Source organism: Streptomyces sp. NPDC025806, from assembly GCF_055558275.1.
Map to the genome: position 1 here is coordinate 164,423 of NZ_JBVHMU010000007.1, position 115,343 is coordinate 279,765.

At 71.7% G+C, this 115,343-nt stretch carries 99 protein-coding genes, 5 tRNA genes and 1 pseudogene (2 of these 105 running past the window's edge); 28 read left to right on the top strand and 77 right to left on the bottom strand.

All coding sequences use genetic code 11. The features are described from left to right. The 5 genes from ACZ4E1_RS18365 to rlmN all read right to left on the bottom strand — a co-directional run. A protein-coding gene (locus ACZ4E1_RS18365; protein ID WP_467540319.1) for a maleylpyruvate isomerase N-terminal domain-containing protein crosses the window boundary here: on the bottom strand, positions 1–715 show its 5' portion. Its footprint begins 98 nt before the window's first position; only the first 715 of its 813 coding nucleotides appear in the window; it begins with the start codon at positions 713–715; the stop codon falls past the left edge of the window. A gap of 10 nt (positions 716–725) precedes the next feature. Further along, a complete protein-coding gene (locus tag ACZ4E1_RS18370) occupies positions 726–1,775 on the bottom strand; it encodes an ABC transporter ATP-binding protein (RefSeq protein ID WP_467540322.1) in 1,050 nt (349 codons plus the stop codon). Then, a complete protein-coding gene (locus ACZ4E1_RS18375; protein ID WP_467540696.1) occupies positions 1,775–3,388 on the bottom strand; it encodes an ABC transporter permease in 1,614 nt (537 codons plus the stop codon). Before ACZ4E1_RS18375 ends, ACZ4E1_RS18370 begins: the two co-directional genes overlap by 1 nt. A 95-nt stretch (positions 3,389–3,483) precedes the next feature. After that, positions 3,484–4,572 (bottom strand): thiamine ABC transporter substrate-binding protein, encoded by a 1,089-nt coding sequence (locus tag ACZ4E1_RS18380; protein ID WP_467540324.1) that lies wholly within the window; start codon positions 4,570–4,572, stop codon positions 3,484–3,486. A 210-nt stretch (positions 4,573–4,782) separates the two neighbouring features. Next, the gene (gene rlmN / locus ACZ4E1_RS18385) at positions 4,783–5,889 is read right to left on the bottom strand and encodes a dual-specificity RNA methyltransferase RlmN (RefSeq protein WP_467540326.1); all 1,107 of its coding nucleotides are present in this window, start codon (positions 5,887–5,889) and stop codon (positions 4,783–4,785) included. Positions 5,890–6,008: 119 nt separating this feature from the next. Between rlmN and ACZ4E1_RS18390 the strand changes: the two genes are divergently transcribed. Then, positions 6,009–6,755 (top strand): oxygen-binding di-iron domain-containing protein, encoded by a 747-nt coding sequence (locus ACZ4E1_RS18390; RefSeq protein ID WP_467540328.1) that lies wholly within the window; start codon positions 6,009–6,011, stop codon positions 6,753–6,755. Positions 6,756–6,811: 56 nt separating this feature from the next. On the opposite strand, the gene ACZ4E1_RS18395 is transcribed toward ACZ4E1_RS18390, so the two are convergent. From ACZ4E1_RS18395 to rpsB, 5 genes are all read right to left on the bottom strand, one after another. Continuing rightward, positions 6,812–8,062 (bottom strand): phosphatidate cytidylyltransferase, encoded by a 1,251-nt coding sequence (locus ACZ4E1_RS18395; protein ID WP_467540330.1) that lies wholly within the window; start codon positions 8,060–8,062, stop codon positions 6,812–6,814. A 32-nt stretch (positions 8,063–8,094) separates the two neighbouring features. Next, positions 8,095–8,652, bottom strand: a complete 558-nt coding sequence (gene frr / locus ACZ4E1_RS18400) for a ribosome recycling factor (RefSeq protein WP_161301549.1) — start codon at positions 8,650–8,652, stop codon at positions 8,095–8,097. 149 nt (positions 8,653–8,801) lie between these two features. Continuing rightward, on the bottom strand, positions 8,802–9,569 hold the full coding sequence (gene pyrH / locus ACZ4E1_RS18405; RefSeq protein ID WP_467540332.1) for a UMP kinase: 768 nt from the start codon (positions 9,567–9,569) through the stop codon (positions 8,802–8,804). A gap of 170 nt (positions 9,570–9,739) precedes the next feature. After that, on the bottom strand, positions 9,740–10,576 hold the full coding sequence (gene tsf, locus ACZ4E1_RS18410; RefSeq protein ID WP_467540334.1) for a translation elongation factor Ts: 837 nt from the start codon (positions 10,574–10,576) through the stop codon (positions 9,740–9,742). 150 nt (positions 10,577–10,726) lie between these two features. Next, positions 10,727–11,620: a 30S ribosomal protein S2 gene (gene rpsB, locus ACZ4E1_RS18415; RefSeq protein WP_467540336.1), complete on the bottom strand. Its 894-nt coding sequence runs from the start codon at positions 11,618–11,620 to the stop codon at positions 10,727–10,729. Positions 11,621–11,906: 286 nt separating this feature from the next. On the opposite strand from rpsB, the gene ACZ4E1_RS18420 reads away from it, so the two are divergent. Beyond that, positions 11,907–12,632, top strand: coding sequence for a murein hydrolase activator EnvC family protein (locus ACZ4E1_RS18420; RefSeq protein ID WP_467540698.1), 726 nt, complete (start codon positions 11,907–11,909; stop codon positions 12,630–12,632). Between the two features lie 23 nt (positions 12,633–12,655). Here ACZ4E1_RS18420 and ACZ4E1_RS18425 read toward each other — a convergent pair whose 3' ends face one another. The 18 genes from ACZ4E1_RS18425 to proS form a co-directional block, all read right to left on the bottom strand. Next, positions 12,656–13,213, bottom strand: a complete 558-nt coding sequence (locus ACZ4E1_RS18425; protein WP_467540338.1) for a TetR/AcrR family transcriptional regulator — start codon at positions 13,211–13,213, stop codon at positions 12,656–12,658. Between the two features lie 160 nt (positions 13,214–13,373). Further along, positions 13,374–14,213, bottom strand: a complete 840-nt coding sequence (gene whiG, locus ACZ4E1_RS18430; protein ID WP_467540340.1) for an RNA polymerase sigma factor WhiG — start codon at positions 14,211–14,213, stop codon at positions 13,374–13,376. A 298-nt stretch (positions 14,214–14,511) separates the two neighbouring features. Continuing rightward, on the bottom strand, positions 14,512–15,705 hold the full coding sequence (dprA, locus tag ACZ4E1_RS18435; protein WP_467540342.1) for a DNA-processing protein DprA: 1,194 nt from the start codon (positions 15,703–15,705) through the stop codon (positions 14,512–14,514). Next, on the bottom strand, positions 15,702–17,315 hold the full coding sequence (locus ACZ4E1_RS18440; RefSeq protein ID WP_467540344.1) for a YifB family Mg chelatase-like AAA ATPase: 1,614 nt from the start codon (positions 17,313–17,315) through the stop codon (positions 15,702–15,704). The genes dprA and ACZ4E1_RS18440 overlap by 4 nt, the downstream gene beginning before the upstream one ends. Continuing rightward, positions 17,315–17,686 carry a YraN family protein gene (locus ACZ4E1_RS18445; protein ID WP_467540346.1) on the bottom strand — a complete coding sequence of 124 codons (372 nt, stop codon included), beginning with the start codon at positions 17,684–17,686 and terminating at the stop codon, positions 17,315–17,317. The genes ACZ4E1_RS18440 and ACZ4E1_RS18445 overlap by 1 nt, the downstream gene beginning before the upstream one ends. A gap of 138 nt (positions 17,687–17,824) precedes the next feature. Continuing rightward, entirely contained in the window at positions 17,825–18,133 is a 309-nt protein-coding gene (locus ACZ4E1_RS18450) for a DUF2469 domain-containing protein (protein ID WP_005311352.1), read from the bottom strand. Between the two features lie 55 nt (positions 18,134–18,188). After that, entirely contained in the window at positions 18,189–18,698 is a 510-nt protein-coding gene (locus ACZ4E1_RS18455; protein WP_467540348.1) for an NUDIX hydrolase, read from the bottom strand. Beyond that, positions 18,691–19,434, bottom strand: a complete 744-nt coding sequence (gene lepB / locus ACZ4E1_RS18460; protein WP_467540350.1) for a signal peptidase I — start codon at positions 19,432–19,434, stop codon at positions 18,691–18,693. Before lepB (ACZ4E1_RS18460) ends, ACZ4E1_RS18455 begins: the two co-directional genes overlap by 8 nt. Before the next feature lie 90 nt (positions 19,435–19,524). Next, positions 19,525–20,427 (bottom strand): signal peptidase I, encoded by a 903-nt coding sequence (gene lepB, locus ACZ4E1_RS18465; protein WP_467540352.1) that lies wholly within the window; start codon positions 20,425–20,427, stop codon positions 19,525–19,527. Then, a complete protein-coding gene (lepB, locus tag ACZ4E1_RS18470; protein ID WP_467540354.1) occupies positions 20,420–21,514 on the bottom strand; it encodes a signal peptidase I in 1,095 nt (364 codons plus the stop codon). The genes lepB (ACZ4E1_RS18465) and lepB (ACZ4E1_RS18470) overlap by 8 nt, the downstream gene beginning before the upstream one ends. Next, positions 21,507–22,214, bottom strand: coding sequence for a signal peptidase I (lepB, locus tag ACZ4E1_RS18475; protein WP_467540356.1), 708 nt, complete (start codon positions 22,212–22,214; stop codon positions 21,507–21,509). Before lepB (ACZ4E1_RS18475) ends, lepB (ACZ4E1_RS18470) begins: the two co-directional genes overlap by 8 nt. Positions 22,215–22,292: 78 nt before the next feature. Further along, positions 22,293–22,643: a 50S ribosomal protein L19 gene (rplS, locus tag ACZ4E1_RS18480; protein ID WP_399129492.1), complete on the bottom strand. Its 351-nt coding sequence runs from the start codon at positions 22,641–22,643 to the stop codon at positions 22,293–22,295. A gap of 131 nt (positions 22,644–22,774) precedes the next feature. Further along, the gene (gene trmD, locus ACZ4E1_RS18485) at positions 22,775–23,596 is read right to left on the bottom strand and encodes a tRNA (guanosine(37)-N1)-methyltransferase TrmD (RefSeq protein ID WP_467540358.1); all 822 of its coding nucleotides are present in this window, start codon (positions 23,594–23,596) and stop codon (positions 22,775–22,777) included. Further along, complete coding sequence (rimM, locus tag ACZ4E1_RS18490) at positions 23,593–24,165, bottom strand: ribosome maturation factor RimM (protein ID WP_467540360.1); 573 nt, start codon at positions 24,163–24,165, stop codon at positions 23,593–23,595. Before rimM ends, trmD begins: the two co-directional genes overlap by 4 nt. A gap of 78 nt (positions 24,166–24,243) precedes the next feature. After that, positions 24,244–24,483, bottom strand: coding sequence for an RNA-binding protein (locus ACZ4E1_RS18495; RefSeq protein ID WP_014176063.1), 240 nt, complete (start codon positions 24,481–24,483; stop codon positions 24,244–24,246). Between the two features lie 2 nt (positions 24,484–24,485). Then, entirely contained in the window at positions 24,486–24,908 is a 423-nt protein-coding gene (gene rpsP, locus ACZ4E1_RS18500) for a 30S ribosomal protein S16 (protein ID WP_467540362.1), read from the bottom strand. Between the two features lie 231 nt (positions 24,909–25,139). Continuing rightward, positions 25,140–25,742: a hypothetical protein gene (locus ACZ4E1_RS18505; protein ID WP_467540364.1), complete on the bottom strand. Its 603-nt coding sequence runs from the start codon at positions 25,740–25,742 to the stop codon at positions 25,140–25,142. A 283-nt stretch (positions 25,743–26,025) separates the two neighbouring features. After that, positions 26,026–27,441: a proline--tRNA ligase gene (proS, locus tag ACZ4E1_RS18510; protein WP_467540366.1), complete on the bottom strand. Its 1,416-nt coding sequence runs from the start codon at positions 27,439–27,441 to the stop codon at positions 26,026–26,028. A 156-nt stretch (positions 27,442–27,597) separates the two neighbouring features. Here proS and ACZ4E1_RS18515 point away from each other — a divergent pair, with 156 nt between their 5' ends. Then, entirely contained in the window at positions 27,598–28,383 is a 786-nt protein-coding gene (locus ACZ4E1_RS18515) for a class I SAM-dependent methyltransferase (protein WP_467540368.1), read from the top strand. 22 nt (positions 28,384–28,405) lie between these two features. Here ACZ4E1_RS18515 and ftsH read toward each other — a convergent pair whose 3' ends face one another. From ftsH to nsdA, 6 genes are all read right to left on the bottom strand, one after another. Next, on the bottom strand, positions 28,406–30,352 hold the full coding sequence (gene ftsH, locus ACZ4E1_RS18520) for an ATP-dependent zinc metalloprotease FtsH (RefSeq protein ID WP_467540369.1): 1,947 nt from the start codon (positions 30,350–30,352) through the stop codon (positions 28,406–28,408). 188 nt (positions 30,353–30,540) lie between these two features. Beyond that, on the bottom strand, positions 30,541–32,100 hold the full coding sequence (gene ffh, locus ACZ4E1_RS18525) for a signal recognition particle protein (protein ID WP_467540371.1): 1,560 nt from the start codon (positions 32,098–32,100) through the stop codon (positions 30,541–30,543). 137 nt (positions 32,101–32,237) lie between these two features. Further along, complete coding sequence (locus ACZ4E1_RS18530) at positions 32,238–34,679, bottom strand: [protein-PII] uridylyltransferase (protein ID WP_467540373.1); 2,442 nt, start codon at positions 34,677–34,679, stop codon at positions 32,238–32,240. A 36-nt stretch (positions 34,680–34,715) separates the two neighbouring features. Beyond that, a complete protein-coding gene (locus ACZ4E1_RS18535; protein ID WP_188336619.1) occupies positions 34,716–35,054 on the bottom strand; it encodes a P-II family nitrogen regulator in 339 nt (112 codons plus the stop codon). Next, positions 35,051–36,391 (bottom strand): ammonium transporter, encoded by a 1,341-nt coding sequence (locus ACZ4E1_RS18540; protein ID WP_467540375.1) that lies wholly within the window; start codon positions 36,389–36,391, stop codon positions 35,051–35,053. Before ACZ4E1_RS18540 ends, ACZ4E1_RS18535 begins: the two co-directional genes overlap by 4 nt. 197 nt (positions 36,392–36,588) lie before the next feature. Beyond that, the gene (nsdA, locus tag ACZ4E1_RS18545) at positions 36,589–38,073 is read right to left on the bottom strand and encodes a transcriptional repressor NsdA (protein WP_467540377.1); all 1,485 of its coding nucleotides are present in this window, start codon (positions 38,071–38,073) and stop codon (positions 36,589–36,591) included. A gap of 460 nt (positions 38,074–38,533) precedes the next feature. On the opposite strand from nsdA, the gene ACZ4E1_RS18550 reads away from it, so the two are divergent. After that, the gene (locus ACZ4E1_RS18550) at positions 38,534–39,202 is read left to right on the top strand and encodes a bifunctional DNA primase/polymerase (RefSeq protein WP_467540379.1); all 669 of its coding nucleotides are present in this window, start codon (positions 38,534–38,536) and stop codon (positions 39,200–39,202) included. 122 nt (positions 39,203–39,324) lie between these two features. Here ACZ4E1_RS18550 and ftsY read toward each other — a convergent pair whose 3' ends face one another. Further along, complete coding sequence (gene ftsY / locus ACZ4E1_RS18555) at positions 39,325–40,542, bottom strand: signal recognition particle-docking protein FtsY (protein ID WP_467540381.1); 1,218 nt, start codon at positions 40,540–40,542, stop codon at positions 39,325–39,327. Between the two features lie 205 nt (positions 40,543–40,747). On the opposite strand from ftsY, the gene ACZ4E1_RS18560 reads away from it, so the two are divergent. The 3 genes from ACZ4E1_RS18560 to ACZ4E1_RS18570 are packed head-to-tail and all read left to right on the top strand — an operon-like array spanning position 40,748 to position 43,649. Next, a complete protein-coding gene (locus ACZ4E1_RS18560; protein WP_467540383.1) occupies positions 40,748–42,193 on the top strand; it encodes a cytosine permease in 1,446 nt (481 codons plus the stop codon). A gap of 56 nt (positions 42,194–42,249) precedes the next feature. Then, on the top strand, positions 42,250–43,221 hold the full coding sequence (locus ACZ4E1_RS18565; RefSeq protein WP_467540385.1) for an LLM class flavin-dependent oxidoreductase: 972 nt from the start codon (positions 42,250–42,252) through the stop codon (positions 43,219–43,221). Between the two features lie 50 nt (positions 43,222–43,271). After that, positions 43,272–43,649, top strand: coding sequence for a hypothetical protein (locus ACZ4E1_RS18570; RefSeq protein WP_467540387.1), 378 nt, complete (start codon positions 43,272–43,274; stop codon positions 43,647–43,649). A 155-nt stretch (positions 43,650–43,804) separates the two neighbouring features. On the opposite strand, the gene ACZ4E1_RS18575 is transcribed toward ACZ4E1_RS18570, so the two are convergent. From ACZ4E1_RS18575 to ACZ4E1_RS18590, 4 genes are all read right to left on the bottom strand, one after another. Then, the gene (locus ACZ4E1_RS18575) at positions 43,805–45,220 is read right to left on the bottom strand and encodes a sugar porter family MFS transporter (protein ID WP_467540389.1); all 1,416 of its coding nucleotides are present in this window, start codon (positions 45,218–45,220) and stop codon (positions 43,805–43,807) included. 234 nt (positions 45,221–45,454) lie between these two features. After that, on the bottom strand, positions 45,455–49,048 hold the full coding sequence (gene smc / locus ACZ4E1_RS18580; protein WP_467540391.1) for a chromosome segregation protein SMC: 3,594 nt from the start codon (positions 49,046–49,048) through the stop codon (positions 45,455–45,457). A 224-nt stretch (positions 49,049–49,272) separates the two neighbouring features. Beyond that, entirely contained in the window at positions 49,273–49,479 is a 207-nt protein-coding gene (locus ACZ4E1_RS18585) for a hypothetical protein (RefSeq protein ID WP_188336629.1), read from the bottom strand. A gap of 379 nt (positions 49,480–49,858) precedes the next feature. Further along, a complete protein-coding gene (locus tag ACZ4E1_RS18590) occupies positions 49,859–50,140 on the bottom strand; it encodes an acylphosphatase (RefSeq protein ID WP_188336630.1) in 282 nt (93 codons plus the stop codon). A 101-nt stretch (positions 50,141–50,241) separates the two neighbouring features. Between ACZ4E1_RS18590 and ACZ4E1_RS18595 the strand changes: the two genes are divergently transcribed. Beyond that, positions 50,242–51,327 (top strand): CAP domain-containing protein, encoded by a 1,086-nt coding sequence (locus tag ACZ4E1_RS18595; protein ID WP_467540394.1) that lies wholly within the window; start codon positions 50,242–50,244, stop codon positions 51,325–51,327. Between the two features lie 18 nt (positions 51,328–51,345). Here ACZ4E1_RS18595 and mutM read toward each other — a convergent pair whose 3' ends face one another. From mutM to recG, 8 genes are all read right to left on the bottom strand, one after another. Next, positions 51,346–52,206, bottom strand: coding sequence for a bifunctional DNA-formamidopyrimidine glycosylase/DNA-(apurinic or apyrimidinic site) lyase (gene mutM / locus ACZ4E1_RS18600; protein WP_467540396.1), 861 nt, complete (start codon positions 52,204–52,206; stop codon positions 51,346–51,348). Between the two features lie 89 nt (positions 52,207–52,295). Beyond that, positions 52,296–53,087, bottom strand: a complete 792-nt coding sequence (gene rnc / locus ACZ4E1_RS18605) for a ribonuclease III (RefSeq protein ID WP_188336632.1) — start codon at positions 53,085–53,087, stop codon at positions 52,296–52,298. A gap of 7 nt (positions 53,088–53,094) precedes the next feature. Continuing rightward, complete coding sequence (gene rpmF, locus ACZ4E1_RS18610) at positions 53,095–53,268, bottom strand: 50S ribosomal protein L32 (protein WP_030361955.1); 174 nt, start codon at positions 53,266–53,268, stop codon at positions 53,095–53,097. Positions 53,269–53,270: 2 nt separating this feature from the next. After that, positions 53,271–53,915 carry a YceD family protein gene (locus tag ACZ4E1_RS18615; RefSeq protein WP_467540700.1) on the bottom strand — a complete coding sequence of 215 codons (645 nt, stop codon included), beginning with the start codon at positions 53,913–53,915 and terminating at the stop codon, positions 53,271–53,273. Positions 53,916–54,067: 152 nt separating this feature from the next. Beyond that, positions 54,068–55,156, bottom strand: coding sequence for an ATP synthase F0 subunit B (locus ACZ4E1_RS18620; protein WP_467540702.1), 1,089 nt, complete (start codon positions 55,154–55,156; stop codon positions 54,068–54,070). A 91-nt stretch (positions 55,157–55,247) separates the two neighbouring features. Continuing rightward, entirely contained in the window at positions 55,248–55,727 is a 480-nt protein-coding gene (coaD, locus tag ACZ4E1_RS18625) for a pantetheine-phosphate adenylyltransferase (protein WP_467540398.1), read from the bottom strand. A gap of 26 nt (positions 55,728–55,753) precedes the next feature. Beyond that, on the bottom strand, positions 55,754–56,350 hold the full coding sequence (gene rsmD / locus ACZ4E1_RS18630) for a 16S rRNA (guanine(966)-N(2))-methyltransferase RsmD (RefSeq protein ID WP_467540400.1): 597 nt from the start codon (positions 56,348–56,350) through the stop codon (positions 55,754–55,756). Between the two features lie 71 nt (positions 56,351–56,421). Next, a complete protein-coding gene (gene recG, locus ACZ4E1_RS18635) occupies positions 56,422–58,632 on the bottom strand; it encodes an ATP-dependent DNA helicase RecG (protein WP_467540402.1) in 2,211 nt (736 codons plus the stop codon). Positions 58,633–58,804: 172 nt separating this feature from the next. On the opposite strand from recG, the gene ACZ4E1_RS18640 reads away from it, so the two are divergent. Both ACZ4E1_RS18640 and ACZ4E1_RS18645 read left to right on the top strand, forming a co-directional pair. Continuing rightward, positions 58,805–60,649, top strand: coding sequence for an HSP90 family protein (locus tag ACZ4E1_RS18640; RefSeq protein WP_467540404.1), 1,845 nt, complete (start codon positions 58,805–58,807; stop codon positions 60,647–60,649). Then, a complete protein-coding gene (locus ACZ4E1_RS18645) occupies positions 60,646–63,357 on the top strand; it encodes an ATP-binding protein (RefSeq protein ID WP_467540406.1) in 2,712 nt (903 codons plus the stop codon). The genes ACZ4E1_RS18640 and ACZ4E1_RS18645 overlap by 4 nt, the downstream gene beginning before the upstream one ends. 86 nt (positions 63,358–63,443) lie before the next feature. Here the strand turns inward: ACZ4E1_RS18645 and ACZ4E1_RS18650 are convergent, their stop codons facing one another. After that, positions 63,444–65,132 (bottom strand): DAK2 domain-containing protein, encoded by a 1,689-nt coding sequence (locus tag ACZ4E1_RS18650; RefSeq protein ID WP_467540408.1) that lies wholly within the window; start codon positions 65,130–65,132, stop codon positions 63,444–63,446. Positions 65,133–65,394: 262 nt separating this feature from the next. On the opposite strand from ACZ4E1_RS18650, the gene rpmB reads away from it, so the two are divergent. The 3 genes from rpmB (at position 65,395) to ACZ4E1_RS18665 (ending at position 70,257) form a co-directional block, all read left to right on the top strand. Next, positions 65,395–65,580, top strand: coding sequence for a 50S ribosomal protein L28 (gene rpmB / locus ACZ4E1_RS18655; protein WP_015036441.1), 186 nt, complete (start codon positions 65,395–65,397; stop codon positions 65,578–65,580). A 155-nt stretch (positions 65,581–65,735) separates the two neighbouring features. Continuing rightward, complete coding sequence (locus tag ACZ4E1_RS18660) at positions 65,736–68,747, top strand: AfsR/SARP family transcriptional regulator (protein ID WP_467540411.1); 3,012 nt, start codon at positions 65,736–65,738, stop codon at positions 68,745–68,747. Positions 68,748–68,862: 115 nt separating this feature from the next. Continuing rightward, the gene (locus ACZ4E1_RS18665) at positions 68,863–70,257 is read left to right on the top strand and encodes an FAD-dependent monooxygenase (RefSeq protein ID WP_467540413.1); all 1,395 of its coding nucleotides are present in this window, start codon (positions 68,863–68,865) and stop codon (positions 70,255–70,257) included. Here the strand turns inward: ACZ4E1_RS18665 and thiD are convergent. Together thiD and ACZ4E1_RS18675 are read right to left on the bottom strand one after the other, a co-directional pair. Continuing rightward, a complete protein-coding gene (gene thiD / locus ACZ4E1_RS18670) occupies positions 70,209–71,093 on the bottom strand; it encodes a bifunctional hydroxymethylpyrimidine kinase/phosphomethylpyrimidine kinase (RefSeq protein WP_467540415.1) in 885 nt (294 codons plus the stop codon). The genes ACZ4E1_RS18665 and thiD overlap by 49 nt on opposite strands. Beyond that, positions 71,090–72,163 (bottom strand): thiamine-phosphate kinase, encoded by a 1,074-nt coding sequence (locus ACZ4E1_RS18675; RefSeq protein WP_467540417.1) that lies wholly within the window; start codon positions 72,161–72,163, stop codon positions 71,090–71,092. Before ACZ4E1_RS18675 ends, thiD begins: the two co-directional genes overlap by 4 nt. Positions 72,164–72,441: 278 nt before the next feature. On the opposite strand from ACZ4E1_RS18675, the gene ACZ4E1_RS18680 reads away from it, so the two are divergent. Continuing rightward, positions 72,442–72,675 (top strand): Lrp/AsnC family transcriptional regulator, encoded by a 234-nt coding sequence (locus ACZ4E1_RS18680; RefSeq protein WP_188336642.1) that lies wholly within the window; start codon positions 72,442–72,444, stop codon positions 72,673–72,675. A 20-nt stretch (positions 72,676–72,695) separates the two neighbouring features. Then, entirely contained in the window at positions 72,696–73,193 is a 498-nt protein-coding gene (locus tag ACZ4E1_RS18685) for a DUF3515 domain-containing protein (protein ID WP_467540419.1), read from the top strand. Between the two features lie 206 nt (positions 73,194–73,399). Here the strand turns inward: ACZ4E1_RS18685 and ACZ4E1_RS18690 are convergent, their stop codons facing one another. From ACZ4E1_RS18690 to ACZ4E1_RS18700, 3 genes are read right to left on the bottom strand one after another with little or no spacing between them, the layout of a single operon-like run. Next, entirely contained in the window at positions 73,400–74,578 is a 1,179-nt protein-coding gene (locus tag ACZ4E1_RS18690) for a D-alanine--D-alanine ligase family protein (protein ID WP_467540421.1), read from the bottom strand. Between the two features lie 57 nt (positions 74,579–74,635). Beyond that, positions 74,636–75,646, bottom strand: a complete 1,011-nt coding sequence (locus ACZ4E1_RS18695) for an NAD(P)H-dependent glycerol-3-phosphate dehydrogenase (protein ID WP_467540423.1) — start codon at positions 75,644–75,646, stop codon at positions 74,636–74,638. Further along, positions 75,643–76,431: a lysophospholipid acyltransferase family protein gene (locus tag ACZ4E1_RS18700; protein ID WP_467540425.1), complete on the bottom strand. Its 789-nt coding sequence runs from the start codon at positions 76,429–76,431 to the stop codon at positions 75,643–75,645. Before ACZ4E1_RS18700 ends, ACZ4E1_RS18695 begins: the two co-directional genes overlap by 4 nt. A gap of 183 nt (positions 76,432–76,614) precedes the next feature. On the opposite strand from ACZ4E1_RS18700, the gene cofC reads away from it, so the two are divergent. Beyond that, complete coding sequence (cofC, locus tag ACZ4E1_RS18705; RefSeq protein WP_467540427.1) at positions 76,615–77,250, top strand: 2-phospho-L-lactate guanylyltransferase; 636 nt, start codon at positions 76,615–76,617, stop codon at positions 77,248–77,250. Positions 77,251–77,274: 24 nt separating this feature from the next. Continuing rightward, the gene (locus ACZ4E1_RS18710; RefSeq protein WP_467540429.1) at positions 77,275–77,478 is read left to right on the top strand and encodes a hypothetical protein; all 204 of its coding nucleotides are present in this window, start codon (positions 77,275–77,277) and stop codon (positions 77,476–77,478) included. Positions 77,479–77,604: 126 nt separating this feature from the next. On the opposite strand, the gene ACZ4E1_RS18715 is transcribed toward ACZ4E1_RS18710, so the two are convergent. The 4 genes from ACZ4E1_RS18715 to leuC form a co-directional block, all read right to left on the bottom strand. Further along, positions 77,605–78,291 carry an HU family DNA-binding protein gene (locus ACZ4E1_RS18715; RefSeq protein WP_467540431.1) on the bottom strand — a complete coding sequence of 229 codons (687 nt, stop codon included), beginning with the start codon at positions 78,289–78,291 and terminating at the stop codon, positions 77,605–77,607. A gap of 131 nt (positions 78,292–78,422) precedes the next feature. Further along, complete coding sequence (locus ACZ4E1_RS18720; protein WP_467540433.1) at positions 78,423–78,662, bottom strand: SCO5555 family protein; 240 nt, start codon at positions 78,660–78,662, stop codon at positions 78,423–78,425. Between the two features lie 313 nt (positions 78,663–78,975). Next, the gene (gene leuD, locus ACZ4E1_RS18725; protein WP_467540435.1) at positions 78,976–79,569 is read right to left on the bottom strand and encodes a 3-isopropylmalate dehydratase small subunit; all 594 of its coding nucleotides are present in this window, start codon (positions 79,567–79,569) and stop codon (positions 78,976–78,978) included. Positions 79,570–79,575: 6 nt separating this feature from the next. Further along, entirely contained in the window at positions 79,576–81,000 is a 1,425-nt protein-coding gene (gene leuC, locus ACZ4E1_RS18730; protein WP_467540437.1) for a 3-isopropylmalate dehydratase large subunit, read from the bottom strand. Between the two features lie 190 nt (positions 81,001–81,190). Between leuC and ndgR the strand changes: the two genes are divergently transcribed. Beyond that, positions 81,191–81,907: an IclR family transcriptional regulator NdgR gene (gene ndgR, locus ACZ4E1_RS18735; RefSeq protein WP_010984119.1), complete on the top strand. Its 717-nt coding sequence runs from the start codon at positions 81,191–81,193 to the stop codon at positions 81,905–81,907. A gap of 167 nt (positions 81,908–82,074) precedes the next feature. Here ndgR and ACZ4E1_RS18740 read toward each other — a convergent pair. The 9 genes from ACZ4E1_RS18740 to ACZ4E1_RS18780 all read right to left on the bottom strand — a co-directional run bounded on the left by ACZ4E1_RS18740 (position 82,075) and on the right by ACZ4E1_RS18780 (position 86,068). Beyond that, positions 82,075–82,147, bottom strand: a tRNA-Glu gene (locus ACZ4E1_RS18740). 42 nt (positions 82,148–82,189) lie between these two features. Then, positions 82,190–82,261: transfer RNA gene (locus ACZ4E1_RS18745), tRNA-Gln, on the bottom strand. Between the two features lie 31 nt (positions 82,262–82,292). Continuing rightward, positions 82,293–82,365, bottom strand: a tRNA-Glu gene (locus tag ACZ4E1_RS18750). Positions 82,366–82,428: 63 nt separating this feature from the next. After that, positions 82,429–82,501 (bottom strand) — tRNA-Glu (locus ACZ4E1_RS18755). 42 nt (positions 82,502–82,543) lie between these two features. Further along, positions 82,544–82,615 (bottom strand) — tRNA-Gln (locus tag ACZ4E1_RS18760). A gap of 88 nt (positions 82,616–82,703) precedes the next feature. Further along, a complete protein-coding gene (locus ACZ4E1_RS18765) occupies positions 82,704–83,423 on the bottom strand; it encodes an HAD family hydrolase (RefSeq protein WP_467540439.1) in 720 nt (239 codons plus the stop codon). A gap of 105 nt (positions 83,424–83,528) precedes the next feature. Continuing rightward, complete coding sequence (gene gltX, locus ACZ4E1_RS18770) at positions 83,529–85,004, bottom strand: glutamate--tRNA ligase (protein WP_467540441.1); 1,476 nt, start codon at positions 85,002–85,004, stop codon at positions 83,529–83,531. Then, on the bottom strand, positions 84,997–85,782 hold the full coding sequence (locus ACZ4E1_RS18775; protein WP_399129447.1) for a fumarylacetoacetate hydrolase family protein: 786 nt from the start codon (positions 85,780–85,782) through the stop codon (positions 84,997–84,999). Before ACZ4E1_RS18775 ends, gltX begins: the two co-directional genes overlap by 8 nt. A 97-nt stretch (positions 85,783–85,879) precedes the next feature. Further along, the gene (locus ACZ4E1_RS18780) at positions 85,880–86,068 is read right to left on the bottom strand and encodes a hypothetical protein (RefSeq protein WP_399129446.1); all 189 of its coding nucleotides are present in this window, start codon (positions 86,066–86,068) and stop codon (positions 85,880–85,882) included. Between the two features lie 561 nt (positions 86,069–86,629). Here ACZ4E1_RS18780 and ACZ4E1_RS18785 point away from each other — a divergent pair. The 8 genes and pseudogenes from ACZ4E1_RS18785 (at position 86,630) to ACZ4E1_RS18820 (ending at position 97,191) form a co-directional block, all read left to right on the top strand. After that, positions 86,630–90,307, top strand: coding sequence for a sensor histidine kinase (locus tag ACZ4E1_RS18785; protein ID WP_467540444.1), 3,678 nt, complete (start codon positions 86,630–86,632; stop codon positions 90,305–90,307). A 9-nt stretch (positions 90,308–90,316) separates the two neighbouring features. Next, positions 90,317–90,730: a roadblock/LC7 domain-containing protein gene (locus ACZ4E1_RS18790; RefSeq protein ID WP_003951074.1), complete on the top strand. Its 414-nt coding sequence runs from the start codon at positions 90,317–90,319 to the stop codon at positions 90,728–90,730. Positions 90,731–90,904: 174 nt separating this feature from the next. Continuing rightward, complete coding sequence (locus ACZ4E1_RS18795) at positions 90,905–91,315, top strand: DUF742 domain-containing protein (RefSeq protein WP_188336658.1); 411 nt, start codon at positions 90,905–90,907, stop codon at positions 91,313–91,315. Beyond that, positions 91,296–91,883: a GTP-binding protein gene (locus ACZ4E1_RS18800; RefSeq protein ID WP_188336659.1), complete on the top strand. Its 588-nt coding sequence runs from the start codon at positions 91,296–91,298 to the stop codon at positions 91,881–91,883. Before ACZ4E1_RS18795 ends, ACZ4E1_RS18800 begins: the two co-directional genes overlap by 20 nt. 372 nt (positions 91,884–92,255) lie before the next feature. Beyond that, positions 92,256–95,524, top strand: a pseudogene (locus ACZ4E1_RS18805) (sensor histidine kinase). 10 nt (positions 95,525–95,534) lie between these two features. Next, on the top strand, positions 95,535–95,948 hold the full coding sequence (locus ACZ4E1_RS18810; protein ID WP_005311461.1) for a roadblock/LC7 domain-containing protein: 414 nt from the start codon (positions 95,535–95,537) through the stop codon (positions 95,946–95,948). A gap of 93 nt (positions 95,949–96,041) precedes the next feature. After that, the gene (locus ACZ4E1_RS18815; RefSeq protein WP_188336661.1) at positions 96,042–96,620 is read left to right on the top strand and encodes a DUF742 domain-containing protein; all 579 of its coding nucleotides are present in this window, start codon (positions 96,042–96,044) and stop codon (positions 96,618–96,620) included. After that, positions 96,601–97,191, top strand: a complete 591-nt coding sequence (locus tag ACZ4E1_RS18820; RefSeq protein WP_188336662.1) for a GTP-binding protein — start codon at positions 96,601–96,603, stop codon at positions 97,189–97,191. The genes ACZ4E1_RS18815 and ACZ4E1_RS18820 overlap by 20 nt, the downstream gene beginning before the upstream one ends. Before the next feature lie 93 nt (positions 97,192–97,284). On the opposite strand, the gene ACZ4E1_RS18825 is transcribed toward ACZ4E1_RS18820, so the two are convergent. The 6 genes from ACZ4E1_RS18825 to ACZ4E1_RS18850 all read right to left on the bottom strand — a co-directional run bounded on the left by ACZ4E1_RS18825 (position 97,285) and on the right by ACZ4E1_RS18850 (position 106,818). Then, positions 97,285–97,476, bottom strand: a complete 192-nt coding sequence (locus ACZ4E1_RS18825) for an acyl-CoA carboxylase subunit epsilon (RefSeq protein WP_467540447.1) — start codon at positions 97,474–97,476, stop codon at positions 97,285–97,287. Positions 97,477–97,525: 49 nt separating this feature from the next. Continuing rightward, positions 97,526–99,121 (bottom strand): acyl-CoA carboxylase subunit beta, encoded by a 1,596-nt coding sequence (locus ACZ4E1_RS18830; protein ID WP_188336669.1) that lies wholly within the window; start codon positions 99,119–99,121, stop codon positions 97,526–97,528. A gap of 143 nt (positions 99,122–99,264) precedes the next feature. Beyond that, positions 99,265–101,616 carry a hypothetical protein gene (locus ACZ4E1_RS18835; protein ID WP_467540449.1) on the bottom strand — a complete coding sequence of 784 codons (2,352 nt, stop codon included), beginning with the start codon at positions 101,614–101,616 and terminating at the stop codon, positions 99,265–99,267. Continuing rightward, positions 101,613–103,151: a vWA domain-containing protein gene (locus tag ACZ4E1_RS18840; protein WP_467540451.1), complete on the bottom strand. Its 1,539-nt coding sequence runs from the start codon at positions 103,149–103,151 to the stop codon at positions 101,613–101,615. Before ACZ4E1_RS18840 ends, ACZ4E1_RS18835 begins: the two co-directional genes overlap by 4 nt. Before the next feature lie 47 nt (positions 103,152–103,198). Beyond that, entirely contained in the window at positions 103,199–105,502 is a 2,304-nt protein-coding gene (locus ACZ4E1_RS18845; protein ID WP_467540453.1) for a tetratricopeptide repeat protein, read from the bottom strand. Then, positions 105,499–106,818 (bottom strand): S1 family peptidase, encoded by a 1,320-nt coding sequence (locus ACZ4E1_RS18850; protein ID WP_467540455.1) that lies wholly within the window; start codon positions 106,816–106,818, stop codon positions 105,499–105,501. Before ACZ4E1_RS18850 ends, ACZ4E1_RS18845 begins: the two co-directional genes overlap by 4 nt. Before the next feature lie 87 nt (positions 106,819–106,905). Between ACZ4E1_RS18850 and ACZ4E1_RS18855 the strand changes: the two genes are divergently transcribed. Beyond that, positions 106,906–107,202 (top strand): trypco2 family protein, encoded by a 297-nt coding sequence (locus tag ACZ4E1_RS18855; protein ID WP_467540457.1) that lies wholly within the window; start codon positions 106,906–106,908, stop codon positions 107,200–107,202. A 218-nt stretch (positions 107,203–107,420) separates the two neighbouring features. Here the strand turns inward: ACZ4E1_RS18855 and ACZ4E1_RS18860 are convergent, their stop codons facing one another. Next, positions 107,421–111,257: an endo-alpha-N-acetylgalactosaminidase family protein gene (locus ACZ4E1_RS18860; protein WP_467540459.1), complete on the bottom strand. Its 3,837-nt coding sequence runs from the start codon at positions 111,255–111,257 to the stop codon at positions 107,421–107,423. A 287-nt stretch (positions 111,258–111,544) separates the two neighbouring features. Here ACZ4E1_RS18860 and ACZ4E1_RS18865 point away from each other — a divergent pair, with 287 nt between their 5' ends. Beyond that, entirely contained in the window at positions 111,545–112,156 is a 612-nt protein-coding gene (locus ACZ4E1_RS18865) for a YceI family protein (RefSeq protein WP_467540461.1), read from the top strand. A gap of 11 nt (positions 112,157–112,167) precedes the next feature. Here the strand turns inward: ACZ4E1_RS18865 and ACZ4E1_RS18870 are convergent, their stop codons facing one another. From ACZ4E1_RS18870 to ACZ4E1_RS18885, 4 genes are all read right to left on the bottom strand, one after another. Then, the gene (locus tag ACZ4E1_RS18870; RefSeq protein WP_467540463.1) at positions 112,168–113,940 is read right to left on the bottom strand and encodes an ABC transporter ATP-binding protein; all 1,773 of its coding nucleotides are present in this window, start codon (positions 113,938–113,940) and stop codon (positions 112,168–112,170) included. A gap of 195 nt (positions 113,941–114,135) precedes the next feature. Further along, entirely contained in the window at positions 114,136–114,549 is a 414-nt protein-coding gene (locus ACZ4E1_RS18875) for a lasso peptide biosynthesis B2 protein (RefSeq protein WP_467540465.1), read from the bottom strand. After that, positions 114,546–114,797, bottom strand: a complete 252-nt coding sequence (locus ACZ4E1_RS18880) for a lasso peptide biosynthesis PqqD family chaperone (protein WP_467540467.1) — start codon at positions 114,795–114,797, stop codon at positions 114,546–114,548. Before ACZ4E1_RS18880 ends, ACZ4E1_RS18875 begins: the two co-directional genes overlap by 4 nt. Further along, a protein-coding gene (locus tag ACZ4E1_RS18885) for an asparagine synthase-related protein (protein WP_467540705.1) crosses the window boundary here: on the bottom strand, positions 114,794–115,343 show its final stretch. The gene runs 1,391 nt beyond the window's last position; only the last 550 of its 1,941 coding nucleotides appear in the window; its start codon lies beyond the right edge, outside the window; it ends in the stop codon at positions 114,794–114,796. The genes ACZ4E1_RS18880 and ACZ4E1_RS18885 overlap by 4 nt, the downstream gene beginning before the upstream one ends.

Consider the following 115,343-nt stretch of genomic DNA (forward strand, 5'->3'; position numbering starts at 1 on the left):
CGAGGACCAGCTCGGTGAGGGGGCCGCGCAGGGCGACATCGGCGCGGGCGTGCTCGTGGCTCCAGGACAGACCGTCGTCGGCGAGGTCGAGGACCCATTCGGCGGGCGCGGCGCCGGGCGGGGTGTCGGTGGCGTGCAGGTGCAGCGTGCGACCGCCGTGGCGCAGCTCGTTGGAGGTGTCCTCGGGGAAGCCCTGGGCGAAGCGCACGATCTCCAGCCACTCCTCGATCGTGTCGGCGGCCACCTCCCGCGCCACGTCGTAGTCGGCCTTGGCGGCGATCGCCGCGTCGGCGCGGTGGATCACCGTCTCGTGCGTCATGCGGCGGGCCCAGAACCCGGCGTCCTGCCGCCAGGCCCAGGTCCACACGGACTGTTCGGGACCGGCGGCGCGCAGCGTGGCGGCGAGGAGCTCGGCGCCCTCGGCGAGCCAGGCGTCCAGCGCGGCCGGATCGTCGCTCTCGGGCCCGGCGAAGTGCGGCACCTGGTCCTCGGGGACGTCCTCGCTCGCGCGGGTCCGCACGAGGGTCTCGGCCCAGCGGTGCGCGCCGCCGACGTGCACGGCGAGCTCGCGCAGGCTCCAGTCGGGGCAGGTCGGGACGGTGGTGGTGAGATCGGCGCCGGCCAGGTGCTGTCTCAGCAGCCCGGTCTGGGTCACGATCTCGGAGCAGTAGCGGTCGTGCGTGAGCGGGCTTCGGGGGTCCGTGTGGGTCGCCATGATCCCGACCCTACGGAACCGGCCCCCCGCCCAGCACCACGATTTCCGCGGCGTCGAAGGCGACGCCGACCTCGGCGCCCTGCTCGGGGGCCGAGCGCAGCCCGCAGGCCGCTTCCAGCCGGGGCGCGTCACCGGGCTGCAGCTGGAGCGCGACATGGGTGCCCCGGAAGGTCCGGGCGGCCACGGTGCAGGTCAGCTGGGCGTCGGCGGCGTCGACCAGACGTACCCCTGTGGGACGTACGAGGATCTTCACCTGCCCCTGGGGGGAGCCGGCGGGCACCGGGACCTTGCCCCACGGGGTGTCGGCGGCGTCGCCGGAGACGGAGACCGTCGCGTCGACGACATTGTCGAAACCGAGGAAGCGGGCGACGAACTCGTCGGCGGGACGCTGCCACACCTCCAGCGGGGTGCCGGACTGGGCGATGCGGCCGTCGCGCATGACGACGACCCGGTCGGCGAGCGCGAAGGCCTCGCCCTGGTCGTGGGTGACGGCGAGGACGGTGGTGCCCAACTCGCCGAAGAGCTCCCGCAGTTCGACGACGAGACGTTCGCGCAGGGAGCGGTCGAGCTGGCCGAGGGGCTCGTCGAGCATGAGCAGCCGGGGGCGCGGGGCCAGGGCGCGGGCGAGGGCGACGCGCTGCTGTTCGCCGCCGGAGAGCGCGGAGACGGCCCGGCGCGCGGCACCCGGCAGGCCGACGAGTTCCAGCAACTCCCCCACGCGCGCGGCCTGTTCGGCGCGCGGCGCACCGTGCATGCGGAGCCCGAACGCGACGTTGGAGCCCACGTCGCGCTGCGGGAACAACTGGTGGTCCTGGAACATGAGGCCGACGCCCCGCTTGTGCGCGGGCACGCCGCGCTGGTCGCGCCCGCCGAGGGCGATCCGGCCGCCGTCCAGCGACTGGAGTCCGGCGACCGCGCGCAGCAGGGTCGACTTGCCGCTGCCGCTGGGACCGAGGACGCACACGATCTCGTGCTCGGCGACCTCCAGGTCCACCCGGTCGAGCACGGCGCGCCCGCCGAACCGTACGGTCGCCTCGTCCAGAGCCAGTAGGGCCGTCATCAGAACTCCCCCGTCCGGGCCCGTGCGGGCCGGATGCGTTCGAGCAGCAGGAGGCAGACGGCGCAGACGACCATGAGAACGGTCGACAGGGCCATCGCCTGCCCGTAGTTGAGGTCACCGGCGCGGCCCAGGAGCCGGGCCACGGCGACCGGCAGGGTCGGGTTGTCGGGCCGCGCGATGAACACGGTGGCGCCGAACTCGCCGAGCGACACGGCGAAGGCGAACCCGGCGGCGATCAGCAGCGCCCGGCGCACCATCGGCAGGTCGACCTCGCGCCAGGCCCGCAGCGGCGACGCCCCGAGCACGGCCGCGGCCTCGCGCAGCCGGCCGTCGACGGCGCGGAGCACCGGCAGCATGGTCCGTACGACGAAGGGCACGCCGACGAGGGCCTGCGCGAGCGGCACGAGCCACCAGGACTGGCGCAGGTCGAGCGGCGGTTCGTCGAGGGTGATGAGGAAGCCGAAGCCGACGGTGACGGCGGAGACGCCGAGCGGCAGCATCAGCAGGGCGTCGAAGCCGCGCACGAGGCGTCCGGCACGGCGGGTGAGCGCGGCTGCGGCGAGTCCGCCGATCACCAGGGCGACGGCGGTGGCGGCCAGCGCGTAGCGCAGCGAGTTCCAGACGGCCTCGATGGGCGGTACGAGGAAGGTGCCGCCGTCGGCGTCGCCGAGCGCGCGGTAGTACGCGAAGCCGAAGCCGCCGGGGGCCTGGAGGGAGCGCTGGACGAGGACACCGAGCGGCAGCAGGATCAGCACGGCGACGGTCGCGAGGACCAGGCCGAGCAGGGCGCGCTGGCCGGCGCCGCGCGGCGGGCGCGCGGTGTGCGCGGCGTCGACGAGCCGCAGGGCGCTCTCCCGGCGCCGCACGGTCCAGGCGTGCACGAGCAGGATGAGCCCGACGGCCGCGAACTGCACGATGGTCAGTACGGCGGCGGTGGACAGGTCGAAGATCTGCGCGGTCTGCCGGTAGATCTCCACCTCCAGCGTGGAGAATCCCGGGCCGCCGAGGATCTGCACGACACCGAACGACGTGAAGGTGAAGAGGAAGACCATCAGGGCCGCAGCGGCGACGGCGGGCCCGAGCGCGGGCAGCGTCACCTTGCGCCAGGCGGCGAGGCGGGAGGCGCCGAGCATCCGCGCGGCCTCCTCCTGGCGCGGGTCGAGCTGCGCCCACAGGCCGCCGACCGTCCGGACGACGACCGCGTAGTTGAAGAAGACGTGCGCGAGCAGGATGGCCCACACGGTCGTGTCGAGCCGGACGCCCCACAGGTCGTCGAGGAGCCCGCCGCGGCCGACGACCGCGAGGAACGCGGTGCCGACGACGACGGTGGGCAGCACGAACGGCACGGTGACCGCGGCGCGCAGCACCTGCTTGCCGGGGAAGTCGAGCCGGGCGAAGACGTACGCGCCGGGCAGGGCGATCAGCAGGGTCAGCGCGGTGGAGGCGAGCGCCTGCCACACGGTGAACCACAGGACGTGCCGCACGTCCGCCTGCCCCAGCACGTCGAGGATCCGGCCGAGGCGCCAGACCCCGTCGACGTGCAGACCGCGCTCGACGATCGCGGCGACGGGGTAGGCGAAGAAGAGCCCGAAGAACACGGCGGGCACGGCCATGAGGCCGAGCCGCGCCGCGCTCCCCGTACGGAGTCGGCGCGGCCGGCCCGCGGCCTTGACCTCGGCCTTGTCCTTGACCTCGGTCTTGTCCGGGGTCACTTCCTGACGAGCGACGTCCACGTCTTGACCCACTCGTCGCGGTGGTCCGCGATGTTCCGCGGGCTCATGGTGTGCGGCTTGTCGATCGCGACCGCGTACTTGGTGTAGTCGGCGGGCGCGACGGCGTTCTTCGCCACCGGGTCGACGAACATGTTGAGCGGCATGTCCTCCTGGAACTCCTTGGAGATCAGGAAGTCGAGGAAGGCCTTGCCGCCCTTCTCGTTCTTCGCCCCGTCGAGCAGGCCGGCGAACTCGATCTGACGGAAGCAGGTGCCGGTCGCGACGCCGACGGGCGAGGTCTTGGGCTGCGGGTCGGAGTAGATCGCCTCGGCGGGCGGGGAGGACGCGTACGAGACGACGAGCGGGCGGTCGCCGCCGGCCTTCTTGCCGCCGGCGCTGCCGGAGAACTCCTCGTTGTAGGCCTGGTCCCAGCCGCTGACGACCTTCACACCGTTGGCGTTCAGCTTCTTCCAGTACGACTGCCAGCCGTCGTCGCCGTACTGGGCGGCGCTGCCGAGCAGGAAGCCGAGGCCGGGCGAGGACGTCGCGGCGTCCTCGGTGACCAGCAGGTTCTTGTACGCGGGCTTGGCCAGGTCGGCGAAGGAGGCGGGCGGCGTCAGCTTGTGGTCGGCGAAGTACTTCTTGTCGTAGTTGACGCAGATGTCGCCGGTGTCGACGGGCGTGACGCGGTTCTTGCCCTTGTCGAGGCGGTACTGGCCCGGCACCTGGTCGATGCCCTTGGCCTCGTAGGAGGTGAACAGCCCGTTGTCGAGGGCGCGGGACAGCAGCGTGTTGTCGACGCCGAAGAACACGTCGCCGACGGGGTTGCCCTTGGACAGGATCGCCTTGTTGACGGCCTGGCCGGCGTCGCCGTCCTCGACGACCTTCACCTTGTAGCCGGACTTCTTCTCGAAGTCCTTGAGCACGTTCTTGGAGACGGCCCACGAGTCGTGACTGACCAGGGTGACCGTCTTGGAGTCCCCGGCGTCGCCGCCGCCCGAGGACGACGACGAACCGCACGCGGACAGCGTGACGAGCCCGAGCCCCACGGCCGCGGCCAGGTACGCCTTCTTGTTCTTGCTCACTGGTTTTCCTCCTGGGGGTGACCAGGAAGAGACGCGGCCCTGCCCGGGCCTTTTCCTACGGCTCCGGGCAGGGCGCAACAGCTTGAGTGGTGACCGAACTTCCTACCCAGAATGACCTGGGCAAGGTTCAGAGGGTCTGCGGCTCTGCCGCACTCTCAGCGCTGTGGCGCTCCCCTGTCGGAATATGAAGATGTGGTACTGCGGGCAAGGCTACCGCTCGGTGGCGGCGAGCTGTCCACAGGCTCCGTCGATCTCCTGGCCACGGGTGTCCCGGACGGTGACGGGGACGCCGTGGGCGGCGATGGCCTCGACGAACGCCTTCTCGTCCTCGGGGCGCGACGCGGTCCACTTCGAGCCCGGGGTCGGGTTCAGCGGAATCAGATTGACGTGCACGGGCTTCCCGCGCAGCAGCCGCCCGAGCCGGTCCCCGCGCCAGGCCTGGTCGTTGATGTCGCGGATCAGCGCGTACTCGATGGACAGCCGGCGCCCGGACTTCGCCGCGTACTCCCACCCGGCGTCGAGCACCTCCCGCACCTTCCACCGCGTGTTGACGGGCACCAGCGTGTCCCGCAGCTCGTCGTCAGGCGCGTGCAGCGAGATGGCGAGCCGGCACTTGAACCCTTCATCGGCGAACCGGTGAATGGCGGGCACGAGCCCCACGGTCGACACGGTGATCCCGCGCTGGCTGAGCCCGAGCCCGTCCGGCTCAGGATCGGTCAGCGCCCGAATGGCACCCACCACGCGCTTGTAGTTGGCGAGCGGCTCGCCCATCCCCATGAACACGATGTTGGACAGCCGCGCCGGCCCGCCGGGGATCTCCCCGTCCCGCAGGGCCCGCATCCCGTCCACGATCTGGTGCACGATCTCGCCCGTCGACAGGTTCCGGTCGAGGCCGGCCTGTCCGGTCGCGCAGAACGGGCAGTTCATCCCGCACCCGGCCTGCGACGAGATGCACATCGTCACCCGGTCCGGGTACCGCATGAGCACGGACTCGACGAGCGTCCCGTCGAACAGCCGCCACAGGGTCTTGCGGGTGGTGTCCTGGTCGGTCGACAGATGCCGCACGACGGTCATCAGCTCGGGCAGCAGCGCCTCCCGCAGCTTCTCGCGCGACCCGGCGGGAATGTCGGTCCACTCCGCGGGGTCGTGCGCGTACCGCGCGAAGTAGTGCGTCGACAGCTGCTTGGCGCGGAACGGCTTCTCACCGATCGCGGCGACGGCTTCCTTCCGCTCGGCGGGCGAGAGGTCGGCAAGGTGCCGCGGCGGCTTCTTGGCTCCGCGGGGGGCGACGAATGTGAGTTCTCCGGGCTTAGGCATGGCTGTACCAGTGTCGCAGATCGAACACCGCTCCCGGTCATCCCGGCGATGAGGTGCGCGGCGGGAAGGACGGGCCGATGATGGACGCGTAGGCGCGGCGCGATCACCATCGTGGGGAGATGGAGCCGGTGAACGCCTTCGTACTGCTCGCCGCCGAGCCGGTGGTCATCGACACCGGGCTCGGGCTCCCCGACCGGAACTTTCTGGAGACGCTCGGCTCCGTGCTGGACCCCGCCGATGTGCGGTGGATCTGGCTGACGCACCCGGACCGTGATCACACGGGCGGGATCTTCGAGCTGCTGGCCGCGGCACCCCGGGCCCGTGTCGTGACCACGTTCCTGTCAGCCGGGTTCATGTCCTGTGAGCGGCCGCTGCCGCTCGACCGTGTCTTCCTGCTCAACCCGGGGCAGACGCTGGACGTCGGCGACCGCACGCTCACCGCGTTCCGGCCCCCGCTGTACGACAGCCCCGCCACCATGGCGCTCTTCGACGGCAGGTCGGGGGCCTGCTTCAGCTCCGACTGCTTCGGCGGGCCGATGCCCACGGTCGAGCTGGCCGAGTCCGACGACGTCGGCGCGGTCGGCGCGCAGGAGCTCCGGGACGCACAGCTGCTGTGGGCCACGGTCGACAGCCCGTGGGTGCACAACGTGAACGCCGAGAAGTTCCTCGACACCTTCCGCGCGCTGCGGGAGTGGGCGCCGGAACTCGTCCTCTCCGCACATCTGCCACCGGCTCCGGGGATCACCGCGTCGATGATCGACACGCTCGGCTCGGCGGCCGGCGCCCCGGCCTTCGTGGGCCCGGACCAGGCGGCGCTGGAACAGATGCTGGCCGGCTTCGAGCCCGGCGGCGCCCCGGCCCGGTGACGAGAAACCGGCCCCCGCCCGGACGGCGGAAGCCGGTTGTCGCACAGCAGGGATCGCTACGACCCGACGAACAGCACCAGCAGCAGCCACACCACCGGCGCCGTCGGCAGCAGGGAGTCCAGGCGGTCCATGATGCCCCCGTGGCCGGGGAGCAACGTGCCCATGTCCTTGATGCCGAGGTCGCGCTTGATCATGGACTCGCCGAGGTCGCCGAGCGTCGCGGACGCGGCGACGCAGACACCGAGGACCAGGCCCTGCCACCACGTGCCGTCGTCCACCAGGAACTGCATGCACAGCACGCCCGCCACCATCGCGAACAGCACCGCGCCGAGCAGGCCCTCGCGGGTCTTGCCGGGGCTGATGCGCGGCGCGAGCTTGTGCTTGCCGAAGCGCCAGCCGATCGCGTACGCGCCGGTGTCGCTGACGACGGTGAGGATCAGGAACGTGAGGACGCGCCAGGCCCCGTCGTCCGCGGTGAGCATCATCGCCACGAACGTCGCCAGGAAGGGCACGTAGAACGCGGCGAAGACGCCCGCCGTGACGTCCTTGAGGTAGCCCTCGGGCGGCTCGGTCATCCGCCACACCAGGACGGCGAGCGCGGTCAGCGCCATCGCCACCCAGGCACCCTCGGCGCCGCGCACGTACCCGGCGACGACCATCGCCGCGCCGCCCACGGCGAGCGGCACCAGCGGCGCCTTGATGCTCTTGCGCTCCTGGAGGCGGGAGGTGAGCTCCCACAGGCCGACGACGACGGCGACCGCTATCACGCCGACGAACACGGCCTTGACGACGAACAGCGACGCGATGATCACCGCGCCGAGCCCGACGCCGACCCCTATGGCCGATCCGAGGTCACGGCCCGCGCTCTTCTTGGGCTTCGGGGCCGAGGAGGGCTCCGGAGCATCGGGGGCGGGCTGCGGGGTTGCGCCGGTCATGGGCTCCTGCGGCGTCTCGTCGCGGAACAGAGGGCCGCTCGACAGAGCGGCCCCCTGGTCGTCCTGGCCACCGCCCTCTGGAAAGACACCAGAGGGCACGTCAGGCATATCGGGCACGATGGGCATGGGCCGAGTCTCGCCAACCGCGTGCGGTTCGTACGCGGGACCCGCCGGAGCGGGCCCCGGGTCGTACGAGGGGTCGTACGAGGGGACCGCGCCGTACGCGGCCCCCTGGTCGTACCCCTGGCCCTGCGCGTGGCCGGGCGCCTGGCCGAAGCCGGGCCCCTGACCGTACGAGGCGGAGGCACCCTCGCCGTAAGGGGAGCTCCGGTGTACGGGCCCGGTCGGCGCACCCCAGGAAGAGTCGTTCACGGATTCCTCGAACCTCGATGTTCCGCGCTGGCTCAGACTTCGAGCAGCTCGGCTTCCTTGTGCTTGAGCAGCTCGTCGACCTGGGCCACGTACTTGGCGGTGGTGTCGTCGAGCTCCTTCTCCGCGCGACGGCCCTCGTCCTCGCCGACCTCGCCGTCCTTGACGGCCTTGTCGATGGCGTCCTTGGCCTTGCGGCGCACGGAGCGGATGGAGACCTTGCTGTCCTCCGCCTTGGTCTTGGCGACCTTGATGTAGTCGCGGCGGCGCTCCTCGGTCAGCTCCGGGAACGTCACACGGATGATGCTGCCGTCGTTGCTCGGGTTGACGCCGAGGTCCGAGTCACGGATCGCCTGCTCGATGTTGCGCAGGGCGCTCTTGTCGAACGGGGTCACCACGGCCATCCGCGGCTCCGGCACCGAGAACGAGGCCAGCTGGTTGATCGGCGTCAGCGCGCCGTAGTAGTCGGCCACGATCTTGTTGAACATCGCCGGGTGCGCACGGCCGGTGCGGATCGCGGCGAAGTCCTCCTTGGCGACCACGACGGCCTTCTCCATCTTCTCCTCGGCCTCGAGGAGGGTCTCTTCGATCACCACTTGCTCCTGCGTGTCTTGAGTGAGGCCCGGCGTGCACGGGGCGGCCGGCTGCGTCGTGTGTCTTCGGTCCTGCGCGGTCGTCGCACCAGACGGTGTCCGACCGGCAGGCCATTGTCCATCCCTCGCGGGACGTACGGGGGACGGGGTCAGGCGCGCGTGCCCTGCTCGCCCACGAGCGTCCCGATCTTCTCACCCTTGACGGCGCGGGCGATATTGCCTGCGGCGAGGAGCTCGAAGACGAGGATCGGGAGCTTGTTGTCCCGGCAGAGGGTGATCGCGGTCATGTCGGCGACCTTGAGGTCCCGGGTGATGACCTCGCCGTAGCTGAGCGCGTCGAACTTCACGGCCGTGGGGTTGGTCTTCGGGTCCGAGTCGTAGACGCCGTCCACGCCGTTCTTGCCCATGAGCAGCGCCTCGGCGTCGATCTCCAGGGCGCGCTGCGCGGCGGTGGTGTCGGTGGAGAAGTACGGCATGCCCATGCCGGCGCCGAAGATGACGACGCGGCCCTTCTCCAGGTGGCGCACGGCGCGCAGCGGGATGTACGGCTCGGCGACCTGGCCCATGGTGATGGCGGTCTGGACCCGGCTGTCGATGCCTTCCTTCTCCAGGAAGTCCTGGAGGGCGAGGCAGTTCATGACGGTGCCGAGCATGCCCATGTAGTCGGAGCGCGCCCGGTCCATGCCGCGCTGCTGGAGCTCGGCGCCGCGGAAGAAGTTGCCGCCGCCGATGACGACGGCGATCTGTGCCCCGTCGCGGACGACGGCCGCGATCTCACGGGCGATGGCGTGCACCACGTCGGGGTCGACTCCCAGACCCCCGCCCCCGGCGAACGCCTCGCCGGAAAGCTTCAGCAGAAAGCGCCCCGCGCCTTTGCCGTCGTCGCTGTTGTCCTGGTCGGCCTGGGTGGTGGTCATGGAATCTCGCCTCTTCTGCTTGGCACACATACGAAGGAGGCCACTGCCGATGGGGTGGTTCGCATCCCATGCGCGGCAATGGCCTCCTCGTCACATCTGCGGTCGTCCGGCGCGTGCCCGGACAACTGCTGTCGACCCTAGCGGGGTCTCCCGTCGGGCGGGGTCCGGACTCAGATGCCGACCTTGATGCGCGAGAAGCGCTTCAGGGTGACACCGGCCTCCTGGAGGACCTTCTCGACGGACTTCTTGTTGTCGAGGGCATACGGCTGACCGAGCAGCGTGGCGTCCTTGAAGAAGCCGTTGAGGCGACCCTCGACGATCTTCGGCAGGGCGGCCTCGGGCTTGCCCTCGGCGCGGGTGGTCTCCTCGGCGACGCGACGCTCGGTCTCGACGACCTCGGCCGGGACGTCCTCGCGGGAGAGGTACTTCGGCGCGAAGGCGGCGATGTGCTGGGCGACGCCCTTGGCGATCTCCGCGTTCTCCTTGTCCAGCTCGACGAGGACACCGATCTGCGGGGGCAGGTCAGGCATCGTGCGGTGCATGTACGCGGAGACGTAACCGCCGGTGAACTGCGCGAAGCGGTCCAGGACGATCTTCTCGCCGAGGTTGGCGTTCGCCTCGTCGACGAAGGCCTGAACGGTCTTGCCGGGCTCGATCTCGGACGCGAGCAGCGCCTCGAGGTCGGCCGGGGAGGTCTTGGCGACGTGCTCGGCCAGCTGGTTGGCAACCGACTGGAACTTCTCGCCCTTGGCGACGAAGTCCGTCTCGCACTTCAGCTCGAGGATGACGCCCGAGGTGTTGTCGTCGGCGATGAGGGAGACCACGGCGCCGTTCTCGGCGGAGCGGCCCTCGCGCTTGGCGACGCCCTTCTGGCCCTTGATGCGCAGGGCCTCGACGGCCTTGTCGACGTTGCCCTCGGCCTCGTCGAGCGCCTTCTTGCAGTCCATCATGCCGGCGCCCGTGAGCTCACGGAGCTTCTTGACGTCAGCGGCGGTGTAGTTCGCCATGATCCTGGTTTTCTCTCTACGAAGTCTGAGAAGTGTGCGTCGGAGGTCCGGGCCGAACGGGCCGGCCCGGGGCGCCTCCAGAGTCACGGGTGAACGGCGGGGGCCGCACCGGCCCCCGCCGTCACCTCATGAAACCGGTACCCGTACGGGTCAGGCCTGCTCGGCGTCCGCGGCCGGAGCCTCGACCTCGGCGTCGGTGGCCACGGGCTCGGTGAGGACCTCGGCCTCGGCCGCGGGGGCCTCCGCCGGCTTCTCGTCGGCCTTCTTCTCGCCCTCGAGCAGGTCGCGCTCCCACTCGGCGAGCGGCTCGCCCTGGGCCTTCTCGCCCGGCTTCTGGTCGCCCGTGGCCGCGCCGGAGCGGGCGATGAGGCCCTCGGCGACGGCGTCGGCGATCACGCGGGTGAGCAGGGTGACGGAGCGGATCGCGTCGTCGTTGCCCGGGATCTTGTAGTCGACCTCGTCGGGGTCACAGTTCGTGTCGAGGATCGCGACGACCGGGATGTTGAGCTTCCGGGCCTCGCCGACAGCGATGTGCTCCTTCTTGGTGTCCACGATCCAGACGGCGCTGGGAACCTTGGACATCTCTCGGATACCGCCGAGGGTCTTCTCCAGCTTGGCCTTCTCGCGCGAGAGCACGAGAAGCTCCTTCTTGGTGAGACCGGACGCGGCGACGTCCTCGAAGTCGATCTGCTCGAGCTCCTTGAGGCGCTGCAGACGCTTGTAGACGGTCGAGAAGTTGGTGAGCATGCCGCCCAGCCAGCGCTGGTTCACGTAGGGCATGCCGACGCGGGTCGCCTGCTCGGCGATCGCCTCCTGCGCCTGCTTCTTCGTGCCGACGAACATGACCGTGCCGCCGTGGGCGACGGTCTCCTTGACGAACTCGTAGGCGCGGTCGATGTACGACAGCGACTGGAGCAGGTCGATGATGTAGATGCCGTTGCGCTCCGTGAAGATGAAGCGCTTCATCTTCGGGTTCCAACGACGGGTCTGGTGACCGAAGTGGACGCCGCTCTCCAGCAGCTCCCGCATCGTGACGACGGCCATGGCCGTACTCCTCTGGTGTTCTCGGTTGTTTCCTGACGCCCCACCGCATGCCTGCCGCGTACGTTCTGTCGCTCGTACGGGACCGATAGGCCGCTGACACCGAAGGTGTCGGGGCGTGCGAAGTCGATCCGGTGGCCCGGATCGCCACAAGAAGTGTACGGGACCCGCGGAGCAGCGGGTGACGCCGCTGTCCACAACCGGCCGGTAGTCCACGATTCGCCACCATGATCCGCGCGGATCGGCCGGACGGCGCATCGTCTGAGCCATGCGAACACTACTCAGCGTGATGCTTCTGCCGGTCCTGCTCCTGCTCACGCCCACCTCGGCACGGGCGGAGACGGGCGACCGGACCCCCGTCTCGAACATCTGGCCGGTGGGCGACCGCCCGGCGATCGTGCGCGACTGGTCCCCACCGGCCTCGCCCTACGGCCCCGGTCACCGCGGCGTCGACCTCGCGGCCCCCATCGGAGCGCCGGTCCGCACGGTCTTGGCGGGCCGCGTCTCCTTCGCCGGCCAGGTGGCGGGCCGGGGGGTCGTCACGGTCGAGCTCGACGACTCCGGCGCCCCGCCGCTGCGCACGTCGTACGAGCCGGTGGCGGCGTCGGTACGCAAGGGGGACCCGGTCGCCGCGGGCGCCGCCCTTGGCACTCTGGAACTCCCGACGGGCCACTGCCCGCCCGCCGCCCCGTCCTGCCTCCACTGGGGCCTGCGCCGCGCCACGGCCTACCTGAACCCGCTCACCCTGCTGACCCCGACGGCCCGGCACCCGGACCCGCCCCGCCTGCTCCCCCTCTGGGGCCCGCTGCCGCTGAGCCTTGGGGAGCAGCCCGGCCCCGGGTACGCCTTCGGCCTCCCTGGCCTTGGGCAGCTCCTCAACCCCGGGTACGCATGCGGTCGACCCAGCGTTGGGCAGCCTGCCGCCTGGGGCGATGGGGGTACCCCCTGCTCGAGCGAAGCCGAGAGCTTGGGGGAGGGTGGGCAAGGCGGCACCACGGCGCCGGGCGCGCTCTGAAGGAGGCCGAGCAGAGGCCGGGCTCAGCCGGAGACGCCGCGCAGCACCATGGCGACCGCCGCATCGACGATCACCCCGGGCTCCTCCGCCGCCCCGAGCTCGATCCGCCGCACGGCCGCGTCGACCACCCCCTGCACGAGCATCGCCGCGAGCCGCGGCTCCCCGTGCCCCATCTCCCCGAGCGCCTCGACGATCATCGCGACGAGCCCCCCGTGCGCGGCCCGGATCTTCTCCCGCGCCCCGGCGTCCAGCTCACCCGCCGAGATCGCGACGACCGCCCGGTGCCGCCGGTCCCCGACCAGCGCCAACTGCTCCCGCACATACGCCTCGACCTTGTCCCGAGGTGTCGCGGCCCGCGCCATCCCGGCCTCGACCTCCGCGGCCCACACCGGGAAGTCGACCTCGCACAGCTCCTCGACGACGGCCGCCCGGGACTTGAAGTACTCGTACACGGACGAGCGCGCGAGCCCCGTCCGCTCGGCGAGCGCGGGGAACGTCAGCGCCTCCGTCCCACCCTCGGACAGCAGAGAACGCGCCGCGTCCAGAAGGGCGCCGCGCTGCATCGACCGGTGCTCGGCCACAGAGGCCGCTCGAATCCTTGGCACGTCTCCACTTTACGAGCGCGGCCCCCGGGACGGGAGTGTCACCGGACACCCCGCGCCACCCCGGGCCGCTTCGCCGCCGGCCGCCGGGACCGCGCGGGCAGGGACGATTCCGCACGTCACGGAACCGTCGCCCCGGTCAGCGCCCGAACCCGGCCAGCTTCGCCCGCAGCTGCAGCACCGACTTCGTGTGGATCTGACTGACCCGGCTCTCGGTCACCCCGAGCACATTGCCGATCTCCGCGAGGGTCAGGCCCTCGTAGTAGTACAGCGTGACCACGGTCTTCTCCCGCTCGGGCAGCGTGTTGATCGCACGCGCGAGGAATCTGCGCAGCTCCCGGTCCTCGGCGACCTCCACCGGATTGTCGGCGGCCTGGTCCTCCAGGGTGTCCATGAGGCTGAGCCGATCGCCGCTCTCACCGCCGACGTGCAGCAGCTCCTCAAGGGCCACCACGTTGGCCAGCGACAACTGACTGAAAACGGCGTGCAGTTCCTCGAGCGCGACCCCCATCTCGGCGGCCACCTCGCTCTCGGAGGGCGTGCGCCGCAGCTTGGCCTCCAGCGTGGCGTACGCGCGCTCCACGTTGCGCGCCTTCTGCCGCACCGACCGGGGGATCCAGTCCAGCGCCCGCAGCTCGTCGATCATCGCCCCGCGGATCCGGGTGATCGCGTACGTCTCGAACTTGATCTCACGCTCGATGTCGAACTTCTCGATCGCGTCGATCAGCCCGAAGACCCCGGACGAGACGAAGTCGGCCTGCTCCACGTTGGGCGGCAGGCCCACACTGACCCGGCCGGCGACGTACTTCACCAGCGGCGAGTAGTGCAGGATCAGCTGCTCGCGCAGCCGCTCGTCGCCGGTCGACTTGTACGACCTCCACAGCTCCTCCAGGGAGGTGGGAGCCGGAGGCCGCACGCTGGAGCCGCGGGCGGCGGGGGGTGCCGCCGCCCGATCGGACCCTGAAGTGTGCTGTGGCATGCGCCGCCTTGTGCCGTTGATCGCTTCGCTGTGGAGAGGCCGGGGTGCCCGTCTCGTACTGACTGATCACGAGCCGTCCACCTGGTTACGGATTGAGGTGGCGAACCCGAATCCTGGTGAGCGTAGCGTGACTGGAGCGTCGCAGTGCGCGAGGGACGGATGATCACACCCGTGCAGATACGTTCCGTTAGCCGCCCCCGGCGACCTCCCACGTCTCTCTCCGTAACCGCCCCGAAACACCAACTGCCGGAACTGGCAAGGTCATCGGGGTGTCATCCGGACGGCGCAACACGCAGCGTCAGGGAACTCCCCCTTCCGGAAAGACCGGCTCGACGCTCTGGCGTGTCAACTGCCAGCCATCGCCGTGTCGTTCGACGAACCCCAACGAGCGCAGTTCGTACAACCTCCCGATCGTGTCGTCCTCACTCGTCCCCGCACCCCGGGCGATCTGCGGGACCGCGGCGGTCCCGCGCCCGGGCAGCGCGGCGAGCACCCGGGCCGCGGGCGGTGGCAGCAGATCCCGGGCGAGCACCGGCCCACGGCGCTCCGGTGCGAGCTCGCCGATCTCCCCCACCAGCTCGACCACTTCGGCGGCATCGGTCACCAGTACGCCCTCCTTGCGCAGCAGTTCGTGCACGCCCGCCGAGACGGCGCTCGTCGCCGGCCCGGGTACGCCCATCGCATGCCGCCCCAGGCGCTGCGCCCAGCGGGCCGTGCCCAGCGCCCCGCTGCGATAGGCGGCCTCGACGACCACCGTGCCCCTGGTCAGCGCCGCGATCACCCTGTTGCGCAGGATGAAGCGGCTGGGCGTCGGATGCTCCCCGGGCGGCAACTCGGCGACCACCAGTCCCTGTTCCGCGACCCGGTCGATCAACTGGGTGTGGCCGCGCGGATAGATCCGGTCGATTCCGCAGGCCAGCACGGCGATCGTGGCCCCGGTCGCGCCCAGGGCCCCGCGATGCGCCGCCGCGTCCACCCCGTACGCGCCGCCCGACACGACGACCCAGCCGCGCTCGGCGAGCCCGGCGCCCAGGCTCGCCCCCATGCGGACGCCGTAGTCGGTGCAGGCCCGCGACCCGACCACCGCCACCGAGCGCAGGGCCCACATCCGCAGGCTGGGCCCGCCCCGCACCCAGAGCCCCAGGGGCCTCGCGTCCTCGAGGTCGTCGAGCTGCCCGGGCCACTCCACGTCCCCCGGACACACGAAGCGCCCCCCGCACTCGGCCGCGCGGTCCAGGTCCCGCTCGGGAGGCGGCGCGTCCCGGGCCCGGGCGAGCAGGCCGGCCCAGCGCTCGGCCCGTACCCCGGGCAGCGGCTCGGCCTCCTCGTCGGCGGCGCCCGCGTCGATCCGCCGCACCGTCTCCACGGCACCGAACTCGCGCAGCCAGCGGGCGGCGACCTCCCAGCCCGGCTCGACGATCCGGGTCAGCCGGGCCCGGGCCAGCCGCACCGCGTCCGGCGCGCCCGCCCCCGTACCGGCGGGCCCGTTCACCGGCCGGCCCCGATCGTCATCGGCACCCCGCGCGAGATCCCGGTCCGCAGCTGGAGGGCGAGCGCCACGTCCTCGGCGAAGGGCCGGTCCCGTCCGGCCAGGTCGGCGACGGTCCAGGCCACGCGCAGCACCCGGTCGAGGCCGCGCGCGGTCAGGAAGCCGCGCTCCAGGTCCAGCTCGGCCTCGTCCAGGGCGCCGGGCGCGGCGGGCCACCGGGTGCGCAGGGCGTGCCCGGGCACCTCGCTGTTGGTGCGCCAGGGCGTCTCCGCGAGCCGTGCCGCCGCCCGCTCCCTGGCCTTCCTGACCCGGTCGGCGACGGTCCGGGTGCTCTCACCGCGCGGGCCGTACCCCGCGAGCTCGTTCCGCGTGACGGCGTCCACCTCGACGCGCAGGTCGACGCGGTCGAGCAGGGGGCCGGAGAGCCGGGCCTGGTAGCGCCGCACGGTCGCCGGCGGGCAGTCGCACTCGCCCCCGAGCGCCCGGTACTGCCCGCAGGGGCAGGGGTTCGCGGCCAGCGCCATGAGGAAGCGCGCGGGCAGCCGCACCACTCCGGCGCTGCGGGCGATGACCACGTGCCCCGCCTCCAGGGGCTGGCGCAGCGCGTCGAGCGCCTTGCCGCTGAATTCGGGCGCCTCGTCGAGGAAGAGCACGCCGCGGTGCGACAGCGACACCGCTCCGGGCCGTGCGACGCCAGGGCCGCCGCCGACCAGGGACTGCATGGTCGCGGAGTGGTGGGGTGCGCAGTACGGCGCGGTGTCGATCATGGACTTGCCCGGTGGCAGCATGCCGGCCACCGAATGGATGGCGGTGACCTCCAGGGCCTCGCCTCGGGTGAGCGGGGGCAGCAGGGCGGGCAGCCGCTCGGCGAGCATCGTCTTGCCCGCGCCGGGCGGGCCCGACAGCATGACGTGGTGTCCGCCCGCGGCGGCGACCTCCATGGCGGTGCGCGCCGACAGCTGGCCGACGACGTCCGCGAGGTCGAGCCCGTGCCCGTCGAGGGTCAGGCCGCCGATGTCGGCGCCGCTGCCGGGCATGCTGAGTCCGGCCAGCATCGGATCGGGGCGGCCGGAGGGCTCCGGCTCCTCCTCCGGGACCGGCTCGTCGGTGAGCACGGCGATGAGCTGGCGCAGGCTGCGCACCCCGAGGACGGAGATCCCGGGCACCAGGGACGCCTCGCCCGCGGTGCACTCGGGCACGACGACCTGCTCGTACCCTGCGTCGGCCGCGGCCAGCACGGCGGGAAGCACCCCGCGCACCGGCCGGACCCGTCCGTCGAGCCCCAGCTCCCCGATCATGACGATGTCGGCGAGCACGCGCGGGTCGATGCGCTCGGCGGCGCCGAGCACCGCACAGGCGACAGCAAGATCGAATCCCGACCCCGCCTTGGGCACGGAGGCCGGGCTGAGCCCGACCGTGAGTTTCTTCTGCGGCCAGTCGGCCCCCGAGTTCACGACGGCCGCCCTGACCCGGTCCCGGCTCTCAACCAGGCTCTTGTCCGGCAGGCCGACGAGCGTGAACGCGGCGACGCCGGGCTCCAGGTCGGCCTGCACCTCGACGACGACACCCTCGACGCCCACCAGGGCCACGGAACACGTACGCGCGAATCCCATCAGGACACCCCCCGCACGTGCTCGACGCGGGGTGCGCCGCGCTCGGGCACCAGGACGCCGATCACGTCGATACGGACGCCGCCGGGTGGCGTTCCCCCGTGCTCGTGGATCCAGCGCTCGGCCAGGCACCGCAGTCGTCGCGCCTTGACCTGTGTGATCGCGGCCATCGGATGCTCGAAGGCCGACGCGCCCGCCCCTCTGCGCGTCTTGACCTCACAGACGACGATCGCGTCGCCGTCCCGCGCCACGATGTCGATCTCGCCCGTGCGGCCCGCGCGCCAGTTCCGCGCGAGCACGGTCATTCCCGTCTCGGCCAGCCGCCTCGCGGCCAGGTCCTCGCCGTACTTCCCCATCGCGCCCCGTGCGTTCACGTCGGCACCACCTCCGACGCCCACGCTGCGGCACAGGACGGAAGGAAGTGGATCTTGGTGAACTACCGACGGGTTGTGGAAAACTCCGTCACCCGTCAGAGGGACGGCCAGGGGAAATCAGCGCGGAGGGGCGCGGGCTCAGCTGCCCGGAAGCTCCAGGTCGCTCTTGTTGAGCTCCTCGATGTTTACGTCCTTGAACGTGAGGACCCGGACCTGCTTCACGAAACGGGCGGGGCGATACATGTCCCAGACCCAGGCATCCGCCATCGACACCTCGAAGAACACCTCGCCCTGGACCGAGTGCACCTGCATCTCGTAGTCATTGGTGAGGTAGAAGCGCCGCTCGGTCTCGATCACATATTTGAACAGCCCGACGACGTCGCGGTACTCCCGGTAGAGCTTCAGCTCCATCTCGGTCTCGTACTTCTCGAGGTCCTCGGCGCTCATGGCATGTTCCCCTTCTGCCGTGCGTCCCCCTATTGTGCGTCAGCCACCGGTGCCTCTAGACGATTTCCGTGTCGAGAACCAGCGGCCTGCTCGGGGGACCCTCGACGAGCAGCCGCTTCAGCAGCTCGGCGAGCCTGGTCGGGTACACCGTCTCATGGGCCTCGGCCAGTTCCTCGCACGACCACCATCGCGCTCCCGCGACGCTGCGCCGTTCCAGGTCGGTCAGGCCCTCCCCGTTGATCTCCACGGCCTGGGCCGTCGAGGTCGTACGGGCCAGGAAGTACCACTCGTCCTGGTCCCAGCGACGCCCGTCGAACGGGAAGGAGCAGACCCGCTGCCACAGGACCGGGCCGAGCCGCACGTCCGTGATGCCCGTCTCCTCGGCCAGTTCCCGCAGCGCGGCCTCCGCACGCGTCTCGTCGCCCTCCAGACCGCCGCCCGGCGTGAACCACCAGTCGTCCGCCGTGTCGCCGGGCTCGTGCCCGTGCAGCAGCAGGATGCGGTCGTCCTGGTCGAGTAGGACGACGCGGGCCACCGCGCGCACGACGCCGCCGGGCTCAGACACGGGCGGGCTCCGGCGCACGACGGGTCCGGGAGCGCCGTGCCCGGTTCGCGATCGGGCCGTAGGCCGCGCCCGCGAGCACGAGGACGGCGCCGGCCACGACGGCGCCCACCATGATCCGGAGCGGGCCGGGCTGCGAGATGCCGCCGGGCATCGCCTCGAAGCCGGTGGGCTTGTCCAGCATGCCGTTCATGGGCCAGGCCACGGCGTCCACCCGGGCCTCCACGGCGCCGCGCTCCACCGAGCCGCCGTTGGCGTCGCCGAGGTGGACGCTGGAGTCCAGGGAGCCGCTGCGCTCGTCACCGAGGAGGAAGAGCCGGCCCTGCGGGACCGTGGTCGACTTGATCCCGGCGAGCGAGGCGGACTTGCCGGCCGGCAGATACGGTTCTTCGACCTGCTCGCCGTTGACGGTGAGCTTGCCGTCCGTGCAGCAGGCGATCTTGTCGCCGCCGACGCCGACCACTCGCTTGACCATCGGCATGTCGCCCCAGCTGGCCTCGCGGAAGACGACCACGTCGCCGCGCTTGACCTCGCCGCCGTCGATCCGTTGCGCGAGCACGCGGTCGCCCGCACCGATCGTCGGCGTCATGGAGTCGGTGGGCACCGTGTACGGCTGGTACACCACGGCACCCCATACGAACCCGCCGAGGAACAGCACACAGCCGAGGGCCACGGCTATGCCCGACAGCACACTGCCGGCCTTGCCGTGGCCCTCGGCCGTACGACCCGTCCTGCTCATCCCAGTTGCTCCCCAGCGTCGGAGACATCGACCGCGCGGTCCGGCCCGAGTGGCACGGACCGCGCAAGATCGGCGATCTGGGACGGCACCCTACCGGGCGCTCGTGACCTCAGAAACCCTGGTGTTCCCCTCAGTAACGCTCCGGTTCGTGCGGCGGCGGCGCCACAGCACCAGCGGCACGGCTCCGGCGAGGCCCAGGGCACCCGGGGCGACGTTCGCCGCGGCGTTGATCCCCGACTGGTCGAAGGTGTCCGGGACCGGCAGCGTGGACCAGTGCGTGGGCGGCCAGGCCACCACGATCGCGCGGCCCACGACGTTGTCCACGGGGACGAAGCCCTGGTTCTTGTCGTTCTGGTGGTAGCGGGAGTCCAGCGAGTCCTGGCGGTGGTCGCCCATGACCCAGACTTTGCCTTCGGGAACCTTCACCTTGAAGGTGCCGCCGACGCCGTCCGCGCTGCACGGGGTGTTGCCCGGGAAGACGTACGGCTCGTTCAGCGCCTTGCCGTTGACCTTCAGCGGGCCCGTGCCCTTGCACTCGACCGTGTCGCCGCTGACACCGATGACCCGCTTGATGAGGTCCTTCTCGTCGGCGGAGGGCATGAGGCCGACCCAGCTCAGCACCTTCTGCGCGGCGTTCGGCGGCTTGGTGGGCTCGCCCTCCAGCCACTGGTCCGGGTCGTTGAACACGATGACCTCGCCGCGCTCCGGCTTGGAGCCGAACCACGGGGTCAGCTTGTCGACGAGCACGCGGTCGCCGATCTGCAGCGTGTTCTGCATCGACCCCGACGGGATCGAGAACGCCTGCACCAGGAAGGTCTTGATCAGCAGGGCCAGGACCAGGGCGATCAAGATGAGCAGCGGCAGCTCCTTCCAGAAGGAGCGCGGCTTCTTGGGCTTCTTCGGATTCCTCGGCACGTCGCCGGGCCGCTCTCCGGCGGCGCCGGAACCACCCGCCGCTCCACCGTCATCGCTCCCGGGCGTGTGGTCAGTCACGCCGGGACCTGTCGCGTCGTCGGATCGCTCGGGCTGTTCCTCGGGCCCATGCCCTGACCGTGCGCCGACCGCCAAGTCCCCCACATCCACTCCTCACTCCGTGCCGCTGCCTGATCCCTACGCGATGCAGGCCCACCACTCCCATAACGAGCGGGAGTTCCGCAGGGGTCGGGAGAGGGATCAATCCGTCCGAATCCAATGAGTCGGGTCTCGATTCGGCGCTGTCCGCGGTGGCCACCCTATGCGACGCGCCGGGGGCCGCGGTCGATCCGCCCCCTTCCGCGCCGGCGACCGCCGCGAAGGTCTCCGGCTCCTCCAGCGTGGCCCAGTTCCCGACCGGCCAGCCGATGAACCGGGCCCGCCCCACAACGGATTCCTCGGACACGGTGCCGTGGAACGCCTCGGTCAGGTGGTAGCGGGAGTCCGCCGAATTCGCCCGGTGATCGCCCATCACGAAGAGCCGGCCTTCGGGAACCTTCACCGAAAAGTCGAACTTGGAGGGCGCGTTGCCGGGGTGGATGTACGAACGTTCGTCGAGGGGCGTCCCGTTGACGGTGACGCGCCCCTGGGCGTCGCAGCATTTCACCGTGTCGCCGCCGACGGCCACGACGCGCTTGATGAGGTCCCGCTCGTCGGCGGAGGGCAGCAGACCGATCCAGGTGAGGCCCGTCTTGATCTGCTTGATCCCGACGGGGTCGTCCTTCGTCTGGCCCGTCTCCTGCTCCAGCCACTTGCCGGGGTCCTTGAAGACGACGACGTCGCCGCGGTGCACCTTCGCGCCGAACCAGGGGGTCAGTTTGTCGACCAGGACCCGGTCGCCGATCTTGATCGTCTGCTCCATGGAGCCCGACGGGATCACGAAGGCCTGCACCAGGAACGTCTTCAGGACGAGCGCGATGAGCAGCGCGACGCCGATCAGGAGAGGTATCTCCTTGATCGCGGAACGCCGACGGCGCCGCTTCACCTTGCGGGCCAGCTTGCGGCGCTCGGCCCGGCCTCGCGGCGCGGTGCCCGCGGTGCGCCTGCTCCCGGTGGGCAGTTGCTCCTCGGTCTCGTCACCGGCGCGCGTCCTGCCCCGCTTACCCATGGGCGCCGCCCGCCGCGGGCACGCGCGCGTAGAGGTCCTCGCGCGCCGGGGAGCTCCAGTGGCCGGCGGGCCAGGCCACCCACTGGGCCTTGCCGATCACCTGGTCGACGGGGACGAAGCCGCCGCCCGGGGCGCCCAGGTAGTCGCGGGAGTCGCGGGAGTCGGCGCGGTGGTCGCCCAGCAGAAAGAGCGTCCCGTCGGGAACCTCGATGTCGAACGGCACCTCTGAAGGCGCGTCCCCGCGGTACAGCAGCGACCGCTCGTCCACGGCCCGCCCGTTCACGGCGATCCTCCCCTGCCTGTCGCAGCAGACCACGTGGTCTCCCCCCACCCCGACGACACGCTTGACGTAGTCCGCGTCGCCGAAGTACCCGCTGCCGTCGAAGACGACGACATCCCCGCGCTCCGGCCGCGCACCGAAACGGTACGCCAACTTGTTCACGAGAACGCGGTCCCCGACGTTCAGCGTCGGCCGCATCGAGCTGCTGGGGATCTGGAACGGCTGCATCACGAAGACGCCGAAGGCGAGCAGCAGCACCACGCAGAGCAGCGCGCCGAGCGTGATCCGGCCTCCGGGCACCTGCTCCGCGATCCATCCGAGAGACAAAAAGGAACGCGACCGTCCCTCCTCGCCCTCCGAGGTGTGCTCGTGGGGCCGGGAGGAGCGGTCGCGCTCCTGATGCTGTGCTTCGGTGTCCATCGAGGCCAGATGCTATCCGGCGCTCCTGTGGACTCCGTACGCGAGATGCGCTGACGCCCCCATGGGGCGCCGAGCGGCTCAGTTCTCGCGCTTCTCCTTGATCTTCGCAGCCTTGCCGCGCAGCTCGCGCAGGTAGTACAGCTTGGCGCGACGGACGTCACCGCGGCTGACGAGCTCGATCTTCTCGAAGATCGGGCTGTTCACCGGGAAGGTGCGCTCGACGCCGACGGAGAAGGAGACCTTGCGGACCGTGAAGGTCTCGCGGACACCGGCGCCCTGGCGGCGGATGACGACGCCCTTGAACTGCTGCACACGGGAGCGGTTGCCCTCGATGACGCGGACGTGGACGTTGACGGTGTCACCCGGGCGGAAGGCCGGGATGTCGCTGCGCAGCGACGCGGAGTCGACGGAGTCGAGCAGGTGAGACATGATCGTCTGCTTTCTTCACCGATGCCACAGGTCATCGGCGGGAGATATGTGATGAGTTTCGGTAGCTGATCGCGTCGGGCCGGCGTCGTTCCCCCTGTGGCAGGGGCGCAGGTTGGACGTACAGCAGCGGCTTATTCTTCCACGACCCCGGGCGTGGGCCCAAATCGGCCGTCGGGCCCCGGTCGCCATCCCAGGATCGAGAGCATCTCGCGGTCCTTCTTGTCGAAGGCCTTCGGGTCGGTGCGCTCGACGAGATCGGGCCGGTTGCGCACCGTGCGGCGCAGCGCCTCGTCCCGCCGCCAGCGGGCGATCTTCCCGTGGTGGCCGCTGAGCAGCACCTCGGGGATCTCGCGGCCACGCCAGGCCGGGGGCTTGGTGTAGACGGGCCCCTCCAGGAGGTTCGCCATGGCGCCGGGCGCGAAGGAGTCGTCCTCGTGGGACGCCGCGTTGCCGAGGACGCCGGGCAGCAGCCGGGCCACGGCCTCGGTGACGACGAGGACGGCGGCCTCCCCGCCGGCGAGCACGTAGTCGCCGATGGAGACCTCGTAGACGGGCATCCGGGTCGCGTACTCGTCGATGACGCGGCGGTCGATGCCCTCGTAGCGTGCCGGGGTGAAGACCAGCCAGGGGCGCTGCGAGAGCTCCACGGCGAGCTCCTGGGTGAAGGGGCGGCCGCTGGGCGTGGGGACGACCAGGGCGGGCGCCTGGGCGCCGCCCTCGTATCCGTCGGCGAGCACGTCGTCGAGGCACTCGCCCCACGGCTCGGTCTTCATGACCATGCCGGGGCCGCCCCCGTAGGGGGTGTCGTCGACCGTGTTGTGCCGGTCGTGGGTCCACTCGCGCAGGTCGTGCACGCGGACGTCGAGCTGTCCCCGCGCGCGTGCCTTGCCGACGAGCGAGACGTTCAGCGGTTCCAGGTACTCGGGGAAGATCGTGACGACGTCGAGCCTCATGCGGGGCCGTCCTCGGCGCCCGCCTCGGTCTCGGCGTCGCGGGCGGAGGCGACCTCGGCCCGGTCGTCGATGAGGCCGGGCGGCGGGTCGATGACCGCCTTCTGCTCCTCGAGGTCGATCTCGGTGACGATCTCCTCGACGAAGGGGATCATGACCTCGCTGCCGTCGGGCCGCTCCACGATGAAGAGGTCCTGCGAGGGCAGGTGGGAGATCTCGGTGATCCGGCCGATCTCGGTGCCGTCCACGGTGACGACGTCGAGGTCCATGAGCTGGTGGTCGTAGAACTCGTCCTCGTCCTCCGGCAGCTCCTCCGGGTCGACCTCCGCGATCAGGAGCGTGTTGCGCAGGGCCTCCGCTCCGGTGCGGTCGCGGACGCCGGCGAAGCGCAGCAGCAGCCGACCGCTGTGCACCCGGCCGGACTCGATGGTGAGCGGTCCCGTGGACGCGGGGTCGGTGGCGAGCACCGCACCGGGGCCGAGCCGCAGCTCGGGCTCGTCGGTACGCACCTCGACGGTGACCTCACCCTTGATGCCGTGGGCGCGGCCGATGCGCCCGACTACCAGCTGCACGTGAGCTATCTCCTGTCATACGACTAAGGCCGGGGACGGCCCGTAGGCCCTCCCCGGCCCGAGCCGGTGTTCAACTTGTCAGCGAACCTGGTCGACGTCGACGAGGTCGACGCGGACTCCGCGGCCGCCGATGGCGCCCACGACGGTCCGCAGCGCACGCGCGGTGCGGCCGTTACGACCGATCACCTTGCCGAGGTCGTCGGGGTGGACCCGGACCTCCAGCACGCGCCCACGGCGCAGGTTGCGCGAGGCGACCTGCACGTCGTCGGGGTTGTCGACAATGCCCTTCACGAGGTGCTCAAGAGCCTCCTCGAGCATGCTCAGGCCTCGGTCGACTCGGACGCAGCCTCAGCGGCCTCGTCCTTCTTCTCAGCCTTCTTCTTCTGGGTGATGGCCTCACCCTTGGGCTCGTCGGCCGTGGCCAGCGCCTCGAAGGAGGGGCGGGCGGGCTTCGGCTCGGCGACCTTCAGCGGCGCGGGGGCCGGCAGACCCTTGTGCTTCTGCCAGTCACCGGTGAGCTTCAGGATGGCGAGAACCGGCTCGGTCGGCTGCGCGCCGACACCCAGCCAGTACTGCGCGCGGTCCGAGTCGACCTCGATGCGCGAGGGGTTCTGCACCGGGTGGTACAGACCGATCTCCTCGATGGCCCGGCCGTCACGGCGGGTACGGGAGTCGGCGACGACGATGCGGTAGTGAGGCGAACGGATCTTGCCCAGACGCTTCAGCTTGATCTTGACTGCCACTGGAGTGGTGTCTCCTGGTCTTGACGTGGGTGGGCACGGCGAGATGGCCGCGTGGGGTTGCGGTACCCGAGTGCCCGATGGACGCGTCAGCCGGAGGAGAGAGGGGTCCTGTGCGACTGTCGAGTACAGCTAGTCATTGTGCCATATGCCGCCGGAGCGGCCGAACGCTCCCCCCGGCCCCGGGCGGGCGGGGAGGCGGCCCGGCCGACCGCCCCACCAGGAACCCGGCGGTCAGGCGACCCCGACGCCGGCGCCGACGACCTCCGGGATCCGGAACGGCTTGCCGCAGCCACCGCAGACGATCGGTGCCTGCGCCAGCACGGAGGGCACCACGCGGACATTGCGCCCGCAGTCGCAGACGGCCTTGACGCGGACGCCGCCCCCGGAGGAGCCGTGCCGCGCGGCCGGGCCACGGAAGCTGCGCTTGGTGTCCGCGGCGGTCGCCACGGTGTGCGCCTTGAGGGCGCGCTGGAGTCGCTCGATGGTCTGCCGGTAACGCTGCTTCGCCTCCGGAGTGAGCGCGACCAGCGAGAAGCCGCTGCTGGGGTGCGGCTCCTCGGGGTGGTCGAGGCCCATCTCCTCGGCGATGGCCAGGAATCTGCGGTTGTGGTAGCGGCCGGCGCGGGACGTGTCGCGGATTCCGCGCGCGGCTGCGATGCCGTGGACTGCCTCATGGAGGAGTCGCTCGAAGGAGAGCTCGTGTCCGCAGGCGGACGACGACTCCCCGATCAGGGATTCGGGCGCGGCAAGATCCGGCAGTTCGGGGTGGTGCCGCTGAATGTCGGCCCACGCCCCTGCCAGCTCTGCGGCGAGAACAGGTGGTGTCGTGCTCACGTCGTGACAACGAGCCGGGGTGCCTCTGTGTTCCTATTCCGGGGCATCCCAAATAATTTGCACGTACCCGTCAGTTGTCGCTGATGCGTCCGGACGAGGGCGGGTGCGCCGATCTGCGGAGGAGTCTCACAGCTCGCACCAAGGTGGTGCGTAGTGACCGGTACGCCGGTGCGCGTAGGCGGCCTACGCGCACTGCGGCATACGACTTCGCGCGGGACGCAAGAGGTGTTTCGGCCTCATCCGCGACCCCGGCGCCCCGAAGGCCGTCTTCCGGCGAGGGGCGTCAGTAGGCGCGCGCGACGACCGCGACGTTACCCGGTGCGTCGTCGGCGTCCGGCACCGCCCCGTCCTCCGCGAGCAGACAGCGCACCGAGGCGCCGTGCTCGGCGAGCGTCTCCTCCCCCTCGGGGCCGAGCGCCGCCCACGGGATGCGGGCCCAGCCGCCGGCGTCGGTCGCCTCGACGGCCTCCGCCACGGTGGTGACGTCGCTGGTGCGGGACACGCGGCGCTCGCGCGACTGGCGCAGGAGCAGCGCCTGGTCCTCCTCCAGGAGGCCGGGCAGCACCGCGGCGAGGGTGTCGACCGCGACCGGCGTCTTGCCGCCGGGGATGCGGCGGGCGACCATCGCCGTCCCGCTCTCCAGGTCGCGGGGCCCGATCTCGACGCGTACGGGGACGCCCTTGAGCTCCCAGTCGACGGCGCGGCGGCCGAACGGGGTGTCGGTGCGGTCGTCGACCTGGACGCGGATCCCGGCGGCCTTCAGGGCGGCGCCGATCTCGCGGACCTTGGCGAGCACCGCCTCGTCGCCCTTGATGGCGAGCACGACGACCTGGACCTGCGCGAGGCGCGGCGGCACCCGCAGTCCGTCGTCGTCGCCGTGCATCATCACCAGGGCGCCGATCATGCGCGTGGTCGAACCCCAGGAGGTCTGCCAGACGAGCTCCTGCTTGCCTTCCTTCGACAGGTACTGCGTGTGGAACGCCTTGGCGAAGTTCTGGCCCAGCTCGTGGCTCGTGCCCATCTGGAGGGCCTTGCCGTCGCCCATCATCCCTTCGAGGGTGAGCGTGTTGATGGCGCCCGCGAAGCGCTCCTTGGCGGTCTTGCGGCCCAGCACGACGTCCATGGCGAGGACGTTCTCCATGAAGTCCGCGTACACGTGGCGGTGGATACGGGCCGCGAAGTCGCGCGCCTCCTCATAGGTGGCGTGCGCGGTGTGGCCCTCCTGCCACAGGAACTCCGTGGTGCGCAGGAAGAGCCGGGGCCGCAGTTCCCAGCGGACCACGTTCGCCCACTGGTTGATGAGCAGCGGCAGGTCGCGGTAGCTCTGCACCCACTTGGAGAAGTAGTCGTTGACGATCATCTCCGAGGTGGGGCGGACGACGGCCGGCTCCTCCAGCTCCTTGCCGCCGCCGTGCGTGACCACGGCCAGCTCGGGCGCGAAGCCCTCGACGTGGTCGGCCTCCTTGGTGAGGTAGGACTGCGGGATCAGGAGGGGGAAGTACGCGTTCTGGGTGCCCGTCTCCTTGATGCGCGCGTCCATGTCCTGCTGCATCCGCTCCCACAGGCCGTAGCCGTACGGTCGGATGACCATCGTGCCGCGCACCGGTCCGTTGTCGGCCAGTTCGGCCTTGGTGATCAGGTCCTGGTACCAGCGCGGGAAGTCGTCCGCCCGGGGGGTGAGTACGGGTGCTTTTGCCATGGCGCGCATGCTACGGCCGGACCTGGACCCCATGGCACCCGTTTTCGCCCGGATGCCGGAACGCCTCTGGACGGGACGGCCCGCGCGCAGTTCTCTGGCTTACGGGGAACGACAACGGACAACTCATCGGTGACTCCCGGCGGATGGGGCCCTTCCATGACACCTGCGCTCGCGCCCGGCGTGGACCCGCACGCACGCGCGCGTGACTGGGCGGAGATCCAGGAGCGGATGCTGGTCCCGCTCTACGAGGCGGTGTACGCGCGGCTCGGGGTGGGCCGGGCCACCCGGCTGCTGGCGCTCGGCTGCGGAGCCGGCCTCGCGCTCGTGATGGCGGCCGCGCGGGGCGCCCGCGTGTCCGGGGTGGAGAGCGCGTGCCCGGAGCGGCTCGCGCTGGCCCGGGAGCGGCTGCCGGACCTGGAGACGCGACCGCGCCTCACGGAGGGCGCCGTCCCGGCGGCGGCGGACGCGTCCTACGGGCTGATCACCGCGTTCCAGCCGATCGGCTGCGCGGACGGTGACGCGGAGGACCTCTCCGCGCTGCTGCGCGAGGTCGTGCCGTCGGCCGGGAAGGGCGCCCTGGTGGTGCTCACCGGCTGGGGTCCCCCGGAGTGCTGCACGACGTCGTCCGTCCTGAAGGCGGCCAGGAAGCTCGCCGATCCCCTGCGCGGGACGCCCGGCCGGGGTGCGGCCCTGGAGGAGGTGGCCCGGCGCGCGGGGCTGCGCCCCGAGGGGTCCGGCCGGGTGGCGTGCCCCTTCGGGTACGCGGACGCGGACAGTGCCGTACGGGGGTTGCTGTCGACGGGCCTTTTCGACGCGGCGGTCGCGGCGACGGACCCGGTTCAGGTCGCCAAGGAGATCACGGAGGCGCTGCAGCCGTACGTCCGCGCGGACGGCACGGTGTGGATGCCCAACGTGTTCCGGTACCTGATCGCCCGTACGTGACGGATCGGTCGGCGTCCTTGGATCAGTCGATGTCCTTGAAGAGGCGGGTGACGCCGGCGATCCGGTAGGCGTCGGCCTCCTCCAGCGTCTCGTTCTCCAGGAGGGCCGCGGCGAGCGCGTCCAGCTTGTCGCGGTTCTCGCGCAGCTTGTGACAGGCCTCTTCGTAGCACTCGTCGACGATGCGGCGCATCTCGCCGTCGATGACGTCGAGGGTGTCGGGCGCGGCGGACAGTCCGTAGGCCTGCTGGGCGTCGCTGGGGAGGGCCGAGAGGCGGCCGACCTTCTCGCTCATGCCCCAGCGGGCGACCATGCCGCGCGCGATGTTGGTGACCTGTTCGAGGTCGTTCTCGGCGCCGGTGGTGACGACTCCGTAGACGACCTGCTCGGCGGCCATGCCGCCCAGGGCGCCGATGATGCGGCCGCGCAGGTACTCCTCCGTGTACGCGTACTTGTCGGCGTCGGGGGTGGAGAGGGTGACGCCGAGGGCCCGGCCGCGCGGCACGATGGTGATCTTGCGGACCGGGTCGGCGCCGGGCTGGAGCATGCCGAGGAGGGCGTGGCCGCTCTCGTGGTACGCGGTGCGGCGGCGTTCCTCCTCGGGCATGACCAGGGGCCGCTCGGCGCCCAGCTGGACCTTCTCCAGGGCTTCGGAGAGGTCGGTCTGGGTGACCTGGGGCTGCTTGCGCTTGACGGCGATGAGGGCGGCCTCGTTGGCGAGGTTGGCGAGTTCGGCGCCGGTCATGCCGGGGGTCGTCCGGGCGACCTGGGCGAGGTTCACGTTCTCGGCCATCGGGATCTCACGGGTGTGGATCTTGAGGATGGCCTCGCGGCCGTCGCGGTCGGGCGGCGAGACGTTGACGACGCGGTCGAAGCGGCCGGGGCGGGTCAGGGCCGGGTCGAGGACGTCGGCGCGGTTGGTGGCGGCGATGACGATGACGCCCTCGGAGCCGCTGAAGCCGTCCATCTCGGTGAGGATCTGGTTCAGCGTCTGCTCGCGCTCGTCGTGGCCGCCCATGCCGCTGCCGCCGCCGCGGGCCCGCCCGATGGTGTCGATCTCGTCGATGAAGATGATCGACGGGGCGACCTTGCGGGCCTCCGCGAAGAGTTCCCGCACGCGCGAGGCGCCGACGCCGACGATCATCTCGATGAACTCGGAGGCGGACGCGGAGAAGAACGGCACGCCCGCCTCGCCCGCGACGGCCCGTGCGAGCAGCGTCTTGCCGGTGCCGGGCGGACCCGCGAGCAGCACACCGCGCGGCATCTTGGCGCCCATCCTCCGGTAGGCGTCGGGGTTCTTGAGGAAGTCCACGACGTCGTTGAGCTCGCCCTCGACCTCGTCGATGCCGGCGACGTCGGCGAAGGTGGTCCGCTTCTTGCCGGGCTCCAGCTCGACCGGCTTGGGCGGCTGCTTGCGGCCGAGCATGCCGCCCGCGCCGCCCATGCCCTGGCTCATGCGCCGCGCGATGAAGATCCACAGGAAGACGAGGAGCAGCATCGGGGCGAGCGAGATGAGCAGGTTGGCCAGGAAGCTGCGCTGCTGGACGACCGGCTCGGCCGTCACGGTGACGCCGTGCTTCTCCAGGTTCTCCCAGAGCTTGTCGTCGGCGAAGGAGGGCCGCTGCGTCTTGAACTTCGTGTACTTCTTGCTGTCCTTGTCGCTGCCGTCGGGCGTGGGCTGCTCCTTCTTGAGCTGGCCCTGGATCGCGTCGCCCTTGGCGTAGATCTTGCTGACGTTGTCGTCGGCGACCTGCTTGCTGAACTCGGTGTACGAGATGGTCGGCTCGCCGCCCGAGCTGAAGAAGGACAGCACCAGGTTGGCGATGAGGTAGACGATCAGCGCGGTCAGGATGAGGCCGCCCCAGCCTCCCGGCATCTTGCGCTTCGGCGGTTGCGGCGGAGGGGGCGGGGGCGCGCCTTCGGATCGCCAGGGCTGGTCCGTGCGGTCACGCGGGGGTACGGGGTTCGCCACGCCTGCCTCTCCTCCTGTGCCGCCTGCCGCCGGGGCGCCGCGGAGCGCCGGCCGGGCTGATGGGCCTTGGGCCCATGACCGCACAGTTCCAGGGGCCTCGCCACCCGGGTGGACCGGTCGCGCCCCCGCATGCGAGAGGGGCGCCCGCGTCGCGCGAGCGCCCCTCTCCCCTGCTGTTCCGCGGCAGGTCAGCCCATGAACTTCTTGAACTCGTCGGGGAGTTCGAAGTCCTTGCCGCCCTGCTCGGGCGCGCCGGGCAGGCCGAGCGCGCCGCCGGCCTCGGCGGCGGCCGCACGCCGGGCGGCCTCCTCCTGCTCCTGCTGCTTGCGCTTCATCGGGTTGCCGGAGCGCTGCTTGCCCTTGGCCTTCTTCGGCTGCTTCTTCTGCCGGCCGGGACCGCCGCCCATGCCGGGCATCCCGGGCATGCCCGGCATGCCGCCGCCCTGGGCCATGCGGGACATCATCTTGCGGGCCTCGACGAACCGCTCGATCAGGTTCTTGACCGCGCTGACCTCGACACCGGCACCCTTGGCGATACGGGCGCGGCGCGAGCCGTTGATGATCGCGGCGTCCGCGCGCTCGGCCGGGGTCATCGACTTGATGATCGCGGCGGTGCGGTCGACGTCCCGCTCGTCGAGGTTGTTGATCTGGTCCTTGATCTGGCCCATGCCCGGGAGCATCCCGAGCAGCTTCGAGATCGAGCCCATCTTCCTGACCTGCTCCATCTGAGCCAGGAAGTCGTCGAGGGTGAAGTCCTGGCCCTTCTTGGAGGCCAGCTTCTCGGCCATCTTCTCGGCCTCTTGCTGCGAGAAGGTCTGCTCGGCCTTCTCGATCAGCGTGAGCATGTCGCCCATGCCGAGGATGCGGGACGCCATGCGGTCCGGGTGGAACGCGTCGAAGTCGTCCAGCTTCTCGCCGTTGGAGGCGAACATGATCTGCTTGCCGGTGACGTGCGCGATGGAGAGCGCGGCACCACCGCGGGCGTCGCCGTCGAGCTTCGACAGGACCACGCCGTCGAAGCCGACGCCGTCGCGGAAGGCCTCGGCGGTGTTGACCGCGTCCTGACCGATCATGGCGTCGACGACGAAGAGGACCTCGTCGGGGCTGACGGCGTCGCGGATGTCCGCGGCCTGCTGCATCAGCTCCTGGTCGATGCCGAGGCGGCCGGCGGTGTCGACGACGACCACGTCGTAGACCTTGGACTTGGCGTACTCGATGGAGTCCTTGGCGACCTGGACCGGGTCGCCCACCCCGTTGCCCGGCTCCGGGGCGTAGATGCCGACGCCGGCGCGCTCGGCGACGACGCTCAGCTGGTTCACGGCGTTGGGGCGCTGGAGGTCACAGGCGACGAGCAGCGGCGAGTGGCCCTGCGACTTGAGCCAGTGGCCCAGCTTGCCCGCGAGGGTGGTCTTACCGGCACCCTGCAGACCCGCGAGCATGATCACGGTCGGGCCGGTCTTGGCGAACCGCAGCCGGCGGGTCTCGCCGCCGAGGATGCCGATGAGCTCCTCGTTGACGATCTTGATGACCTGCTGGGCCGGGTTCAGCGCCTGGGAGACCTCGATCCCGAGGGACCTCTCCTTGACCTGCTTGATGAACGCACGGACGACGGGCAGCGCGACGTCGGCCTCGAGCAGCGCGATACGGATCTCACGCGCGGTGGCGTCGATATCCGCCTCGGAGAGGCGGCCTTTGCCCCGGAGGGATTTGAAGGTATTCGCCAAGCGGTCGGAGAGAGTATCGAACACGGCGCTCGTCGGTCCTTGGGGTCGGGGACGGAGAATCGCCCTCCAGAGTATCTGGCCGCGCAAAGCAATCGTCCCCGCCCACCGGATCGGGTGAGCGGGGACACATCCTCGCGCGCGTGGGGAGCAGGCCGCGGCGGTCAGCCCCGGAGCGCCGCTTCCAGGGCCGTGGCCAGCTCCGCGGCCTCCCCCGGAGGCAGCGGGGCGCCCTGCGGACCGGTGACATAGAAGGCGTCGACCGCGTTGGCCCCCAGCGTCGAGGCGTGCGCGGACCGCACCCGCACCCCGGCCGTCTCGAACGCCCGCCCGATCCGGTGCAGCAGCCCGGGCGCGTCCTGGGCCCGTACCTCGATGACCGTGGCGAGCCGGGACGCGGCCGGTGCGACGGTCACCCGGGGCGGCGGCGGGACGACCCCGCGGCGCCTCGGCTGGGCCGCGTCGCGCTCGGCGAGCCGGGACACGATGTCGAGCGAGCCGTCCAGGGCGCGGACCAGGTCGGCGCGCAGCCGGGCGGCCTGGGGCAGCGAGCCGTACTCGGCGGAGACCCGCCAGTCGAGCAGCAGGACGGTGCCGGGCAGGTCGCCGGGCGGGGTGAGCGAGCGCAGTTCCGCCGTGCGCACGGTGAGCCGGTGCAGGGCGAGGACCCCGGCGACGGCGGGCAGGACGCCCGGCCGGTCGGGCACGGCGATCAGAAGTTCGACGCCGAGCGGCTCCGGGTCGGCGGACTCGGCCGGGACGGACTCCATCTGCGTGTGCAGGGCGAGCACGGGCCCGCCCGTGCGGAACGCCTCCACAGCGAGCCGTTCCTGCTGTGCGGTGGGCTCGGCGGCGTCCGGGTCGACGGGTTCGTCGCCGGTGAGCACGGCGGCGGCCCGGCGGACCAGGTCGGCGACGAGCGAGGCCCGCCAGGACGACCAGGCGGCGGGCCCGGTGGCCAGCGCGTCGGCCTCGGTGAGGGCGTGCAGCAGTTCCAGGGTGCCGACCGAGCCGACCGCGTCGGTGACCGCGCGGACCGTCTCGGGGTCCTCCAGGTCGCGCCGGGTGGCGGTGTCGATGAGCAGCAGGTGGTGCCGGACGAGGGTGGCGAGGACGGCGGTGTCGGCGCGGTCGAAGCCGATGCGGGCGGCCACGTCGCGGGCGATGACCTCACCGGCGACCGAGTGGTCGCCGGGCCAGCCCTTGCCGATGTCGTGCAGCAGCGCGGCGACGAGCAGCAGGTCGGGGCGGCCGACGTGCCGGGTGAGGGTGGAGGCGCGGACGGCCGTCTCGACGAGGTGGCGGTCGACGGTCCAGGTGTGCACGGCGTTGCGCTGCGGCCGGCAGCGGACCCGCTCCCAGTCCGGCAGCAGCCGTGTGATCAGTCCTTCCGCCTCCAGCGCCTCCCACACCTCGACGGTCGGCCGGCCCGCGCCGAGCAGGGTCACGAGCTGTTCCCTGGCCTCGGCGGGCCAGGGCGTGGGCAGCGGGCGGGCGGCCTGGGCGAGGCGGCGCACGGCGTGCAGGGAGAGCGGGAGTCCGGCCTGGGCCGCCGCGGCGGCGGCGCGCAGCGGCAGCACCGGGTCGCGTTCGGGCCGGGCGGCGCGGGCGAGCACGGCCTCGCCGTCCATCTCGACGACGCCCTCGGCGAGCGGCGAGCGCTCGGCCGGTGCCTGGCGGGCGCCGCCCAGCATGGCGCGCAGCCGGGGCCGCACGGAGCGGGAGCGCAGGACGCGGCCGACCTCGCGCCAGGTGACGTCCGTGGCGTAGGCGACGGTGCGGGCGGCCTCGTAGACCTGGCGGAGCAGGGCGTCGGCGTCGAGGAGTTCGAGGTCCCGTGCGACCTGGTCCTGTTCCTGGAGGGCGAGACGGTCGGTGGCGCGGCCGGTGGCGAGGTGAAGGGCGTCGCGGACGTCGAGGAGGCGGCGCCGGGCGTCGGCGAGTCCTTCGCGGGGGGCGTCGGCGAGCCAGGAGGCGGCGACGGCGCGCAGGGCGGTGGCGTCGCGCAGGCCGCCGCGGGCCTCCTTGAGGTCGGGTTCGAGGAGGTACTGCAGTTCGCCCTGGCGCTCGGCGCGCTCCTCGCACAGCTCGCGGAGTTCGGGGAGCCGCTTGGGGGCCTGGTTGCGCCAGTCGGCGAGGACGGCGGTGCGCAGGCCCGCGGTGACGCCGAGGTCGCCCGCGACGTGCCGGGCGTCGAGGAGGCCGAGGTGGACCTTGAGGTCGTCGCCGGCGGTCTTGCGGGCCTCGGCGGGGGTGCGCACGGAGTGGTCCAGGGCGAGGCCCAGGTCCCAGACCGGGTACCAGAGGCGGTCGGCGAGCGCGGCGATCTCGCCGGGCCCCGCGGTGCCGTCGTGCAGCAGCAGGAGGTCGAGGTCGCTGCGCGGGGAGAGCTCGCCGCGCCCGTATCCGCCGACGGCGACGAGCGCGGTGCCGGGCAGGCCGGTGCCGAACAGTCCGGCGAGCCAGTCGTCGGTCAGGGCGGCGAGGGCGGAACGGCGCGGCGGCCCGGGCCGCGCCTCCCCTTGGAGGAGGCGCAGCCGGGCCGCCGCGTAGCCGCTGGGCGCAGCGCTGTCGTCGTCCGCTGCTTCGGTCGATACGTCGTTCACACTCGTCACCCGGCGGCTCCCGTTCGCTTCGTGGTTCTAGAGGGCGTCCGGGCCGCGCTCGCCGGTCCGGACCCGTACGGCCGTCTCGACGGGGACGGCCCAGACCTTGCCGTCGCCGATCTTCCCGGTGCGGGCGGCCTTGACGACGACCTCGACGAGCTGGTCGGAGTCCTCGTCCTCGACCAGGACCTCGATCCGGATCTTGGGGACGAGGTCGACGGTGTACTCGGCGCCGCGGTAGACCTCGGTGTGGCCGCGCTGGCGGCCGTAGCCGCTGGCCTCGGTGACGGTCAGGCCCTGGACGCCGAAGGCCTGGAGGGCCTCCTTGATCTCGTCGAGCCGGTGCGGCTTGACGACCGCGGTGATGAGCTTCATGCGTCCACCTTCTGGGAGTCCTGGGCGACCGGCGCCGGTACCGCCGAGCGGGCCGCGATGCCGCCGCCCGCGCCGCTGAAGTCGTAGGCGGTCTCGGCGTGCTCGGCCTGGTCGATGCCCGCCACCTCGTCGTCCTCGCTGACCCGCATGCCGATGGTCTTGTCGAGGGCGAAGGCGAGGATCGCGGAGACGATCAGCGAGTAGGCGAGGACGCCGCCGACTCCGGCGAGCTGCTTCCAGAGCTGGTCGAGGCCGCCTCCGTAGAAGAGGCCCTTGGCGTCGGACTGGCCGCCGCCGGTGGCGAAGAAGCCGATGAGGACGGAGCCGAGGATGCCGCCGACGAGGTGGACGCCGACGACGTCGAGGGAGTCGTCGTAGCCGAACTTGTACTTGAGGCCGACGGCCATGGCGCACAGGACGCCCGCGATCGCGCCGATGGCGATGGCGCCGAGCGGGGAGCAGGAGCCGCCGGACGGGGTGATGGCGACGAGGCCCGCGACGGCTCCGGAGGCGGCGCCGAGGGAGGTGATCGCGCCGTGCCGGATCTTCTCGTAGGCGAGCCAGGCGAGCATGGCGGCGGCGGTGGCGACCTGCGTGTTGACGAACATGAGCGCGCCGACGCCGTCGCCGTTGCCGAGCCAGGAGCCCGCGTTGAAGCCGAACCAGCCGAACCAGAGCAGGCCCGCGCCGAGCATCGTCCACGGCAGGGAGTGCGGGCGCATCGGGTCCTTCTTGAAGCCGACGCGCTTGCCGATGACGAGGATGACGCCGAGGGCCGCGGCGCCCGCGTTGATGTGCACGGCGGTGCCGCCGGCGAAGTCGATGACGCCGAGCTCGAAGGCCCAGCCGCCGGCGCCCCACACCCAGTGGGCGACGGGGAAGTAGACGAGCGTGACCCACAGGGCGACGAAGGCCGCCCAGGCGGTGAACTTGACGCGGTCCGCGAGGGCGCCGCTGATCAGGGCGGGCGTGATCACGGCGAACATCAGCTGGAAGACGGCGAAGACGTAGACCGGGATCGTGTAGCCGTCCCAGAGCTGGGTGAGGCCGATGCCGCTGAGGCCGACGAAGTCGCCGTCCCAGCCGATCAGCGATCCCTTGTCGGTGCCGAAGGCGACGGAGAAGCCGTACAGCACCCAGAGGATCGTGACGATCCCGAGGCTGATGAAGCTCATCATCAGCATGTTCAGGGTGCTCTTGACGCGGACCATGCCTCCGTAGAAGAAGGCGAGGCCCGGCGTCATGAGCATCACCAGGGCGGAACAGATCAGCATGAAGCCTGTGTCGGCGGACGACAGTGCGGGGGTGTCCGCCGCAAGCGTGATGGCTGCTGCCATCGGCGTCTCCTCGTCGTTTCGTGCGGCCCCGTGCGGGCGAAGCCTGAGCGGTCATGAGGGGTGGGCCGGTTATGCGCCAGACTCTGACCGCCCGCCGTTTCGACGGGCGCCCCTCGATGTTTCGCCGCAGTGACGAAGAGGTCGTGCGTGTTACGCGTGGATGACGCGCGGGCGGCCCCCTGGGGGCCGGTGCGGGTTCAGACCGCGGCTTCGGCGGTCTCGGGCAGGTGGACGGCGAGCTGGTCGGTCAGGTGGATGACCTCGGCGACGCCGCCGAAGTCCCGCACGGCGGTGTCGACGGTCTTGCGGATGCGCGTGTTGACCCGCTCGGAGCGGACCTTGCGGGCGATCCCCAGGGCCTGCTCGGCCAGGACCGTGGACTGCTCGGGCTCCTTCTGGAGGAGGTGCACGGTGGCCATGCCGATCAGGTTGAGCGCGTAGGAGCGCTGGTGCTCCGCGTCCTTGCCGAACAGCTCGACGGCCCGCTTCATCAGCGGTTCGGCCATCGTCGCGTACGTGGGGCTGCGGCCGGCCACGTACGCGAGGTCGCGGAAGGAGTGGCTGTTCTCCCCGTGCAGCTCGGCCTCGGAGAAGAAGCGGATCCAGTCGGGGTCCGGCTCGTCCCAGTCGTCGGCGTCGGTGAAGGTGTCCTCGGCCATCCTGACGGCGCGCTTGCACTTGCTGGGCTGGCCCATGTTCGCGTAAGCGCGGGCCTCCATCGCATACAGCATCGACTGGGTGCGGGGACTGGCGCAGTCCCGACTGCCGTACTGGGCGAGGTGGATGAGCTCCAGCGCGTCCTCGGGGCGGCCGAGGTGGATCATCTGGCGGCTCATGCTGCTGAGGATGTACGAGCCGAGCGGCTTGTCGCCCGCTTCCTTGGCGGCGTGCAGGGCGAGGACGAAGTACTTCTGGGCGGTGGGCTGCAGGCCCACGTCGTAGCTCATCCAGCCGGCCAGCTCGGCGAGCTCGGCGGCGACCTTGAACAGGCGGCGGGTGACGGTCTCCGGCTGGGGCTCCTGGAGGAGGTCGGTGACCTCGTGGAGCTGGCCGACGACGGCCTTGCGGCGCAGGCCGCCGCCGCACTGGGCGTCCCACTGGCGGAACATGACGGTGGTGGACTCGAGGAGGTCCAGCTCCGGCTTCGAGAGGCGGTTGCCCCTGCGGCGGCTGTCGAGGTCGGCCACGGGCTCGGGCTTGGCCGGCCCGCCCGGCGTCGGCACGAGCCAGCGCTGCATGGGCTCGACCAGGGAGGGGCCGGCGGCGAGGGCGAGCGAACTGCCGAGGAAGCCGCGCCGGGCCAGCATCAGGTCGCTGCGTGAGAACTCGCCGATCAGCGCGACCGTCTGCGGTCCGGTCCAGGGCAGGTCGACGCCGGACACGGAGGGCGACTGGTGCGCGGCGCGCAGCCCGAGGTCCTCGACGGCGACGACACAGCCGAACCGCTCGGAGAACAGCTCGCTGAGGATCCTGGGGATCGGCTCCCGCGGGTTCTCCCCGTCGAGCCAGCGACGGACTCGGGAGGTGTCGGTGGAGATGTGGTTCGCACCCAACTGACGGGCCCGCCGGTTCACTTGACGCGCCAGCTCGCCCTTGGACCAGCCGCTGCGCACGAACCACGAGCCGAGCAGCTCGTTCGGGCGCTTCTCAGCGTTCGTCACGCTTCCGCCGCTGCCGCCCACTGGAACGCCCCCATTCTGAAACCGACTAAGACGCTCGTCGTCAAGCCCTGCCCAGCCGCTCTTGTCCGCAAGCACTATCAAGGATGCCGTCAAGAACGGCCTCCCGTCCGGCAGTTGTCACTCTCCGGAGAGGAAACCGACTTGCCTGCGGCATACCCACGCGTGCATCTACCCCGAACTTCGTGCACTGAAAGTAATCCTACGATCACCCCTCCGGCGAGGGAGAACCTGGAAACGCCACCATTCGCCACCCCTTCGAATGAACTGCGCGACGGCGCCGCACGATTCACTTGACATAGGACAGCCGGAAGTGAGCGGAACGGGGTGCGGCAGGGCGCGTTGCGCCGGGCGCACCACCCCCGATGCGACCGAGCGCCGCCTCGACCGGGCGACGTGAGCAGCGGGTCACGATCCGATTCCACTACGTAACCACCGGCGCGCGGGACCCGTTGGAGGGGGCATGGGCTTCACGATCGGCGGCATCCGTGAGTTGCGCACGGGCTCACGTCGCCGCGGCCGCACGTCCGGCCGCACCTCGGACTGCACGCACGTCGCCGAGTTCACCGGCCTGTGGGGCTGGGACGTCGTCCCGGGCGCGCGGGCCGCGGGCAGCGCGTGCTCCTGCGGCCGGGCCGGCTGCCCGGCGCCGGGGGCGCATCCGCTCGATCCGTCGGTGACGGTGCCGGCGGGCGCCACGCTCGGCGAGGTGACCGAGACGTGGAGCCGCTTCCCGGGGGCCGCGGTCCTGCTGCCGGTCGGCCGCGCGTTCGACATCATCGACCTGCCGGAGGCGGCGGGGCGGCGGGCGCTGATCCGCCTGGAGCGCATGGGGCTGCCGCTCGGTCCGGTCGTCGCCACGCCCGAGGGCCGGGCGCACTTCTTCGTGGCGCCGGGCGCCGCCGCCGAGCTGCCCGCGCTCCTGTACCGCATGGGCTGGGACGACGCGGCGCTGGACCTGCACGCCCTCGGCCCCGGCACGTACATCACGGCGCCGCCCTCGGACCGCGCCGGCCTGGGCCCGACGAGCTGGCTGCGTCCGCCGTCCCTGGACACGGCCACCCAGCCGCCGCAGGCCCGCCTCCTCCTGGGCACCCTGGCGTACACGGCCCACAGGTCGCCCTGCGCCTGACCAGGCAGAGAACAGGGACCCGAAAAGCAGGGTGGGGAACCGCCGGCCACGATCGGCCCGCAGTTCCCCACGACGCATCCCTCGACGGTGCGGCATTCCACACCCACACCCGAGCGGAGTGCCTACTCCCCGATGAGGGCGTCCACGAACGCCTCGGGCTCGAACGGCGCGAGGTCGTCCGGCCCCTCGCCGAGCCCGATGAGCTTCACCGGTACGCCCAGCTCGCGCTGGACCGCGATCACGATGCCGCCCTTGGCCGTGCCGTCCAGCTTGGTCAGCACGATGCCGGTGATGTCCACGACCTCGGCGAAGACGCGGGCCTGGACCAGACCGTTCTGCCCCGTCGTCGCGTCGAGCACGAGCAGCACCTCGTCCAGCGGGGCGTGCTTCTCCACGACGCGCTTGACCTTGCCGAGCTCGTCCATCAGGCCGGTCTTGGTGTGCAGCCGGCCCGCGGTGTCGATGAGGACGACGTCGGCGCCCTCCTCGATGCCCTCCTTGACGGCGTCGAAGGCGATCGACGCGGGGTCGCCGCCCTCGGGGCCGCGCACGGTGCGGGCGCCGACACGCTCGCCCCAGGTCTGCAGCTGGTCGGCGGCGGCGGCGCGGAAGGTGTCCGCGGCGCCGAGGACGACGTTCTTGCCGTCGGCGACGAGCACGCGCGCGAGCTTGCCGGTGGTGGTGGTCTTGCCGGTGCCGTTGACGCCGACGACCATCACGATGCCCGGGGTGTCCAGGTTCGAGTCCGTGTTCACGGCGCGGTCGAACTCGGGGACGAGCAGCTTCAGGAGCTCCTCGCGCAGCAGGCCGCGCAGCTCCTCCGGGGTGCGGGTGCCGAGCACCTTGACGCGCTCGCGCAGCCGCTCGACGAGCTCCTGGGTGGGCTGCACGCCGACGTCGGCGGTGAGCAGCGTGTCCTCGATCTCCTCCCAGGTGTCCTCGTCGAGGTGCTCACGGGACAGGAGGGTGAGGAGTCCCTTGCCCAGCGCGTTCTGCGAGCGGGAGAGCCGGGCGCGCAGCCGGACCAGCCGGCCCGCGGTCGGCTCGGGGACCTCGATCTCGGGGGCGGCCGGGGCTTCCTCTGCGGGGGCCTCGGCGGGGGCTTCGGTGGCCGGTTCGGCGACCGGGAGGTCGACCTCCTCGATGGTGCGCCGCGCTTCGTCGCGCGGGGTCTCGGCCTCGTCGCCGACATGCGGCTCGGCCGGCGGGGCGGCGGTGATGTCGGGCGCCGAGGGCGGCGGCGGAGGCAGCTGCTTCTTCTTGCGGCTGCCGACCACGAGCCCGCCGAGCGCGCCGATCACGACCACGGCGATGACTACAGCAAGGATGACGATGTCCATAACCCGTCCAGTATCAGTCATGGGCCTCGTCCGGGCCGCTCTTGTGACTTCCTCCAAGAGACAAACGCCTCTAGAGGGAACTACTCGGACTAAAGTACGATGGAAGAGGAAGCGTCAACGCGCGTAGAGTCCAACGCGATCGTCCCCACCGGACCTGAGGCGATCGCCACCGCCCCACCCCCACAGAGGCACGGAACCCCACCGCATGAGCAAGACCGCCGAATCCGAAGGCGCCCTCGAGACCCGCGGCATCGAGCCCGTCCCGGACGCCGAGCGCACCGCCAAGACCCGCGAGCTGTTCCCCACCTGGGTCGCGGCCAACATCAGCGTGCTGCTGCTCACGATGGGCGCGAGCCTGGTCGTGGCGTACAAGCTGAACTTCTGGCAGGCCCTCGTCGTCGCCGTCGCGGCGCCCGTCCTCTCGTACGGGCTCGTCGGGTTGATCGGCATCGCCGGCAAGCGGGGCGGCGCCCCCGGCATGGCGCTGTCGCGCGCGGTCTTCGGACAGCGCGGCAATCTGCTGCCCGGCTCGCTGATCTGGGTCGCCCGCTGGGGCTGGGAGACGATCAACGCGGTGACGGGTGCCTACGCGGTGCTCACCGTGCTGGACATCCTCTTCGGCATCAAGCAGAACAACTTCCTGGTGATCGTCACCCTGCTGCTCTTCGTGGTGGCCACGTTCGCCATCTCGGGCCTCGGCATCAACGCCGTGCAGAAGTGCAACAAGTACGCGACGTACCTCTTCGGCGCCTTCTCCGTCCTGGTGCTCGTCTACCTGATCGTCGACACCGACTGGTCGAAGGTCTTCCACCAGCCCGCGGGTTCGACGTCCCTGATGGTGGCCGGCATCGGCATGATCGCCGCCGGTGGTGTCAGCTGGATCCCCGCCTCCCCGGACTTCACGCGCTACCTGCCGCGCACGGCCTCGGCCGCCGCGATCGTGCGCAACTCGATCGGGGGCGCCGGCATCGTCGTCCTGCCGATGGTCCTCATGGGTGCCGTGATGGCCGTGTCGACGCCGGACCTGGCCTCGGCCGCCGACCCCGTCTCCTTCCTGGGTGACTTCCTGCCGCTGTGGATCGCGGTGCCGTACCTGCTGATCGCCCTGGTCGGCATGCTGCTGATCAACGCGATGTCGATGTACTCGGCGGGCTTCACCGCGCAGACCCTCGGCTTCAAGGTGCCGCGCCACTGGGCGGTCTCCATCAATGCGCTGATCTCGCTGGTCTTCGGCGCGATCCTGATGCTCGTCGCGACCAGCTTCATGGGCTCGTTCATCGCCTTCCTGTCGCTGCTCGCGGTCGCCTTCTCGGCCTGGGTCGGCGTCTTCGGCGCGGACATGTTCACGCGCAAGCACTACGACGCCGCGGCGCTGATCGACACCACGCGCTCCAGCGCCTACTGGTACAAGGGCGGCTTCTCCCCCGCCGCCGTCATCGCCTGGGCGGTCGGCCTGGTCGCAGGCCTGCTGTTCACGTCCTCGGACTGGTTCACCGGCCCGCTCGCCTCGAACAACTTCCTGGGCGAGTACGGACTCGGCTGGATCGTCACGATCATCGTCTCGGGTCTGCTGTACCTGGCCCTGCCGAAGCCGGTCGACACGACCACGGCGCCGGACGAGACCGAGAGCGCCGAGGCCCTGGCCGTCTGACGCACCGTCAGCTAACGTCCCCCTTCACACGAGCCCGCGTGAAGGGGGACTTTTCGATGCCCGTCTCCGTCGTACGGTTCAACCTGGTCGATCCGGCCGGCACACCCGAGTCGCTCAGCGCGCGCTACAAGGCGGCGGTGGAGATGGCGGCGTACGCCGACGACCGGGGCGTCGACACGGTGCAGACCGAGGAGCACCACGGCGTCGCCAACAACTGGCTGCCCTCCCCGTTCACCTTCGCGGGCGCGGTCTTCGGCGCCACCCGCCGGATAGCGGTCACGGTCTCGGCGATCATCGGCCCGCTGCACGATCCGCTGCGGCTGGCCGAGGACATCGCCGTCCTGGACCTGGTGAGCGGCGGCCGGCTGGTCACGGTGGCGGGGATCGGGTACCGCCCGGAGGAGTACGCGCAGTTCGACGTGGAGTGGAAGCGGCGCGGCAAGCTCCAGGACGAGCTGCTGGAGACGCTGCTCGCCGCGTGGACGGGCGAGGAGTTCACCTTCCGGGGACGGCGCGTGCGCGTGACCCCGCGCCCCTTCACGCAGCCGCATCCGCTGCTGCTGGTGGGCGGTTCCTCGCAGGCGGCGGCGCGCCGCGCGGCCCGGCTCGGCCTGCCGTTCTTCCCGAGCGCCCATCTGCCGGAGCTGGAGCTGTACTACAAGGAGCGGCTTGCCGAGTACGGCACCGAGGGCTGGACGATGATGCCCGGGGAGACCACCCCGCTGCTGCACCTGTCCGAGGATCCGGACCGCACCTGGGCCGAGCACGGCGAGCACTTCCTGCACGAGGCGCGCACGTACGCGTCCTGGCAGTCGCAGGACATCAAGTCGGCGGTGCGCTCGGGCGCGACGACGGTCGAGGAGCTGCGCGCCGAGGGCGTCTATCGCATCCTCACGCCGGACGAGTGCGTCGCCCAGGGCCTCGACAACTATGTGCTGCACCCGCTGTCGGGCGGTATGCCGATCGACGAGGGCTGGCGCTCCCTGCAGCTGTACTGCGAGAGCGTGCTGCCCCGACTGACGGCCTGAGCCGCGCAATTCCCTGGCCGCCGCCGTCCTCCTGGTGCTGCACTGGCGCCATGAGTCTTCTGGTGGAGGTGTTCGTCCGCGACCCGGACGGCACCCTGCGCATCCTCGATGTCCCCGACGACGTCTATCAGTCGGGCGGCTTCGAGTCCTGGCGGAAGACGGTGTGGGGTTCGGACCTGGTGCGCTCGCTCGGTGCGCGCCTGCTGCCGCAGCTCTCCGATGACGATCTGTACGCCGAGCCGGACCAGGTGCCGCAGCTCCTGGACGAGGTCGCGCTCGTCCGGGAGCGTCTGGACGAGGTGGCGCACGGGACGCGGCATCCGCGCGAGGTCGAGGAGCACCGGGACCAGATCGCGCACCGGCTGCGCATCATCGAGGCGAGCTGCCACAAGGCGCTGGAGATCGGCGGCGGCGTCCTCATCTGGTGACGTCGTGACGTCCGAAGTCCCGGAATCGTCCGACGCCCCGGACATGACACCGCCCGCCGTCCGGTGGTGGGGTCCGGGCGGCGGGCGGTGACGGCAGCGGGGGGACGGCAGCGGGGACTTGGTCCGTCCCCCCGGGTCGGTGGGAGGCGCGGGCGTCAGCCCATCTCCTCCAGGGCCTTGCCCTTGGTCTCCTTCACGAACTTGAGCACGAAGGGGATCGAGAGCGCGGCGAAGATCGTGTAGATGACGTACGTCGCGGAGAGGTTCCAGTCGGCCAGCGACGGGAAGCTCGCGGTGATGGCCCAGTTGGCGATCCACTGGGCCGAGGCGGCCACGCCGAGGGCCGCGGCGCGGATCCTGTTCGGGAACATCTCGCCGAGGAAGACCCAGACCACGACACCCCACGAGAGGGCGAAGAAGAGGACGAACACGTGGGCGGCGACCAGCGCGACCCAGCCCTGGGTGCTGGGCAGCTTGCCGTCCACCAGGTCGAAGGAGAACGCCCAGGCCTCCAGGGCGAGACCGACGACCATGCCGACCGAGCCGATGAGGGCGAGCGGCTTGCGGCCGATGCGGTCGACGAAGATCATCGCGATCACGGTGCCGACGATGTTGATGATCGACGTGGTGAACGAGTAGAAGAACGAGTCGGTGGGGTCGACGCCGACGGACTGCCACAGCGTCGAGGAGTAGTAGAACGCGACGTTGATGCCGACGAACTGCTGGAAGACCGAGAGGCCGATGCCGACCCAGACGATCGGCTTGAAGAAGAAGCTCCCGCCGAGCAGGTCCTTGAACGTGGACTTGTGCTCGCTCTTCATGGCGTGCTCGATCTCGAGGACGCGGGCGTCCAGATCGACGTCCTTGCCCTCGACCTCTTCGAGAACCTTGCGGGCCTTCTCGTCCTTGCCGGCGGAGATCAGGTAGCGCGGCGACTCGGGGATGGCGAAGGAGAGCATCCCGTAGAGGATCGCCGGGACGACCATGACGCCGAGCATGACCTGCCAGGCCTCCAGGCCCATGAGCTCGCCGCGCTGGTCGCCGCCCGCGGCGTTGAGCAGGCCCCAGTTGACGAGCTGGGAGATGGCGATGCCGACGACGATGGCCGCCTGCTGGAAGGAGCCGAGCCGGCCGCGGTAGGCGGGCGGGGCGACCTCGGCGATGTAGGCCGGGCCGATGACGGAGGCCATGCCGATGGCGAAGCCGCCGATGATCCGCCAGAAGGCGAGGTCCCACAGGGCGAACGGCAGGGCGGAGCCGACGGCGCTGATGGTGAACAGCACGGCGGCGATCTGCATGCAGCGGATGCGGCCGATGCGGTCGGCGATGCGGCCCGCGGTGGCGGCGCCGATGGCACAGCCGATCAGGGCGATGGCGATGACCTGGGCGAGGGCGGCGGAGCCGATGTCGTACCGGTCGCGGATGGCCTCGACGGCGCCGTTGATCACGGAACTGTCGTAGCCGAAGAGGAAGCCGCCCATCGCGGCGGCGGCCGCGATGAAGATGACATGGCCCAGATGCTCGGGGTGCGCTTCCCGGGCTCCGGACTTCGGTGGCGCAGTGTCGGTCACGTGTACTCCTCGGGCCACCGGCTGCACTGCCGGGGGTGGGGGCGAGCCCTTCCAGTGGCGCACAACTTCACGCCGCCCACCACCTGAAGGTAAAAGCAACGTTGCAGAGACTATGCCTTCAAGTTTCTAAGTCAATACTTCGAGTGCTGTGAATTTCCCGGCACATCGAGCCGTGTTGAGTTCAAAACTTGAAGGCAAGGTGAACGCGCAGTTGCCGCCCTTCAGGGCCTGGACTCACCGGAGGCGCTGGCTGATCACCTTCGAGACGCCGTCGCCCTGCATGGAGACGCCGTACAACGCGTCGGCCACCTCCATCGTGCGCTTCTGGTGCGTGATGACGATCAGCTGCGAGGCCTCCTGCAGCTCCTGCATGATGCGGATCAGCCGCTGCAGGTTGGTGTCGTCGAGGGCCGCCTCGACCTCGTCCATCACGTAGAAGGGGCTGGGCCGCGCCTTGAAGATGGAGACGAGCAGCGCCACGGCGGTCAGCGAGCGCTCGCCGCCCGACAGCAGGCTCAGCCGCTTGACCTTCTTGCCCGGCGGGCGGGCCTCGACATCGACGCCCGTGGTGAGCATGTTGTCGGGATCGGTCAGGATCAGCCGCCCGTCACCCCCCGGGAACAGTCGGCTGAAGACGCCCTCGAACTCGCGCGCCGTGTCCCGGTACGCCTCGGTGAAGACCTGCTCGACGCGCTCGTCGACCTCCTTCACCACCTGAAGCAGGTCGGCGCGCGTCTTCTTCAGGTCCTCCAGCTGCTCACTGAGGAACTTGTGCCGCTCCTCCAGTGCGGCGAACTCCTCCAGGGCCAACGGATTCACCTTGCCGAGCTGCTGGTAGGCGCGCTCGGCGGCCTTGAGCCGCTTCTCCTGCTCCGAACGGACGAACGGCCGCGGCTGGTTGCGCGGGTGCTCCGGGTCTTCGGGCCCCGCGGCGGAGCCGCTGATGTCCGCAGCCTCGCCCTCGGCCGGCAGCGAGGGCGGCACGGGCTGGTCCGGGCCGTAGTCCGCGACGAGCCCGGCCGGTTCGACACCGAGCTCCTCCAGCGCCTTGGTCTCCAGCTGCTCGATCCGCAGCCGCTTCTCCGCGCCGAGCACCTCGCCGCGGTGCACCGAGTCCGTCAGCTTGTCCAGCTCCGCCTTGAGGTCGCGGCCCCGGGACCGCTCGGCGACGAGGTCCTGCTCCCGGCCGGCCTTGGCCCGCTCCGCGAGCACCCGCTCCTCGTCGGCCCGTGCGATGGACACCTCGACGTGCGCCAGGAGCTGGCGGGCACCGGACGCGACGGCCGACGCGACGGCGGCCTCGTGCCGGAGCCGGGCGCGCTGCCGCTCCGCACGCGCGCGTGCCTCGCGCTCGGCGCGGGCCGCCCGGTCGAGCGAGTCGGCCCGCCCCGCGAGCCCCTTCACCCGCTCCTCGTGGGTACGGGTCTGGAGCCGGGCCTCCATCTCGGTCTGGCGCGCGTTGGCCCCGTCGGCGGAGAGCCGGTCGCGCACGGAGGTGTCCGGCTCCTCGTCGGCGGGCTGCTCCTCGGCGACGGCGAGCCGCTCGGCGAGCTCCTCCGCGTCCAGGACGGCCTGGTCGAGCGCGTCCTGCGCCTTGGCTGCCGCCGCCGCGCTGCGCTCGGCCTCCCCCGCGGCGCCGCGGGCCTGCCCGGCGAGCCGGCCGAGCTGCTGGGCCCGCCCGGAGCGTTCCCGCTCCACGGCGCGCTGCCGCTGTCCCAGCTCCTCGACGAGCGCGGCACACTCCGTACGGCGCTGGGTCGCGACCCCCTGGGCGGCCGCGAGCTCCTCGCACTGGGCGGAGAGGCGCTCCAGTTCCGCGGCGGCCTCGTCGACCGACGCCTGTACTTCCAGAAGACTGGGCGCGCCGGCGGACCCGCCCTGCGCGAAATGCGCCCCGAGCAGATCGCCCTCGGCGGTCACGGCGGTCAGCGCGGGCCGCGCGTAGACGAGATCCTCGGCGTCCTCCAGGGTGCCGACGACCACGATGCCGCGCAGCAGATGCCGTACGGCGGGCATCAACTCGGCGGGGCCGCGCACCAGTTCGGCCGCGTACGTCGTGCCGTCGGGCGCCGGGGCGGCGGGCTCCGGGGCGGCGGGCTCCGGGCCCGCTTCGGAGGCGAGCAGCAGGGCCGCCCGTCCCGCGTCCTGCTTGCGCAGCAGCCGCATGGCCTCGGCGGCGGCGGCTGGGGTGGCGACGGCGATCGCGTCGGCGGCGGCGCCGAACGCGGCGGCGATCGCGACCTCGTGGCCGGGTGTCACGGTGAGCAGTTCCGCGGCGGGCCCGAGCAGTCCGGTGAGCCGGTCGCGGGCGCCGAGCAGCGCGCCGGTGCCGTCCTTGCGGCGCAGTCCGAGCGCGAGCGCCTCGTGGCGGGCGGCGGTGGCGGCGCGGGCGCGCTCGGCGGCGGTGAGGGCCTCACGCGCGGCTGCGAGCGCGGCCTCGGCCTCGGCGAGCGCGGCGCGGGCGGCCTCGTGCCGCTCGGTGAGCTCCGCGTCCCCGGCGTCGAGCCCGTCGACCTCGGCCTTGAGCTCCTCGTACTCCTCCTGCGCGGTGACCGCCCGCTGCTCGGCCTCGTCGCGGGCGGAGGCGAGCCGGTCGATCTCGGCCCGCGCGGAGGCGGCCCGGCCGCGGGCGGCGTCCACCTGGCCCTGGAGCCGGGCGAGTCCTTCGCGGCGATCGGCGAGGGCGCGGGCGGCGTCCTTGAGGCGGCGCTCCTCGACGGCCAGCTCGCGCTCCAGCTCGGCGCGGTGGGCGATCGTCTCGTCGAGCGCGGTCTGCGCGGCTTCGAGGGCGGCCTCCAGTTCGGCCTCCTGCTCGCGCACGCGCGCGGCCTCGCGTTCGAGGTCCTCGGGGTCGCGGCCTCGCCGCTCCTCGGCCGGGGCGGAGGTCGCGCTCTTCACGCGCGCGTCGGCGAGGGAGACGGTGCCGCGCACCCGCTCGGCCAGCTGCGACAGTTCGTACCAGCTCTGCTGGGCGCGCTGGAGGCGGGGCGTCAGCTGCCGCACCTCGTCCTCCAGATGCCCCTCGCGCTGGAGGGCCTTCTTCAGTTCCTCCTCGGCCGTGTCCTTGCGCCGCTTCAGCTCGGCCTCGTCGGCGATCTCGGCGCTGAGCGCCTTTCGCATCCGTACGAGGTCGTCGGCGAGCAGGCGCAGGCGGGCGTCGCGCAGGTCGGCCTGGATCACGGCGGCGCGGCGGGCGACGGCGGCCTGCCGGCCCAGCGGCTTGAGCTGGCGGCGCAGTTCGTCGGTGAGGTCCTGCACGCGCGCGAGGTTGGCCTGCATCGCGTCCAGCTTCCGCAGCGCCTTCTCCTTGCGCTTGCGGTGCTTGAGGACTCCGGCCGCCTCCTCGATGAAGGCGCGGCGGCCCATGGGGTCGGCGTGCAGGACGGAGTCGAGCTGGCCCTGGCCGACGATGACGTGCATCTCGCGGCCGATGCCGGAGTCGGAGAGCAGGTCCTGGATGTCGAGGAGCCGGCAGGTGTCCCCGTTGATCTGGTACTCGCTGCCGCCGTTGCGGAACATGATCCGCGTGATGGTGACCTCGGCGTACTCGATGGGGAGCGCCCCGTCGGAGTTGTCGATGGTCAGGGACACCTCGGCGCGGCCCAGCGGGGGGCGGCCGGTGGTGCCGGCGAAGATGACGTCCTCCATCTTGCCGCCGCGCAGGGACTTGGCGCCCTGCTCGCCCATGACCCAGCTCAGGGCGTCCACGACATTGGACTTGCCCGAGCCGTTGGGTCCCACGACGCAGGTGATGCCCGGCTCGAACCGCAGAGTGGTGGCCGAGGCGAACGATTTGAACCCGCGCAGGGTCAAAGCCTTGAGGTGCACGCCGTCGGACTCTACCGGGCGCCCCTGTCTCACTCCATGAACCCACGGTTTCACCAGGGAGGGCTCAGGGCACACCAGAGCTTAAGAACGTCTCGCGGGAGGGGACGGGGGAAGAAAGAAGGGACGCCGGGGCGCCCCTTGGGTATCTCTGGTACCTAACTCTGGTGCGTATCTGTCAGCGGCTGATACGAGCAGCCCGACCACGTACGGCGTGGAACATGTGGTCAGGTGAGCGCAGGCTCCGCCTGGGGTACGTCGATGCCCTCGATGAGAGAGTCGTGAGAAGCGGTGGCAGCCGCGAGCGCGTCGTTCTCGGCCTGGATCCGGACAAGCTCGGATTCCAGGTCCTGTACACGCTGCTGAAGCCGTCGCATCTCGGCGAGGAGTCGCGGGTCGCTGCCGCCGACGTAACCGAGAAGCGCCTTTGCCATGATGGATGGTCCTCCACACTGAGTGACCGACCGAATCGGTGTGGGTCGTGAGGGAATCGCACCCGCGGTGCTTGGCACTTCTTGTCGTGCTGCCGTTCTCACATGCCAAACAGCTAAGGTGCGCGGGGCTTCCAGAGTCTCACCAAAAAGTTTGACGGTCAACACGATCACACCCCGTATTCGCGGGCATCCCGGGGGCTTCGCGCCGGAGAACGTGCGGCGCGGCCTGACCTTCGGGACCCTCGGGGCGTGGAGATCATCCGTACTCCCGGAGCCTGCCACGAGTCCCTCTTCTTGGCAACCACCAGGGCTTTTCACTCGGAGCCACGACCCGGGGAGTGAGCACGACGGGTGCGCGGGGCACCGCTCGCGGTGACCGTCAGCGGATCGCGAACCCTTCGTACCCCCCGCGCGGCGTGTCCCAGATCTCAGTCACTCCCTCGACACGGCCGGGAGTGTCGCCGTCGTGGAGCCAGTCGAGGAGCTGCTGACAGGCCGCGCGCGGCCCCTCGGCGACCACCTGGACGCGTCCGTCGTCCAAATTGAGAGCAAAACCACTCAGACCGCCGATCTCCAGGGCGCGCGCCCTGGTGAACCAGCGAAAACCCACACGTTGGACGCGTCCTCGCACCCACGCGGTGAGTCGTACGTGTTCGTTCATGGCTGCACGCTAACCGGCCAAATGCACTCGGAGCACCTCACCCCCTGGTGTTCTGGGGTACCGTCGCGGACCGATGAGGCTCACTCGTACGGGTGAGGCTCATGGACCACCGCGAGGACGAGGAAGGCCAGCACATGGGACGCCACCGACGCTCCGCCGCCGGACGCGCCGCCACGGGCCGCGCCGCGGAGACCACGCCCGGCACGTACGGCACCGACCACCCGGGCTCTCCCGGTGGCGTGCACGGCGCCGAGGGTTCCCCCGCGCACCCTCTCTACGCTCCGTTCGACGACCCCGAGGCCTTCGACGGCGAGGCTCCGGCCGCGGCCGAGGGTCCGCGCGTGCACCATCGCCGCAGGCGTGCCGTCCCGGTCCGGGCCGGACTCCTCGGTGTCTCCGTCGCCGTCGCCCTGGGCGCGGTCGCGGTGACCTCGGGTCTGATACCGGGTACCGACAGCCTCCGGCTCGGCGGCGACCACGGCGGCAACAAGGTGCGGGCCGCCGGGTCCTCCCCCAGCGTGGAGGCGCAGGGTGGCACGGACGGCGCGCTCGTGGAGCGCTCGCCCTCGTCCGCGAGCCGTGACACCGAGCGCGCGACCCCGTCGAAGGCGGCACCTTCTTCGTCCGCGCCGTCCTCCTCCGCGCCCTCCAAGAGCGCGTCGCCGACGCCGTCCCACACTCCGTCGAAGACGGCGGAGCCGTCACGGACGCCGTCCGCCGCCCCGTCGACGAAGAGCGCGAGCCCCTCGACGCCCGCCCCCGAGCGCAGGACCGCGGCGCCCGCCGTCCCGGCTCCCGCGAAGACCGCCGTGCCCTCGGCCGCGGCGCAGGTCGTGACGCTCGTCAACCAGGAGCGCGCCAAGGTCGGTTGCTCCCCCGTCACGTCGGACAGCGGCCTCGCCGCGCTGGCCTCGGGCTTCAGTGCCGACATGGCCGCGCGGGACTTCTTCGACCACACGGACCCGGACGGCGCGACGCCGTGGGACCGCGCCAAGGAGGCCGGCATCACCGGTCTCGGCGGCGAGAACATCGCCCGCGGCCAGGCCAACGCGCAGTCCGTCATGGACGCGTGGATGAACAGCGCCGGCCACAAGGCGAACATTCTGAACTGCGACTTCAAGACCATCGGCGTCGGCGTGCACTTCGGCGCGGGCGGCCCGTGGTGGACGCAGGACTTCGGTTACTGATCGCTGGTCCAGCGAGCCCTACGCGGTGGCCCGCGGCGGTCGCTGACAGCGCGGGCAGAAGTAGCTGGACCGGTTCATCCAGGGGCGGCGCCGCATCGGGGTGCCGCACCGCCGGCACGGCAGCCCCTCGCGTCCGTACGCGTCCAGAGACCGGTCGAAGTAGCCCGACTCCCCGTTGACGTTCACGTAGAGCGCGTCGAAACTCGTGCCGCCGACCGCGAGCGCGGCGTTCATCACGTCCCGTACGTGGCCGAGGAGTTCGGCGGTGCGCGGGCGGGTGAGCGTGGCGGTCGGGCGCTCGTAGTGCAGCTTCGCGCGCCAGAGCGCCTCGTCGGCGTAGATGTTGCCGACGCCGCTGATCAGCGACTGGTCGAGCAGGGCGCGCTTGAGCGTGGTGCGCTTGGCGCGCAGCGCGGTGTGGAAGGCGGCGTCGTCGAACAGCGGGTCGAGCGGGTCGCGGGCGATGTGCGCGATGACGTCGGGCAGTCCGTCAGGGGTGTTCTCGTGCAACGAGAGGCCGCCGAAGGTGCGTTGGTCGACGAAGCGCAGCTCCGTGCCGAGGTCGTCGGCGAACCTGATCCGCACCCGCAGGTGCTTCTCGTCCGGGGCGTCGTGCGGCTGCACCAGGAGCTGGCCGCTCATCCCGAGGTGGGCGAGGACCGAGGTGTGGGTGGGGTCCAGGGGGAGCCAGAGGTACTTGCCCCGGCGCATCGGTTCACCGATCCGCTGCCCCTTGAGCCGGTGGGCGAAGTCCTCGCCGCCCGCGACATGGCGGCGAACCGCGCGCGGATGCAGCACCTCGGCGTCCTCGACGGTGCGCTGGGCCACCCAGCGGGCCAGGCCGCGCCGTACGACCTCCACTTCGGGCAGCTCGGGCACGGGATTCCTCCGGAGGGGTCACGATCCAAGGCAAAGGCGCCTGCCCCACCGGCGAGAAACCGGCAGGACAGGCGCAAGGAAGCGGCGGACTAGGCGCCGGCGGCGGTCTCCGCCTCGGCGGCCTTGGCCCGCTCGTCCGCAGCCGCGCGAATGGCGCGCCACGCGGACTCGGCAGCCTGCTGCTCCGCTTCCTTCTTGCTGCGGCCGGTGCCGGTGCCGTACGAGACGCCTCCGACGCGGGCGGCAGCAGTGAAGGTCTTCTCGTGGTCCGGGCCGGTCTCGGAGACCAGGTACTCGGGGACACCGAGCCCTTCGGTCGCCGTGAGTTCCTGGAGACTGGTCTTCCAGTCCAGGCCGGCACCCAGATTCGAGGACTTCTCGATCAACGGGTCGAACAGTCGGTGAACGAGCTCACCGGCCGCGTCCAGACCCTGGTCCAGATAGACGGCGCCGATCACCGCTTCAAGGGTGTCGGCGAGGATGGACGCCTTGTCCCGGCCGCCCGTGCCCTCTTCGCCCCGGCCGAGCCGGATGAAGGAACCCAGGTCGAGCCCGCGGCTGACCTCCGCAAGCGCACGCGAATTGACCACCGCGGCCCGCAGCTTGGCCAGTTGGCCTTCAGGCAGGTCGGGGTGGGTGCGGTAGAGGGTGTCCGTGACCACGAGACCGAGCACGGAGTCCCCGAGGAACTCCAGACGCTCGTTCGTGGGCAGGCCACCGTTCTCGTACGCGTACGAGCGATGTGTCAGCGCACGCACCAGAAGGGCGGACTCGAGCTTGTACCCGAGCCGCCCTTCCAGAAGCGTGTGGGACGAGGCTGTGGTGTCCACCTTTTTCTTGGCGTCATCCGCCTTCTTGGGGCTCGACACTGTGCCTCTCACCAGCCGCTCAGACCTCGAGGACCTGGCGCTTGTTGTAGGTACCGCAAGCGGGGCACGCGATGTGCTGCAGCTTGGGCTCCTGGCAACGCTCACACGAAACCAGGGTGGGGACCGCAGCCTTCCACTGCGACCGGCGGTGGCGCGTGTTGCTGCGCGACATCTTCCGCTTCGGAACAGCCACGGCTACTTCTCCTGCTTCTCGTCGACGCCCGCTTCCGCTTCGGCGCCGCTCATCTCGTCCTTCTCGCCGTCCTGGATGGTGCCAGCGAGTCCCTGCAGTGCCGCCCAACGGATGTCGACGGCGTCGTGGTGGTGGTCCGGGTCGTCCGCGAGACGCACTCCGCATTCGGAGCACAGACCCTCACAGTCTTCCTGGCACACCGGCTGCATCGGCAGTGCGAGCACCACCGCATCACGCAGCACAGGCTCGAGGTCGAACAGACCGTCCTCGAGATAGAGCCTGTCCTCGTCGTCCTCGGCGTCGTCGCCGGCGTCGTCCTTGGGACGGCCCCGGTCGTCGGCGTCAGGGTACGAGAACATCTCCTGGAAGTCCGCGTCGACCTCTTGGTCGAGCGGCTCCAGACACCTTACGCACTCCCCCTTGGCCGATGCACGGGCGGTGCCTGTGACAAGCACCCCTTCCATGACCGACTCGAGGCGGAGATCGAGCTCCACCGGGGCGCCTTCCGGCACCTCGATGACTCCCTGGATACCGAGGTCCTTGGGAGCGCCGATCGTGCGGGACAGCCGCTGCATGGCACCAGGACGCCGACCCAGCTCGTGTGTGTCGAACACGAGAGGATTGCGGTGGTCGAGGCGGGTGTTCAGGGCTGGTCCTGCTTTCGTTCTTCGAAGCTCGTGAAGGCCGCCGCGATCTTTCCGGGCAGCTCAGGACGCACGTGTACGCGCGACCGAACGCCCAGGATACTGGACCATTCGCTCTCGGCCCAATCCGGCCCCGGTCCCCCGGTCGGAACCGGTCAGCGGCCCTGCTCGTACTGCCGCTCGTACTCCCGCACCTGATCCATGTTGATCATGCTGGTGTCGAAGAGGCTGGTCTCGTCGAGCACCCCGCCCTGGTCCTGCTGCCCGGCGGCCTGCGGCTGCTCGGGCTGCTGCGCGTACCCGTACTGCTGGTACTGCTCCTGCTGCGCCGCGTACGGATCCTGCTGCTGGTACCCGTACGGGTCCGGCTGCTGCTGCGGCTGCTGCGGGTACCCGGCGTAGGCGTCCTGCTGCCCGTAACCCTGCTGCTGGTAGGCGTACGGGTCCGGCTGCTGGGCGTACGCGGCGACGGGCTGCTGGGCCGGGATCTGCGGGGTCTCGGGCTGCCGTGTCTCCTGGGCGCCGATCTCGGCGAGGCCGGCCAGGTAGTCGGCGTCGCTGGTGTGCGCCTGGGCGCCGCCCTCGCCGTCGAGCGTCAGCGCGCCCAGGTCGTCGCTGGCGATCCGGCCGTGCAGCTTCTGGCGGCCCTTGCCGACGGCCTCCAGGGTCTTGGCGAGCACCGCCTCGAAGGCGCCGAGCTTGGCGTCCACGTAGGAGTCGGCGTCCCGGCGCAGGGTCTCGGGGTCCTGGCTGCGCTCGGGGGCGTCCTCGTCCTCGTAGCCGTGCTCGTCCGTGCCGGGGCCGGTGCCGAGCAGCTTCTCGCGGCCTCGGCCGACCGAGCCGAGCGTCTTGTTGAGGACGACCTCGAAGTTGGCGAGCTTCGAGTCGACGTAGTCGTCGGCCTCGGCGCGGACCTCCTCCGCCTCCTGGCGGGCCTCGGCCAGGATGCGGTCGGCCTCGTCCTGCGAGCGGCGGGCGATCTCCGTGTCGGCGATCAGGGTGCCGCGCTCGGCGTGCGCGGTGTCGATGATCCGCTCGGCCTCGGCGCGGGCCTGCTCGACCATCTGCTCGCGCCCGCCGATCAGCTCCTGGGCCTGGGCGAGGGAGCCGGGCAGCGCCTGGCGCACCTCGTCGAGCATCGCGAGCAGGTCGGCGCGGTTGACCACGCACGAGGCCGACATGGGCATGGACCGGGCGCTGCCGACCGCGGCGACGATCTCGTCGAGCTTCTTCTGGACGTCCACCGTGTGCTCGCCACTCTCTCGTCTGCTCACAGGGGTGTGAGGGGTGTTGGAGACGGACGGGACGACTGTATGCCCAACTGGTGCGTGCGTGTCACTTCTTGGGGAGGCGCTCGGTCAACGCCGCGTGCACGACCGGCGGGACCAGGTGCGACACGTCTCCGCCCCAGGCCGCGACCTCCTTGACCAGCGAGGAGGACAGGAAGCTGTAGGTGGGGTTGGTGGGGACGAAGAGGGTCTCGACGCCCGAGAGGCCGTTGTTCATCTGGGCCATCTGCAACTCGTAGTCGAAGTCGCTGACGGCGCGCAGGCCCTTCACGATGGCGGGGATGTCGCGCTGCTTGCAGAAGTCGACGAGCAGGCCGTGGAAGGCCTCCACCTCGACGTTGCCGAACTCGGCGGTGACCTCGCGGATCAGCTCGATCCGCTCCTCGACCTCGAAGAGGCCCTTCTTCGACTGGTTGATCATCACCGCGACGTGCACGACGTCGTAGAGCTTGGAGGCTCGGGCGATGATGTCGAGGTGGCCGTTGGTGATGGGGTCGAACGACCCGGGACAGACTGCGCGGCGCACGGGAAGTCCCTCGCTCTCCGGTCCGGTCATCGTGCGTCGTCGCACGTGAGGCTGGCGGTCAAGGCGGCGCGACCGTACCAAAACGTTCCCTCGCCGTAGCGCCGGGACCTCAGTGCCTCGAAGCCGTCCGGCCAGCGGAAGTCGCCGCCTCTCGTACTGCGTTCAACGGTGACGAGCGCATCGTCCGTGAGCCAGCCCTGAGTGCGGAGTGTGAGCAGAATCTCGCGAAGATCGTCGTCCGAGACCGCGTACGGAGGGTCGAGAAAGACCAGGTCGTAGGGGGTGGCCGGAGCGGGGCCCGCGACGATCTGCTCCGCCTTGCCGGTACGCGCCTCCGCGCCGGGCAGGCCGAGCGCCTTGATGTTCTCCCGGATCGTGCGGGCCGCGCGGGCGTCGGCCTCGACGAGCAGGGCGTGGGCCGACCCCCGGGAGAGCGCCTCCAGGCCGACCGCTCCCGAGCCCGCGTACAGGTCGGCGACGCGGGTGCCGTCGAGCGTGCCGAGCAGGGCCTGCCAGGTGGAGAAGAGGCCCTCGCGCGCGCGGTCGGAGGTGGGGCGGGTGCCGTTGCCCGGCGGCACGGCCAGGCGGCGTCCGCCGGCGCGTCCGGCGATCACGCGGGTCATCTTCTTCCTCGGCCCTTCGGGATCGGGGTGGTGTCACCCAGCGGTGTCACTCAGTGGTGTCACCCAGTGTCTCAGCCCTTGTCGAGGTACTGCTCCCGCTCCTCGTCCAGGAGGGCGTCCAGGGCGGTGCGCAGTCCGGGCAGGTGGTCGAGGTCCGGGTCGGCGGTGACCACCTTGGTCGCCTCCTCGCGGGCCTCGGCGATGATCTCCTCGTCCTCGATGACGGCGAGCATCCGCAGGGACGAGCGGACGCCGGACTGGGCCTGGCCGAGGACGTCGCCCTCGCGGCGCTGCTCCAGGTCGATCCGGGAGAGCTCGAAGCCGTCGAGGGTGGCGGCGACGGCGCCGAGGCGGGCGCGCGCGGGGCTGGCCTCGGGCATCTCGCTGACCAGGAGGCACAGGCCCGGCGCCGAGCCCCGGCCGACGCGGCCGCGCAGCTGGTGGAGCTGGGAGACGCCGAAGCGGTCGGCGTCCATGATCACCATGGCGGTCGCGTTCGGCACGTTCACCCCGACCTCGATGACGGTGGTCGCCACGAGGACGTCGGTCTCGCCCGCGGCGAAGCGGCGCATCACCGCGTCCTTGTCGTCGGGCTGCATCCGGCCGTGCAGGACCTCGACCGTGAGCCCCTGGAGCGGCCCGCGCGCGAGCTGCTCGGCCACCTCCAGGACGGCGAGCGGCGGCCGCTTCTCGGCCTCGTCCTCGGGGGACTTCTTGGCCGCCTTGCCCTTCTTGGGCTTCTCGTCCTCGTCGTCGCCGATGCGAGGGCAGACGACGTAGGCCTGATGCCCCTTGCCCACCTCCTCGCGTACGCGCTCCCACGCGCGCGTGAGGAAGTGGGGTTTGTCGGCGGCGGGGACGACGTGGCTGGCGATCGGTGAGCGTCCGGCCGGCAGCTGGTCGAGGACGGAGGTCTCCAGGTCGCCGAAGACGGTCATGGCGACCGTGCGCGGGATCGGCGTGGCCGTCATGACGAGGAGGTGCGGGGGCTGCTTGCCCTTGGAGCGCAGGGCGTCGCGCTGCTCCACGCCGAAGCGGTGCTGCTCGTCGACGACGACGAGGCCGAGGTCGTGGAACTGGACCTTGTCCTCGATCAGGGCGTGCGTGCCGATGACGATGCCTGCCTCGCCGGTGGTCAGGTCGAGCAGCGCCTTGCGGCGGGCGGCGGCGCCCATGGAGCCGGTGAGGAGGACGACCTTGGTGGAGTGCTCGACCCCGCCGAGCATGCCGCCCTCGGCGAGCTCGCCCATCATCTCGGTGATGGACCGGTGGTGCTGCTGGGCGAGGACCTCGGTGGGAGCGAGCATGGCCGCCTGCCCGCCCGCGTCGACGACGGCGAGCATGGCGCGCAGGGCGACCATCGTCTTGCCGGAGCCCACTTCGCCCTGGAGGAGGCGGTGCATCGGGTGCTCGGTGGCCAGGTCGTCGAAGATCTCGCGGGAGACCTTCTGCTGGCCTTCGGTGAGGGTGAACGGGAGCTTCGCGTCGAACGCGGTGAGCAGTCCGTCGGGTTTCGGTACGCGCGCGACGGCGCTGAGCTGGGTGTCGGCGAACCGGCGCCGGGCGAGGGCGACTTGGAGGACGAACGCCTCGTCCCACTTGAGGCGGGCGCGGGCGTCTGCGATGTCGGCCTTGGTGTGCGGCCGGTGGATCTTGAGCAGCGCCTCGGTGAGCGGGACCAGGCCGCGGCCCTCGCGCAGGGACTCCGGGAGCGGGTCGAGGGCCTCCTGGGCGCTGGGCAGGACGAGGTCGACGGCCTTGGCGATCTTCCAGGACTCCAGCTTGGCGGTGGCCGGGTAGATCGGGAGGAGGGCGCCGGCCCAGGAGCCGACGGCCTCGGCCGCCTCCTGCGAGGAGTCGGCCTGCAACAGCTGGTAGGCGGGGTGGGCCAGCTGCATCTTGCGGTTGAAGACGCCGACCTTGCCGGCGAACATCGCGCGCGTGCCCGGCAGCAGGTCCTTGTGCGGCTTGTGGATGCCGCGGCCGAAGAAGACGAGCTGGAGCTGGCCGCTGCCGTCGGTGATGGTGACTTCGAGGCGCTGTCCGCTGCCGCCGTTGAACCTCAGGACGCGGGCGGTCGCGACCTGGGCGACGACGGTGACGTGCTCGTCGAGCGGCAGGTCGGCGAGGCGGGTGAGCTCGCCGCGCTCGGCGTATCTGCGCGGGTAGTGGTGCAGCAGGTCACCGACGGTGTGCAGGCCTAGGTGCTCGGCCATCACCTTCGCGGTGGCGGGACCGAGCGCTTTCTTGAGCGGTTCTTCGAGCGCGGGCACGAGATCCATTGCACACCACGCCACTGACAATCACCGACCACCGCCGGTATCCACAGGGAATCCGCTGGTCACGAGCGGCTCGCCGGACCTAGGATGACCGGCTCCGGCCCTTGATCGCGGTCACCTCTCGTGGTGCCGCCCGACCCGCGCCGTCGCCCGTCCCCCCACCGGCGCAGCGACGATGGATTCCCAGACTTCACAGAGTTCACAGACGTCCCCGGGCGCGCAGGCGCCGCACACCTTCCAGGTCGACCTGCGTGGTCTCGTCGACCTCCTCTCCCGTCACCTGTACTCCAGCCCCAAGGTCTACCTGCGCGAACTGCTCCAGAACGCGGTGGACGCGATCACCGCCCGCCGCGCCGAGCAGCCCGGCTCCCCCGCCACCGTGCGGCTGTCCGCCGGGGCCGGGTCGCTGCGGGTGGAGGACTCGGGCATCGGTCTGTCCGAGGCGGACGTGCACAGTCTGCTGGCCACGATCGGCCGCAGTTCCAAGCGCGACGACGGTCTGGAGTCGGCCCGCGCGGAGTTCCTCGGGCAGTTCGGCATCGGGCTGCTCGCGTGCTTCGTGGTCGCCGAGCGCATCCGCGTGGTGAGCCGCAGCGCGCGGACTCCCGACGCCCCTCCGGTCGAGTGGACGGCGCGGGACGACGGCTCGTACACGGTGCGCACGCTGCCGGACGCGGCGCGTCCCGAGCCCGGTACGACGGTGCACCTGGAGGCACGCGCGGGTGCGGCGGAGTGGCTGGAGGAGGAGCGGGTGCTGTCCCTGGCCCGGGACTTCGGCTCGCTGCTGCCGTACGACGTGCGGGTGGGCGAGGCGGCCGTGACGGACCGGCCGGCCGTGTGGGACCGCGCGCACGCGAGTCCGGCCGCCCGCCGGGTGGCCCTGGCGGGGCACTGCCGCGAGGTGTTCGGCTTCACGCCGCTGGATTCGATCGACCTGGACGTGCCGCTCGCCGGTGTCCGGGGCGTCGCCCACGTGCTGCCGCAGGCGGTCAGTCCCGCGCAGCGCGCGAGCCACCGGGTGCACCTGAAGGGCATGCTCCTGACCGAGCGCGCCGATCAGCTGCTGCCCGACTGGGCGTTCTTCGTGCGCTGTGTCATCGACACGGACAGTCTGCGCCCGACGGCGTCGCGCGAGTCGCTGTACGACGACGAGACGCTGGCCGCCGTGCGGGAGGCCCTGGGCGAGCGCATCCGGGAGTGGCTGACCTCGCTCGCGGCGGGTTCTCCGGAGCGGCTCTCGGCCTTCCTCTCCGTGCATCACCTGGGGGTCAAGTCCCTGGCGCGGCACGACAAGGAGATGCTGCGGACGATGCTTCCGTGGCTGCCGTTCGAGACGACGGACGGGCATCTCTCCCTGGAGGAGTTCGCGCAGCGCCACCCGGTCGTGCACTTCACGCGCACCGTGGAGGAGTACCGGCAGGTCGCTCCGATCGCGTCGGCGCAGGGCATCGGGGTGGTCAACGGCGGTTACACGTATGACGCCGATCTGGTCGAGGCGCTGCCGTCCGTGCGTCCCGGTACGGCGGTCGCCGAGCTGGACGCGGAGACGGTCACCGCGCATCTCGACGCCGTGGACCCGGCCGAGGAGCTGGCCCTGGCGGGCTTCCTCGCAGCCGCGCGGGCCAAGCTCGACCCGCTGGGCTGCGACGTGGCCCTGCGGGCCTTCCATCCGCTCACGGTGCCGGCGCTGCACCTGGACGACCGTGCGGCCCGGCACGAGCAGGCCCGCGCGGAGGCGGAGGCCCAGGCCGACGACCTGTGGGCGGGCATCCTCGGCTCGCTGCGCGGCAGCGCGCCCCGCGCGCGTCTGGTGCTCAACCACCTCAACCCGCTGATCCGCAGGGTGAGTTCCCTCGACGACCCGGAGCTGATCGGCACGGCGGCGGAGGCCCTGTACGGGCAGGCGCTGCTGATGGCGCAGCGCCCGCTGCGCCCCGCCGACTCCGCGCTCCTCAACCGTTCGTTCATCGGCCTCCTGGAGTGGGCCACGCACCCCGGCACCGGAAAGGACTCTCGATGAGCGAGACCATGGATCTGGACGCCCTGCGGCGCGCGATGGCGGAGAACGCGGCGCAGCCCGAGGGGCCCGCGCGGGGCGCCCGCGCGGAGGTGCTGCTCGCCGAGGCGGAGCGGCTCGGTGTCCCGCTCGGGGTGATCGAGGCGCTCAGCCACCAGCTGCAGATGTACAACTACAGCTCCGAGAAGGACAAGATGTTCGTCCCCTTCGCGCGCCTGCTGCGCATGTGGGACGAGCACCCCGAGGACTTCGACGCCTACGAGACGCACTCGCTGCACTGGGTCTTCAAGTGGATGACGAACGGGATGCTGAACCAGCCGCACGTCCCGCTCGCCTCCATAGAGAAGTGGCTCGGCGAGATGGAGCACCGCTACAAGGTGGCGGGCCACTCCGAACGGGCCGTCCGGATGAGCGAGTTCTACGTGGCCGACCACTTGGGCGACGAGGAGCGCGCCACGCGCGCGTACGACGCGTGGCTGGCGGCGGACCGTGACGACAAGGCCGACTGCCACGCCTGTGAGCTCAACGGCCAGGGGGCGCGTCAGGCGGACCTGCGCCACGACGAGCGCGCCCTCGAACTGTGGGGTCCCGTCCTGGCGGGCGAGCTGACGTGCGCCCATGAGCCGCACGCCGCACTGGCCTCGTCGCTGCTGCCGCTGCTGCGTCTGGGGCGCCCCGAGGAGGCGCGGGCCAACCATCTGCGGGGGCTGCGCCTGGTGCGGCAGATGGAGTCGATGCGGGGCGCTTTCGCGTCGCACGTCGAGTTCTGCGCCCTGACGGGCAACGAGGCTCGGGCCCTGGAGCTGCTCGCGGAGCGACCCGCGTACTTCACGGACAGCGGCGACCCGCAGGGCCTGAAGAACTTCCTCGCGGTGACGGCGCTGGTCATGGACCGGCTGGTCGTGCTGGGTCTGGGCGAGCAGCGGGTGCCGGGTCCGGCCGGGCGCGACTGGACCGCTGCCGAACTCGCCGTGCACGCGCGCGGGGAGGCGCTCGCGGTCGCCGCCCGCTTCGACGCGCGCAACGGCACGGGCGTGGTGAGCCGGCGGGTGCGGGAGCGCATGGACCAGCGCCCGCTCGTGGAGCGGCTCCCGCTGGGCGTGCGCGTCGCCCGGCCGTCGGTCGCCGTGCCGGTGGCGCCGGCCGCTCCGGCGGACTCGGGGCCGCGGGACGCCGCATCCCTGGTCGCGGAGGCCCGGCGGCTCTCGGCGGCCACGGGTGGTCCCCCGGCGGCCCGCGCCTGGGCCGCCGCATCGCGCGCGGCGCAGGACGAGGGCCTGGAGCTCACCGTCCGCGACCGCGCGGAGATCGCCGACTACGCGGCGATCCACTCCGACGACACCGCCGGCGGCTTCGACCGCGCGGCCACGCTGTTCGAGGAGGCGGGCGACCCGGCGGAGGCCCGCGCCGCACGCGCGCGTGGGGCGTTCGCGCTGGCCCGCGCGGGACGCCTGGACGAGGCGCGTGCGGCGATCCTGGAGCCGTACGAGCAGGTGGTGCTCGACGGGTTCGCGGAGCTGGACGCGGAGTCGGCCAGGCCGGTGACGGCCGTGCTGACGAGCCGGGCGCGCATCCTGCTGATGGGGCACGCCGGGGACGAGGACATCACGGCCGCCGAGGCGTGCGTCCAGGATCTGCTGGGCCTCGCCGAGCGGTTCCCGGACGCGCCGCGCCTCGCCTCCCAGGCGGCGTCCGCGCGGGCGATGCTCGGTGACATCGCGGTGCACCGTGGTGACGACGAGGCGGCGCGCGCCCTGTACGAGGGCGCGGTGGAGGCGCATCTGGCGGCGGAGCAGCCGTGGGCGGCCGTGGACTGCGACATGCGGCTCGTCGGTCTCGCCCGGGAGCGGGGCGACCTCGACGAGGGCGAGCGCCGGCTGCGGGCGGCCCTGGAGCACGGCGCGGGCGTCCTGGAGCCGCACGACGTCGCGCAGCTGCAGCTCCAGCTGGCGGAGATCCTCGCGGCGGGCGGTGACGCGCGGGCCGCGTCGGACCATGCCCTCGAGGCGGCGCACTGGGCCGACGAGGCGGGTGACGGCGCCGGGCTCGGCGCCTGGGCCCGCTTCCAGCTGGGCGGCCATCTTCTGGGCCAGGACCGGCACGCGGAGGCGGCCGAGATCCTGGAGTCGGCCCTGCTCGACCTGACGTCGGACGATCACGGCGACGGGGCGATCGTGCAGGCCCGCTGGTGGCTGGGCGACTGCGCCCGCGCCCTGGGCGAGCACCTGCAGTCGGCCGAGGCCTGGCTGAAGGCGGCCGAGCTCGCCCAGCACTGGCCCGAGCAGCGCGACCACGCGATGCTCGCGAACCTCGCCGCCGACGCACTGGACCGGGCCGGCCGCCCTGAGGACGCCGACCGCGCGTACGTGCGCGCGGGCGAGCTCTGGGCTTCGCTGGGGCAGACGGGCGCGGTGGTGCGCTGCCTCCGCGCGCGTGCCTGGCTGGACTGCGCGGACGCCGACGACGAGCGCGCCTGTATGGAGGCCGCGATCGCCGCCTGTGAGGCAGCCCTGCCCGACGCCGGTGACGGCCGTGAGGCTCTCCTGTCCGAACTGGGCCACACGCGCCGCCAGTTCGCCCAGCTCCTGAGCCGCAGGGACGCCCCGGACACGGAGGAGCAGTTGGAGCGGGCTGCGGCGGCGTTCGAGGCTTCCGGGGAGGAGGAGGCCCGGGACGAGGCACGGGCGGCCCTGGAGGCGCGCCGGGGTTAGGCCCCGGCCTTCCGGAGCCCACTGGCGGGCGGCGGCGTCTCCAGAGCGATGCGTGACGCGGCTGCCGGCCGACGAGGAGGGGCTCGCTACTCGACGCCGATGAGCAGCAGCGCCGACTGCCGGCCGCCCCGGTACACGACCGTGTCGACGGCCAGGTACGACTCGCGGACGTGCTGTTCGAGGCTCTCGGCGACCTCGTCGGGGACCTCGTCGCCGAGGACCAGGGTGACGAGTTCCCCGCCGGCCGCGAGCATCCGGTCCAGGACCGTACGGGCCGTGGCCGGGACCTCGCTGCCGATGACGGCCACGTCGCCCTCGATGAGGCCGAGGACGTCTCCGGCCTGGCAGATCCCGGCCATGGTCCACGACTGCCGCTCCGCGACGGTCAGTTCGCCGTAGCGGGTCGCGCCGGCGGCCGAGGTCATCGCGACGACGTCCTCGTCGAAGCGCCGGTCGGGCTCGTGCACGGCGAGCGCGGCGATGCCCTGGACCGCGGACCGGGTCGGGATCAGGGCGACCCGTACGCCCTCGGAGCGGGCCTGCTCCGCCGCCGCGGCCGCGGTGTGGCGCAGCTCCGCGTCGTTCGGCAACAGCACCACCTCGCGCGCGTGGGCGCGACGGATCGCGTCGACCAGCTCCCCGCTCGCGGGCGGTTCGCCGGGCCGGTCCGGGACGGTGGTCGCGCCGGCCTCCGCGTAGAGCCCGGCCAGCCCGTCGCCCGGTACGACGGCCACGACGGCCCGCTGGGCCCGCTCACGGGGCGGCACGGTGCCACCGCCCATGTGCGCGTCCCCGAGGCCGAAGTGGGTGATGCGGATGCGGTACGGACGGCCGGCCTCCACGCCCGCCTCCACGGCGGCGCCGGCGTCGTCGACATGGACGTGCACGTTCCACAGGCCGTCGCCGCCGACGACCACCAGGGAGTCGCCGAGGGCGTCGAGCCGGGTGCGCAGCCGCGCGACGGCGCCGTCCTCGGCCTCCAGGAGGTAGATCACCTCGAAGGCGGGTCCCGTGCCCCCGTGCTCGTCGGGGCACTCGAGGAGGCCGCCCGCTTCCCCAGGGGTTTCGCGCGCGTCCCTGGGCGCCTTCTTGTGCTGCGGTGCCGCCTCTCCGGAGACGGCCTGGCTGAGCGCCCCCAGGACGGTGACGAGTCCCCACCCTCCCGCGTCCACGACACCTGCGGTGCGCAGGACGGCGAGCTGCTCCGGTGTCGCGTCGAGAGCCGCGCACGCGCCTTCATAGGCGGCGCGGACGACGGCCCCGCAGTCGCCCTCCACGAGCGCGGCGGCGTCCGCGGCGGCCCGCGCCACGGTCAGCACCGTGCCCTCCACAGGATGGGCGACCGCGTCCCGCGCGGAGTCCGCGGCTCTACGGAGGGCGAGGCGCAGCGCCCCGGCATCGGCCCGGGCATCGTGATCCGCGTCACCCGTACCGTCGCCGGCCAGGACCTGGGCCATGCCGCGCAGCAACTGGGCGAGGATCGTCCCGGAGTTGCCGCGCGCACCGATCAGGGCGCCGTGCGCCATCGCGCGCATGACCTCGGTCAGCGTCGGGCCGGCCGGCTCCTGACCTGCTTCGAGCCCCGCGAAGACGGCCTCGACGGCTTGCTGCGCGGACTCGACGGTCAGGTAGAGATTGGTGCCGGTGTCCCCGTCCGCGACCGGATAGACGTTGATCGCGTCGATCTCCGCACGGTCGCGCCCGAGCGCCTCCAGGGCGAGTGAGCACCAGGCGCGCACCGCGACGACGTCGAGCACATGCGGCACCTGCGGCACCTGCGCCTCCTTGAACACTGGACTGGCATCGCAGCGTAGACCCCGCCGGAGTGCTCGTCAGGAAGTGGGCCGGGTCCACCCGGCCGGAGCAGCCTCCCGGCAGGTCATGGTAGTTTCGTTCTACCGAAGCAGCCGTTGTATGCTGCTCCGGTTGCCCGATATCCATCGGGCTCTCCCCTGGCACCGCCACTCAGATCCTCCGATCTCGATCCCGGCATGCCGGGATCAACCGTAAGTGCATCTGAAGTCTTTGGAGTGACCCGTGGCTGCCAACTGCGACGTCTGCGGCAAGGGGCCGGGCTTCGGCAACAACATTTCGCACTCGCACCGCCGTACGCCCCGTCGCTGGAACCCGAACATCCAGCGTGTGCGTGCAGTGGTCGGGCGGACGCCGAAGCGGCTCAACGTCTGCACCTCGTGCATCAAGGCCGGCAAGGTCTCGCGCTGACGTAACGCGTAGCGCGGCCACCTCGCTGGTTGCTTGAAAATGCCGGTCCCCTCGGGGGCCGGCTTTTTCTTGTCCGCACGCGGATGCGGCACCGGCCCACGGCAGGATCCTCCGTCTCGGGCACGACTGTCGGTGGCGGCTGCGAGACTCTGCGCATGCGGTTCGGCATCCTCGGCCCTCTCGACGTGCGGGCCCCCGACGGAAGCCCTCTGGACCCCGGAGGGCCGCGTCCCCGTGCCCTGCTGACCCTGCTGCTGCTCGACGCGGGCCGGACCGTCTCCCCGGAGCGCCTGATCGACGGGCTCTACGGCGAGGATCCTCCGGCGAACGCGGCGAACGCGCTGCAGTCCCAGGTCTCACGGCTGCGCAAGCGGCTGGACCTGAAGATCGAGACAGGGCCCGCCGGGTACCGGCTCGTGACCGACCGTGACGCGGTGGACGTCCACCGTTTCGAGCGCCTCGCGCGCGAGGGCGGCCAGGCCCTGGCATCCGGCGACCACGCGCGTGCGGCGGCGCTGCTCCGTGAGGGCCTCGCCCTGTGGCGCGGCCCGGCGCCGGACGAGCTGCCGCGCCTCACAGAGCTGCGGCTGACCGCCCTGCAGGACCGGATCGCCGCCGACCTCGCCATGGGCGCGGGCCCGGACCTGATCGCCGAGATCCGTGAGCTGCTGGCCCGGCATCCGCTGAGCGAGCGGCTGTACGCCCTGTTGATGCGCGCACTGCACGCGGCGGACCGTCCCGCGGAGGCGCTGGCCGCCTACGAAGAGGCGCGGGGCGTCCTCGCGGAGGAGCTCGGCGCCGACCCGTCGGCGGAGCTCGCGGCACTCCATCTGGAGCTGCTGCAAGGACGGGAGCCGCGGCGGCAGCGGGGTGTGCCCGCGCAGCTGACGCGATTCGTGGGGCGGGCCGAGGAGCTGACCCGGATCGACGAGCTGCTGGCGGGGGCCCGGCTGGTCACGCTGACGGGGCCCGGTGGCGCGGGCAAGACGCGGTTGGCCATGGAGGCGGCCCGGTCCCGCGCCGACGTCTGCTACGTGGAGCTGGCCCCGCTCGCCGACGGCGCGCAGATCCCGTACGCCGTGCTCACCGCCCTCGGCGTCCGCGAAGGGCTGCGGGGGCCGCAGGGCGCGGACGCGACCGAGCGGTTGATCGCCGTGCTGGAGGAGCGCGAGCCGCTGCTGGTGTTCGACAACTGCGAGCACGTCGTCGAGGGCGCGGCCCGCGTGGCGGGGCTGCTGCTCGGCGCCTGCCCGGGCGTGCGGATCCTGGCGACGAGCCGGGAGGCCCTCGGGATCACCGGCGAGGCGCTGTGTCCGGTGCCGCCACTGGGAGCGGGTCCCGCGGCTCAGCTGTTCCGGGACCGGGCGGCGGCCGTGCGCCCCGACTTCGACGCGTCCGCGGCGGCCCACGCGCGCGGGGCGGCGATCGACAGCATCTGTGCGGCGCTGGACGGACTCCCCCTCGCCATCGAGCTGGCCGCCGCCCGGCTGCGCACCCTGACGGTGGAGGAGCTGGCGGAGCGGCTCGACGACCGGTTCCGGGTCCTGTCACGCGGTGACCGCACCAAGGCGCCGCGGCACCGCACCCTGCGCGCGGTCGTCGAGTGGAGCTGGGAGCTGCTCGACGACGAGGAGCGCGATCTGGCGGCCCGGCTGACGGTGTTCAGCGGCGGCGGGCTCTCCGGCGGCGCGACGCTGGACGCGGTGGAGGCCGTCTGCGGCATCGCCTACCCGGAGGATCTGCTGGCCTCGCTCGCCGAGAAGTCGTTCCTGGACGCGTCCGACGGGCGCTACGGGATGCTGGAGACGATCCGTGCCTTCTGCTCCGAGCAGGTGCCGGACGAGACGCTCGCCACGTTGAAGGACGCCCACGCCGCGTACTACCTGCGTCTCGCGGAGCGAGCCGAGCCCTTGCTGCGCGGCGGGGAGCAACTGCCGTGGCTGAGCCGGCTCTCCGCCGAGCGGGCCGACCTGGACGCGGCGCTGCGCCACCTGGTGCGCAGCGCGCCGGACGACGGCCTGAGACTGATGGCGGCCCTGTCCTGGTTCTGGCGGCTGCACGGCCTGGCCGGACAGCGCGTCGCGCTCGCCCGCGACCTGCTGGACGCGGTGGGTCCGACGCCGCCGCCCGGACTCGAAGAGGAGTACGCGCTCTGCGGGCTCAACGCGGTGACGGGTGACGAGGACGACGAGCGGCTCGTACGGGCGGACCGGGTCCTGGCCACGATCGACCGGCAGTTGCGGCTGCCCTTCACCGTGGTTCTTTGGACACTGGCGGTCGGCCCCGAGCGCTCGCAGGACGAGCGGGTGCGCGCCCAGGTCGGCGACGACCCCTGGGGGCAGGCGCTGCTGGCCGTCGGACTCGGCTTCCAGGAGCAGTTCGCGGGGCGGCCGACGGCGTCCGAGGCCCTGTTCGCCCAGGCTCTGGAAGGGTTCCGGGCCTGTGGCGACCGCTGGGGCATGGCCAACTCCCTGGACCAGCTGGGTCTGTACGCGGACTGGCGCGGAGAGCGGGCACGCGCCCTGGAGCTGATCGACGAGGCGTTGACCTTCGCGCGCGAGCTGGCGGCACCGGAGGAGACGGCCGATCTGCTGTGCCGACGGGGCACGGTTCTGCTGCGCAGCGGGCGGCACGCGGAAGCCGCGGTGGACTTCGCGCGCGCGGCCGAGCTGGCGCGGGGCATCGGCGCGCACGACAAGGTGGCCGGTGCCCACTGGGGCCTGGGCGACGCCGCCCGCCTCGCCGGGGACACGGCAGGGGCCCGCGCTCACTACGAGTCCGCTCTCGAGACGAGCGCCCGGTCCTGGTACAGCGTCGGCCAGACCGTGCACATCTTCCTCGGCCTGGGCCGGACGGCGCTGGCCGAGGGCCGCGCGGACGAGGCCGACGACTGGTTCCGCCAGGCCCGGTCCCTGTCGACCGGGGGTCAGACCCAGCAGCTCGAACTGGCGGAGGTGGCCGAGGCGCTGGCGGCCCGGGCGGCGGAGCCGGAGCAGGCCGCGACGCTTCTCGGCGCCGCGTCGGCCCTGCGCGGGCAGCTGATCGTGGACGACCCCGACGTCACACCGGTCGAGCGGCGGATCCGGCGGCTGCTCGCCCCCGACACGTTCAAGAAGGCCTTCGAGCTCGGCAGCGCGCTGCGCGAGGCGGCCGTTCGGGAGGCGTGAGGCGCGCAGGTCATGCGTCTTCGAGGGGCGGGAGCAGCGGCGCGGTCAGGGGTCGGTAAGGCGCGGTCAGCCGACGGTCAGCGAACGGTAAGCGCCGAACCGCAAGCTCGGTGACATGACGAAGCAGACGCACACGAACACGAACACGAAGACCCAGACGACCACGACCACGAACGCAACCACGGACATCAACTCCGAATCCGACAACGGCACCGACACCGGCACCCAGGCCTCCTCCCCTCTCCCCGCCCCGCTGTCGCACCTCGACGTCCTGGTCTCCGGCGCCAGCATCGCCGGCCCCGCGATCGCCTTCTGGCTCTCCCGCCAGGGCGCCCGGGTCACCGTCGTGGAGAAGGCGCCGGCCCTGCGCGAGGGCGGCTTCGCCGTCGACTTCCGCGGTCACGTCCACCGCACCGTCCTCACCCGGATGGGCATCTGGGACGAGCTGCACCGCATCCAGACCGACATGGGCCGCCAGATCATCGTCGACGCGGACGGCAGCGAGCGGGTCGACCTGCCCGCGCACCTGATGAGCGGCGACGTCGAGGTCTTCCGCGGCGACCTCTCCAAGCTCCTGTACGAGCGCACGAAGGACTCGGTGGAGTACGTCTTCGGCGACTCGATCGCCTCGATCACCGAGACCCCGGCCGGGGTGGACGTCACCTTCGACCACGGCGCTCCCCGCACGGTCGACCTGGTGATCGGCGCGGACGGCCTGCACTCGAACACCCGGCGGCTGGTGTTCGGCGACGAGTCCCGCTACCTGCGCTTCCTCGGGTACTACGTCGCGGGGTTCGACATGCCCAACCACCTGGGCCTGGACCGCACGGCCCGGCTGTACACGGAGCCGGGACGCACGGCGATGATCAGCAACTACGACGGGGATCGGGAGCGGGCGGGCGCGGCTGTCGTGTTCAGCTCCGAGGAGCTCACGTACGACCGCAAGGACACCGCGGAGCAGAAGGAGATCGTCGCGGAGAAGCTGCGCGGGCTCGCGTGGCCGCACGTGGAGCAGATGCGCGAGGCGCTCGACCAGGCCGACGACCTGTACTTCGACGCCATCGCCCAGATCCACATCGACCGGCTGTCCAAGGGGCGGGTGATCCTGCTCGGTGACGCCGGGCACGGCGCGACCATGGGTGGCATAGGCACCGGCACGGCGCTGGTGTCGGCCTACGTCCTGGCGGGTGAGCTGGTCGCGGCGCGCGGCGACCACCGCACGGCCTTCGCGGCCTTCGAGGCGGAGATCACGCAGTACGCGAAGGGCTGCCAGAAGACGTCCGGGAACGCGGGGCCGTTCCTGGCACCGCCCACCGAGAAGAAGATACGCAGCCGCGACCGGGCGTACCGGATGCTCAGTTCGCGTCTGCTGGCCGGTGTCTTCAAGCGCATCACGGAGAAGGCGGCGAGCAATCTGACGCTGAAGGACTACGCCCTGTCGACGGAGACGGCGGCAGCGCCTCAGGCGTCCGCGCCGCGCCCGACCGGCGTCGACAACCGCCACCCGTGATCCACGGGACCGATCCCGCCGCCCAGGGGGAAGCCGGCGGCGATCGCCCCGGTCACGTACTCCTTGGCGGCCCGCACCGCCTCGGGCACCGACTGCCCCTTGGCCAGCTGCGCGGCGATGGCGGAGGCGAGGGTGCAGCCCGTGCCGTGGGTGTGCCGGTTGTCGAGGCGCGGGGCCCGCAGCCAGTGCTCCCGCACCCCGTCCGTCAGCAGATCGACCGCCTCGTCGGATCCCCCGGCGAGGCCCGTACCCGCAGAGGAGGCCTCATGACCCAGGTGTCCCCCCTTGATGACCACCCAGCGCGGCCCGTAGGCGAGCACGGCGTCGGCGGCGCGGCGCATGTCGTCCTCCGACTCGACGTGGATCCCGGTGAGTTGGGCCACCTCGTCGAGGTTCGGGGTCGCCACCGTGGCGGTCGGCAGGAGCTGGGTGCGGACGGCGTCCAGGGCCGTCGCGGCGAGCAGCGCGTCCCCGTGCTTGGACACGCCGACGGGGTCGACGACCACGGGCGCGTCCGTGCCGGCGAGCAAGTCGGCGACGCATTCGACGAGTTCGGGCGAGGCGAGCATGCCGGTCTTGACGGCCTGGACGCCGATGTCGTCGACGACGCTGCGGTACTGGGCACGCACCGCGTCCACGGGGAGCTCCCAGGCTCCCTGGACGCCGAGCGAGTTCTGGGCGGTGACGGCGGTGATCACGCTCATGCCGTGGGTGCCGAGGGCGAGCATCGTCTTGAGGTCGGCCTGGATGCCGGCGCCGCCGCCGGAGTCGGACCCGGCGACGGTCAGGACCCGTACGGGGCGGGAGTGCGCCGGGGCCGCTCCGGGTGCGGTCACGACTCGATCTCCCCGCCGAAGCCACCGAGGCCGCCGAGCCCGCCGGAGCCGCCCGGACCGCCGGAGCCATGCGCGCCGCCGGGGCCGCTGCCCTGGCCGCCGCCCGTGGTGGGGTCGTCGCCGAAGTGGTCCCAGCCGCCCTTGCTGGTCCAGGGGGCGCCGTCGACGGTCACCTGGGGCAGCGCGGAGGGGTTGAGGACCTCGCCGATGACCTTCCAGCGGGCGGGGAGCTTCACGTCGGGCGGGAAGGTGGCCACGATGGCGTGGTCCTCGCCGCCGGTGAGCACCCACTGGAGGGGGTCGACGCCGACGGCCAGGCCGATGTCGTTCATCTGCGAGGGGACGTCGACCTTGCCGGACTTGATGTCGATGCGGACCTTGCTGGCCTCCGCGATGTGGCCGAGGTCGGCGATGAGGCCGTCGCTGACGTCGCACATGGCGGTGGCGCCGAGGCCGGCCGCGGCGGGGCCCGCGTGGTACGGGGGCTCGGGGCGGCGGTGGGCCTCCACGAAGGCGCGCGGGGAGCGGAAGCCGCGGGACAGCACGGCGTACCCGGCGGCGGACCAGCCGAGCCAGCCGGTCACGGCCACGACGTCGCCGGGCTGTGCGCCGGCGCGGGTCACGGGCTCGTGGTTGCGCAGGTCGCCGAGGGCGGTGATGGCGACGGTGATGGTGTCGCCGCGGACGACGTCGCCGCCGACCACGGCGGCGCCGGCGACCTGGCACTCGTCGCGGAGGCCGTCCATCAGTTCCGAGGGCCAGGAGGCGGGCAGTTCGGCGGGGACGACGAGGCCGAGCAGCAGCGCGGTGGGCACGGCGCCCATGGCGGCGATGTCGGCCAGGTTCTGGGCGGCGGCCTTGCGGCCGACGTCGTACGCGGTGGACCAGTCGCGCCGGAAGTGCCGGTTCTCCAGCAGGATGTCCGTGCTGGCGACGACGCGGCGGTCCGGTGCCGCGACCACGGCGGCGTCGTCGCCCGGCCCGACGCGGACGGCCGGGGTGGTGGTGAGCCGCGAGGTCAGTTCTCGGATGAGCCCGAACTCCCCCAGCTCGCCGACGGTGCCCTTCATGCGCGTACTGCCCCTTCCGCCCGGGTCCGCCGGCGGTCGACGGGGCCCTGTGCCCCGGACCGCGCGAGGTCGCGGGCCGTCCTTGTCATGGGTACGGTTTCTGTCACGGGCTTGCCCGCTGTTTCCGTCACGAGCCCGCCTTCTCGATCCCTGTGTGCTTGCCGCGCGTACACGGTGGGTACGCCACAGACGCCCCGGGTCTCCCCGCGAGGAGCGGCGACGCGATACCGTGGCGTCCCTTCTCCCCACATGATCCTCGTGGTCGCCCTGGAGGTTCCGTGGTACAGGCGTACATCCTGATTCAGACCGAAGTAGGCAAGGCGTCGACTGTCGCCGAGCTGATCGGGAAGATTCCAGGAGTCATTCAGGCCGAGGATGTCACCGGCCCCTATGACGTCATCGTGCGGGCTCAGGCCGACACGGTCGACGATCTGGGGCGCATGGTGGTCGCCAAGGTCCAGCAGGTGGAAGGCATCACCCGCACTCTGACCTGCCCGGTCGTCCACCTGTAGCCCCCGTCTACCCTGTGCCGGTGAACTCTTTCCGTCACCGGCGCCGTCTTCTCGTCGGGCTCCCCGCCCTGTCACTGCTGTTCGTCGCCGTTTCGGGCTGTGCTTCAACGGATGACACGCCCGAGGTGCCGGTTCCCAAGCCGGACGCGAAGGTCACCGGGCTGTGCCGGAATCTGCACGAACTGCTGCCGCAGAAGATCGACGGACTCGAGCGCAACGACCCCGAGCCGCGCTCCGACCTGACCGCGGCCTGGGGAAGCCCGGCGATCATACTGCGCTGCGGCGTGGGGTGGCCTGACGCGGTCCTGAAGAAGGACAGCATGCCCGCGACGGTCGACGGGGTCGAGTGGATCGTCGAGGAGCTGAAGGACGGCTCGCAGCGGATGACGACGGGCTCGCGCCTGGCGTACGTCGAGGTGACGATCCCCAAGGACCAGGTGGCGCAGGGGGGCGCGGGCCCGCTGGTGGACCTGGCGGCACCCATCAAGAAGGCCATCCCCAAGGGCATCGCGGACTGACCGGCCGGACCTGACCCGGCCGGAGGAGATGCCGCACGAAGTGCGCATCTCCAGGGGCGCGGGGAACTGCGCGACCAGCCCCCACCGGCCCGCGGACGAACCAGCGGGCGAAAGCCGAGCACGCGGGCCGACGACAGCCACCGACCCGCACACCCGGCACACGCCGCGCACCGGCACCGGCACCGGCACCGGCACCGGCCGGAGGCCTACCGCAGGCCGGTCGAGCGGCGCAGGGCCGCTTCGAGGAGGCGGTCGACGAGCTCCGGGTAGCTGACGCCGGACTCCTGCCACATCCGGGGGTACATGGAGATGGGCGTGAAGCCGGGCAGGGTGTTGATCTCGTTGATGACGAACTCGCCGTCCTCCGTGAGGAAGAAGTCCGCCCGGACGATCCCCTCGCAGGACACGGCGTCGAACGCGGCCACGGCCAGCCGCTGGACCTCGGCGGTCTCCGCGTCGGTCAGCGGCGCGGGCACGATGCCGGCCGCCGAGTCGATGTACTTCGCCTCGAAGTCGTAGAAGTCGTGCGACTGGACCGGCGGGATCTCGGCGGGGACCGAGGCGCGCGGGCCGTCCTCGAACTCGAGGACGCCGCACTCGATCTCGCGGCCGACGAGCCCCGCCTCGACGATGACCTTGGGGTCGTGGGCGCGAGCGGTCTCGATGGCCTCGTCGAGCCCGTCGAAGGAGTCGATCTTGGTGATGCCGATCGAGGAGCCGGCGCGGGCCGGCTTGATGAACAGCGGCCAGCCCTGCTCGCCCACGAAGTCGGCGATACGGCGGCGGGCGCCCTCCTGGTCGTTCTCCCACTCGCGGGGGCGGATCACCAGATAGGGGCCGACCTTGAGGCCGAAGGAGGTGAAGATGCGCTTCATGTACTCCTTGTCCTGGCCGACGGCCGAGGAGAGCACACCACAGCCGACGTACGGGGTACCGGACAGGTCCAGGAGACCCTGGATCGTGCCGTCCTCGCCGTAGGGGCCGTGCAGCACGGGGAAGACCACGTCGACGTCGCCGAGGACCTTGGGCACGGAGCCCGGCTCGGTGTAGACGACCTCACGGGAGGCCGGGTCGACGGGGAGGACCACGCCGCCCTCGGGCGACTCGGCCAGGTCGGCGACGTCCGGCACCTTGCGGTCGGCGATGGCCATCCGCTCCGGGTCGTCCGAGGTGAGCGCCCAGCGGCCCTCGCGCGTGATGCCGATGGGCAGCACGTCGTACTTGGACCGGTCGATGGCGCGCAGCACGGCGCCCGCCGTGACGACGGAGACACCGTGCTCGGAGCTGCGGCCGCCGAAGACGACGGCCACGCGCGGCTTCTGCCCGCTCGACGAAGCGCCCGACAGGGCGGATGCAGGGCTCTGGGGGAGGTTCTCGCTGCTCATATCGCGTTGAGCGTACCTGCTGGTAGTTCGAGAGTCAGCGCCCGCAACGGCCGTCGCTCAGCGTCGTTCGGGCTTGGCGGAGCGCGACATGAGCTCCTTCAGAGCGACGACCGGCGGCTTCCCCTCGTGGACGATGCCGACGACGGTCTCCGTGATGGGCATGTCGACGCCGTGGCGGCGCGCCAGGTCGAGGACGGACTCGCAGGACTTGACGCCCTCGGCGGTCTGCTTGGTGACCGCGATGGTCTCCTCCAGGGTCATGCCCTTGCCGAGGTTGGTGCCGAAGGTGTGGTTGCGCGAGAGCGGCGAGGAGCAGGTGGCGACGAGGTCGCCGAGTCCCGCGAGCCCGGAGAAGGTCAGCGGGTCGGCGCCCAGCGCGACGCCGAGGCGGGCGGTCTCGGCGAGGCCGCGGGTGATCAGCGAGCCCTTCGTGTTGTCCCCGAGGCCCATGCCGTCGGCGATGCCGACGGCGAGCCCGATGACGTTCTTCACCGCTCCGCCGAGCTCGCAGCCGACCACGTCCGTCTCGGTGTAGGGCCGGAAGTACGGGGTGTGACAGGCGACTTGGAGACGCTGTGCGACCGCTTCGTCACGGCAGGCGACGACCGCGGCGGCCGGCTGGCGGGCGGCGATCTCGCGGGCGAGGTTGGGGCCGGTGACGATCGCGATGCGGTCCTCGCCGACCTTGGTGACGTCCTCGATGACCTCGCTCATCCGCATGGCGGAGCCGAGCTCGACGCCCTTCATCAGCGAGACGAGGACGGTGTCGGGGGCGAGGAGGGGCGCCCAGGCGGCGAGGTTGCCGCGCAGGGTCTGCGAGGGCACGGCGAGGACGGTGAAGTCGGCGCCGGCCGCGGCCTCGGCCGCGTCGGTGGTCGCGCGCAGGTTCTCGGGGAGCTCGACGCCGGGCAGGTAATCCGGGTTGGTCCGCGTGGAGTTGACGGCCTCGGCGAGCTCGGCGCGGCGGCCCCAGAGGGTGACGTCGCACCCGGCGTCGGCGAGCACCATGCCGAAGGCCGTGCCCCAGGAGCCGGTGCCGAAGACGGCGGCCTTCACGGGTCGGGTCACTTCTCGCTCTCCTTGACGGCGTGGCCGGACGCGGAGGCCGAACCCGCGCTGTCCGCCTGGGACTTGCGGCGCTGCTCGATGCGCGCCTCGCGCGGGTCGTAGCGCTTCTCCGGGGCCGGCTCGCCGCGCAGCTCCGCGACGAGGGCGGTGATCGCGACCATGATGGTCTCGGTGGCCTCTTTCAGGAGCTCGGGCGTGATCTCCCGGTCGTAGTACGCGGAGAGATCGACGGGCTCACCGGCCAGCACGTGGTGCGTCTTGCGCGGGAAGAAATGCGGCTTCTTCGCGTACGGGGCGAGGGCCTCGGTGGCACCCCACTGGCCGACGGGCACGACGGGGCATTTCGTCTGCAGGGCCACGCGGGCGACGCCGGTCTTGCCGATCATCGGCCACAGTTCGGGATCCCGGGTGAGCGTGCCCTCGGGATAGAAGGCGACGCACTCACCGCGCTCCACGGCGTCGATCGCGGCGCGGAAGGCGCTCAGCGCGTTCGTCGTCTCGCGGTAGACGGGAATCTGTCCGGTGCCGCGCATCGCGGCGCCCACGAACCCCTTCTTGAAGAGGCCGTGCTTCGCGAGGAATCGCGGGACTCGTCCGGTGTTGTACTGGAAATGGGCGTACAGGAACGGGTCCAGATGGGAATTGTGGTTGACCGCGGTGATAAATCCGCCGTCCGCCGGAATGTGCTCCATTCCGCGCCAGTCCCGCTTGAACAGAACGACCAGTGGTGGTTTGCAGAGGACCGCGGCGAAGCGGTACCAGAAGCCGATTCTGCGGCGGGACACTCGGACACCTTCCTCTAGGACCTGGCAGGCGGTACCTGTCCGGGCCGCACAAGTGTCGCCCCAGGCCACCGGTCTGTCGAGAACACCGTACGCCCACCCGTCTCGCGCCACCGCCCTTGTGCGGACCTGTGCGCACCAGCGCTTTTCATCCACCACACGACGTGCACAGGTCACAATGGGCGGGTGCAGTGGACCCTGGTGATACCGCTGAAACCCCTGATGCGGGCGAAGAGCAGGCTGGCACCGGCGGCGGGGGACGCCCTGCGGCCCGGTCTCGCGCTCGCGTTCGCGCAGGACACGGTCGCCGCGGCGACGGCCTGCGCGGGGGTCGGGGATGTGGTGGTCGTCACGGACGACGAGCGGGCCGGGGCCGCGCTCGCGACGCTCGGCGCCCGCATCCTGCCCGACTCCCCCGGCGCCGGGCTCAACGCCGCGCTCGCGCACGGGGCCGCCGCCGTGCGCTCCGGGCGCCCCGCCGCACCGGTCGCGGCGCTCAACGCGGATCTGCCCGCGCTGCGCCCCGCCGAATTGGCGGAGGTGCTCGCCGCGGCCGGTGCATTTCCGCGGGCTTTTCTGCCGGATGCCGCCGGAATCGGTACGACGTTCCTGGCCGCGGGCCCGGGACGGGAATTGCGGCCCGCATTCGGCGGCGCCTCGCGCGCCCGGCACACGGCCTCGGGGGCGGTGGAGCTCTCGCCGGCCGGGGTGGGTTCCGTGCGCCAGGACGTCGACACGGGCGAGGACCTGAGGGCCGCGCTGGCGCTCGGGGTGGGCCCGCACACGGCCCGGGCCACCGCGGGACTCCTGCTCGTGGACTGATCGCACACTGAGTACGCTGCCGGTATGCAGGCCACCGCGTACACGTACGACTCCGCGTCCCGTTCCGGCAGCGTCCTTCTGGACGACGGCACTCCGGTGCCCTTCGACGCCGCCGCGTTCGACGCGGGCGGCCTGCGGCTGCTGCGTCCCGGACAGCGGGTGCGCATCGAGACGGAGGGCGAGGCCGAGGCCCGCCGTATCGTGCTGGTGACTCTGCAGACCTTCTGAACCGCAGACCTTCTGTACTGCAGACGCTCTGAACCGCAGACCTTCTGAACTGCGCAAACGCCGCGGGCCGGACTCCCCTGACGGAGTCCGGCCCGGCGTGTGAGCAGCCCTGGGTGGCGTCGGCCCTTACTTCTTGCGGGCGGTGGCCTTCTTGGCGGTCGTCTTGCGCGCCGTCGACTTCTTGGCGGGCGCCTTCTTGGCCGTGGCCTTCTTGGCGGGCGCCGTCTTCTTGGCGGTGGCGGCCTTCTTGGCCGGAGCCGCCTTCTTGGCGGTCGTCTTCTTCGCGGCGGCCGTGGTCTTCTTGGCGGTCGCCGTGGCCTTCTTGGCGGTCGTCTTCTTGGCCGTCGCCTTCTTGGCGGTGGCGGCCTTCTTCGCGGTGGCCGTCGTCTTCTTCGCCGGCGTCGCCTTCTTGGCCGCCGCCTTCTTCGCGGCCGCGGTGGTCTTCTTGGCCGCGGCCTTCTTGACCGTCGCCGAAGCGCCGCCGGTCAGGCTGCCCTTGGGCGCCTTCTTGACCGCGACATCGTTCTTCGGGAGCTTCTTCGAACCCGCGACGAGGTCCTTGAAGCCCTGGCCCGCGCGGAACCGGGGCACGGACGTCTTCTTGACCCGGACGCGCTCACCCGTCTGCGGGTTACGGGCGTACCGAGCGGGGCGGTCGACCTTCTCGAACGAGCCGAAACCGGTGACCGAGACGCGGTCGCCGGCGACCACGGCACGGACGATGGCGTCGAGTACGGCGTCCACGGCGTCAGCGGCCTGCTGACGGCCGCCCACCTTGTCGGCAATCGCTTCTACGAGCTGCGCCTTGTTCACGTCTTCCCCTTCGGAGACATTGCCGGAACGAATCTCTTTCGGCCCGGCTTTTCGCACGTTAGGCAGATATATACCGCAAATCAAACGCGAAACGGGCTAATCACCCTTGTGCCGCAACGGACTCGACTGCCTCAGAGTTCTTCTTCGGTGGACGAACCCTCTTCGAAGTCGTCGAGGTCCGCCATGAATCGCTCCAGCCGCCTTGCCGCTCCGGCGAGATCGTGTTTGGCCGCGGCCGTAATGACCAGCAGCTTCCGGGTCAGCGCCATCCGTACGCCCTCCGGGACTTGCAGTGCGCGCACTCGGGAGTGCGCTTCCTTGAGCTGGTTCGCGACCGCCGTGTACAGCTGGAGTTGGCCGTCGTGTCCCATGCACAGATTGTGCCATCTGGGGCGAGTTGTCGCCTCCGCAGGGGGTAACTCCCGCGCCACAAGGGGCTTCTGGGTCCACCGGTCGGCCCATCGCCGGATACGGCGCCCGAACCCCTGTTTTCGCCGAACAACCTTGCGGTTCAGGGGAGTTGACCACGCCCGAAGGGCCTCGCGCGGGCCCGTGGAGGGCTCCCGGGGCCGGACATGGAAGTACCCCCAACCGATGCTCGATTGGGGGTACGGGGCCCTTCGGATGTGGCCTGAATATGCCTTGCCCGGCAGCGGATCAGTCCGCCGCCGGGCGCCAGGGAGGTCAGCCCTGGATGGTCTGCGGCTTGAAGGAGGGGCGCTTCGCCTCGTAGGCAGCGATGTCCGGCTCGTTCTGCAGCGTGATGCTGATGTCGTCCAGACCGTTCAGCAGGCGCCAGCGGGAGTTCTCGTCGAGCTCGAAGGGGGCGGTGACGCCCTCGGCGCGCACCTCGCACGCCTCGAGGTCGACCGTGATCTCGGCCTGGGGGTCGCTCTCGACCAGCTCCCAGAGCCGGTCGACGACCTTCTGGTCCAGGATCACGGTCAGCAGGCCGTTCTTCAGCGAGTTCCCGCGGAAGATGTCGGCGAAGCGGGAGGAGATGACGGTCTTGAAGCCGTAGTTCTGCAGCGCCCAGACGGCGTGCTCACGGGAGGAGCCGGTGCCGAAGTCGGGGCCGGCGACCAGGACGGTGGCGCCCTCGCGCTCCGCCTTGTTCAGCACGAACTCGGGGTCCTTGCGCCAGGCCTCGAACAGTCCGTCCTCGAATCCGTCCCGCGTGACCTTCTTGAGCCAGTGAGCAGGGATGATCTGGTCGGTGTCGACGTTGCTGCGGCGCAGCGGGACGGCCCGGCCGGTGTGCGTGGTGAATGCTTCCATGACTGATCAGACTCCAGCGGCGACGGGGGCGTCGGACAGGTCGGCGGGCGAGGCCAGGTGGCCCAGCACGGCGGTGGCGGCGGCGACCTGGGGCGAGACCAGGTGCGTACGGCCGCCCTTGCCCTGCCGGCCCTCGAAGTTGCGGTTGGACGTGGACGCGGAGCGCTCGCCGGGAGCGAGTTGGTCCGGGTTCATGCCCAGGCACATGGAGCAACCCGCGTGCCGCCATTCGGCGCCGGCGTCCTTGAAGACCTTGTCCAGGCCCTCGGAGACAGCCTGCAGACCGACCCGGGCGGAGCCCGGAACGACCAGCATCCGTACGCCGTCGGCGACTTTGCGGCCCTTGACGATGTCGGCCACGGCACGCAGGTCCTCGATGCGGCCGTTGGTGCAGGAACCTACGAAGACGGTGTCCACCTTGACGTCGCGCAGCGCCTGCCCGGCCTCCAACCCCATGTACTCCAGGGCCTTTTCGGCGGCGAGGCGCTCCGAAGCGTCTTCGTACGAAGCCGGGTCGGGGACGTTCGCGGAAAGCGGCGCGCCCTGGCCCGGGTTGGTGCCCCAGGTGACGAACGGGGACAGCTCGTCCGCCTTGATGACGACCTCGGCGTCGAAGACCGCGTCGTCGTCCGACTTCAGCGTCTTCCAGTACGCGACCGCGGCGTCCCAGTCCTCGCCCTTGGGGGCGTGCTCGCGGCCCTCCAGGTAGGCGAAGGTGGTCTCGTCCGGGGCGATCATGCCCGCGCGGGCGCCGGCCTCGATCGACATGTTGCAGATGGTCATGCGGGCTTCCATCGACAGTTTCTCGATGGCGGAGCCGCGGTACTCCAGGACGTAGCCCTGGCCGCCGCCGGTGCCGATCTTCGCGATGATCGCCAGGATCAGGTCCTTGGCGGTGACGCCGTCGGGCAGCTCGCCGTCGACCGTGATGGCCATGGTCTTGGGGCGGGCCATCGGCAGCGTCTGGGTGGCCAGCACGTGCTCGACCTGCGAGGTGCCGATGCCGAAGGCCAGACCGCCGAACGCGCCGTGCGTGGAGGTGTGGGAGTCGCCGCAGACGACCGTCATGCCGGGCTGGGTCAGGCCCAGCTGCGGGCCGACGACGTGCACGACGCCCTGCTCGACGTCGCCCAGGGAGTGCAGGCGCACGCCGAACTCGGCGGCGTTCTTGCGCAGCGTCTCCAGCTGGACCCGGGAGACCGGGTCGGCGATCGGCTTGTCGATGTCGAGGGTCGGGGTGTTGTGATCCTCGGTCGCGATGGTGAGGTCGAGCCGCCGGACCTGGCGGCCGCTCTTGCGGAGGCCGTCGAAGGCCTGCGGGCTGGTCACCTCGTGCAGCAGGTGCAGATCGATGAAGAGGAGGTCGGGCTCGCCCTCGGCGCGCCGGACGACGTGGTCGTCCCAGACCTTCTCCGCGAGTGTCCTACCCATCGCTTTCCCTCCGGCCGGCTCGGTGTGCCGGCACCACTAGAGATTCGGATCGCCTTCGCCCGTACCCCTCGTACCGGACGCCGACGGCCGGGCCCCGTTCTGTCCCGCGGGGCCGGTGTGAGATCCAGAGTGGCAAGTTCCACGGAAAATTGAACTTGCGTTTCACAGAGTGAGACGGGAGTATCGACGCATGGACAACAGTAGCGGCGTCGGCGTTCTGGACAAGGCAGCCCTTGTCCTCAGCGCCCTGGAGTCCGGACCCGCGACCCTTGCTGGGCTCGTCGCGGCCACCGGACTGGCAAGACCGACGGCCCACCGCCTGGCGGTGGCCCTGGAGCACCACCGCATGGTGGCGCGCGACATGCAGGGTCGTTTCATTCTCGGCCCGCGCCTCGCGGAGCTCGCGGCGGCGGCCGGCGAGGACCGCCTGCTCGCGACCGCGGGCCCCGTCCTGACGCACCTGCGGGACGTCACGGGCGAGAGCGCACAGCTCTACCGCCGCCAGGGCGACATGCGCATCTGCGTCGCCGCGGCGGAGCGGCTGTCCGGCCTGCGGGACACGGTCCCGGTCGGGTCGACGCTCACCATGAAGGCGGGCTCCTCCGCGCAGATCCTGATGGCCTGGGAGGAGCCGGAGCGCCTGCACCGGGGCCTGCAGGGCGCCCGGTTCACGGCGACGGCCCTGTCGGGCGTCAGGCGCCGCGGCTGGGCCCAGTCGATCGGCGAGCGGGAGCCCGGCGTCGCGTCCGTCTCCGCGCCCGTACGCGGCCCTTCCAACCGTGTCGTGGCCGCCGTCTCGGTCTCCGGCCCCATCGAGCGCCTGACCCGCCACCCGGGCCGGATGCACGCCCAGGCCGTGATCGACGCCGCGGGCCGCCTCTCCGAGGCCCTGCGCCGCACCGGCTGACGCGGCCGCTCCGGCTGATCCACCACCTGTTCCGTCTCTCCGCCCGTTCCCCGGCCGGTCGCTTCAACGCCGCAGCGACCGGCCGGAGTTGTACGGGCACTCCAGATCGCCACAGCACGAAGAGAGGCCCTTCCCGACGTATCGGGAAGGGCCTCTGATCGTTCGCGTACCCCCGACCGGATTCGAACCGGCGCTACCGCCTTGAGAGGGCGGCGTGCTAGGCCGCTACACAACGGGGGCCTTGCGGATGCGAGATCCGCGGTTGCAGATAAGCTCTGCGAGCTGGCCTACCAGGACTCGAACCTAGAATGACGGTACCAGAAACCGTAGTGTTGCCAATTACACCATAGGCCATGGCGGTTTAGACCTGTCAGGCCTAGACCAGTACCCCCGACCGGATTCGAACCGGCGCTACCGCCTTGAGAGGGCGGCGTGCTAGGCCGCTACACAACGGGGGCCCTAGCGATCCTGACATCAAGGTCGGCGGGAGCTACCCATACCGTCCTCACGAGAAGGATCTGTACCCCCGACCGGATTCGAACCGGCGCTACTGCCTTGAGAGGGCAGCGTGCTAGGCCGCTACACAACGGGGGCTTTGTGGATCTGGAATCCACGGTTGCAGATGAGCTCTGCGAGCTGGCCTACCAGGACTCGAACCTAGACTAACGGAACCAGAAACCGTCGTGCTGCCAATTACACCATAGGCCACCAAACCACAATCCCCGGGGGGATCTTGCTTGGCTTGCGCTTCCGGGTTTCGGCCTTTCGGCCCGTTCCCCTCGGCGCAGGAAGAACATTACCCGAAGGTGTCCGGCGCTCCAAAACGGGTATCGCCCGCCAGCAGCGCGGGGAGCTGATCGAGGCCTGTGATGCGGGTGAGTTCGGGCCGGCCGCCCTGCTCCGAGCGGTCCAGCCAGATGCCCGTCAGGCCCGCCTCCACGGCGCCCCGCGCGTCCGTGTCCGGCTGGTCACCGACGTACGCGACCTCGTGCGGGGCGAGGGCCAGCTCGGCGCAGACGGCGTGGAAGGCGGCTGCCTCGGGCTTGGAGACGCCCAGTTCGGCGGCGCAGACGACGGCCTCGAAGCGGTCGCGCACCCCGAGGACGCGCAGCTTCCGCTCCTGGTTGTGCAGGGAGGAGTTGGAGAGCACCGCGTGCCGGTAGCCGCCGGCGAGTGCGTCCAGGGCGGGCACGGTGTCGGGGAACAGGGTCCAGGCGGCCTCGTAGTGGGCGATGTAGCGCCGGAACCAGGCGTCGGCCGCCTCGTCGTCCAGCGAGGGGTCCACGAAGGCGCGTACGCGGTCCCTGCGCTGGCCCTCCCAGTCCGTGACGCCCGCCTCGAAGCGGGCCCAGTGCGCGCGGGTCAGCTCCCGCCAGCGCTCCAGCGCCCGCTCCACGCCGCCGAAGGCGCCGAGCCGGCCCTCCGCCGTGAGGTGGGCGCGCATGCCGGCGGTGTCGGCGCTCGCGTAGTCGAAGATCGTGTCGTCGATGTCCCAGACCACGGCTCTGATCGGCATGGGTCGACCGTACGTCGCCGGGGCGCTCGCCGGGTCCGGAAACGGGCGAAGGCCGGAACCCTCGGGGGTTCCGGCCTTCGCGCGAGGTGCGTCACATGACGGAGGTCACGCGGTGAGCTTCGCCAGGGCGGCGTCGATGCGGGCCAGCGACTTCTCCTTGCCCAGGATCTCCAGGGACTCGAAGAGGGGCAGGCCGATCGTGCGGCCGGTGACGGCGACGCGGACCGGGGCCTGGGCCTTGCCGAGCTTGAGGCCGTGCGCCTCGCCGGCGGCCAGGACGGCCTCCTTGAGGGACTCCGGGGAGGTCCAGTCGGCGGCCTCAAGCTTCTCGCGGGCCGTCTTCAGCAGGGCGTCGGAGCCCTCCTTCATGGCCTTCGTCCAGCTCGGCTCGTCGAAGACGGGCTCGGGCAGAAAGAGGAAGTCCACGTTGTCCGTGATCTCGGACAGGACCTTGAGGCGGGTCTGCGCGTGCGGCGCGACGGCCTGCCACTTCGCCTCGTCGAAGTCCTCCGGCGCCCACGGGGCGACGGGGGCCTTCAGCCACGGCTCGCAGCGGGACGCGAACTCCTTGGGGTCGAGCAGGCGGATGTGGTCGCCGTTGATCGACTCGCACTTCTTGAGGTCGAAGCGCGCCGGGTTCGGCTGGACGTCCTTGACGTCGAAGGCGGCCACCATCTCCTCGATCGAGAAGATGTCGCGGTCGGCCGAGAGCGACCAGCCGAGCAGCGACAGGTAGTTGAGCAGGCCCTCGGGCAGGAAGCCGCGCTCGCGGTACAGGTTGAGCGAGGACTGCGGGTCACGCTTGGAGAGCTTCTTGTTGCCCTCGCCCATGACGTACGGGAGGTGGCCGAACTCGGGGGTCTCCTTGGCGATGCCCAGGTCCTTGAGCGCGTCGTAGAGCGCGATCTGGCGCGGGGTGGAGGACAGCAGGTCCTCGCCGCGCAGGACGTGGGTGATCTCCATGAGGGCGTCGTCGACCGGGTTGACGAGCGTGTAGAGCGGGGCGCCGTTGGCCCGGACGATGCCGTAGTCCGGCACGTTCTCGGGCTCGTAGGTGATGTCGCCGCGAACCAGGTCGGTGAACGTGATCGTGCGGTCGGGCATCCGGAAGCGGATGATCGGCTTGCGGCCCTCCGCCTCGTACGCGGCCTTCTGCTCGGCGGTCAGCTCGCGGCAGTGGCCGTCGTAGCCGGACGGCTTGCCGGCGGCGCGGGCGGCGTCGCGGCGCTCGTCGAGCTCCTCGGTGGAGCAGTAGCAGGGGTACGCCTTGCCGGCGGCGACCAGCTTGTCGGCGACGTCCCGGTAGATGTCCATGCGCTGCGACTGCCGGTACGGCGCGTGCGGGCCGCCGACCTCGGGGCCCTCGTCCCAGTCGAAGCCGAGCCAGCGCATCGCGTCGAGGAGCTGGTTGTACGACTCCTCGCTGTCGCGGGCCGCGTCGGTGTCCTCGATGCGGAAGACGAGAGTGCCCTGGTTGTGGCGCGCGAAGGCCCAGTTGAACAGGGCGGTGCGGACCAGGCCCACGTGGGGGTTACCGGTGGGCGAGGGGCAGAAACGGACGCGTACAGGTGCGCTAGCCACGCTTGACAACCTTGTTGGTGAGAGTGCCGATGCCTTCGATGGTGACGGCGACTTCGTCGCCGACGTTGAGGGGGCCGACCCCTTCCGGGGTGCCCGTGAGGATGACGTCGCCCGGGAGCAGGGTCATCGCCTCGGAGATGTTCGCGATCAGGTCCGCGATGGGCGTGATCATGTCCGACGTGCGGCCGAGCTGGCGCTGCGCGCCGTTGACCGTGCACTGGATGGTGAGGTCGGAGGCGGCCTTGAGGTCCAGGTCCGTCTCGATCCAGGGGCCGAGCGGGCAGGACGTGTCGAAGCCCTTGGCGCGGGCCCACTGCTTCTCGCGCTTCTGCACGTCGCGGGCGGTCACGTCGTTGGCCGCGGTGTAGCCGAGGATCACGTCGTTCGCGCGCTCGCGCGGGACCTCGCGGCACATGCGGCCGATGACGACGGCGAGCTCGGCCTCGTGGTGCAGTTCCTCGGAGAAGGAGGGGTACTGGATGGCGTCGCCGGGGCCGATGACGGACGTCGAGGGCTTGAAGAAGGCGAAGGGGGCGTCCGGGACCTCGTTGCCCAGCTCCTTCGCGTGCTCCGCGTAGTTGCGGCCGAAGGCGATGACCTTGTTCGGGAGCACGGGGGGCAGCAGGCGGACCTTGCTGACCGGGACCTTGGTGCCGCTCAGCTCGAAGTCGGCGAACGGGATGCCCTTGATGATGTCGAGCACCAGTTCGTCGGGCTTGTCGCCCTCGACCGCGCCGAAGGCGACGTTTCCGTCGATGGAGAATCTGGCGATCCGCACGGGTGGCTGCGCCCCTTTGTCACGTTCTGCGATGGGCCCGGGATTGGGTCGACCGGGCTCCAGGCTATCGCTTCGGGGGTTGACAGGCCGGGCGGCCTCAGGCGGCCGGGACGACCTCGGGGGCGACCATGAGGATCGTGCGCTTCGGGTTGGCCGTGTTCGTGGGGAGGTCGACCGAGTGTTCCGGAAGGGCGGGGGCGGTCTGGAGGTCGCCGGCGTCCTCGAGGTGCGCCAGCGTGGTGCGGCGCGGGTTGGCGATCTTGTGGAACATCGTCGTCGTCTTCATGAGAGTGCTCAGGAACCTTCGGTCGTCGGATGGGCCATCCCTGCAAAGCGTTCAGGCTAAACATCTGATTCCCGTCGAAAGCCGGGAAGTTGTGATCGTCCCTGTGTGAGTTTGCTCACGAGAGGGTGCCCAAATGGGGTTTTTCGGACGGCCAATCAGCCCCGAAGAAGCGGACATTCCGTATCTGAAGCCGCCATTCCGCTCCCGATCATGGCGACTGGGACACCCCCTGCCCGTACGTACAACGTCCCTGATCGTCCGGTTTTCCCCTAGATCATCTTCCACACCTCGTAACCCTGCCTTCACTTGGTGTCACGGAAGGTGTGCCAGATCCCGTTGCCCTTGTTGGAGATCCTGCACTGTGCTGGAATTCCCGGGACCGCCGCGGGTATCGAACCGGCGCACGGGGGCGCGCTTCAGCGCCGAGCAGCGGCGGGAAGGGGGAGCCAGCGCCGGTCACTCACGACCACAGGGGGGCGTTTCAGGTCGCCCCTCGAACTACGCCGACACCGCCTGGTCCGCTCTCGCGGACGGGCGCCTGGTCCAGAGGTTGCGACGCTAGTGCAGGGACGTAAGAACAGGGATGGCAGCGCTGCGGCGGAGCCGGAGCCGCGCGGCGGGACCGGCCCGATAGCCGGCGGTTCCCAGCCCCCGCACGCCCAGAACCCGGGGCGCACCGCGTCCGTCGACGGCCCGGAGCGCGACGGGCGCCCCGGCATGTCCGAGGGCCCGACCGCGCCCGCGGCGCCGTCCGTGAAGTCGAAGGGCCCCACGGGTCCCGGCTCGCGCATGGCGCTGCGCAACTGGCGCATCTCGACGCGACTGGTGTCGCTGCTGGCCCTTCCCGTGGTCGCCGCGACCTCGCTGGGCGCGCTGCGTATCGCGGAGTCCCTCGCGGACATCGAGCAGCTCGACAACATGAAGCTGCTCACCGAGATGACGAAGCAGGCCACCGACCTGGCCTCCGCGCTCCAGGAGGAGCGCGACCAGTCCGCGGGTCCGCTGGCCAACGGCGCGAACGCGAACGAAGACTTCAACATCAAGGCGGCGCGCGAGAAGACCAAGCGCGCCCGCGACACGTTCCTGCAGAGCACGACGGACATCGAGAGCGACGGCGGCGCCGGCAGCCTCAACGGTGTGCGCGAGCACGCCGTGCAGATCGCCCGTGACCTCATCGGACTCAACGAGATCCGCCAGGACGCGTACAAGAACCCGAAGAACTCCTCGCAGACCGTCGAGGCGTACTCGCGCATCATCAACCAGCTGCTCTCCCTGTCGACCGACATGGCGCAGGCGACCAGCAGCCCCGAGATGATCCAGCGCACGCGTGCGCTGGCGGCCTTCTCGTCCGCCAAGGAGTACGCGTCCGAGCAGCGGGCCATCATCGCCGCCGCGCTGCCGCCGAACGGCAAGAGCTACGGCTCGCTCTCCGAGACGGACCGGCAGTACGCCAAGGCCGCGCAGGAGAACCAGGACTCGCAGCTCGACTCGTTCAAGAGCGTCTACGGCAACGTGGCCGCCGAGGAGCTGCTCAAGCCGCTCGACGAGAACAACGCGACCATCAAGGCCGCCGACAGCTACGCCGAGCGCGTGCTGCGCGACCGCAACGGTCTGCGCACCCAGGACAAGCGCTCGTACCGCGACTGGGTCGACGCCGACAGCTCCCGCATCCAGCAGATGTCCAGCATCGAGCTGACGCTGCTCAACGAGATGGAGCAGCAGGCCCGCGAGCTGCGCAACGAGTCCGAGCGTTCCGCGATCATCAACGGTGCGCTGATCCTCCTCGTGCTCGGCGTCTCGCTCGTCGGCGCCTTCGTCGTGGCGCGGTCCATGATCCGCTCGCTGCGCCGGCTGCAGGACACGGCGACCAAGGTCGCCCAGGACCGTCTGCCCGAGCTCGTCAAGGAGCTCTCCGAGTCCGACCCGCAGGACGTCGACACGTCCGTGGAGTCGGTCGGTGTGCACTCCCGCGACGAGATCGGCAAGGTGGCCGCGGCGTTCGACGAGGTGCACCGCGAGGCGGTCCGTCTCGCCGCCGAGCAGGCCCTTCTGCGGGGCAACGTCAACGCGATGTTCACCAACCTCTCGCGCCGCTCGCAGGGCCTCATCCAGCGTCAGCTGTCGCTGATCTCCGAGCTCGAGTCCCGTGAGGCCGACCCGGACCAGCTGTCCTCGCTGTTCAAGCTCGACCACCTCGCGACCCGCATGCGTCGTAACGGTGAGAACCTCCTCGTCCTCGCCGGTGAGGAGCCCGGCCGTCGCTGGACGCGGCCCGTGCCGCTCGTCGACGTGCTGCGTGCCGCCGCGTCCGAGGTGGAGCAGTACGAGCGCATCGAGCTGGCCGCCGTGCCGGCCACCGATGTCGCCGGCCGCGTGGTCAACGACCTCGTGCACCTGCTCGCCGAGCTGCTCGAGAACGCGACCTCGTTCTCCTCGCCGCAGACGAAGGTCAAGGTCACCGGTCACGCGCTGCCCGACGGCCGTGTGCTGATCGAGATCCACGACACCGGTATCGGTCTGTCGCCCGAGGACCTCGCGGCGATCAACGAGCGGCTCGCGTCGCCGCCCACCGTGGACGTCTCGGTGTCGCGCCGCATGGGTCTGTTCGTGGTCGGTCGTCTGTCGCAGCGTCACGGCATCCGTATCCAGCTCCGCCCGTCCGACTCCGGTGGTACGACCGCGCTGGTCATGCTGCCCGTCGACGTCGCGCAGGGCGGCAAGAAGGCGCCCGGCAAGCCGGCTCCCGGCCAGTCCGGCGGTCCGGCCGCCGCGCAGGCCGCGGCCGGTGTCGCCGCCGCGCGTCGCGGTGTGCAGGGCGGTGGCGCGGGCAACGGCTCGGCGGGCCGGCTCGGTGCCGGTCCGTCGGCGGCGCGTCCGCAGGTCGGCGCCGGTACCGGTGGCCCGCGTGCGGCGCTGCCCAGCCGGGACGGCGGTCCTGCGGCCCCGCAGAACCAGCAGAACCCGCAGGCGCAGCAGAACCCGCAGGGTCAGCAGTACGCGCAGAACCCGCAGGGTCAGCCGAATCCGCAGCAGAACGGGCAGCCGGGGCTGCCGCAGGGGCAGCAGAACCCTCAGCACCCCCAGATACCCCAGCGCCCCCAGGCGCCGCAGCGCGCGCAGGCCCCGCAGCCCGCGCGCTCCCAGAACCCGCAGAACCCGCAGGGTCCGTCCGGGCCGTCCGCCACGGGCAGCCTGTTCGACTCCGGCATGCGAGGTCCGGTCCCGCCGCAGCAGCGCACCCACGCCGACCCGAACGGGCCGGCCGCGCAGCAGCCGCAGGGCGGCCGGCCGGTGCTGCCGCCGCGTGGCGGTCCGCGCGCCGAGCTGCCGGGCGGCAACCCGCAGCCCCGCACGCCCAGCTGGAGCGACGAGAACGCGCAGCCGCACCTCGACGCCCCGCGCGGCCACGACGAGCCGGACTCCACGGCCCAGTTCCCGCCGGTGCGTGACGACCGGCAGGGTCCGGGCGCCACGGCCGAGTTCGCCCGTCCCGACTTCGACGCGCCGCGGCCGGCTCCGGTCCAGGACACCGGTGCCTTCGCCCGCCCCGACGTCTACGGCGGCGTACCGAACGGGCCGGCGCCGCAGGCGAACGGGTACCACGACCCGTCGTCCACCGGTCAGTTCGAGCGCCCGTTCCCGCCGCAGCAGCAGGGCATTCCGGCGCAGCCCGCGCAGGACGAGTACCTGCCGCCGGCCAGCGGTCCCGTCGACAACCGGACGCCGCTGTTCGACACGCTGGAGACGAACTGGCGCCAGGGCCAGCAGGAGCAGGCTCCGCGCCGGCCCCAGCAGCCCCAGCAGCAGGACCTGCCGCAGCGCGGCGCCCCGCGTCCGGCGGAGGCCCCGCAGCAGCAGACGCCGTTCCCGCCGCAGCGTCCGCAGACTCCCGCCGCCGCGCCCTCGCGCCCGGTGACGGCCGCTGACCCCGGCCAGGACCCCGCGTCCTGGCGGCAGTCCCCGAACGACGAACTGATGCGTCAGGCCGAGCGGGTGCGCAAGCCCGCGGCCGGTGGCGTCACCGTCTCGGGTCTGCCTCGTCGTGTCCCCCGGGCGAACCTCGTGGCGGGCACGGCTCAGGAGCAGCAGACCCAGGCGGGTCCCCAGGTCTCCCGCGCGCCCGACGACGTGCGGGGACGCCTGACCAACCTCCGTCGGGGCATCCAGCAGGGCCGGCAGGCCAACGGCACCGGTCAGACGGGCAGCTACCCCCGCCCCACTCACCAGCAGGAGCGTTAGTTGAGTCAGATGAGCCAGGCGGCACAGAACCTGAACTGGTTGATCACCAACTTCGTGGACAACACCCCGGGTGTCTCGCACACGGTGGTGGTGTCCGCGGACGGTCTGCTGCTCGCGATGTCCGAGGGATTCCCGCGCGACCGCGCGGACCAGTTGGCGGCCGTGGCGTCGGGGCTCACCTCGCTCACGGCCGGTGCGTCCCGCATCTTCGAGGGCGGGCCGGTGAATCAGACGGTCGTGGAGATGGAGCGCGGCTTTCTCTTCATCATGTCCGTCTCCGACGGCTCGTCCCTGGCCGTGCTCGCGCACCCCGAGTGCGACATCGGTCTCGTCGGCTACGAGATGGCGCTGCTCGTCGACCGGGCGGGCGCCGTGCTCACCCCGGACCTGCGCGCGGAGCTGCAGGGCAGCCTGCTGCACTGACGGGGGTGACGGCCGGTAACCCCGGCCACATCAGAAGTCTGGCGCACCACCCGCCACGAAATCCAGAGCGAACACCCAATCACCTTCCGACCCACGTCCGGCCGTCACACAATCCCCCCACCGGCCCACCCTCAGACGGCAGGCCCCCGGCCCGCCGTCCCGCCCGGAGGATCCATGACCCCGCCCACCGCTCCTCACGATCCGTACGGCAGCGCCGCTGCCGACAGCTACGGTCATGAGGGCGACCAGCCGCTGGTCCGTCCCTACGCGATGACCGGCGGCCGGACCCGGCCGCGCTACCAGCTCGCGATAGAGGCGCTCGTGTCGACGACCGCCGACCCGGCGTCGCTGCAGACGCTGCTCCCGGAGCACCAGCGCATCTGCCACCTGTGCCGTGAGGTGAAGTCGGTCGCCGAGGTCTCGGCGCTGCTCTCGATGCCTCTCGGTGTGGCCCGGATCCTCGTCGCGGACCTCGCGGAGGCCGGCCTCGTCGCCATCCACCAGCCGGGTGGCGACGAGAACAACGGCGGTGCGCCGGACGTGACTCTGCTCGAAAGGGTGCTCAGTGGACTTCGCAAGCTCTGACGGCGCGACCGGGGCTCCCCGGTCGACCACCTCCGCCAAGATCGTGGTGGCCGGTGGCTTCGGCGTCGGCAAGACCACGTTCGTGGGGTCGGTCTCCGAGATCAACCCGCTGCGTACCGAGGCCGTGATGACGTCCGCGTCCGCGGGCATCGACGACCTCACGCACACCGGGGACAAGACGACCACCACGGTCGCCATGGACTTCGGCCGCATCACGCTCGACCAGGACCTGATCCTGTACCTGTTCGGCACGCCGGGCCAGGACCGCTTCTGGTTCATGTGGGACGACCTGGTGCGCGGCGCCATCGGCGCCGTGGTCCTGGTGGACACGCGCCGGCTCGCGGACTGCTTCCCGGCCGTGGACTACTTCGAGAACTCGGGGCTGCCGTTCGTCGTCGCCCTCAACGGGTTCGACGGGCACCAGCCGTACAACCCGGAAGAGGTCCGCGAGGCGCTGCAGATCGGTCCGGACACCCCGATCATCACGACGGACGCCCGGCACCGTGCGGATGCAAAGAGCGCGCTGATCACGCTGGTGGAGCACGCCCTGATGGCCCGCCTGAAGTGACGGGAAGCAGTCACAAGTCGGCCACCAAGTGACAAGATCCGTACGGTAGTTGTCAGGGGCCCCGCGCAGCCCCGTGTGGCCTTTGACACGCGGGGCCGCTGTGTTCATAACGTTTCGACAGAGAATTCCACGGGCACCGACACGGGTCGCGCACACCTGGCTCCACTGTGCTCACAAGAGCCCCGCCTTTTGGCGGGGCTCGTTCTTTATGCCCGTTTTATCTGGGGGGACGGCGTCCCGGAGCTTCCGGTTCCGACTGTTTGGAAGTGCACCTCCTGACGTGCTGGAATGCGCTGAACTGCCCAGTAAGAACGGGCCTGGAGACACACAGCGGCACGTGTAGGTGCCGACCGCCGAGAGGTTGTTGGTCGAGTGAGGCGAAGCAAGAACAGTCCCGAGCCGGCTTCGGCGCGGGGCAACTTCACCCCGCCGCCGCGCACAGCGGCCGAGGCCGCACCGGTGGCCGAGGTCGCGGCGCCGGCACCGTCGGGCGGACGGATGTCGCCGCGCAACTGGCGCGTGCCCACGAAGCTGAACGCGATCCTGCTCATACCCGTGATCGTGGGTCTGGTCATGGGCGGCTTCCAGGTGAAGAACTCCATCGACACCTGGCACGAGGCTCAGGACGCCGAGGCCACGGCCCGGCTCGTGCAGGCGTCCCTGACCTACGGCAACCTCCTCATCGAGGAGCGCGACGTCACCGCCGCCCCGCTGCTCCAGGGCAAGAAGGACGACCCCAAGGTCATCGAGGCCCGTGACGCGACGAACCGCGCCGCGACGGCCTTCCGCGCGGCCGCGCAGAACATGCCGCAGACCGAGGGCCTCAAGCGCCGTCTGGACGGGTTCAACAAGGTCGAGGGCGGTCTGGACAAGCTGCGGGCCGCGGCCTACACGTCCAAGCTTCCCGGCACGCAGACCGAAGAGGGCTACGTCCAGATCCAGCACCCGCTGATGGAGTTCGCCAACGAGCTCGGTCTGGGCACCGGAAACATCACGAGCTACGGCCGCACGGTCTACGCGATCTCGCTGTCCAAGGCGGCGCTCTCGCTCGAGCGCTCCATCGGCATGCACCTGCTCGTGAAGCCCGGCCCCACCCGGGACAGCTTCGCCAAGCAGCGCACCGCGCTCGGCAGCTACGCCTACCTCGAGGGCATCGCCATCGAGGAGTACAAGGGCGGTGGCACCCCCGAGGACCTGGCCAAGCTCGAGCAGGCCCAGAAGCAGCTGAAGACGGACGGCGCCAAGCAGGCGGCCGCGGCCAAGGCCAAGGACCCCTCCTACGTGCCGCCGCCGGCCGACCCCCGCGAGATGGTGGCCGGTATCGTCGCGATGCCCAGCACCCAGCCCGCGGCCCGACTCGCGCTCGCGCAGAGCGGCATCACCGCCGAGAACTGGTGGGCGGTCAACACCGCGAAGTTCGACGCCTACCGCACGATCGAGTCGGATCTCGCGGACAAGGCCGTGAACGAGGCGTCCGGCATCGCCGACGACGCCAAGCAGGAAGCCATCGTCATCGGCGTCGCCGTCGTCGTCGCGCTCCTCGCCGCCGTCGTGCTCGCCGGTCTCATGGCCCGCCAGATGTCGCGCTCGATGCGCCGGCTGCGCACCGCCGCCTTCGACGTGGCCGAGCAGCGCCTGCCGATGCTGGTCGACCAGCTCTCGCGCACCGACCCGGGCCGGGTCGACACCCGCGTCACGCCCATCCCGCTCGCCACGAGCGACGAGATCGGCGAGGTCGCCCGCGCCTTCGACCAGGTGCACCGCGAGGCCGTCCGGCTCGCCGCCGAGCAGGCCCTGCTCCGCGGCAACATCAACGCGATCTTCACCAACCTCTCGCGCCGCAACCAGTCCCTGATCGAGGGCCAGCTGACCCTCATCACCGACCTGGAGAACAACGAGGCCGACCCGGACCAGCTGGAGAACCTCTTCCGCCTGGACCACCTCGCGACCCGTATGCGCCGCAACGGCGAGAACCTCCTGGTCCTCGCCGGCGAGGAGCCCGGCCGCCGCTGGGACCAGCCGGTCCCGCTGGTCGACGTGCTGCGCGCCGCCTCCTCCGAGGTCGAGCAGTACGAGCGTGTCGAGCTGTCCGGCGTCCCGGAGGCCGAGATCCACGGCCGCGCGGTCACCGACCTCGTGCACCTGCTCGCCGAGCTCCTGGAGAACGCGACGACGTTCTCCTCCCCGCAGACCAAGGTCCGCGTCACCGCGACCCGTCTCCCCGACGGCCGCGTCATGATCGAGATCCACGACAAGGGCATCGGCCTCACCGCCGAGGACTTCGCGGACATCAACCACAAGCTGGCGAACCCGCCGACCGTGGACGCCGCGATCTCCAGCCGCATGGGCCTCTTCGTGGTCGGCCGCCTGTCGGACCGGCACGGCATCCGTGTCCAGCTGCGCCCCTCGGGCGAGCAGGCCGGCACCACCTCGCTGGTGATGCTCCCGGACGGGATCACCCACGGTGGTGGCGGTCAGCAGGCGCACGACCAGAACGAGTTCACCGTCTCGACGATGATCCCGCAGCAGCCGGCCTTCGAGAAGGCTCCGCTGCGCACCGCCGCCGAGCTCGGCTTCGACGACAGCCGCTACGAGGTCCCGGACGACGCCCGCGAGCTCGACCCGGTCGGCCGTTCGCTGATGCGCGAGGAGCGCCGGGCGGCGCTCGAGGCCCAGGCCCAGACGCCGGAGACGGGCCACTCGCCCGACGGCCGTCCGCTGTTCCGCGACGAGGTCGCCCCGCAGCAGGCGGAGCCCGACACCGGGTACGCGCCGCAGTCGGCCTACGCCGATCAGCAGCTCGGCTACGACCACGGCCAGGATTCCGGCTACGCCGATCAGCGTCAGGACGTCTACGGCGAGCAGCAGCCCGCCTACGACGGACAGCCGCAGAACGGGTACGACGGATTCGCTGCGGGCCGACCGGGCCCGCAGGCCGGCGCCCCGAACGGCCAGGTGCCGGACTACGGTACGCACAGCGGCTATGCGGAACCGGCTCCGGAGCAGTACAGCCCGTACGAGGAGTCTGCCCCGCAGGCCGAATGGCAGGCCCAGGACGCCTATCAGGGCGAGTTCCAGGGCGGCTTCGCGGACTCGTACCCGACTGAAGCGGAATCCGTCCAGGGCACTGACGCGGCGGAGCCGGAGAGCGTATCCTTCGAGCCGCACGGTCCGCTGTCGGCCGGGCCCTCCCCCTCCGTCCCGCACGCGCTGACCGATGCCGGTCTTCCGCGCCGGGGCGGCGCCCCCCAGCGGCCGGAGCCCGCGCAGGCCCCGGCCGGGGACTCCGCGACCGGCGACGACACCTGGCGCTCGGCCAACGACGACCGGTGGGAGCGTGCGGAGCGGCTCAAGAGTCCCAAGGCGGGCGGAGTCACCTCGTCCGGTCTCCCCCGGCGCGTGCCCAAGGCCAACCTGGTCGAGGGCACGGCGGAGTCGACCCCTCAGGGCGGCCCCCAGATCTCCCGCGCTCCCGAGGACGTTCGCGGCAGACTGAGCAATCTGCGCCGCGGCGTGCAGCGGGGCCGCAGCGAAGGCGGCGGCGAACAGCAGTGACAGCTTTTCCAGCAGTGATGAAGACGAACGGCCAGGTCAGCGGGTCACCCGATGAGCCTGACAGCACCTACAACCAGGAGCGTTAGTGTGAGCCCGATGAGCCAGGCGGCACAGAACCTGAACTGGTTGATCACCAACTTCGTGGACAACACCCCCGGGGTGTCCCACACGGTGGTGGTCTCCGCCGACGGACTCCTTCTGGCGATGTCCGAAGGGTTCCCCCGTGACCGTGCCGACCAGCTGGCGGCCGTCGCGTCGGGTCTGACCTCGTTGACCGCGGGCGCGTCCCGCATCTTCGAGGGTGGCGCGGTGAACCAGACAGTTGTGGAGATGGAGCGGGGATTCCTGTTCATCATGTCCATCTCTGACGGTTCTTCTCTCGCCGTCCTTGCACACCCCGAGGCGGACATTGGCCTCGTTGGGTACGAGATGGCCCTTCTTGTCGACCGCGCGGGGTCTGTTCTCACCCCCGACCTGCGTGCGGAGCTTCAGGGAAGCCTTCTCAACTAGTAGACAAGCGGTGCGTTTTCGCGCCTCGTGGCCGTAAGGTTTCGGGACGCGGCTCCACAGTGATGGTGCCCAGCGCAGTCGGAGGAGGAGTACGTGTCTGGTTCAGCAACACCCCCGAGCGGTTCGTCCGCCAACTGGCCGCCCTATGGCCCCGCCCAGGGCCAGGCCGGCGTGGGCGGCGACGGTTCGCAGAACCGGTACGACTTCCCCGCTGCGCCCAGCCACGCCCGGCCGATGCGGCAGCCCGGTCCCTACGACCAGCCGCACGCGCCGCGCATCCAGCCTGTGCAGCCGCAGCCGCGTCCCGACGCGAAGCCCGCGCCTGCTGCGAACAACCCCCTGGTGCGTCCGTACGCCATGACGGGCGGCCGCACCAGGCCGCGCTACCAGCTCGCCATCGAGGCGCTGGTGCACACCACCGCGCAGCCGCACCAGTTGCAGGGCCAACTGCCCGAGCACCAGCGGATCTGCAACCTGTGCCGGGAGATCAAGTCGGTGGCCGAGATCTCGGCCCTGCTGACCATTCCTCTCGGTGTGGCCAGGATTCTCGTCGCCGACCTCGCGGAGGCGGGCCTGGTCGCCATCCATCAGCCCGGCGGCGACGAGAGCGCCGGCGGCCAGCCAGACGTGACTTTGCTCGAAAGGGTGCTCAGTGGACTTCGCAAGCTCTAGCGGAGGGCCGGCAACTCCAAGTCGTTCCACCACGTCCGCGAAGATCGTGGTGGCCGGCGGGTTCGGCGTCGGCAAGACGACCTTCGTGGGCGCCGTGTCGGAGATCAACCCTCTGCGCACCGAGGCCGTGATGACGTCCGCCTCCGCGGGCATCGACGACCTCACCCACACCGGGGACAAGACGACCACCACGGTCGCCATGGACTTCGGCCGCATCACCCTGGACCAGGACCTGATCCTTTACCTGTTCGGCACCCCCGGCCAGGACCGCTTCTGGTTCATGTGGGACGACCTGGTGCGCGGCGCCATCGGCGCCATCGTGCTCGTCGACACCCGCCGCCTGGCCGACTGCTTCCCGGCCGTGGACTACTTCGAGAACTCCGGCCTGCCGTTCGTCATCGCCCTCAACGGCTTCGACGGCAACCAGCCGTACAACCCCGACGAGGTCCGCGAGGCGCTGCAGATCGGCCCGGACACCCCGATCATCACGACGGACGCCCGCCACCGCGCGGACGCCAAGTCGGCCCTGATCACGCTGGTGGAGCACGCGCTCATGGCGCGTCTGCGGTAGCGGAATCCGGCCCGTACGACGTCACGACGTCCTACAGAATGGCCCCGCCTCTCCTGGGAGAGGCGGGGCCTTTCTGTACGTGCTGCGCCGGCGTCAGCGCCAGCTGTGCGGGGCGCGGAAGCCGGGCTCGCGCTCCAGGCGGCGCCAGCCGGCCTTGTCCGTGCGGCCGCGGTGGGCCGGGGCCTGGGGGGCCGTGGCGGCGCGGGCCAGCAGGATCGCGGTCAGGGCCGCGACCTCCTCGGGCTCGGCGTGGCCCTTCTCGACGCGGATGTCAGGAGTCGACATTGCGGCAGGTCTCCTAGGTCGGGAGGAAGGAACGGAAGTGGGGTGGCCGCTACTGCGGCGGGTTGCCGTGCTTGCGGGACGGCAGGTCGGCGTGCTTGGTGCGGAGCATCGCCAGGGACTTGATGAGGACCTCGCGGGTCTCGGCGGGGTCGATGACGTCGTCGACCAGTCCGCGCTCGGCCGCGTAGTACGGGTGCATGAGCTCGGACTTGTACTCCTTGACCATGCGGGCCCGCATGGCCTCGGGGTCCTCGGCGTCCGCGATCTGCCGGCGGAAGATCACATTGGCCGCGCCCTCCGCGCCCATCACCGCGATCTCGTTCGTGGGCCACGCGTAGGTGAGGTCCGCGCCGATGGACTGGGAGTCCATGACGATGTAGGCGCCTCCGTACGCCTTGCGCAGGATGAGCGAGATCCTCGGCACGGTCGCGTTGCAGTACGCGTAGAGCAGCTTCGCTCCGTGCCGGATGATCCCGCCGTGCTCCTGGTCGACGCCCGGAAGGAAGCCCGGAACGTCGAGAAGCGTCACGATCGGGATATTGAAAGCGTCGCACATCTGGACGAACCGGGCAGCTTTTTCGCTCGCCTCGATGTCCAGGACGCCGGCCAGCGACTGGGGCTGGTTGGCGACGATGCCCACGACCTGGCCGTCGAGACGGGCGAGGGCGCAGATGATGTTGCGGGCCCAGCGCTCGTGGATCTCCAGGTAGTCGCCGTCGTCGACGAGCTCCTCGATGACCTTGGTCATGTCGTAGGGGCGGTTGCCGTCGGCCGGGACGAGGTCCAGGAGGACCTCGGAGCGGCGGTCGGCGGGGTCGTCGGAGGCGACGGTCGGGGGGTTCTCGCGGTTGTTCTGCGGGAGCATCGACAGGAGGTAGCGGACCTCCGCGATGCAGGTCTCCTCGTCGTCGTAGGCGAAGTGGGAGACGCCGGAGGTCTCGGCGTGCACGTCCGCGCCGCCCAGACCGTTCTGCGTGATCTCCTCGCCCGTGACGGCCTTGACCACGTCCGGGCCCGTGATGAACATCTGCGAGGTCTCACGGACCATGAACACGAAGTCGGTGAGTGCCGGGCTGTAGGCGGCGCCGCCGGCGCACGGGCCGAGCATCACCGAGATCTGCGGGATGACGCCCGAGGCGCGGGTGTTGCGCTGGAAGATGCCGCCGTACCCAGCGAGCGCCGAGACGCCCTCCTGGATACGGGCGCCCGCGCCGTCGTTCAGGGAGACCAGCGGGGCACCGGCCGCGATGGCCATGTCCATGATCTTGTGGATCTTCGTCGCGTGGGCCTCGCCCAGCGCGCCGCCGAAGATCCGGAAGTCGTGCGCGTACACGAAGACCGTGCGGCCCTCGACCGTTCCCCAGCCGGTGATCACACCGTCCGTGAACGGCTTCTTCGCCTCAAGGCCGAACCCGACCGCCCGGTGCCGGCGCAGCTGCTCGACCTCGTTGAACGAGCCCTCGTCCAGCAGCAGAGCGATCCGCTCCCGGGCCGTCAGCTTGCCCTTGGCGTGCTGCGCCTCGGTCGCCTTCTCGCTCGGCCCGGCCAGAGCCTGCTCACGGATCGCGTGCAGCTCCGCCACGCGCCCACGCGCGTCGGTGGGCTCGTCGCCGGGGTTCGAGGCGGTGTCGTCCAAAACGGTCATGTAGTGACCTTACGAAGCCCACCAAGGAAAACCGCCCGTCGACTCCGTACAGTCTCCGACGCCGTTTCCTGGTGGGCCCTGACAGTTGTGGACGAAAACCGGCGGTCATCGACTGTGCGAGGCCCCTCGGCGTTGTACGGAACCTATAAACCGCCGCTGCACACCACGAGCTGCCTGTTCACCGATTCGCCGTCGCCTGTTGGTGTGTCCGCGCGCTGCACGCTCTGCACGCCTTCCAGGATGCCGTCGAGTTCCGCATCCGACAGAGCCCCGTCGCCGGCGACCGCGGCGACGGTCTTCAGGGCCGCCTCGTGGAAGGCGTCGCGCAGCATCGGCCGCATCACGTCCGACGCGTCCAGGCAGCGCGGTACGTCGCTTTGCCGGAAGCGGCGGTAGACGGCGCGGGCCGTGTCGTCCTCGCCCTCGCGCCCGCCGATCTTCTTCATGACCGGGGTCATGGCCGAGTACATGGTGCCCTCGTCGGCCCAGTCCTCCTGGACCTCCTCGGAGAACAGGACGCGCAGGGCCCGCTGGGCCGGTTCGCGGTCGTCGAAGAGGGCCGCGAAGTCGCCGGACACCTCGTACCCGCGCCGGGGGTAGGGGCCGCCGGGGAGCAGCCGGGCGGAGTCCTCGATCGTGGCGCCGTCGTGGCCGCGGGCGAAGGAGCCCTGGTGCTCGTAGGCGCACCGGGGTTCCTCCTCGCGGAAGGCTTTCCCGTGCTTCTTCAGCGCGCCGGGGCCGCGCCAGTCGGTCCTGAGCGCCTGCCCGGCACGCTTGCGGTCGGTGGCGAGGAAGTCGGCCCATTGCCGCCAGGCGGCGCGGACCGGTCCGTGCGCGTCGGTCCAGCTGCCGGCGCCGCGGGCCCACCGCGCGTACGGGCCGGGGCCCGCGCGCTGGAGCACGAGGTCCTCGATCCAGTCGGTGCCGGGCCAGCCGGCGGCGCCGTCCTCGCCGAGGCCGAGGCACCAGGAGGTGAGGGCGGTGGCGGGGCCCTGCTGCTTCGGGGTGTGCCAGACGATGCTCTTCAGGTTGGCGTTGACCGGCCACCAGTACGTGGCGCCCTTGCCGGCGGCCGGGTTCCAGGGTCCCGCGTAGTCCCGCCCGGGGTCGATGCCTTCGAGGGCTTCGTCGAGCGGCTTCAGTTGCCGGTCGGCGCCGTAGCCGGCCAGCTCGCCGATGCCGGGCATGATCGCGATGTCCGGCGGGTCGCCCGCCTGCACGCGGGCGAGAAGGACCTCGCGCTGGGCGGGGGTGCCCTCGTAGTCGACGTTGATGCCGTGGTCCGCCATGAGCGTGCGGAAGCGCTGGGCCTCCTGGCCGGTCCAGGTGCCGAGAACGGTCACCACCGGGTCGGAGGGCAGGGCCAGAGGTACGGCGGCGGGCGCCACCACAATCAGCACGGCGGCGATCGCCAGACCGCGGCGGCGGAGCCGGGTACGGGTGGCGGCCCGGCCGAGCCGGCGGGCCCAGGTCCAGTCGACGGGGCCGCGGCGCGGGTAGTCCTGGACGAGCCGGACGACGAGCCCGGCGACGGTCGCGCAGACGACGGCGACGCCGAGGACGATGTACGCGACGTTCCACCAGCCCGAGCCGGAGAAGGCGGGCGGTCCGGCGTCCGCGACGGTCTTCTGGGCGCTGCCGAGGACGCCGGTGTCGTCGCGCAGGCCCGTGGCGAGGGCGACGCGCAGCGTGTGGGCGAGTGCGTCCCGGGTGTCGGCCAGGACGAGGGCGGTGTGCACGGCGAGGCCCGCTGAGACCCCGGCGAGGACGGCGGCTCCCGCGCCGCCGGCGAGCATCGCGGGGGCGAGCACCCGGCCGCAGCGGCGCCGTACGACGCGGGCGGCGCTGAAGGCGAGGGCCGCCGCGGCGACGAGCGCGAGGACGGCTCCGGCCCAGGCGGTGACGAGCGGGAAGGAGGGCTCGGCCAGGTGGCGGGCCCGGCGCTGTTCGTCCTGGGCGATCTGTTCGAGCCGGGCGAGGATGCCGGTGTCGGGGCGGGCCAGCAGGGCGCGGGCCGCCCCCAGCTTCTCCGCCCGCATCTGCGCGTCGTCGCGGTAGGTGACGGTGGCGGCGGTGATGGTGTTGCCGTAGTTGACGAGCATGCCGTTCACGGCGGTGACGTTCTGGGCGGCGCCCCCGTCGGCGTGGTCGGCGAAGCGGGTCAGGCCCTGGTCGGCGGCGGCGAGCTGGCTCTCGGCGCTCTCCCCCATGCCGACCGTCGGGGCGATGCCCCGCTCGATGGAGTCGCGGGCGGCGTGATCGGCGCTGAGCACGGCGAGGCGGACGGCGGCGGCGCCCTGCGCGGAGGGGGCGGTCTCGTCGCGCATCCGGTGGGCCCGTGCGTCGAGGACGGGCACGGCGACCGCGGTGAGCAGGGTGACCCCCGTGATCGCGCAGGCGAGGAACAGCCACAGGTGCCACTGGAGCAGCCGGCGGGTGCTCAGAGCGCGCAGGGCGTGGACGGCTCGCCCGATCCGGGTGCCGGGGGCGGTCATGTCAGGCTCCTTCCGCAGCGCACGCAGTGGCGGGCTCCGGGCAAGGGGGGCTCGGCGCAGGCCGGGTCGGGGCAGGGGCCTGTGGGGGCGGTGCGGCCGGGGCGGGGGCGCCCTGGGCCCCGGCCCGCGGAGCGGGTGCTCAGGTGCAGGAGGGTGACGCCGATGCGGTGCGGGTCGGCGGGGAGCCGGGCCTCGGTGCGGCCGGCGGCGGCGTCGACGATCCGGGCGTGTTCCCCGATCTCGTCGAGCACCCAGTCCTCGCCGAGCCGGTGCGCCGTCGCGGCGGCCCGGCCGAAGTGCTCCTCGGCGCCGGCGCGGCGTCCGGCGTGCAGTGCTTCCAGGCCCTTCTTGAGGTCGTCGAGCATGCGGTGCCGCGAACCGAGGAGGCGGCTGTCGGCCGCGGTGTCCTCGGGAGTGTGGGCGGCGGTGCGGGCGGGGGGCGGGCCCGGGGCGAGCCAGCGGGCGGTGACGGCGGCGTGCAGGTCACCGAGCGAGACCGTGGCGAACTGGAGTTCCTCGCCGAGCACGTCGCCGGTGTCGTCGGCGCGCAAGGTCAGCAGGAACTCGCTGGGGGCGCCGGACGGGTCCCAGGGCAGGGCGGCGAACAGGTGGTGGTGCGGGTCGGCCGCATGCGGGTCGAGGCGGCGGTGTTCGGGGGTGAACTGCACGAGGGAGTCGAGCTCCACGCCGGGCCGGGTGCGGATCTCCAGGGGCAGTTCGGGGACGGCCCGGCGGCAGGCGCGGCGTACGGCGGCGGCCAGGGGCCGCGCGAAGTCCGGGCCGGCCGCCTCGGCGGTGCCGCGCAGCCGGGTGGCGATCCGGTCCAGCGGGCGGTAGTCCCAGCGGTCGCCGACGGCAATCACCTCGCAGCCGAACTCCGCGCCGCACGCGTCGAGTTCGCGGTCGAGGGCGGCGGCGTCGGTGGGGGATCCGTCGGTGACGAGGAGCAGCCGCCGCAGGGGGCGCGCGCAGTCGGTGAACAGGTCGCGGGCGGCGGCGAGCCAGCCGTCGTAGCCGGTGGTACGAGACCCTGCGGCCGGGGCGAGCGGGGCCGCGCCCAGGGCGAAGACGGCGGCGCGGCGGTGCTCGCGGTCGGCCGGGGCCCAAAGGCCGCCGGTCCCGGTGGCGTCGGTGCCGGTGGTGCCGTTGGTATCGCTCCCGGCGGCGTCGGGGTAGTAGCGCCGGGGCCCCGCGGCCAGGACCGCGAAGTGGGCGCCGGCCGGCAGTACGGGCAGCGCCTCCCGCACGGCGCGCACCAGCTCGGGCCGGTGTTCCGGGCCGAGGTCGAGGGCCAGCGCCACCGCGAGGGCACGGGGATCCGCCGCGTCCCCGTCGACGCCGTCGGAGGCGGTGACCTGAAGGGTGGCACGCAGGGTGGCCGGTTCACCGGGGACGCGGCGGTCGGGCACGAGGTCGGGTTCGTCGACGCGGACGACGAGCGTCGTGTCGTACGGGGCCGGGGGTACGGGCGCGTCGGCGGCGGTCCGGGCCGGTCCCGACGTGGCCGGGGGTGTCATCGGATCCTCGGGAGTCATGAGGGGGCCGTCAGAGGTCATCGGGGGTCAACGGGGGTCAACGGGGGTCATCGGAGGGTCAACGGGCGGATGGCGTGGGCGTGTTCGACCAGGGATTCGCTGAGGTCCTCGTCCGGGGTGTCGGCCGCGAGTTCGAGATAGTCGTCGGCGAGGCGGGCGCGGACCGATCGGGCGGTGGTGGGTGGGGCGGGCCGGCGCCAGGAGCGCAGGAGGGCGCGGGCCGTGGGGTCGCCGGTGGCGCCGTGGGTGAGGTGGAGGGCGGCCAGCTGCCATTCGGCGACCTCGATGCACAGGCGCAGTTCGTCGCCGGAGGAGAGGTGCAGCTCGCGTTCCTGGGGCGGGAGAGCGCGGTCGGCCTCCTGGGCGGCGAGGACGGCCGCGGCGGCTTCGGGGGCGGGCAGGTCGCCGGGTTCGGGGCCCAGGCACGCGGCGCCGATACGGGTGGCGGCGCGCCGGGCGAGGGCGCGGCCCCGGGTGCCGGGCGGGACCCGGCCCAGGGCGGTGAGGGCGCCGTCGCGGTCGCGGGCGTCGAGGGCGAGCCGGGCCAGGCCGAGGGCGGCGCCGCAGTGCGCGGGGTTGCGCAGGTGGACGGTGAGGAAGAGGTCGCGGGCGGTGGCGCGGGAGGCGGCCGCGCCGGGGCCTTCGGTGTGGGCGGCGCATTCGTGGACGTAGGCGAGGGCGAGTTCGGGCGCGTAGTCGCCGGGGAGGTCGGCGCGGACGCGGGCGAAGGAGGCGCGGGCCCGTTCGAGGTCGGCGGGCCGGCCGTCGGTGCCGAAGCGGGCGAGGGCGATGAGGCCGCGGTGCCATTCGAGGCGCCAGCGCCGTACGTCCTCGGGGCCCGGGATGGCCTCGGCCTCGGCCAGGTCGGCCTCGGCGCCCGTGAGGTCGGGGGTGGGGCCGGTGCCGAGGGCGACACGGATGTTGTGCAGGCAGATCTCGGCGGAGCGTTCCTTGTCGGGGTCCTGGCCGAGCCGGGTGGTGGGGGCGTAGCCGCCGCTGACGCCGAAGTTCGGGGTGCGCTTGTCGTCGACGAACCGTTTGGGCACGGGGAGCCGGCGGGCGATCTCGACGGGGGTGGGCCGGCCGGGGTCGAGGGGGTGGAGCAGGGGCGGTGTCCCGCGCCGGGGGCGGCCGGGGCCGCGGCGGGCGAGGGTCTCGGTGGTGGGCACGTCGCCGAGCCGTTCGCCGAGCCACTCGGGCGAGGGGTCGAAGGCGACGGACGGTTCGGGGGTGGCGGGTTTGCCGCGCAGGGCCCTGATCTCCCGCAGCGCGCCGCGCAGTTGGTCGGCCATCTCGCCGGCGTCACGGAACCGGGTGCCCTCGGCGACGGTCCGGGTGGCGCGGGCGACGACGGCGTCGAAGGAGGCGGCGCCGAGTCCGGGGACGTCGTCGCGGACGGCGTAGGCGGCGAGGACGCGCAGGGTCACGCCGACGGTGTGGAGGTCGTTGGCGAGGGTGAGTTCGCCGCCGAGTTCGGGGGCGTGGAAGCCGGGGGTGACGTGCAGGGCCGGTTCGGTGCGGCCGGCCTCGCGGACGCCGCCGAGGTCGATGACCTTGACGCGGTCGCCGACGTGCACGACGTTCGACGGCTTCATGTCGCCGTAGAAGCTGTCCCGGTCGTGCAGGTGGGCGAGGGCGCCGAGGAGCTGGATGCCGTAGGCGGCGACGTGTTCGATGTCGAGGCTCTCGCGGCCCCGGCGGACGGCGTCGACGACCGACTGCAGGGTGTGGTCGCCGACGTCCTCCATGACGATGTGGCCGCCGGTGAGTTCCTCGGACGGCAGGAAGTCTCGGATCTGCACGATGTTCGGGTGCCGGGTGGCGATGAGGGTGCGGCGTTCGAGGGCGGCGAGGGCGGCGCTGTCCTGGCCGTAGCGGTCGCGGAGGGTCTTGACGGCGACGAGGTCGTCGAGGTGGGTGTCCTCCGCGAGGTACACCCAGCCCTGGCCGCCGCGTGCGACGGGCCCTTTGATCAGGTACTGCCCGCCGACGGTGTCGCCCGCGCCGAACTCGGGCCGCATGGCCTGCGCGGTACCGCACTCCGGGCAGTACTGCCGGTCGGGCCGTCCGTCGAGCACGGGGATCGTGGCGCCGCAGTCGGGGGCGCGGCAGCGCTGGGCCTGTTCGGCGATGTGGGCGCCGTCGGCGAGCCGCTCCTCGGGGGTGCGCGGGCTGCGCGCGGGCAGCCCGAGCAGGACGTCGGGTCCGTACGGGGCCTCGCCCAGGGAGGGAAGCGCGGGCGCGCCGGGGCGGCGCCCGCAGTGACCGCAGTACCCGGTGCTCCCCACGATCCCGGGGCAGTCGGCCCCGGTGAGCCGCCGGTGCGGGCACGGGCGCGGGCGGGACGTCATGCGGGGCCTCCCGGGTGGGGCGACTGGAGGTCGGTGACCAGGGAGCGCAGGGCGGCCAGGCGGGTTCCGGGGTCGGTGATCGTCGTGAGGGAGCGGCGGCGCAGGACCAGGGGTTCGACCGTGGCGGTGTGGTGCGGGAGCGAGGCCGGGTCGAGGACTCCCGCCTCCCGGGCGAGCCGGGCCTCTCTCTCCTCGGCGCGGGCCAGGAGGCGGTCGGCGTGGGTGAGGAGGGCCGGTTCGAGGACGTGGTCGCGGATCTCGGGCCAGCCGGGGGCCTCGCTGCTGCGGAAGACGAGCAGGAGCCGCAGTCCGGACTCGGCGAGCCGGCCGAGCAGCAGGGCGAGCCGGGCGGGGTCGCGGGCCTCGTCGACGGCGTCCACGAGCAGCACGCGGGCGTGCCCTTCGGGCGGGGCGGCGGGGCGCGGGCCGTCGCCGAGCAGCCAGGCGCGGGTGGCGGGCCAGTGTCCCGGGGCGAAGGTGAGGGCGCGGCCGAGCAGCCGTTCGACGAGGCGCTCGCGGGAGGCCTCGGCGGGCCGGTGCACGAGGTCGGCGAGGTGTTCGAGGTGGTGCAGGGTGCGGGCGCGTCCGCTGCCGCGGGCGACGACACTGACCTTGACGGGCGCGGCGCCGGGGTCGGCCAGCCAGGCGCGGGTGCGCCGGTCGAAGCCGGGGTCCCAGGCGCCGGGTGCGGCCAGTTCCCGTACGGGGGCGGCGAGTTCGGCGATGCGGGCGACCGGGACGAGGTAGGAGAACGCGAGGACGTTGTCCTCGGGGAGCGGCTCGTCGAGGTCGCCGCGCCAGCTGACGATCAGGCCGACGACGACGGGGTCTCCGTCCGGGGACAGCGTCCAGGCGCCGGCTCCGCTGAATCCCCGGCGGACGACCTCTCGGCGGTGCCGGGCGTCGATCTGGACGAGGGAGCCGCGCAGTCCGGCGACGCGGCCGGTGAGGGTCATGCCGTCGTCGAAGCGCTCGGCGTAGCCGGTCGCCCGGACGGGGAGCCCGGCGGGGATCGTGGTGGACAGCCGGGCGGGCCGGGCCTCGGGGCGCGGGCTGTCCAGGCGCAGCACGGCGAGGTCACGGCTGGGGTCGGTGTGCCGGTCGTCCACCCAGCCGTCGTCCCGTACGCGGGCGGCGACGGAGGGCACGGCGGGGTTCTCGGGGAATTCGGCCCAGATCGCCGCGTGGGGGTCCGTGACGACGTGGGCGCAGGTGAGCACGGTGCGCGCGTCGACGAGGACCCCGGCGCCCAGAACGGCGCCCGCCGCGTCCCCCGGCCGCAGGCGCACCCGCCAGTCCGCAGCCAACTCAGCCATCGTCTTCACGCTACGCACCAGGGGGCGCCCGCACTAGACTCGTGACACGCCTTCATCAGCCAAGTGCCGTACGGAAAGGCGGACTTGATGAGTGATCAGCCGGAGCCGATCGGTCTCGCGCAGGCGATCGCGGCGCTGCGCAAGGAGCTCGCGCAGGCGCAGCGGGAGGGCGCGGGCAGCGACTGGAAGTTCACGGTGGGGCAGGTGAGCGTGGAGTTCTCCGTGCAGTTCCACCGGGCCGGGGACACGGGTGCGGCGCTGAAGCTCGGGGTGGTGGAGGCGCGGCTCGGCGGCGGCGTGAGCCATGACGCGGTGCACCGGGTGCAGGTGGATCTCAAGCCGGCCCCGGGCCCGGACGGCGGGGAGCGGACGGTGGGCCGCTAGGTCCTGTCCGGAGTTCCCCGTCGTTCGCGCGGAGCGCGGGCGCAGCGGCGGTCGGTGCGTGCCCTCGGTGTGCGGCGTCCCAGGTCATGTGGCGGAGCCACCTGTCCTGGGACGCCGTGCGGCGAGGGTGCGTGCCGGGCGTCGGGGCGCAGACGGGGAGCTCCGGACAGGACCTGAGCCCACCGCCCGCTCCCCCGTTCCTCTCGTGCCGAGAGGGCTCAGCTTCCGCAGTGGAAGCGGGCCTCGCCCCAGTCGGCGTGGTCGTTGCCGTTGCCGTCGCCGCCGTCCCCGACGACGAGGTCGACGTACTTGGCGCCGCTGACGTCGGCGGTGAGCGACCAGGCGCTGTCGCTCGCCTTGAGGACGGGCGACTTCACCTTCTCCGTGCCGTCGGCCAGGACCGAGAACTGCACGGTGCCGCGGGTGGTCTGCACGTCGTCGACGCCGACCTGCGCGGTGACGGAGGTGCACTGTCCGCCGAGGTAGTAGCGGACCTTGGCGGGGGCGTGCGTGCCGAGCCCCTTCGCGTAAGTGACGCCGCCGATCTTGAGCGGGGTGCCGTCACCCTGCCCCTGCTCCCCGTTGGACAGGTCCTTCTCGACCGGCCCCCAGCCGTTCTCGGCACTGGTCCAGTCGAGGTCGCTGGCGTACGTGTCCGTGGTGGGCGGCGGCGGCAGGGTCCGCACCGAGGCGACCGCGTCGAGCGTGCGGCCGGCGCCGGCGACCTGGTACGCGGCCTGCGCGGTCAGCCGGTAGGGCTCGTACGGGGCGTCGGCGGGCGGGGTGACCTGCCAGGTGGCGGTGGTCTTCGCGCCGGGGGCCACCGGGTCGAGGGCGACGGGTCCGGTGGGCTCGGCCTTCCAGCCCTCGGGCAGGCCGAGGGTGACGGTCGCGCCCTGGATCTGCTCGGCCTCGTAGTTGGTGAAGGTGGCGGTGACCTTGTTGGGCTGTCCGGGCTCCAGGGTTCCGGCCGCGGCGAGGTCGAGCGTGGCGCAGGCGGCCTTCTCCTTCGCCGGGCCGAGGTCGGTCACCGTGAAGTCGTCGAGGACGAAGTCGGCGCCGTCGGGGGCCGAGGACAGCTTGCGCAGGCCGGTCCAGGTGTCGCCGCAGCCGGCGGTGACGGTGGTGCTGAAGCGGCCGGACGTGCGCTGCTGCCCGATGGGGACGGCGGCGGTCTCGACGGCGTCCTCGCCGCGGTCGTAGCCGCTGACCCACCGGTAGGCGTCGGCGTGGCTGGACTGGTAGGCGAAGTCGACCTTGTAGGTGTGGCCGTCCTTCAGGGGGACGGTCGCGGGTGAGGTGCGGTAGACGACGCCGTCGTTCTCCTCGTGCGACTTGAGGGACTCGCCGCCCTCGATGACGTCGTCGACGAGCTTCCCGTTCCAGCCGGCCTGGGTGTACGGGGCGTGCTTCTGGGCGATGTGGGTGCGCGGGTCGGTGGTACCGCCCGCGTCGCCCTTGTCGAAGGGGCCCCAGCCCTGGTCGACGTCCTCGAAGTCCTCGTGGACGACGGTTCCGGCCTGCGCGGTGGGCGCGTTGCGGACGACGCGGACGTCGTCGGCGCGGACGGCGGTGCCCTGCGCGTCGGCCGCGGCATTGATCTTCAGGACGGCCGAACCGCTCGCGGGCGCCGTGAAGTTCACCTTCACCCGCTGCATGTTCGTGCCGCTCCAGTCGCTGGCCGCCATGGTGTTCGGCAGCGTGGAGCGGTCCACGGACGCGGACTCGCCCGCGATCGCGAGCGTGGTGTGCCGGCCGGCGCCGGGGGCGACCTCGATCCACGCGGAGGCCGTGTACCGCTTGCCGGGTTCGAGGCCGGTCAGGTGCTGGGCGACGCCGGCCTCGGGCTTGCCGGTGAGGCGGGCGCTGTTGCGGCCGTGGTCGTCGGTGTGGCGGGCGACGGCGCCTTCCGCGTCCCAGCCGGTGAGCTTCGCGTCGTTGAAGCCGGGGTCCTTCAGGCCGGTGCCCTCACCCCAGGCGGGGTCGCCGGCGGCGGGGGTGGCACCGTCCGGGTAGAGGACGTACGGCTGTCCGGCCTCGGCCTTGAGCGTGATCTTCCCGTCGGCGTCGGTGCGGACGGTGCCGGTCTTCACGCGCCCGTTGTCGGTGAGCTTGTGGACGGTGTAGCTGCCGCGGGGCACGGTCCAGGTGCTGGTGCCGCCCTGCTTGCTGTAGTGGTACAGCTTCGTGCCGCCGTCCTTCGCGGCCCAGGGCAGCAGGTAGCGGTCCCCGTCGAGGACCTTGCGGCCGTGGTCGTAGAAGGTGCGCCTGCCGTCCTCGACGGTGCCGCGCAGTCCGCCGGTGAAGGTGATGTCGTTCCCGTCCCAGCGGGTGATCTTCTGGTGCTGGAGGAACTTGGCGGGCAGGTCGCGCTGCCAGACGTTGGCGTAGAAGTCGTTCCAGTCGTTCTCGCCGGTCCAGCCCTCGAAGTCGACGAGGGCGCTCTGGCCGAGCACCGGGTCGTTGTTCCAGACGTCCTTCTCGCTGTTGCGGATGAACCGGATGATCTTCGAGTTGAGGCCCTTGTTGGTGGCGCCTCCGTAGTCGAGGTCGTTGGCCCAGTGGGACCAGACGGACTGCCGCTCGAACTTGTCGGCCCACTCGGTGGCGAGGTTCCAGCCCTGCCCGTTGATGGCCTCGGCGGTCTTCTCGGCGATCCAGCCGTGCGTGTAGTAGACGTCGACGTAGACCGTGGTGAGGTTCTTGTCCGTCTCGTCGCGCAGCTGCTGGAAGCGGGCGGCGAGGTCGCCGCTGTTGATGTCGCGGCGCTGGTCGATGTAGTAGCTCTGGTCGAGCCAGTTCCAGCCGGGCTTCTTGGGGTCGATCAGCTGGTCGCCGAAGTGCTTGGCGACGGGGTAGGCCTCGGTGGCGTTGACGTGGACGCCGAACTCGGCGCCGTACTTCTTGCCCGCCTTGAGCAGGGTGTTGAGGTCCTTGAGGCCGCCGGCCCGCTTGTTGGTGTTGCCGCCGTAGTCGGGGTGGGCGGAGTCGTGGCCCTCGGACTGGTAGCCCTTGAGCATCGCGAACTGGCCGAGGTCGTCGGTCGCGAGCCCGATCCGCTTGACGTCGTCGAGCGTGCGCAGGAACGGGTGCTGGGCCTGGCTCGCGAAGTTGAACGGGATGTGGGTGATGACGCGGTCGGCGGTCTGCTCCCCGCCCTGGGGCGCGATCCCGATGGTGCGGAAGGCGACGGCTCCGTCCTGCCAGTCGACCGCGCCGTCGCCGTTGGCGTCGGGGGTGACGACGACCTTCGCCCACGGCAGGTTCTCGCCGGTGGCGGGGGCCGGGGCGCCGGCTCCCCGGTAGGTCCACTGGCCGGACCAGACGCCGACCCGGGTGGTGCCGTCGCTCTCCTTGCGGGCCTGGTGCCAGAAACGGGCGTCGTCGCCGTTCGTGGCGCCGCTCGGCTTGTCGTACGCGGAGTTCGACTCGACGGCGGCGGCCAGCTTGCCCGTGTTGACCAGGGCGTACGAGGCGCCGGACGCGGCGGTCTCGGCCGGGGTGGCGTCGGTGACCTTGCCGAAGACGTCGGCGGTGCGGGTCGAGTCCGGGTCGAGCCGGGTGAAGGCGGTCGCGGCCCCGCCGTCGGCGCTGCCGACGGAGACGAGGTCGTGGCCGGGGATGTCGAGGGTGCCGACGCGGAAGGCGTCGGTGTCGCGCACGGCGGTGACCTTGAAGGTCGTGGCCCGGCCGGAGACGGCGAGGGTGGCGTCGAGCTGCACGCCCGGCAGGTCGGGGAAGTCCAGGGTGTACGCGGCGCTCGCGCCCTGCACCTTCGGGGCGCCCGCGAGGCGGACCGGGTAGGCCTTGCCGTTGAGGGTGACCTCGGTGACGGCCCGGGTGCTGCCGAGCAGCCGGGACCCGTCGGCCACGTTCTCGTACGACAGGACGCGGGGGAAGTCCTCGGCCACGGTGACCCGCAGCTGAGCGGAGGCGAGGACGAGTCCGGCGGGGGCGGGGTCCGGCGGCTCGACGGCCAGGGCCGGCGACGCGAGGGCGATGCTCAGGGCCGCCGCCAGGACCAGGGCGTGGGTGGCGCGAGATCTTCGGGACATGACGCCTTGGGTATCCGCGCACCGCCGGGCGGGTCAACGGCGCGGGCCGCCGGGCGGGCCCGCAGTCCAACAACTGGCTCCCGTAAGTCCAAGCCGGGTGGCCGATGCCGGGCTCTACGCGCGTCCGGGCGCGCGCGCCGGAGGTTCACGCGGTGTAATCGGAGGGATGCGTTACGCCTGATGTTGAACATTGAACTTAATCGCGCTACAGTCGAAGCACGTTGAAAGTTCAACCTTCAACAACCACTCCGGTACCACCGTGCCACCCCGTCCCCAAGGAGCACGTCATGGGCATCTTCGGCCGCAAGAACGAGACCACCGCCACCCCCGCCGCCGTCGCCACCTCGGCCGGCCCCGACCTCGCCGCGCTGACCGGCGACTACACGGTCGACCCGTCCCACACCACGCTGGGCTTCGTCGCGCGCCACGCCATGGTGACGAACGTGAAGGGCAGCTTCACCGACTTCACGGGCTCGCTCCACCTGGACGGCTCGGACCCGTCCAAGTCCACGGCCTCCTTCGACGTGCAGATGGAGAGCATCGAGACCGGCAACGCCGACCGTGACGGTCACCTGAAGAGCTCCGACTTCTTCAAGACGGACGAGTTCCCGACGATGACCTTCCGCTCGACGTCCGCCGAGTCCCTGGGCGGCGACGACTACCGCATCACCGGCGAGCTGTCGCTCCTCGGCACCACCAAGCCGCTCACCATCGACCTCGAGTTCAACGGCGTGGCGAAGGACCCGTTCGGCAACGAGCGCGTCGGCTTCGAGGGCAAGGCCACGATCCTGCGCTCCGAGTGGGGTCTGACCTGGAACGCGGCGCTGGAGACCGGTGGCGTCCTCGTCTCCGACAAGATCAAGCTGAACTTCGACATCTCGGCCATCAAGAACGCCTGAGTCCCGCGGTTTCAGTGAGTTGAGGCGGCCACGAGTTGCGTGGCCGCCAACTCGCCGTACAGGGCGTCTTTTTCGACCAGTTCGGCATGGGTCCCCTGGGCCCGCACCCGGCCGCCGTCCAGGACGACGATGCGGTCCGCGTCCACGACCGTGGACAGCCGGTGCGCGATCACCAGGACCGTCGTGTCCGGGGCGAGGTCGCGCACGACCTCCCGCAGATACTGCTCGTTGACCGCGTCCAGGTTCGCGGTCGCCTCGTCGAGCAGCAGCAGGCGGGGGCGGCGCAGCAGGGCCCGCGCGATCGCCACGCGCTGACGTTCGCCGCCGGAGAGCAGCACGCCCCGGTGGCCCACGGGTGTGTCCAGGCCGTCCGGGAGCCGGGCCACGAGATCGCCGAGGCGGGTGCGCCGTACGGCGTCCGCCAGTTCTTCCTCCGTCGCGTCCTGGGCCGCGTAGCGGAGATTGTCGCGCAGGGTGCCGGCGAGGACGGGAGCGTCCTGCTCCACGTAACCGAGCGCGCCGCGCAGGGCGCCGAGCGGCCAGTCGCGGATGTCGCGGCCACCGACCGTCAGGGTCCCCTCCTCATGGTCGTAGAACCGTTCCAGGAGCGCGAACACCGTGGACTTGCCCGCGCCCGACGGGCCGACGAGAGCCGTGAGGCCGCCGGCCGGGGCGTGGAAGGTGATGCCGTCGTGCGCGGGGGCGCGGTCCTCGTCGTAGGCGAACGTCACGTTCCTGAAGGTGACGTCCAGCGGGACGCGGGCCTTGCGCCGCGCCTTGCGCCGGGTGCGCGCCTTGACCTCCGCGTGCGCCGCGGGGTGGGTGCCGGTCGTCGGCTCGCCCGGCAGGTCCTCGATCTCCGCGATGCGGCCGAGCGCCGCCAGTCCGCTGTTCAGGCCGACCCAGCCCTCCGTCAACCGGCCGAGCGGGCCCACTAGATAGAACAGGTACAGCAGGAACGCGATCAGGGCCGGCAGGTCGAGCGCGCCGGACGCGACGCGGGCGCCGCCGACGCCGATCACGCACAGGAACGCGAGCTGCACGGACATCAGCGTCGCCACGTCCGACACCGAGGTCCAGCGCGCCACCGCCAGACCCTTGGCGTACGCGCGTCCGGCCGCTCCCGTGACGGCCGCCTCCTCGCGCTCCTCGGCGCCGTTCGCCTTCACCGTACGGAACGACTGCAGGGCCCGGTCGAGCGCCGAGCCCATCTCCCCCACCGCCTCCTGCGCCTGCGTCTGGGCCCGGCGGATGCGCGGCATCAGCAGCGCGAGCGCCATCGCGATCAGGGTGAGCACGAGCAGAGTCACGCCGAGCAGCACCAGGTCCATGACGCCCATGAAGATCACGGTGCCGACGAGGGTGAGGGCGCCGGTCGCGGACTCGACGAGGCTGCGGGACAGGACGGTGCGCAGCAGGGTCGTGTCACTGGTGGCCCGGGTGAGGAGGTCGCCGGGGGTCAGACGGTCGACGGCCGCGACCTTGAGCCTCAGCATCTTCGCGACCAGGCGTTCCCTGGCTCCGCGTACGACGCTCTCGCCGGTCCGGGCCATCAGATAGGTGCCGGTCGCGGTCAGCGCGGCGCCGGCCGCGACGATCAGGGTGAGCAGGAGCAGGGCGGGGGCGGCCGACCGGTTCTCCGCGAAGGCCTGGACGGCGTACTTGGCCGTCAGGGGGATGGCCAGGCCTGCGGCGTCGCCGGCCAGCGCGAGGAGACCTCCGGTCAGGAGTGTGCGGAGGTGGGGGCGGGCGTATGTGAGGAGGCGGCTGGGTTGTGCGGGCACGTTTGCGGTCTCCTCGCGCCGTGGGTCGTCCGGTTCGTGGGTGGGTGACGCGTGCGTCGTGGCTGGTCGCGCAGTTCCCCGCGCCCCTGACGGGCGCACTTCGTGCGGCCCCAGGTGCGCGCTCGACGACGGCGGGCTGGGTAAATCAGCCCCTCCGGCGTTTGAGGAGCGGGGGCCGGGGCGGAGCCCCTGGGGTCAGTGTGGGCTCCGGCTCACCGTCATCAGGGGGCGGTACTCGTCCAAGGTCGCGGCCTCGCCGACGAGTTGGGCGTCGGCCTCGATCCAGGCGTGCGGAGCGAAGGGCGGGGCCGCGCGGACGCCCGCGTGCCAGACGGGCCACGTCCCCGACAAGCGGCACAGCAGGGCGACGGCGACGGAGCGCGGCAGGCACCCGTACCACCCCGCGCACCGCCGGCTCGTCGCCACGACGGACTCGTACGCGGCGAGCGCCGTGGCATGGGGCGCGGGCCGCGCACCCCGGCTGAGGAACGTGAGGACGCGGCGCAACCGGTCGGGCCGCAGCCGGGCCACGAGCAGGGCCACGCCGACGACGGCCCGGGTCCGCAGCCCGCGCGCACCACCCCCGGGCATCGTCATCTCGGTGCTCACGGCGTCGCCATCCGCGCGTCGACGAGCTGCCGGGACAGCGCGGCGACGTCCGCCTCGGCCCGCTCCCGCTCGACCTCGAACTCCGCGATCAGCCGGTCCACGACCTCCGGCGCGGTGAGCCCTTCGGCGAGCGCGCTGACGACGAGCGTCCCGGACTCGTTCAACTGCCAGTAGGTTCCGGAGCGTTGGTCGAGGAGCACGCCCCCGAAGTCGGTCGCGGTGACCGAGATGCCGTCTCTGAGCTTCACGGGGTGAGCGCCTCTCTGTGTGCGGCGGGGATGTCGGTCGCGCGCAGCCACATCTCGCAGGCGACCGTCGAGTCGATCGAGTGCCGGGTGTGCAGCGGCGAGTACGGGTCTGCGGCGAGTGCGTCGAGCCGGGCCGGGTCGACGAGGCCGAGCGCGGCGAGCCGCGAGGTGCCGGGCTCCCACAGCCGGCGGAGCTCCCCGGCGTGCCGGACCAGGCCCTGGACCGTGTCGCTGCCCATGTGGTCCTTGGTGGTGCGGTCCAGCAGTGGCGCGGGCACGACCCCGCGCACGGCCTCGGCGAGCAGCGGCTTGTAGCGCGCGGGGTAGATCCGGTCAGTGAGGCGCACGGCGAGGGTGGCCTCGATGACGTGGTCGGCGTACAGGGGCGCGGCGACGGGCAGCCCGAGGCCGAGCCCGTACTCCTCCATGGCCTGGAAGTGCCGGGCTCCCATGCGCAGGGTGTCGAGGTCGAGGTGGCGGCCGGGGCGCGGGGCGAGGGGTTCGGCGTCGGCGGCGGCCGTGCGGAAGGCGTCGCGGACGAGGTCC

Coding starts and splice junctions, on each gene's coding strand:
- ACZ4E1_RS18370 (WP_467540322.1), bottom strand. CDS start 1,775: ATGACGGCCCTACTGGCTCTGGACGAGGCGACCGTACGGTTCGGCGGG.
- ACZ4E1_RS18375 (WP_467540696.1), bottom strand. CDS start 3,388: ATGGCCGTGCCCGCCGTGTTCTTCGGGCTCTTCTTCGCCTACCCCGTC.
- rlmN (WP_467540326.1), bottom strand. CDS start 5,889: ATGCCTAAGCCCGGAGAACTCACATTCGTCGCCCCCCGCGGAGCCAAG.
- ACZ4E1_RS18390 (WP_467540328.1), top strand. CDS start 6,009: ATGGAGCCGGTGAACGCCTTCGTACTGCTCGCCGCCGAGCCGGTGGTC.
- pyrH (WP_467540332.1), bottom strand. CDS start 9,569: ATGACCACCACCCAGGCCGACCAGGACAACAGCGACGACGGCAAAGGC.
- tsf (WP_467540334.1), bottom strand. CDS start 10,576: ATGGCGAACTACACCGCCGCTGACGTCAAGAAGCTCCGTGAGCTCACG.
- rpsB (WP_467540336.1), bottom strand. CDS start 11,620: ATGGCCGTCGTCACGATGCGGGAGCTGCTGGAGAGCGGCGTCCACTTC.
- ACZ4E1_RS18420 (WP_467540698.1), top strand. CDS start 11,907: ATGCTTCTGCCGGTCCTGCTCCTGCTCACGCCCACCTCGGCACGGGCG.
- whiG (WP_467540340.1), bottom strand. CDS start 14,213: ATGCCACAGCACACTTCAGGGTCCGATCGGGCGGCGGCACCCCCCGCC.
- ACZ4E1_RS18440 (WP_467540344.1), bottom strand. CDS start 17,315: ATGGGATTCGCGCGTACGTGTTCCGTGGCCCTGGTGGGCGTCGAGGGT.
- ACZ4E1_RS18450 (WP_005311352.1), bottom strand. CDS start 18,133: ATGAGCGCCGAGGACCTCGAGAAGTACGAGACCGAGATGGAGCTGAAG.
- lepB (WP_467540350.1), bottom strand. CDS start 19,434: ATGAGCAGGACGGGTCGTACGGCCGAGGGCCACGGCAAGGCCGGCAGT.
- lepB (WP_467540354.1), bottom strand. CDS start 21,514: ATGGGTAAGCGGGGCAGGACGCGCGCCGGTGACGAGACCGAGGAGCAA.
- lepB (WP_467540356.1), bottom strand. CDS start 22,214: ATGGACACCGAAGCACAGCATCAGGAGCGCGACCGCTCCTCCCGGCCC.
- rplS (WP_399129492.1), bottom strand. CDS start 22,643: ATGTCTCACCTGCTCGACTCCGTCGACTCCGCGTCGCTGCGCAGCGAC.
- trmD (WP_467540358.1), bottom strand. CDS start 23,596: ATGAGGCTCGACGTCGTCACGATCTTCCCCGAGTACCTGGAACCGCTG.
- ACZ4E1_RS18495 (WP_014176063.1), bottom strand. CDS start 24,483: ATGCTCGAGGAGGCTCTTGAGCACCTCGTGAAGGGCATTGTCGACAAC.
- proS (WP_467540366.1), bottom strand. CDS start 27,441: ATGGCAAAAGCACCCGTACTCACCCCCCGGGCGGACGACTTCCCGCGC.
- ACZ4E1_RS18515 (WP_467540368.1), top strand. CDS start 27,598: ATGACACCTGCGCTCGCGCCCGGCGTGGACCCGCACGCACGCGCGCGT.
- ACZ4E1_RS18535 (WP_188336619.1), bottom strand. CDS start 35,054: ATGAAGCTCATCACCGCGGTCGTCAAGCCGCACCGGCTCGACGAGATC.
- ACZ4E1_RS18540 (WP_467540375.1), bottom strand. CDS start 36,391: ATGGCAGCAGCCATCACGCTTGCGGCGGACACCCCCGCACTGTCGTCC.
- ACZ4E1_RS18550 (WP_467540379.1), top strand. CDS start 38,534: ATGGGCTTCACGATCGGCGGCATCCGTGAGTTGCGCACGGGCTCACGT.
- ftsY (WP_467540381.1), bottom strand. CDS start 40,542: ATGGACATCGTCATCCTTGCTGTAGTCATCGCCGTGGTCGTGATCGGC.
- ACZ4E1_RS18560 (WP_467540383.1), top strand. CDS start 40,748: ATGAGCAAGACCGCCGAATCCGAAGGCGCCCTCGAGACCCGCGGCATC.
- ACZ4E1_RS18565 (WP_467540385.1), top strand. CDS start 42,250: ATGCCCGTCTCCGTCGTACGGTTCAACCTGGTCGATCCGGCCGGCACA.
- ACZ4E1_RS18570 (WP_467540387.1), top strand. CDS start 43,272: ATGAGTCTTCTGGTGGAGGTGTTCGTCCGCGACCCGGACGGCACCCTG.
- ACZ4E1_RS18585 (WP_188336629.1), bottom strand. CDS start 49,479: ATGGCAAAGGCGCTTCTCGGTTACGTCGGCGGCAGCGACCCGCGACTC.
- ACZ4E1_RS18590 (WP_188336630.1), bottom strand. CDS start 50,140: ATGAACGAACACGTACGACTCACCGCGTGGGTGCGAGGACGCGTCCAA.
- ACZ4E1_RS18595 (WP_467540394.1), top strand. CDS start 50,242: ATGGACCACCGCGAGGACGAGGAAGGCCAGCACATGGGACGCCACCGA.
- rsmD (WP_467540400.1), bottom strand. CDS start 56,350: ATGACCCGCGTGATCGCCGGACGCGCCGGCGGACGCCGCCTGGCCGTG.
- recG (WP_467540402.1), bottom strand. CDS start 58,632: ATGGATCTCGTGCCCGCGCTCGAAGAACCGCTCAAGAAAGCGCTCGGT.
- ACZ4E1_RS18640 (WP_467540404.1), top strand. CDS start 58,805: ATGGATTCCCAGACTTCACAGAGTTCACAGACGTCCCCGGGCGCGCAG.
- ACZ4E1_RS18645 (WP_467540406.1), top strand. CDS start 60,646: ATGAGCGAGACCATGGATCTGGACGCCCTGCGGCGCGCGATGGCGGAG.
- ACZ4E1_RS18660 (WP_467540411.1), top strand. CDS start 65,736: ATGCGGTTCGGCATCCTCGGCCCTCTCGACGTGCGGGCCCCCGACGGA.
- ACZ4E1_RS18665 (WP_467540413.1), top strand. CDS start 68,863: ATGACGAAGCAGACGCACACGAACACGAACACGAAGACCCAGACGACC.
- ACZ4E1_RS18675 (WP_467540417.1), bottom strand. CDS start 72,163: ATGAAGGGCACCGTCGGCGAGCTGGGGGAGTTCGGGCTCATCCGAGAA.
- ACZ4E1_RS18690 (WP_467540421.1), bottom strand. CDS start 74,578: ATGAGCAGCGAGAACCTCCCCCAGAGCCCTGCATCCGCCCTGTCGGGC.
- ACZ4E1_RS18710 (WP_467540429.1), top strand. CDS start 77,275: ATGCAGGCCACCGCGTACACGTACGACTCCGCGTCCCGTTCCGGCAGC.
- ACZ4E1_RS18720 (WP_467540433.1), bottom strand. CDS start 78,662: ATGGGACACGACGGCCAACTCCAGCTGTACACGGCGGTCGCGAACCAG.
- leuD (WP_467540435.1), bottom strand. CDS start 79,569: ATGGAAGCATTCACCACGCACACCGGCCGGGCCGTCCCGCTGCGCCGC.
- leuC (WP_467540437.1), bottom strand. CDS start 81,000: ATGGGTAGGACACTCGCGGAGAAGGTCTGGGACGACCACGTCGTCCGG.
- ndgR (WP_010984119.1), top strand. CDS start 81,191: ATGGACAACAGTAGCGGCGTCGGCGTTCTGGACAAGGCAGCCCTTGTC.
- ACZ4E1_RS18765 (WP_467540439.1), bottom strand. CDS start 83,423: ATGCCGATCAGAGCCGTGGTCTGGGACATCGACGACACGATCTTCGAC.
- ACZ4E1_RS18780 (WP_399129446.1), bottom strand. CDS start 86,068: ATGAAGACGACGACGATGTTCCACAAGATCGCCAACCCGCGCCGCACC.
- ACZ4E1_RS18790 (WP_003951074.1), top strand. CDS start 90,317: ATGAGCCAGGCGGCACAGAACCTGAACTGGTTGATCACCAACTTCGTG.
- ACZ4E1_RS18795 (WP_188336658.1), top strand. CDS start 90,905: ATGACCCCGCCCACCGCTCCTCACGATCCGTACGGCAGCGCCGCTGCC.
- ACZ4E1_RS18810 (WP_005311461.1), top strand. CDS start 95,535: ATGAGCCAGGCGGCACAGAACCTGAACTGGTTGATCACCAACTTCGTG.
- ACZ4E1_RS18825 (WP_467540447.1), bottom strand. CDS start 97,476: ATGTCGACTCCTGACATCCGCGTCGAGAAGGGCCACGCCGAGCCCGAG.
- ACZ4E1_RS18830 (WP_188336669.1), bottom strand. CDS start 99,121: ATGACCGTTTTGGACGACACCGCCTCGAACCCCGGCGACGAGCCCACC.
- ACZ4E1_RS18835 (WP_467540449.1), bottom strand. CDS start 101,616: ATGACCGCCCCCGGCACCCGGATCGGGCGAGCCGTCCACGCCCTGCGC.
- ACZ4E1_RS18840 (WP_467540451.1), bottom strand. CDS start 103,151: ATGACTCCCGAGGATCCGATGACACCCCCGGCCACGTCGGGACCGGCC.
- ACZ4E1_RS18845 (WP_467540453.1), bottom strand. CDS start 105,502: ATGACGTCCCGCCCGCGCCCGTGCCCGCACCGGCGGCTCACCGGGGCC.
- ACZ4E1_RS18850 (WP_467540455.1), bottom strand. CDS start 106,818: ATGGCTGAGTTGGCTGCGGACTGGCGGGTGCGCCTGCGGCCGGGGGAC.
- ACZ4E1_RS18855 (WP_467540457.1), top strand. CDS start 106,906: ATGAGTGATCAGCCGGAGCCGATCGGTCTCGCGCAGGCGATCGCGGCG.
- ACZ4E1_RS18860 (WP_467540459.1), bottom strand. CDS start 111,257: ATGTCCCGAAGATCTCGCGCCACCCACGCCCTGGTCCTGGCGGCGGCC.
- ACZ4E1_RS18865 (WP_467540461.1), top strand. CDS start 111,545: ATGGGCATCTTCGGCCGCAAGAACGAGACCACCGCCACCCCCGCCGCC.